Source organism: Tsukamurella ocularis (assembly GCF_965138335.1).
In the GTDB taxonomy this organism is placed as follows: domain Bacteria; phylum Actinomycetota; class Actinomycetes; order Mycobacteriales; family Mycobacteriaceae; genus Tsukamurella; species Tsukamurella ocularis_A.
Genome location: NZ_CBCSDV010000019.1, coordinates 1 through 90560, shown reverse-complemented (window position 1 = coordinate 90560; position 90560 = coordinate 1). Strand labels below are relative to the sequence as shown.

The window sequence follows — 90560 nt, the reverse complement described above, 5'->3', positions numbered from 1 at the left end:
GTGCCGAGGGTGCGGGGGTGCTCGCGGCCGCGGGGCCGGNNNNCNNCGCCGGCGGCCCGGCCGGGCGGCGCGGATACGACGGCGGGCCGGTCCGCCGTCGCCTTGGTGGCGTCGAGCAGGCGCATCGCGCCCGACGCGCCGCTGCCCAGCCGGGGCGCCGTGATGCCGCGACGCGCCGGAGCGCCGCACCGGCACGCGGTCGTCGCGGGGACCTCGCGCATGCTGAACACGGCGTCGAAGGGTCCGCAACTGCTGCACCGGAATTCATAGGTAGGCATGTGTGGACCGTATTCCTTTCGTCCGGTTCCCGAGGGGGAACTACCGAATCGGTATCGTTTTCGGTGAGTACCGTGTGTCCGTGCCCCCGAAGTCGACCCCGCCGCGTGCGCGGACCCGCAAGGCCAGGATCGCCCGCCGCCGCGCGAAGCGCGTGGCCGCCGCCGATAACGACCTGACCGCCGTCCAGTGGGAGGAACTGCTCGGCCTGTGGGGCGCGTGCGCCTACTGCGGAGGAGCCGGCCCCTTCCAGAAGGACTGCGTCCTACCGATCTCGCGCGGCGGCCGCTACACCCAGCAGAACGTGGTACCCGCGTGCCGTTCGTGCAATGCGAGCAAGTGCAACTCCGAGGTCACGGGGTGGATGCGCCGCAAGAAGCTCGACGAGCGGGCCTTCCTGCAGGGCCACGCCGAGATCCTCATGCACCTGCGGAACACCGACGACGGTGCGCCGACCGGGGAGGTCGGGGCACCGTCGGGCGGAGTGGTCGAGGCTTCCTGACGGAGCTACCTCACCGGCGGATCGGCGGGCAGGACGTGCTCGCCGGACTTGTCCGTCGAGAGGGCCAGCGAGCTGATGTACTGCTTCTCTCCGCTCGGGCCGGGGACGGCGGAGGCGACCATGTCGGGCCGCTCGAACTCGATCCCGGTCACGCAGCAGAGGAGCTTCTCGCCCGACGGGTTGCCGTCCTCGTCGAACATCGGGAGGTCGATCCCGTCGTCGCCGCGCCGCAGGTAGTACTTGCCGCGGGTGGCGACGGCCAGCACGGGCGGCAGCACCAGTGCGAGCACCAGCGCGACGAGCGGCGAGTAGGGCTGCAGGCCCGAACCGAGGAGCCCGAAGAACGCGGCGATCGACAGGCCGCCGGCGACGATCAGGGTGACGACGCCGACCGGGTTGAGGTCGTAGAGCATGCCGCGCCGGAACTCCGGGTCCTTGGGCGAGATCTTCAGCAGGTACTTGTTGATGGCGATGTCGCTGGCGACGGCCACGATCCAGGCGATGCCCAGGTTGGCGTAGAAGCCGAGGATCGAGTTGAGGAAGCTGAACATGTCGGCCTCCATCAACACCAGCGCGATCGCCACGTTGAGCACCACGAAGACGAGGCGGCCTGGGTAGGTCTTGGTCACGCGGGTGAAGCTGTTGGTCCACGCCAGCGAGCCGGAGTAGGCGTTGGTCACGTTGATCTTGATCTGGCTGATCACCACGAGGATCACGGCCAGGGTGACGGCGAGCCAGCCGGGCAGGAAGTCCTGGTAGATCTCCACGAACTGGTGCACGGGCTCGTTCGCGATGCCGGCGTTGTCCGCGGTCTGCGCGATGAGGTAAACGGCGAGGAAGAGGCCCACGACCTGCTTGATGGCGCCGAAGACGACCCAGCCGGGCCCCGCGGTGAGCATCGCGGTCCACCAGGCGCGCCGGTTCTGCGCGGTCTTGGGCGGCATGAACCGCAGGTAGTCGATCTGCTCGGCGATCTGGGCGATCAAGGAGAGGCAGACGCCGGCGGCCAGCATGGTGCCGGCCAGGCTCACGCCGTGCCCGGCGGGCGTGGCGGAGACGACGTTCCCGGCACCGTCGCGCACGATGTCGGTGCCCGAGTACGCGAAGAAGTCGCCGATCGCCTCCGGATGACTGAAGAGCAGGTAGGCGAACGGCAGCACCATCATCACGAGCCAGATGGGAGTCGTCCATACCTGCAGCTTCGCGAGGGTGTTCATGCCGTAGATGACCAGCGGGATCACCATGACGGAACTGACGAAGTAGCCGACGGGCAGCGGGATGCCCAGGCCGAGCTTGAGGCCCTGCGCCATGATCGCGCCCTCGAGCGCGAAGAAGATGAAGGTGAAAGAGGCGAAGATGACGTTGGTCAGCACCGAGCCGTAGTAACCGAAGCCGCTGCCGCGGGTGATGAGGTCGAGGTCGATGTTGTACCGCGCCGCGTAATAGGACAGCGGCAGCCCCGTCGCCATGATGACGATCGCGAAGAAGCCGATACCCAGGAGCGCGTTGCCCGTGCCACCGGCGATGCCGATGTTGGCGCCGATCGCGAAGTCGGCGAGGTAGGCGATGCCGCCGAGCGCCGAGGTGGCGACCACGGCGGGGCCCCACTTGCGGTAGCTGCGCGGCGCGAACCGGAGTGTGTAGTCCTCGAGCGTCTCGCGCGCGGCGGCGTCGCGGAGCTTGGTCGACGGTGCGCCTTCGGCCTCCGCGGGTTGCAGTGCGGTCACGGTTGTCCCTTCCGGCCCGCACCACCCGGTGCGGGGTTGGGGAGAATCGTGCTCGCGGGGCGTTCGGCCGGGGTGACTGCGCCGTAACGGACCGGTTACGGGGTCGGGCGGCGGATGACGGCGGTGTTTCCGGGCTTCGCCCGCGTCTCCGCGTCCTCCTTGCGCTTCACGGAATCGCGGATCTGGTCGATGTTCTCGCGCAGCATGTCGGCGACCAGCTCATCGGTCCGCTCGTCGGCCAGCACCTGCAGCACCATCCGGAAGGTGGTGTCCACGATGAGCTGGATGATCTCGTCGTGGAACGGGATGTACTTGACCCGCTTCGTCTGCGGGTCGTTCTTGATCGTCTCGAGGATCATCCCGCTCATCTCGGGCTTGTTCTCCTCGAGCGCGGCGGCGATGTTCTTCGTGTAGTGGCCGGACTTGAGCACCTCGGCGACCTCGTCGAGGACGGCGACGGTGATGGGGCGCTTGACCGCATCGACGACGGTGTCGGTGGCCCGGTTCACGACGGCCGCCGTGATCCGGTCGCCGTAGATCCGGTCGATCGCGCGGGCGAGGCGGGCCAGCGCCACCGCGATCCGGATGATGCGGAACGCGCGCGGGATGGGCGAGGTCACCACGACGGCGGGGATCATGCCCAGGATCTCGTACCAGTTGACCAGGAGGAACCGGTGGTGCCAGCCCACCTGACGCCAGCGCCACAGGAACTCGGCGGCGAAGATCGCGCAGATGACCGCGTCCACGATCAGGACGGCGTTGAGCGTGGTCGGCGAGACGTCGAAGAAGGTGATCCAGACGATCAGTCCCACGGAGACGAAGGCGAGCGCCACCATCGCCCAGTCCGTCCACAGGACGGGAGGTTTTCGCGGGTAGGGAGCGAGTCGGGCGTCGGTCGTGGCGTTCATCGGGTCCGACACTACTGAGACGCGGGCCGAGGGGAGGCCTGTCCGCGCGGACCGGCTTCTGCGCGCGGCGCCGCGATCAGGCGGCGGGCGGCAGGTGGCGCTGCACGTCGTCGATGATGCGGCCGGCGCCGAGGACGCCGATCCCCACCATCCAGGTCTCGTCGTCGACCGCGAACGCGCGGTCCGCGGCCACGGCGGGCAGCGCGCCCCACCGATCGGTCACGGTCTGCCGGGTGGCGGCCGAGTTGGCGCCGGGTGTGTGGAAGACGTAGTCGCCGTTGATCTCCGTGAAGTTCTCCAGCGACGGCTCGATCATCGAGTACTCGCTCCACGGCTTCGGCGGGATGCTGAAGCCCATCGCGGTGATCACGCTGCCCGAGAACGTGCCGGGGCCGTAGATCCGGAACGTGCCGTTCGCCCGCCAGCGCACGATCGAGACCGACTTGCCGGGGGCGCCGACCTTCCGGCCCACTTCGGCGGCGCGGGTGTCGAGTGCGGCGAGCTGCTCGGTCATCTGCTGCGAGCGGTTCACCGCCAGCGCGGTGATGTTCGCCTGCTCCTTCCAGTTGGTGCCGGTGTCCACCGAGTACACGGTGGGGGCGATGGCGGAGAGCTGCGGGTAGAGCTTCTCGTGCCGGACTTTCGAGCCGATGATGAGGTCGGGCTTCAGCGTGGCGATCTCCTCGAGGCTGGGGCCGGAGATCAGGCCGACGTTCGCGGTCCCGTCGAGCTTGTCGCGCAGGTACCCGGGGAAGCCGTCGTTCGCGGCGGCGACGGCGGCGCCGACCGGCTTGATGCCCAGCGCGACGAGGGCGTCCGTGTGCGGCGAGTCGATGACCACGATGCGCTGGGGGTTCGTCGGCACCTGCGTCTCGCCCATGGCATGGGCGACGGTGCGCGTCTCCGTCGGCGCGGCGTCGGCGCCGGACCCGCAGGAGGCGAGTGTCACGGCGGCGGCCACCGTCAGCGAGGCGGCGAAGAAGCGGCGGCGGTTCGGTCCTGGCGCGATCGTCATGCCGGAAAGATAGCATTCGGTTAGGCTTACCTTTACAGAAGGTCGGGGTGTGCCTGCGCTCCGAACGCCGCCCGGTAGCGTGGAGGGGTGGCGAAGCTCTGGGCGATCAGTGACCTGCACGTCGGGCACCGCGGCAACGAGGGGATCGTCGAGCGGGTCCAGCCCGAGTCGTCCGACGACTGGCTGATCCTGGCGGGCGACCTCTGCGAGCGCACCGATCAGCTCGACGAGGTGCTCGGCGCCCTCGCTCCGCGGTTCGAGAAGCTGATCTGGGTCCCCGGCAACCACGAGCTCTACACCACCTCGAAGGACCCGATGCAGGTCTTCGGTGGGGCGCGGTACGACCACCTCGTCGAGATCTGCCGGCACCACGGCGTGCTCACGCCGGAGGACCCGTTCCCGGTCTTCGAGGACGCCGCCGCCGGGCCCGTGACGATCGTCCCGATGTTCCTGCTCTACGACTACAGCTTCCGCGACGAGGGGCTCACCGTGCTGCAGGCCCTGGCCCGCGCGAAGGAGAAGAGCGTGGTGGCCACCGACGAGTTCCTGCTCTCGCCCGAGCCCTACGCCACGCGCGACGCCTGGTGCCGGGCCCGGCTGGAGTACACCCGCCGCAGGCTGGCCGCGCTGCCCGCGGGCACCCGGACGGTACTGGTGAACCACTGGCCGCTGCGCCGCGAGCCCACCGAGGTGCTGTTCTACCCGGATTTCGCGCTGTGGTGCGGCACCGTCGAAACGCGGGACTGGCACGTGCGCTACGACGCCGAGGCCGTCGTGTACGGCCACCTGCACATCCCGCGCACCACCTGGTACGACGGGGTGCGGTTCGAGGAGGTCTCCGTGGGGTACCCGCGGGAGTGGCAGGAACGGGGCCTGCCCGATCCGCTGCTGCGCCGGATCCTGCCCGCGCCGGAGTACACCGAGGAGTCGCTGGGCCACTACGGCGTGCACTTCGAGGTGGATCCGAAGTACCGGGACGACCCGGAGAGGTTCGCCGCCGAACGCGCGGCGGCCCAGGAGCGCCTGAGCGACCGCCGCGTCGCCGCGCGGGAGCGGATCGCCGAGCGTCGGGCGGCGCGGGAGTCCGGCGCCGGGCCCGGCGGCTCCGGGGAGTCCGGTCGCGCGGCGCGCGCGAAGGAGGGGGAGAAGTGATCCTGCAATCGATGCTGCCGCGGGGCGTGGTCGCCCGGGAGGCGCACGCCGATGTGGACGCGCCCCTGCATCCGCGCGAGGCCGCACAGATCGCCAAGGCCGTACCCAAGCGGCAGGCCGAGTACGCGACGGTGCGTCACCTCGCCCGAGAAGCGCTGGGCGAGTTGGGTATCGGCGATGCGGTGCTCGTCAAGGGTGAGGGCGGCGGCGTGGACTGGCCGCGCAACGTCGTGGGCGCCCTGACCCACTGCGACGGCTACCGCGGCGCGGTCGTGGGCTACCGGATGGGCGTGCGCACCATCGGCATCGACGCCGAGCCGCATCTCGCCCTGCCCGACAAGGTGCTGCCGACGGTCTCCGTCGAGTCCGAGCGGGAGGTGCTCGCCGCGCGCCCCGACGACGGGCTGCACTGGGACCGCCTCCTGTTCTGCGCGAAGGAGGCCACGTACAAGGCGTGGAACCCGATCACCGGGCGCTGGCTCGGCTTCGAGGACGCGGAGATCACCTTCGACCTCACCGAGCGCACGGACGACGGTGCCGCCGCCGGCACCTTCCGTTCCCGCATCCTCATCGACGGGCGGGCCACCGACGGCGGCGCGCCGCTCGCCGTCCTCGACGGCCGGTGGCGGATCACCGACGGCCTCATCGTGACCTCGATCGCGGTGGTGTGACATGACCTCCAGCAGAGGCTTCCTCGAGCCCGACGGCGCCGGGCTCGTCATCGTCGACAAGCCCGCGGGCCTCACCAGCCACGACGTCGTCGCGCGCTGCCGGCGGGCGATGGGTACGCGCAAGGTCGGGCACGCCGGCACCCTCGACCCGATGGCGACGGGCGTACTGGTGATCGGCATCGAACGCGCGACGAAGCTGCTCGGCCACCTCGCCCTGACCACCAAGGAGTACTCGGCCACCGTCCGGCTCGGCGCCTCGACGTCGACCGACGACGCCGAAGGAGAGGTGACGGGCGGCGCCTCCGCAGCGGGCCTGGCCGACGACGCGGTGCGCGCCGCGATGGCCCCGCTGACGGGCGAGATCGAGCAGGTCCCGAGCAGCGTGAGCGCCATCAAGGTCGATGGTAAGCGGGCCCACCAGCTGGTCCGCGAGGGCGCCGACGTACAGCTCACGGCCCGGCCGGTCACCGTCGACGAGTTCGCGGCGCACGCCTTCCGCCGCGAGGGCGAGTACCTCGACGTCGACGTGACCGTCGAGTGCTCGTCCGGCACCTACGTGCGGGCGCTCGCCCGCGACCTGGGTGCCGCGCTCGGCGTGGGCGGGCACCTCACCGCGCTGCGCCGCACCCGGGTCGGGCCCTACGGGCTCGATCACGCGATCACCCTCGACGAGCTCTTCGAGGCGCCGCGCCTGTCGTACGGCATCGACGAGGCGATCGCCACGGGCTTCGCCACCCGCGAGATCACGGACGAGCAGGCCGTCGATCTCGCGTTGGGTCGATGGCTCGACCCGATCGGCATGCCGGGCGTCTACGCCGCCGTCACCGCCGGCGGCCGTGCCTTCGCGCTGCTGCAGGAGAGCGGCAAGCGCGCGAGCTCGGTCTTCGTGGTGCGGCCGTCCGCCTGAGCGGCTACGCGTCGTCTCGGATGCGGGTCCACGACTCCCGCGGTGAGCCCTCGTCTCCGAGCGTCGGCAAGGTCTGTCCTTCGGACACGAAGCCGATGGCGGTGAGGGGCTCGTGGGCGAGAGCGTGCCGCTCGGCCAGCGCCACCGTCAAGCGTCGAGTGTCCTGGTGTTCCGCGATGGCGCGGCAGGCCGCGACGATGGTCGCTGAGGCGACCGCGGGCGGCGCGTCGGCGCGCAGCCAGTCGATGATCGTAGTCGTGGAGGTACCCCCGTCGACGGTCACCTGAAGCTCGCCGATCGACTCTCCGTCGACGGTCGTGGGATACCGACCGTCGCGCTCAGCGCCGAAAGCGATGTCGAGTCCGTCGTCGGAGCGCGTCCGCGCGGGGAGCGCCCGCGTGGGCGCGACCGCTCCCGTAGTACGACGTGCGCGTAGTCGCCGAACGGCGATCCGCGCCAGGTCGACGGCCGCGTGCGCAGGGGGGAGTGGTGCGCGGCTGGCGGGCAGCGGCTCCGGAGCGATCGACTCGATGACTTCGCGCAAAGAACGTCGATTCTCCGCGGTGTTGTGCAAGACGTAGATGGTGTGGTCCGTGGGTTCACCCGCGTACGGGCGCAACGAACCCAAGGTCTGCAGATAGGTGAAGCCGAGCGATTTGGCCAGCGCGAGCGAGCCGCGGTTCTCGACCGGCTGCACCGCCAGCATCGCGGAGATCTGCGGGAACTGCTCGAACGCATCGAGGACGTCGACCGCCGACATCCACCGCGTGACCGTCTTCGAGTTGGGCAAGCCGGCGACCCAAGTGAGTGTCTCGGCCTGGCCGGTGCGCGGATCGGGTCCGGTGACCGACTGCTGTCCGACGACGCGCGGGCCGTCGCCGTCGTCGACGGTCAGGATGCGCGAGAGCAGGATGTCCTTCGCATCGCGGGCGTTCCACCACTCCTCGGCCCAGGCGGCGGTGGTGTGCTTCGACTCCCACGACACTCCGGGCTCGGTGAACGCCGACCGTAGCCACTCCTCGTGGTCGAGCCTGGTCCTGCGCCATGACGCGCCGTCGGCCAGGCGGAGGTTGCGCAGTTCCACTACGTGGTCGCCGATCTTGTAGCGGCCGGCATTCGTACTCGTCATCCCGTGATGATATTGCAAAAGTCCTCGACATCGCGAACTCTGTGAACCCTCACATGCTCGTGAGATCACTCGGTGCACCGAACGGGCCCGTATAGCGAGCGGACGGCCGGATGATCTTTCCCTGTCGCACCTGCTCGAGGACGTTCGCGGTCCAGCCGACCACTCGGGCCGCACCGAAGGTCGGCGTGAACATCGACGGCGGGAGGCCCACCTCGCTCATGAGCACGCCGGCGTAGAACTCGACGTTCGCGTACAGGCTGCGGCCCGGCTTGAGCTCATTGATCGCCGCCTCGATCTCCGCCTCGACCGCGAGCGCCTGCCGCACCAGCGGCGAGTCGAAGCGGGTCACGATCCGTTTGAGCAGTTCCGACCGCGGGTCGTGCGTGCGGTACACGGCGTGCCCGAAGCCCATGATCTTCTCGTCCCCGGCGATCTTCCCGCGCACCCACTCCCGGGTGCGCGCGGGGTCGCCGATCTCGTCGAGCGCCGCCAGCGCCCGGCTCGGCGCCCCGCCGTGCAGCGGCCCGAGGAAGGCGCCCAGCGCGCCCAGCAGGCACGAGGACATGTCCGACCCCGTCGAGGCGATGACGCGACCGGCGAAGGTCGAGGCGTTGAAGCCGTGGTCGATGGTCGCGACGAGGTAGGTCTGCAGCGCGGCCGCGGCGTCCGGGTCGGTGTTCCCCGTGGACATCCGGAGGTAGTCCGCGGCGTGGCCGGCGCCGGGGTCGGCCTCGACGGGCTCCTCGCCGCGGGCCAGGCGGTGCGCCGCGGCGAGGACCGACGGCGTCACCGCGGCGTAGCGCACCGCGGCCTCGGTCCGCGCGTCCTCCGGGAGGTCCATGAGCGGCCGGTCGCCGAGACCGAGCGCGGCGAGCGCGACGCGGAGTGCGTGCATGGGCTCGGTATCCGGTCCGACGGTGGCCCGCAGCAGGTCGACGGTGCGCCCGTCGAGCGCGCGGAGGTCGCCCACGCGCCGGCGGAAGGCGGCGGCCTCGTCGGGCCGGGGGAGCTCGCCGAACAGGACGAGGTGCCAGGCGTCCTCGAAGGACACCTCCGTCGCGAGGCGGGTCGCGTCGTGGCCGCGGTAGTGGAAGTAGCCCTCCTCGCCGCGGACATCGCCGATCGCGGTGTCGGTGACGATGACGTTCTTGAGCCCCGCCGGGGCGATGAGCGGTGTGGTCATGGGTCGAGTGTCGGCGATGTTGATCAATACCCGCAATGTTGATTCAATCAAGGTCGTGGACCGGTGGATCACGACCTCGGAGGCGGCCGAGCGGCTGGGCGTCAAGCGCGGCACGTTGTACTCCTACGTGAGCCGCGGCGTCCTGCATTCGCGGCGCATGCCGGGGCAGGCGGAATCGCTCTTCGATCGCACCGAGGTCGATTCGCTCGCCGCGGCCAAACACGACGGCCGCCGCGAGGCGGACCGTCTGCTGCGGTTCCGTGCGGTGACCACCCGCGTGTCCGCGCTCCGCGGCGATGCTCTGCATCTGCGCGGGCGTCCGATCGCGCAGGTCTGCGCGGAGATGGACTTCGCGGCGGCGGCGCGCTTCGTGGTGGAGACGGACATCGCCGTGGATCCGCCCGCGGTCGATCTCGACGCGGCGCGGTCGGTGGCGCTGGAGCGGCGGATACCGCTCGCCGTCGCGCTGCTCGCGGCGCAGGATCCGTTGCGGGCGGACCGGTCCCACGTGGCCGAACGTGCGCTCGGCCTGTTGCCGGTGCTCGGGGCTCTCGTCCCCGAGGTCCGCCTCGAGCACCCGTGGGTCGACGCGCTCGCGACCTGCCTCATCGACAATGGGCTGGCGGCGTCCACGACCGCCGCGCGCGTCGCGGCGTCTGCGCGGGCAGGTCTCTACGACGCGCTGCTCGCAGGGTACGGCGCCATGGCGGGGGTGCTGCACGGCGGTGCTCCGGCTGCGGCGTACGCCATGCTCGGCCGGGTGCTCGGGGACGGCGACGTGGACGCGGCGATCGCCGATGCCTCCTGGGGCGGGCACCTCGACGGCTTCGGTCACGTCGTCTACACGGGCGAGGACCCGCGGGCCACCGTTGTGCTGGGCCTGATCCGCGCCGACCAGCCGGATGCACCCGCCCTGCAGGCGGTCTCGGTTCTGACCGACCGGGTGGACCGGGCGGTGAACATCGACATGGCGGGCGCCGTGGTCGCGCACGCGCTGGGACTCCCGGCGCGTGCCACGGAGGTGCTGTTCCAGTACGGGCGCACCGTCGGGATGGCGGCGCACATCGCCGAGGAGTACGAGGAGGCGCCGCTGCGCTGGCGCGGCACGAACACCGGCGGACCGCGATGATCGGCGAGTAGCATCGCGCGCGTGATGACGAGGTGAAGCTGGTCGACGGGATCCGGTCGGGGCTGAGGGCCGCCGCGGACCCCGAGCGGGCGCCGAAGATGCAGGCGTACATGAAATCCGCGATGCCCTTCCTCGGGGTGCCCTCGCCGCAGGTGCGCACCATCACGGCCGCCGTGCGTCGTGACCACCCGCCCGCCGACGTGGGTGAGTTGCGCGCCGCCGTTCTCGCGCTCTGGGACGACGCCGAGTACCGCGAGGAGCGATACGCCGCGCAGAACATGCTGCGCCACCGGCTCGGAAAGGGCGATCCCGCCCTGCTTCCGGTGCACGAGCACATCGCCGTGACCGGAGCCTGGTGGGACCACGTCGACGAGACCGCCCGGCACATCGCCGCGCTCCACGACGCGCACCCGGCGGACACCGCGGCCGTGGTCCGCGCGTGGAGCCGCGGCGAGGACCTGTGGCTGCGTCGCCTCGCGATCCTCTCCCAGCTCGGCCGGAAGGACCGGCTCGACGCCGAGCTCCTGGCGGAGGTGATCGAGCCGGCGCTCGACGAGCCGGAGTTCTTCCTGCGCAAGGCCATCGGCTGGGCGCTGCGCGAGCACGGCAAGACCGATCCGGACTGGGTCCGCGCCTACGTGGCGGCGCACGAAGCGCAGCTCAGTGGGCTCTCCCGGCGCGAGGCGCTCAAGCACCTGTGAGGCACTCCGCCGGCCGCTCCGTGGCGGTGCGGCGCGCGGCCCGGGCGGCCGCTGCGTCCGCCACGGCGAGCGCGGCCGCGACCACCGCCAGGGCGGCGCCGGCGAGGGGCAGTGCGCGATAGGAGGCCCCGACGTCGAGGAGCGTTCCTCCGAGCCACGGACCGGCGGCGATCCCCGCGTTGAACGCCGCGACGGTGAAGGCCGGCGCGAGCGTCGGCGCACCCGGGGCGAGCGCGAAGACCCGCGAGTTCAGCGCCGGGTTGGTGACGAATCCCGCCGCGCCGAGCAGCGCCGCCGCGACCGCCGCGGAGACCGGGTGTCCGAGCGACGCGGCGAGCGCCACCGAGGCGAGCGCGAGTGCCACGGTGCCGCCGGCCAGGATCGATCCGGGCCGACGGTCCGCGAGGCGGCCGCCCATCGCGATTCCCGCGACCGCGCCGACCCCGTACAGCGCCAGCACGACCGGCACCGTCGCGGGTGCGGCGTGCGCGGTCTCGAGGAGCATCGCGCCGAGGTAGCCGAAGGAGATCAGCAGCGCGGCTATCGAGGCCGCGGTGATCGCATACGACAGCCACAACCGGCCCGCGCGCAGGGCGCGGATCTCGTCCCGGGGGCGCGAGGCCGACGCGGTCGGGATGTGCGCGGGCACCGTCGTCGCGATCGCGAGACCCGCGACGACCGTCGCGACGGCCACCGCGACGAAGGTCGCGCGCCAGCCCGCGTGCTGGCCCAGCAGGGTTCCCAGCGGGAGGCCGATCACGGTCGCCAGGGTCAGCCCGCCGGCGACGACGCTCATCGCCCGCCCGCGCCGGTCCACCGGGACGAGGGCCATCGCCGTCGTGGCGGCGACCGACCAGAAGCCCGCGTAGACGAACGCTCCGACGAAGCGGGTCGCGAGCAGGACCGCGAAGGAATCGGTGGCCGCGGCGAGCAGATGGGTCAGAGCGAAGACGCCGGTGAAGACCAGGAGCGCACGACGTTTCGGCCACCCGAGGGTGGCCAGCGCAAGTACTGGCGCACCGACCATCATCCCCACCGCGAAGCCGGAGATGAGCAGCCCGGCCCGGGAGATGGAGACGTTCAGGTCGGCGGAGAGCTCCGGGATCAGGCCGGCGAGCATGAGTTCCGACGTGCCCTGCGCGAAGATCCCGAACCCGAGGACGAGGATCGCGGGCGGCATCACAGCAGCGACCCGCCGCTCGCGTCGATCCACTGACCGGTGACCCACCCGGCGGCGTCCGAGACGAGGAAGCCGACTACGCCCGCGATGTCGGCGGGCTGTCCGATCCGCCCGAGGGGGGAGTCGGCGGCCATGGCGGCCCGACCCTCCGGGGTGGCGAGCCGCGCGGCGTTCATGTCGGTCGCCGTACCGCCGGGGCCGACGGCGTTGACCGTGATGGCCCGCGGTGCCAGTTCCTTGGCGAGCGCGTGGGTCAGCGCATCGATCGCGGCCTTCGACATCGCGTACGGCAGGAGGGCCGGGTTGTACGAGCCGTGCGTGAAGCGCGTGGAGATGTTCACCACCCGACCGCCGTCCGCGAGGCGGGGGAGAGCGTGCTGGAGGACGAAGAAGGGTGCGCGGGTGTTCACCGCCAACACCTGGTCGAAGACGTCCGGCTCGACGTCGGCGAACGGGATCCGCCCGCCGAGGATCCCGGCGTTGTTGACCACGATGTCGGCGCGCGGCGCCTCGCGGTCGTAGTGCTCCCACAGCTGTGCCGGCGCATCCCCGTCGGCGAGTTCGGCGCGGATCGGGAACGCCCGGCGGCCGCGCTCCTCGATCGCGCGCACCACCCCTTCCGCTGCCGCGCGGTCCGCGCCGTAGTGGACCGCCACCGTCGCCCCGCGGTCGGCGAGGTCGTCCGCGATCGCGCGGCCGATCCCGCGACTCGCTCCCGTGACCAGTGCGTACTTGCCTGCCAGATCGTCGCTCACGTGCTCCGCTCCATTCCGTAGTGACTGATACGGAAAGAACGTAACAGCAATTCGTAGTGATCGCTATACAATGAGGTCATGGCGACGACGAACCGCGGCAGACCGCGCTCCTTCGACCGGGACGCGGCGCTCGATGCCGCGGCCCGGCTGTTCTGGGAGAAGGGCTTCGAAGCGACCTCGATCCGCGATCTCACGGAGGCGCTGGGGATCGAGGCGCCCAGCCTGTACCGCGCGTTCGGCGACAAGCGGCGGCTCTTCGAAGAGGCCGTCGGCGAGTACGACCGCACATACGGCGGGTTCATCGGCGCCGCGCTCGCGGAGGAGGCCACGGCGCGCGACGTCGTGCTGCGGCTGCTGGCGGAGGGGCCGCGGCGGTACACGCGGGCCGGCCTGCCCCGCGGTTGCCTGGTGGTGAGCGGCGACGCCGGTACGGCGGACGCCGCGATCACGGGCTACATGACCGCGATGCGGTCCGCGAACGTCGTGCGCCTGGCCGAGCGCATCGGTCGCGACGTCGAATCCGGGGACCTGCCCGCCGCCGTCGACGCGCTCGCGCTGGCCCGCTTCGTCTTCGGGACCCTGAACAGTCTGGCGGAGGCGGCCCGCGAGGGCGTGCCGGTCGAGGAACTGGAGGCGGTCGCGGCCGTGGCCGCGACCNCCTGGCCGGTCAGCTCCTGACCCAGATGGCCTGCGCGGCCACGTCGCCCAGGTCGAGCGGCGCACCGCCGTCGACGGTCACGGCGACCGTCCCCAGGAACTTGCGCAGTTCCACGACCTCGATCCGCGCGTCGGGCGCGATGCCGACCTCCTGGAAGTACCGCAACATCTCGGGGTCGGAGTCGGAGATCCGGGCGACGGTGCCCGACTGCCCGGCCGCGAGCTCGGAGAGCAGGCAGGCGTCGGGCGTGGGGACGGTGCCGTCGGGCTGGGGGATGGGGTCGCCGTGCGGGTCGCGATGGGGGTGGCCGAGGCGCTCGTCGAGCCGCGCGAGGAAGCGCTCGGACACGGCGTGCTCGAGGACCTCCGCCTCGTCGTGCACCTCGTCCCACCCGTAGCCGAGCTCGGAGACCAGGAACGTCTCGAGGAGCCGGTGCCGGCGCACCATCGCCGTGGNCGCCGCGCGGCCGTCGTCCGTGAGCGTGACCGCCCCGTACTTCTCGTGGTCGACCAGCCCCTGGTCTGCGAGCTTGCGGATGGCCTCGGACGCGGTGGACGCGGAGACGCCGAGCGCATCGGCGAGCGACTTGGTCGTGACCTTCACATCGGACCACTCCTGGGCGGTCCAGATCTGCTTGAGATAGTCCTGCGTGACCGCGGACAGGTCGCCGACGGGGCGCGGCGAATCGGGCAGGGGAGGCTTGGGCACGCACCCACCATAGGCCGTCCGATAGGGTGAGTGCGTGCTTCGCTGGCGAGGGCTCGATGACGTTCCCGCGGACTGGGGACGCTGTGTGGTGACGATCGGCGTGTTCGACGGTGTACACCGTGGACACGCCCAATTGATCGCACGAGCGACCGCGGAGGCCCACGAACGTGGCCTCCCCGCGGTCCTCATGACGTTCGATCCGCATCCCGCCGAGGTGGTGCGGCCCGGCTCGCATCCGCCGCAGCTGACCACGCTGACGCGGCGCGCCGAACTGGCCGAGGAGCTCGGCATCGACGTCTTCTGCGTGATGCCCTTCACCGCCACCGTGATGGCGCAACCCGCGGAGGACTTCGTGCACTCCGTGTTGGTCGAGCGGCTGCACGCCGCCGCGGTCGTGGTCGGGGACAACTTCACCTTCGGGTACCGCGCCCTCGGCAACGTCGAGATGCTCGCGCAGCTCGGCAACAAGTTCGGCTTCTCCGTCGACGCGGTGCCGCTCCTCACCGAGCACTCGGTGACCTACTCGTCGACCTACATCCGTTCCTGCGTCGATGCGGGTGACGTCAAGGCCGCGGCGGAGGCGCTCGGGCGCCCGCACCGGGTCGAGGGCGTCGTCGTGCGCGGCGACGGCCGCGGCCGCGAGCTCGGCTTCCCGACGGCGAACGTGGCGCCGCCGATGTTCGCGGCGATCCCCGCCGACGGCGTCTACGCCGCCTGGTTCACAGTGCTCGGCGTGGGTCCCGTGGTCGGCCAGGTGACGCCGGGCGAGCGATACCCGGCGGCGGTCTCCGTCGGCAGCAACCCCACGTTCTCCGGACGCACGCGCACCGTCGAGGCCTTCGTGCTGGACACCTCGGCCGATCTCTACGGTCAGCACGTGGCGGTCGACTTCGTGGACCGCGTGCGTGGCATGGAGCGGTTCGACTCCGTCGAGTCCCTGCTCCATGCGATGGGTGGCGACGTGGACCGGACCCGCGCGATTCTGGGAATCCCCTGACCCCTGGTAATGTGGTCTCTCGTGCCTGCTGCGGTTCGCGGTGGCGGCACGGAATTCTGACGACGCGATACTGGAACAAGGAGCCTCGCATGGCGCTGACCACCGAGCAGAAGAAGAGCATCCTGGCCGAGTACGGCCTGCACGAGACCGACACGGGCTCGCCCGAGGCGCAGGTCGCGATGCTGACCAAGCGCATCACGGACCTGACCGAGCACCTCAAGGAGCACAAGCACGATCACCACAGCCGCCGCGGCCTGCTGCTGCTGGTCGGCCGTCGTCGTCGCCTCCTGAAGTACGTCGCGTCGGTCGACATCAACCGCTACCGCACGCTCATCGAGCGTCTCGGCCTGCGTCGCTAAGAGCCTTCACCGAACGGCCCGCTCCGGATCTCCGGGGTGGGCCGTTCGGCGTTTCCGGGGCACGCGCCTCACGATGTCGACGTTTCGCGGGGCGCGTGTGTTCTCCCGCACCTCGGGCCGCGCAGAACTCGACATCCTGAGCGAATCGAGTGTGCTTCAGCCACGGCCGAGGAGCGTGCCGCCGTTGACCTGCAGGATCTGGCCGGTGGTCCAGCCGGCGTCGGGCGCCGCGAGGTAGGCCACCGCGGCGGCGACCTCCTCGGGCGTGCCGGGGCGACCCGCCGGGATCTGGGCGACGCGATGGTCGTGCAGCTCGGACGTCAGGCGGTCGGCCCAGAATTCCGTCGCCGGGACGAAGCCGGGCGCGACCACGTTCGCCGTCACGCCGTCCGGTGCCAGTTCGGTGGCGAGTCCCGCCGACCACGCGTGCAGCGCGCCCTTCGCAGCCCCGTACGGCCCCGGGCCGCGAAGGCCCGCGATCGAGCTGATGGAGACGATCCGGCCGCCGGGGCGGGCGAGGTGCGGGCGGAGCGCCTCGGTCGCGAGGACGGCCGTGATCACGTTGAGCCGGAAGGTCGTCGCGTACGAGTCCGCGACCGCCGCGAGGGTGTCGGGCGCGCCGTCGCGGGCGGGGTTGCCGCCCACGTTGTTCACCAGGACGTCGACGGCGCCGCCCGCGCCGATCCGGTCGGCGAGGGCGCCCACCGAGTCGGGGTCGGTCAGGTCCGCGGTCTCGGCGAGTACTCGATCGGTGCCGACGTCGGCGGCGATCGCGGCGGCGGCCTCCCTCAGGACGCCCTCCCGACGGCCCACGATGATCACGTCGTTCCCGTCGGAGGCCAGACGGTGCGCGATCGCCCGCCCGATGCCCGTGCCGCCGCCCGTCACCACTGCGCGTCTCTTCATCGTTCGAATGTCTCACGATCTCGCTCGGCCCGTCGGGCGAGCCGGCGTCACGCGCCGCCGCCGTGGGCGATATTCACACTGACCGTATCGGTATCGCCACCGGTGCACCGGCGTCCAGTCCTGGCGCCCGGAACATCAGCGGTCTGGTGATTCCCATGACGATCGAATCGCGCGTCGTCGCGCAGAGCACCGCCGACCCGATGAGTGTGCACTTCTCCGCGCCGGCCGGGCAGTCGCAGTTTCCCGTCGACTCCCGGCGGCGGCACCGTGCTGCGCTGATCTGCGCCGACGCCGGCGCTCGCGGTCCGGCGCCCGAGGAACTCAGCGGTCCTGGGGCTTGACGAACGGGAAGGCCAGCGTGGCACGGATGTTCACGCCCGCGAGCAACATGACGATGCGGTCCACGCCGATGCCCAGGCCGCCCGTCGGGGGCATCGCGTAGGAGAGCGCATCGAGGAACGACTCGTCCAGTTCCATCGCCTCCGGATCGCCCGCGGCCGCGGCCATCGATTGCGTCGTGAGTCGCTCTCGCTGGTCGATCGGGTCGGTCAGCTCGGTGTACGCGGTGCCGAGTTCGGCGCCGAAGCCGACCAGGTCCCACTGCTCCGTGAGGCGCGGGTCGTCGCGATGCCTGCGGGCCAGCGGTGATACCTCGATCGGGAAGTCGCAGTAGAACGTGGGGAACTCGGTCTGCTTCTCCACCAACGCCTCGTACAGCTCCATCACGAGCTTGCCGGCCGTCGCGCCGCGCGGCACCGCCACGTGGTGCCGCGCGCAGACCGCAGCCACCTCCTCGAGGGTCGACGCCGAGGTCAGCTCGACGCCCGACGCCTTCGAGACCGCGGAATGCACCGTGACGACGGGCCATTCGGCCGTCAAGTCCACTTCGCGCGTGCCCCCGGCACCGTCGGGCCGCACGGCCACCGGTCGGCCGTTCACCGCGACCGCTGCCGCCAGGATCACTTCCCGCGTCAGCGTCCGCATCGTCGTGTAGTCGCCGTACGCCTCGTAGGCCTCGAGCGCGGTGAACTCGGGGTTGTGCGTCGCGTCGGCACCCTCGTTGCGGAAGTTGCGGTTCAGCTCGAAGATCCGGCCCATCCCGCCGACCGCCAGCCGCTTGAGGTAGAGCTCCGGCGCGATCCGCAGGTACAGCCCCATGTCGTAGGCGTTGATGTGCGTGGTGAACGGGCGGGCCGCGGCACCGCCGTGCACCGATTGGAGCATCGGCGTCTCCACCTCGGTGAAGTCGCGGCCGACGAAGACGGCCCGCATCGCGGCGACCGCGCGCGACCGCCGGTACAGCAGCTCGACCGCGCCCGCATCCGTGATGAGCTCCAGCGGTCGGTTGCGGGCTCGGGTCTCGTCGCCGAGCCGTGCCCGCGTCTTGGGGACGGGGGAGAGGCATTTGCCGGCCATCGCCCACGCGGTGAGGAGCACCGACGGCTCGCCCGTGCGGGATCGGATCACCTCGCCGGTCACCGAGACCAGGTCGCCCATGTCGATCGACCTGCGCCACAACGACCGCACGTCGTCCGGGGTGCGATCGTGCTCCGCGACCACCTGCAGGTGGTCGCCGTCCTCGTGGAGGTCGACGAAGGTCACGCCGCCGTAGTCGCGCACCGCCCGCACCCGCCCGGTGACCGAGACGACGGAGCCCGCGGCACCGTCGGGCGGGAGGGCGCGCGCCTGCTCCCGCACCTCGCCGAGCGAGTGCGTCCGCGGCACCGACGGGGGATAGCCGGGTATCCCGGCGTCCTCGAGCGCCTGCAGCTTGCGGCGCCGGACCCGCTGTTGCTCGGAGAGCCGCACGGGCGGCGCTTCGCGGCGCAGGAGGCGTTCCTCCTCGGCGAGCAGCCGGTCGACGAACTCCGCATCGCGCGGGAACTCGTCCGGGATCGACGGTCCCGCCAGGAACTTCGGACCGATCTGCGGCAGGAAGCCCTCCGCGGTGCCGACGGCGATGCCGGCGCGGACGGCGCTGAGCGACGGGTCGTAGCAGAGGATGCGGGGAACCCAGTCCGGCCGGTACTTGTCGTTGGAGCGGTACAGGGATTCGAGCTGGTAGAACTTCGACGCGAAGCTGAGCACCGAGTCCACCATCCGGGTGATGGGTCCGGCGCCGACGCGGTCCGCCTCGGAGAAGACGGACCGGAAGACCGCGAAGTTCAGCGAGATCCGGCGGATGCCGATCTCCCCGCAGTGCTCGATCAGCTTGGCCACCATGAACTCGTTGAGGCCGTTCTCGGCGTCGCGGTCGCGCCGCATCAGGTCCAGGGAGAGGCCCCGCGTGCCCCACGGCACGAAGCTGAGCAGGCCCCGCACCGCCCCGTCGGCGCTGTGCGCGGAGACGAGCACGCAGCGGCCGTCCACCGGGTCGCCGATCCGGTTGAGCGCCATCGAGAACCCGCGCTCGGTCTCCTCGCCGCGCCACTGCTCGGCGAGCTCGGCCACCTCGGCGAGATCCGCGGCGGAGAGGTCGCCGTGCCGCCGGACGCGGAGCGTGTAGCCGGCGCCGGCGACGCGGGTGACCGCCTGGCGGACGGCACGCATGTCCCGGCCCTTGAGGGTGAAGGCATCGACGTGGATGATCGCCTCGTCGCCGATGGTCAGCGTGCGCAGGCCGGCGTCCTCGTAGACGGCGGCGCCGTCGGCGCTCGCCGCGAGGACGGCGGGGTAGAGGCTGTGCGATCGGCAGTCCTCGATCCAGGCGGTGACCGCCGCGGGCCAGGAGTCGCGGTGCCCGATCGGGTCGGCACTCGCCATCGACACGGGCCCGACGGCGCGGCAGGTCACCACCGCCCGCCGGTCCGGGGAGGCGATCACCGCCTTGTCGCGCCGGGTGGCGAAGTAGCCGAGCGAGTCGTCCTCGCCGTACTCGAGGAGCAGCCGGCGCACCTCGAGCTCCTCCGGCTCGGTCATCAGCTCGTCGCCGCGACCGGCCCGCCAGAAGGCCATGAGCGCGAGGATCAGCACCGACGCCGACAGCACGCCCGCGAGCGAGTACAGCCACAGCGGACCCGAGTGCCCGTTGAGCGCCACGTCGATCCGCCGCGGCACTGCGACGCCGAACGTGGACCGCAGCGACCACACGAGGATCTCGACCGTGCCGTCCAACCGGTTCGCCCCGCGGCCGGGGAAGGTGTAGGCCAGCGCGACGACCACCAGGTACACGCCCACGAAGCCGCCGACCAGCACGCCGACCGCGGCGCGCCGCGAGCCCCGCGCGAGTTTCGCGGGGTACTGCGGGCGGGCGGCGATGACGAAGGCGAGGCAGACGGCGCTGATGGCCGCCGTGAGGGCCGCACCCGGAAGGGAGAACCGCACCGACACGTACGCCTCGATGTACGACGGAAGGTGGCGCACCTCGTCGGGATCGAGCTGATCGGTGGCGACGATCACCAGCGTCGCGATGTTCACCAGCACCTGGAGCGACATCATGATGACGGCCACGGTGTGCGCCGCCCGCAGTCGGCGGCGGAGTGCGCCGAGCAGCACGGTGAGGGCCGCGACGAGCAGCAGGCTCGGGTGCGAGGGGATGCCGACGATGCCGAGGAGGTCGGCCACGAGGGGCAGGACCCGGTCGCTGCGGATGACCACGCCGAGCAGGGAGACGATCCCCGCGGCGGTGATCATGTGCGCGAGCCACGTCGCCGTCGCCTCCTGCACGCGCTCCCGGCTGGTGTGCGACACGGAGATCCTCCTCGGGCTGTGCGCACGGCGTGTGCGACTCACGTGGAAAAGACTCCCGATGATAGCCTTGACGCAGGTCCGTCCGACGTCGGTGCCGGTAGATCCGGTCGCCGATGTCTGCGGTGCGCCGTCACGGTGTCATTCCCCGCGGGGTGGTCCTCGGTAGTGGTTGCCGGAAGCGTCGTCGAGTTCGACGGGCGGGTCCGGCGGCTTCGATCGATGACCGCGCCCACGTCGCCCCGCCGCCATGTCGAACGACTCCGGCCGCGCGCAGCATGCGCGCCGCCAGGTGGGGACGGACCGCGCGAGGAAAGGTTTTCTCCCACTTCATGTCGGACAACACTCAGGTCGAATTCGACGACGACATCACCGAAGCGGTCGCCGTCATCGACAACGGTTCCTTCGGCACGCGCACCATCCGGTTCGAGACCGGCCGGTTCGCGCAGCAGGCCGCCGGCTCGGTGGCCGCGTACCTCGACGACGAGACGATGCTGCTCTCGGCCACGTCGCACAGCAAGCACCCGAAGGAGCACTTCGACTTCTTCCCGCTGACCGTCGACGTCGAGGAGCGCATGTACGCCGCGGGCCGCATCCCCGGCTCGTTCTTCCGTCGCGAGGGCCGCCCGTCGACCGACGCGATCCTCACCTGCCGCCTCATCGATCGGCCGCTGCGTCCGTCGTTCGTCGACGGCCTCCGCAACGAGATCCAGGTCGTCGTGACCGTCATGTCGCTCGATCCCAAGGATCTGTACGACGTGGTCGCGATCAACGCCGCCTCGGCGTCGACCCAGATCGCCGGCCTGCCCTTCTCCGGCCCCGTCGGTGGCGTGCGCGTCGCGCTCATCGGGGGCCAGTGGGTCGCGTTCCCGACCGTCGAGCAGCTCGAGGGCGCGGTGTTCGACATGGTCGTCGCCGGTCGTATCGTCTCGGGCTCGGGCAAGGACGCCGACGTCGCGATCATGATGGTCGAGGCCGAGGCCACCGAGAACGTCATCGAGCTCATCGCGGGCGGCGCCACCGCCCCCACCGAGGCCGTCGTGGCCGAGGGCCTCGAGGCCGCCAAGCCCTTCATCGCCGTGCTGTGCGAGGCGCAGAAGCAGCTGGCCGCCGGTGCCGCCAAGCCGACCGGCGAGTTCCCGCTGTTCCCCGCGTACCAGGACGACGTCTTCGCCGCCGTCGAGGCCGCGGGCGCCGCGAAGCTCAACGATGCCCTGTCGATCGCCGGCAAGCAGGAGCGCGACAACGCCACCGACGTCGTCAAGGCCGAGGTGCTCGAGGCCGTGGGCCCGCAGTTCGAGGGCCGCGAGGGCGAGATCGGCGCGGCCTTCCGCTCGCTGACCAAGAAGCTCGTGCGCCAGCGCATCCTCACCGACCACTTCCGCATCGACGGCCGTGGCATCACCGACATCCGCTCGCTCAGCGCCGAGATCGCCGTGATCCCGCGCGCCCACGGCAGCGCCCTGTTCGAGCGCGGCGAGACCCAGATCCTGGGCGTCACCACGCTGGACATGGTGAAGATGGCGCAGCAGATCGACTCGCTGGGACCCGAGACCAGCAAGCGCTACATGCACCACTACAACTTCCCGCCGTACTCGACCGGTGAGACCGGCCGCGTCGGCTCGCCGAAGCGCCGCGAGATCGGCCACGGCGCGCTCGCCGAGCGAGCCCTCGTGCCCGTGCTGCCCTCGGTGGAGGAGTTCCCCTACGCCATCCGTCAGGTCTCGGAGGCGCTCAGCTCCAACGGCTCCACCTCGATGGGTTCGGTCTGCGCCTCGACGATGTCGCTGCTCAACGCCGGCGTGCCGCTCAAGGCGCCCGTCGCGGGCATCGCCATGGGGCTCGTCTCCGACGAGGTCGACGGTCAGGCCCGCTACGTGGCCCTGACCGACATCCTCGGCGCCGAGGACGCGTTCGGCGACATGGACTTCAAGGTCGCCGGTACGTCCGACTTCGTCACCGCCCTGCAGCTCGACACCAAGCTGGACGGCATCCCGTCTCAGGTCCTGGCCGGCGCGCTGGGCCAGGCGAAGGACGCCCGCACCACGATCCTCGAGGTCATGGCCGAGGCGATCGCCGCACCCGACGAGATGAGCCCGTACGCCCCGCGGATCACCACGATCAAGGTGCCGATCGACAAGATCGGCGAGGTCATCGGACCCAAGGGTAAGACGATCAACTCGATCACCGAGGAGACCGGCGCCAACATCTCCATCGAGGACGACGGCACCGTCTTCGTCGGTGCGGCCGACGGCCCGTCGGCGCAGGCCGCGATCGACCGGATCAACGCCATCGCCAACCCGCAGCTGCCGAAGGTGGGCGAGCGCTTCCTGGGCACCGTGGTCAAGACCACGGCGTTCGGCGCGTTCGTCTCGCTGGTCCCCGGGCGTGACGGCCTGGTCCACATCAGCAAGCTGGGCAACGGCAAGCGCGTGAACAAGGTCGAGGACGTGGTCAACGTCGGCAGCAAGCTGCAGGTCGAGATCGCCGACATCGACGAGCGCGGCAAGATCAGCCTGATCCCCGTCGTCGAGGAGCAGGCCGCCGAGGCCGGCGCCGCTGCGGGCGAGGAGTAGGAACTGAGCAGCCTGACATCACGGGCTGCGCGGACGGGGGCATCCGGATCGGGTGCCCCCGTTCGTCGTAGCGTCCTGCCGGGCGGTCTGCGGGTGGTCACGGAGACGGTGCCGGGATCCCGGTCCGCCGCCGTGGGCCTGTGGGTCGCGGTCGGCTCCCGCGACGAGCACCCCGCCTCCGCCGGCTCCGCGCACTTCCTGGAGCACCTGCTCTTCAAGGCGACGCCCCATCGCGACGCGGCCTCCCTGGCCGCCGAGGTGGATGCGGTCGGCGGGGAGATCAACGCCTTCACGTCGAAGGAGCACACCTGCTACTACGCGCACGTGCTCGACACCGACCTCGAGCTCGCGGTCGACGTGGTGACCGACGTGGTCCTGGGCGGCCTGTGTCGCCCCGCGGACGTCGAGGTGGAGCGCGAGGTCGTGCTCGAGGAGCTCGCGATGCGCGATGACGACCCCGAGGACCTGGTCAACGAGGCGGCGACCGCCGCCCTGTTCGGCGATCACCCCCTGGCGCGGCCGGTGCTCGGCACCGAGGAGTCGGTGTCGGCGATGACTGCGGTGCGGCTGCGCGGGTTCCACCGCCGGCGGTACACGCCCGAGCGGATGGTGCTCTCGGTCGCCGGGAACGTGACGCACGCGCAGGTGGTCAAGCTGGCGCGGAGGGCGTTCGCGGGTCGGCTCGACGGTGCCGCCGACTCCGTCCCGATCCGGACGGGCGTCCGGCGTCGGCCCGGCGCGCCGACGCTCGAGGTCGTCAATCGCGACGGGGAGCAGTCGCACCTCGTCGCGGGCACCCGCGCGTACGGCCGGTTCCATCCGGACCGGTGGGCGCTGTCGGTGCTCAACACCGCGATCGGTGGGGGGCTGAGTTCGCGTCTGTTCCAGGAGATCCGGGAGCAGCGCGGCCTGGCGTACACGGTGTACTCCGCCGTGGACACGTACGCCGACACCGGGCTGTTCTCCGTGTACGCCGGCTGCTCCCCGGAGCGTCTCGGCGAGGTCGCGACGGTCGCGCGCAAGGTTCTCGAGGACGTCCGCGACGACGGGCTCACCGCCGAGGAGCTGGCCCGCGCCAAGGGCTCGCTCCGCGGCGGGCTCGTGCTGGGGCTGGAGGACGCACAGTCCCGCATGCACCGCATCGGCCGCAGCGAGATCAACTACCAGAACCAGCGCACCGTCACCCGGACGCTGGCGCGGATCGACAAGGTCTCGGCGGCCGACGTGAACCGCGTTGCGCGGGATCTGCTCTCGCAGCCCTTCGGCGGCGCCGTTCTCGGCCCGCACCGCGGGAAGCGCGGCGTTCCGTCGCCCGTCCGGCACTGGCTGGGCTGAGGTGACGGATTTCATCGCGGCAGGGGGATGGGACTCGTGGACCGCGCTGCAGCGCGTGGGGTTCGTCATCGCGAGTGCGCTGACGTTCCTCGCCATCGGCACCGGCTACTTCGATCGGTCGTCCCCCTACTTTCGCGTCGCGCGACGGGCTTACTGGTGGCTTGCCGCCGCGACCGGCGTGGCGGTCGTAGCGACGTGGCCGTTTCCGGGCAGTGTGATGTTCGCCGTCATCGCCGTTCCGCTCCTGTGGGTGGCGATGGCATTGCGCGCGAACATCGACTTCGTCCGACCAGATCGGTGGAACGACGGGCGGGGACGCCCTGATGGTCCGAGCGGATCCCCCGACGACGGGGCATGAGTCGCGGTCGTAGTGCTGTCCCTGGCGATGCTACGTGTGATCGGGTGAAGCCACGGCGTGCCGAACGTGCTCGCGCAGTGCGGATCCCGCAGCCAGGAGCGGATCCGCGCTGCGCAGCGATCGGGCGAGGATGAACGCGCCCTCGAGCGAGCTCAGCACCGCCAGCGTGAGCTCCCGCGCGGCGTCGTCGACGAGGCCGCGCCGCGCGAAGTACGCGGTGCCGCCGGCGATCCAGTCCGCGAAGACCTCCGCGGCCGCGGCCGCCACCTCGGGCTCGGAGTCGGCGACCTCGCCCGCCACGGTGCCCACCGGGCACATCGTGATCCAGCCCGCCTCGGCGATGTGCTCGGCGGCCAGCGCGAAGGCGCCCGGAACCGCCTCCTCGAGGTCGGGCGCACCGTCGAGCAGGGCGGGCAGCAGGGCCATGTACGCGGCTCCGGAGGACCGCAGCGCCGCCGCGGCCACCTCGGGCTTTCCGCCCGGGAAGTGGTGGTAGAGCGAGCCCATCGTGGCGCCGGCAGCCACGGTGAGCTGCTTGACGGTGGTGGCGCCGTACCCCTGGCGGCGCAGCAGTTCTCCCATCGCGACGACGAGCCGCTCGCGAGTGGGCATTGACCGGTCGATCATCACGTCCTACATTCTAGAGTAGCCGCTCTAGAGTGAATGCTCCAATGGAGGTGATGACGATGCCGGAGGTCGCGGTTCCCGCCGGCCGGGTCCACTACGAGGAGGTCGGCTCCGGTCTCCCGGTCGTGCTGTTGCACGGCCTGCTCATGGACCACACGGTGTGGGACGACGTGCTACCGCTCCTGCCGGGCGGACACCGCTACGTGCTGCTCGACCTGCCGTTGGGTGCGCATCCCGTCCCGCTGAACGCGGACGCGGACCTGACGAACGAGGGGATCGCCCACCTCGTCGCGGACGTCCTCGAGGCCCTCGACCTGCGCGACGTCACCCTCGTGCACAGCGACTGGGGCGGGGGACTGCTGCTGACGGCCCTCGGACGCGACGAGCGGATCGGCCGGCTCGTGATCCTGCCGAGCACCGCCTTCGACAACTTCCCGCCGGGCCTTCCCGGGAAGGCGGCCACGGTCGCCGCCCGGCTTCCCGGGTTGTCCCTCGGTCTACGCGCCCTGCGTCTCGGCGCGGTGCGGCGCCTACCGATCCTCTTCGGGCGCATGGCGCGCGAGATTCCAGACGGGAGGATGCGTGCCTGGACCCGGCCCGCGATCGACGATCCGTTGATCCGGCGCGACCTGCTCAAGCATGCGCGTGCCCCGTTCGACCGTGCTGAACTCACGCGGGGGACCGAAGCGCTGCGTGCCTTCACCGGCGACGCGCTGGTGCTCTGGATCGCCGACGGCACGGTCATGCCGCGCGACCACGGCCGGCGGCTCGCCGACCTGCTGCCGCACGGCCGGCTCGTGGAGCTGGAGGACTGCTACGTCCTGGCGATGATGGATCGCCCCGACGTCGTCGCCGACGAGCTGTCCGCCTTCCTCGCGGAATCGGTTCCGGCGCGGCGGGACTGACGCCGTCCGTCGAACGGTGCCGGTTCTCGGTCGTGGATGCGGGCCTGTGTACACTTTGCGATGTCAAAATCGCTTCAAGGATGCAGGGGATGCCCATGACTACGTTCGCCCGTCGCGCGATCGCCACCGCTCTGACCGCGGGGACGGTGCTCGCCCTCGCCCCCGCCGTGGCCCACGCCGCCGGCACCGTCACCTTCCGCGGAACGGTCACGGGCGGCACGTCCATCCGGACCACCGCGCCGAACGCGACGGCCACCTGGGTCGGCGACTACGACGATGCGGGCAACCTCGTGATCCGCACCAACTGCGTGATCGCCCACCACGAGCTCGGCGTGATCGGCATCCCGCCGTCGCCCCTGCCCGCGGACCGGTGCGAGTCGATCAAGGGCATCGACCTCTCCGACCGGGTCCTGGTCTGGGAGAACGCCACCACGGGGAGGACCGGCACCGCCCGCTCCGAGTACGACGGCACCTTCATCGTCGCGCCCGGTAAGGGCAGCGTGAGCGTCGCGATCACCGGCATCGTCGGCACCGCCGTCGCGACCTACGTCGCGTAGCACCCCGAGCACGACGCGGCGGCCACCGGAATCCGGTGGCCNCCGCCTCGTCCGGCCCAGGACTACTTCGCGAACGCCCTGGGGAGCGGCTTCCCCTCCGCCGCGAGGACACCGCGCAGGCGGGTGGGGTAGTCGGTGATGATGCCGTCCACGCCGAGCGCGAGCTGCGCCCGCATCTCCTTCTCGTCGTTGACGGTCCACGGGACGACCTTCAGGCCCGACGCGCGCGCCGCGGCGACCGTCTTCTCATCGGACAGCTCGTAGTCGGGGGAGAGCACGTCGAAGCCCGCCGCCTTCACGGCGCGGACCACATCGCCGCCCGACTGCTCGTAGTCGACCGGTCCGAGCCAGGCCGAGCCCTCCTTCCACGTCGTCGCGTCGTAGAGGGCGACCAGCGGCACCGTCGGCGCCTGCGCCCGCACGAGCGGCAGGGAGCGCCAGTCGAAGCTCTGGACCGCGATCCGGTCGAGCACGCCCGCCCGACGCGCGGCGCCGAGGATCTGCGCGACGAAGGCGGCCGGCTCCGCCGACTTCGACCGATCCTCGGCCTCGATCTTGGTCTCGATGTTGAACCGCACGGTGTTGCCCCGGTACTGCGCGACCAGGTCGAAGAGCTGCGGCAGCGTCGCGATCCGGTTGCCCTCGACGACCTTCGCCGCCGGGAACTCCGCCAGCTTCTTCGCGCACGTGAGCGTCTGCACCTGCGCGTAGGTGAGGTCGTGGACGGTCTTGCCCACGTAGGGGAACTGCCTGTCACCGGGGTTCGCGGGCGCGGTGTCGGCGCACTTGTCGGCCTGCACCGTCGGGTCGTGCCAGATCAGCGGAACCTCGTCCTTGGTCAGGACGACGTCCAGTTCCAGCGTCGTCACCCCGAGTTCGAGCGAGCGCGCGAAGCCGTACAGCGACTCCTCGGTGTGCTCGCCCCGCCCGCCGCGGTGCGACTGCAGGTCGAACGAGCCCGACGGTGCCGCCTGGACGGGGGCGGCGACCGCCCCGCCGCCCAGCGCGACGGCGGCGGCGGCCGCGAGGGCGGCGGTGCGGGACAGGATGCGCGAGCGGGTGGTCATGGCGGCAACGTAATCGCACACGATGAATCGCGGGTGAACGACGCACGTGGGATCGCGCAGCCCCCGGACACGGATCCGCTCAGGCGAGCGGCGGTGCTGCAGGCGCCGGGCTCCCCGCGGGCGCGGGTGCTCCCGGTGCGCGGGGGACCGAGGTGCCGGGTGTCGGCGGCGCGGGCCGCCCGGGAGCGGCGCCGGCGACGGAGACCGGTGCGGGCGCGCCGGGCGCGCCCTGTGCCGCCGACGTGGCGGGCGCGCCCTGTGCCGCCGACGTGGCGGGAGCGGCGGGCGGCGCCTGCGTGACGGGTGCCGCGTGGGCGGCTGCCGCGAGCGGAAGGCCCAGCGCGGTCGCGCCGACGGCGGCCACGATCAGCCGTCGGCCGGCGGTGATGAGCATCGACATGTTCTCTCCCTCGGTGAGCGCCGCCGCGCCCGGTGCGGGCGGCCGCTGCCGACGGTAGGAGCGCCGCGTCACGGCCGGATCGGCGTCCCGTCGCAGGCACGTCCCGTCCCGGTCCCGGAGACGACGGACGCCCGCCGGCGAACCGGCGGGCGTCCGAGTGAGCGCGTGCGCTACTTCTTGGCGGAATCCTTGAGCGACCAGGTGGGCGAGAGGTCGCCACCGGTGTGCTCGAGCACCTTCGGCTTCACGGCGATCCAGCCGATCGCCAGGATGGCGACGAAGGCGGGGATGCCGAGGATGACGACGATGAGGTTCGTCTTGTCCCAGAAGCCACCGTCGGACTTGTAACCCGAGTAGGCCATGCCGACGAGGACGAGGAACAGGAAGACGAGGCCGACGTAGCTCATCATCGGCGCGAGCGGAGCGCGGAACGGGCTCTTGGTGACGATGCCCGCGTCGGAGAGCTTCCGGTAGCGGATGTGGCACAGGAAGATCAGGCTCCACACACCGACGACCGCGATGGCGGAGGCCTCCAGAGCGATGTCGAAGGCGTGGCCCGGGACGAGCGCGTTGAGCACGGCGCCGAGGACGTAGAAGATCGACGTCACGATGATGCCGGTAGCGGGGACGCCCGACTTGCTCATGGTCATGAACATCTTCGGCGCCTCGCGGCTGGCGGCGAGGCTGCGCAGCATGCGGCCCGTGGTGTACAGGCCGGCGTTGAGCGAGCTCATGGCCGCGACGATGAGGACGCCGTTGATCAGGGTCGCCATCCAGCTGACGCCCATGCGCTCGAAGACGGTGACGAACGGCGACTCGAGATCGCCCGCGGCGTTCGTGGTGCCGTACTGGCTGGTCGGCAGGATGCACACGAGCAGGAAGATCGAGCCGCAGTAGAAGACCGCGATCCGCAGGATCACCGAGTTGACGGCCTTCGGCACCTCGCGCTGCGGGTTCTGCATCTCGCCGGCGGCGATGCCGACCATCTCGATGGCGGCGTAGGCGAAGACGACGCCCGACATCACGACGATGGGCGCGATCCACCCGAACGTGTCGCTGTGCGGCCAGAACCCGCCGGGGTTGCTCCACAGGTTCGAGATGCCCGCCTTGTGGGCCAGGTCCCCCTCGCCCACTGTGATCTGGCCGATCACGATGACCAGGCCGACCACCAGGAAGATGACGATCGCACCGACCTTGAGCACCGACGCCCAGAACTCGAACTCGCCGAAGGCGCGCGCCGAGAGCAGGTTGATCACCAGCACCACCGCGAGCGCGATGATCACCGACACCCAGTTCGGCAGCTCCCACCACTTCCTGACGTACACCGCCACCGCCGAGAGCTCGGCGACGCCGGTGAGCGCCCAGAAGATCCAGTACAGCCATCCCGCGGCGTAGGCGGCGGCCTCGCCGAAGAACTCGCGGGCGTAGGAGACGAAGGCGCCCGAGCTCTGGCGGTACAGCACGAGCTCGCCGAGGGCGCGCATCAGGAAGAAGGCGATGACGCCGACGAAGGCGTAACTGAACAGTAGGGCCGGGCCCGTGCTGTTGAGGCGGCTGGCGGAGCCCAGGAACAGGCCCGTGCCGATGGCGCCGCCGATGGCGATCATCTGCACGTGTCGGCGGCCGAGGGTCTGCTTGTAGCCCTCCTGCTCGGCCGCGAACTTATCGACGGAATGCGTCATGGATGAGTCTTTCTCCTCGACGTGTCGGTGCGCATGGGGTTGTGCGCTGGATGGGAATGTAGACCTCGCAACGGTTCCGCGGACGCGTTACCGAGAGATGACTTCGGGATGTCGATCGGTGCGGGCGTGTAAACATAGGTCCATGACCGACTTCTCGGACCTCGGGGAGCTGTTCGCCTTCCTCTCCGGACACGCGCCGTTCGACGGGCTGCCCGACGACGTTCGCGCACGTCTCGCGGCCGAATCGTCGGTCAGCGAGTTCCCCGAGGGCGCGACGATCCTCGACGGTTTGTCCGCTTCGCCCGATCACGCCTTCGTCGTACTCGCGGGGCGGGTCGGTGTGTGGAACTTCCCGTCGGCGTCGCCGACCGAAGTCAGCGACGTCGACGAGGTCGTCGGCCCCGGCGGCGTGTTCGGGTACGTGGTCATCCTCGTGGGCGCGAAGGGCGGCCCGCGCGCCGTCGCGCTGTCCGACGTGACGCTGCTGCGACTGCCCGCCTGGGCGGTGGGGGACATGTTCTCCACGCCCGCCGGGGCGGCCTTCCTGGCCACCGAGCTCGCGAAGCCCACCACGGCCGTCTCCGCGGAGGAGGTGCGCGAGCGCACGGCGGGGGAGATCGTGCGACGCCCGCCCATCGTCTGCCCGCCGACCGTCACCGTGCAGGAGGCGGCCACGGCGATGACCGCAGCCAAGTCGGGGTACATCGTGGTCGAGAACGCGGCCCGCGAGCCGCTGGGCATCGTCACCGACCACGACCTGCGCGCCCGCGTGATCTCCGTGGGCCGTCCGGTCACCGATCCCGTGACCGCCGTGATGACGGCGCCGCTGGCCGCCGTCCCGGAGTCCGCGCTCTCGTCCGACGTGCTCATCGAGATGCTCGACCGGAAGCTGCACTACATGGCGGTGCTCGACGCGCACGCCGCCGTGCGGGGCGTCGTGCAGGACGTCGACTTCCTCACGGTCCCCACCACGTCGACCTTCGCGCTGCAGCGCCGTATCGAGCGTGCCGAGGCCGCGGAGTTGCCGGAGATCGGCGCCACGATCCGCGAGATCTTCCCCGTCCTGTGGGGCCAGCAGGCGCCGGTCCGGCACATCTCCGGTGTCGCCGCGGTGGCGATCGAGGCCATGGTCCGGCGCTGCATCGAACTGGAGCTGCCGGTGCACCCCGCGCTGCAGGAGGGCGACTTCACCTGGCTCTCGCTCGGCAGCGTCTCGCGCCGCGAGGTGGTGCCCAGCTCGGACGTCGACAGCGCGATCATCCTCAAGGACCTTCCGGGTGCCTCGGCGGAGGAGATCGAGGTCCGACGGTCCGCCGCCCTCGCGCTGGCCGCCGCCGTCCACGAACGGCTGGAGGAGTGCGGCATCCCGTCGGACACCAACGGCGCGGTCGCCGCGCAGACCCGGTTCTGCCGCACCGAGTCGGAGTGGCTGTACGCGGCCGGGGAGTGGATCGACGCGCCGCTGTCGAACAACGCGATGATGATGGCCTCGCTGCTGGTGGACGGCCGCCCCGTCTGGGGCGACCTGACCCTGCAGCCCGTAGCCGGTGTCTATCAACATCTTTCGGAGCATCCCCGTGCCTTCATCCTGATGCTGCGCGAGGCCCTGACCGCGAAGGCGCGGCTGCGTTCCGTGCGCGATGTGATCTCGCTGCGGGGCGGCACCTTCGACATCAAGGCGCACGCGCTGGTGCCGGTGGTGAACATCGCCCGGTGGGCCGCCCTGAGCCGCGGTTCGACCAAGCTGCAGACCCGCAACCGCCTGGCGGCGGGTGCGGATTCGCCGGTCCTGCCGGACGATTCCGCGGAGGTGTTGCGCGAGGCCTTCTCGATCCTCGAGCGCCTCCGGATGGAGCACCAGGTGGAGCAGATGGCGGCCGGACGCGCGCCGGGGGACGTCCTGTCCATCCGGCGGATGTCCTCCCTCGATCGCGGGCTGCTCGAGCAGTGCGTGCGCGAGGTGGCCGCGGTGCAGCGCCGCATGGCGAACCTCGCGCAGTACCTCGACGCCGGCGAATGGTGAACCGGCGCCGGTGAGCTCGTGGCTCAGGCCAGGACGGCTTCGGGCGCCTTCGACTCGATGTTCAGGGCCGCGCCGACGCCGGCGTTGAGGAGCACCCCGTCGTGCGTGGAGAGGCCCGCGGCGAGGGCGGCGTCCTCGGCGCAGGCGGCCCTCCAGCCCTTGTCCGCGATCCGCAGCACGTAGGGCAGGGTGGCGCCGGTGAGCGCGAACGTGGACGTGCGCGGCACGGCGCCCGGCATGTTGGCGACGCAGTAGAAGACGGTCTCGCCGACGGTGAAGGTCGGGTCGTCGTGCGTGGTGGGGTGCGAGTCGGCGAAGCAGCCGCCCTGGTCGATGGCGATGTCGACGAGCACGGCTCCGGGGCGCATGCGGTGCACCAGCTCGGTGGAGACCAGCTTCGGTGCGGCGGCGCCCGGGATCAGCACGGCGCCGATCACCAGGTCCGACTCGACGACGGCCTCCTCGAGCGCGAGCGAGGTCGAGTAGCTGGTGTGCACCCGACCGCCGAACTGGGCGTTGACGGCGCGCATCTTCCGCACGTCCAGGTCGAAGACCGTGACGTCCGCGCCCATGCCCGCGGCGATCTGTGCGGCGTTGATACCGGAGACACCGCCGCCGAGCACGGTGACCTTCGCGGGCGCCGTGCCCGGGACGCCGCCCATGAGAACACCGCGGCCGCCCTTCGAGCGCATCAGGTGGTAGCTGCCGACCTGCGGTGCCAGGCGGCCCGCCACCTCGGACATCGGGGCGAGCAGGGGGAGCGAGCCGTCGGCGAGCTGGACGGTCTCGTACGCGATCGACGTGGTCTTCGAGGACAGCAGCGCGTCCGTGCACGGGCGCGAGGCGGCCAGGTGCAGGTAGGTGAAGATCGTCTGATCGGCGCGCATCCGGGCGTACTCCGGCTCGATGGGCTCCTTGACCTTGAGCAGCAGGTCGGCCTCGCCCCAGACGTCGTCCGCCGTCGGCACGATGCGTGCGCCCGCCGCGGCGAAGTCCTCGTTGCCGATCGCCGACCCGGCGCCCGCGCCGTCCTCGATCAGGACGTCGTGACCGCGGCGGGTGAGCTCGGCGACACCGCCGGGCGTGATCGCCACGCGGTACTCGTTGTTCTTGATCTCGGTGGGGATTCCGACGCGCATCGTGTGCTCCTGTCCGGCGGGTGGCTTGTGTCACATAGTCTGAAGAAACATCGAGAACCGATCAAGGGCACGGAAGAAGATTCTGGAGAATGCTGAAATGAGCGATGTACATTCTGTGAGAACGGCGTATCGCCCACCATCGTCGAACGATCGTCGCCCCCTGCTCGACGATGCGGACAGGCGGATACTGCTGGTGCTCCAGCGCGACGGGCGGGTGTCGAACGCCGCCCTCGCGGAGGAGGTCGGCCTCGCGCCGTCGACCGTGCACACGCGGGTCCGGCGCCTCGCCGACGCGGGGGTGATCCGCGGCTTCTTCGCCGACGTCGATCCCGCGGCCGTCGGCCGGCCGCTGCGGGCGATGATCGCGGTGACGCTGCGCTCGACCGCCCGGCACCGGATCCGGCAGTTCGTGGAGTCGGTGATCGACCTGCCGCCGGTGATCGACGCCTACTTCCTGGCCGGCGGCGACGACTACCTCCTGCACATCGCGGCCGTGGACACCGACGACCTGCGCCACCTCGTCGAGTACCTCAGCGCCCGCGAGGAGGTCGCGGGCACCAATACCTCCCTCGTCTTCGAGCACGTCCGCGGTTCCGCGCCCCTCTGAGTCGCTCCCGATGCAACCCGCTGCAACGTTCGACGGGGGCGCGGGACCACGGTGAGTGTGGGACGGGTCACAGTCCCGACCGGAGGAATCCCATGCGAGCAGCGCGCTACTACGACCGCAACGACGTCCGGATCGAGGACGTCCCCGCGCCCGAGACGACGGCCGGCACCGTCGCCATCGACGTCGCGTGGTGCGGCATCTGCGGCACCGACCTGCACGAGTACGTCGACGGGCCGATCTTCGTGCCCCCGTGCGGCCATCCGAACCCGGTGAGCGGAGAGGCCGCGCCCCTGACCATCGGACACGAGATGTCCGGCGTCGTGGCCGCGGTCGGCGCGGATGTCGACGATCTCGAGGTGGGTGATCACGTCGTGGTCGAGCCCTACATCATCGCCGACGACGTGGATACGGGGCCCGCGAGCACCGACTACCACCTCTCGCCGAACATGAACTTCATCGGACTCGGCGGGCGGGGCGGAGGCCTGTCGGAACGGATCGTGGTGCAGCGCCGTTGGGTGCACCGGATCTCGAAGGAGGTGCCGCTGGACCAGGCGGCGCTCATCGAGCCGCTCGCCGTCGGCTACCACGCCCTGCAGCGCTCCGGTGCCGGAGCGGGCGCCTTCGCGCTCATCACCGGCGCCGGGCCGATCGGCCTGCTCACCGCCGCGGTGTGCAAGGCGAAGGGACTGACCGTCGCCATCAGTGAGCCGAGCTCCCTGCGGCGCGAGCGGGCGGCCGAGACCGGCGTCGCCGACCACGTCTTCGATCCGACGCAGGTCGACGTGGTCGACGCGGTGCGCGGCCTCACCGGAGGGCGCGGCGCGGACGTCGGCTTCGAGTGCACCTCCGTGCAGCCCGCGCTGGACACCCTGTTCGACGCGCTGCGGCCGCAGGCCGTGCTCGTGGTCGTCTCGATCTGGGGGCACCCCGGCACCGTCGACATGCAGAAGCTGGTGCTCAAGGAGATCGACATGCGCGGCACCATCGCCTACGTCAACAACCACGCCGAGACGATCGCCCTGGTCGAGAGCGGCACCGTCGACCTGGCGCCGTTCATCACGGGACGGATCGGCCTGGACGAGCTCGTGACCGTCGGCTACGACACGCTGCTGCATCACAACGAGACCGCGGTGAAGATCCTGGTCTCGCCGTCCGGGGCGGGGCTGCCCGCCGGAGTCTGACGGCGGCGCGGGCCTAGGCTGTCGGGGTGAGTGAGAGCAGGATCGTCCCGGCCGCCGACCGCACGCACTGGCGCGGCGAGGGGATCTACACGCGGCAGTCGATGCCCTTCACCGGCAACTTCGATCTGGGTGAGAACGCGCACGGGCAGCTGCTGGTGCACAACGACGACCTCATCGACCCCGGCTCGGGCGTCGACCGGCACTTCCACCGCGACGCCGAGATCATCACCTGGGTGATCGCCGGCGAGGTGCACCACGACGACTCGTCCGGCGAGACGGGCCTGGTCCGCGGCGGCCAGGTGCAGGCGATGAGCGCGGGCAGTGGGGTGAACCACCGCGAGCAGAACCCGCGCGCCACCGGCCTCGTCGCTCGGGTCATCCAGATGTGGTTGCCGCCGAACGAGCCCGGCGGCGAGCCCGAGTATCGCACCGCGGACGTGCCGCTCGACGGGCGCGGCCTCGTCCTGGTCGCCTCCGGGATCGCGGGCCGTGACCCGGCCGTCGCGATCAACAACGACGCCGCGGCGCTGCACGCCGCCCGACTCGCACCGGGGGAGTCGGTGGTCCTGCCGCCCGCGCCCTACGGGCACCTGTACGTCGTCTCGGGTGCCGTCGCCGTCGGCGACGACCGGCTCACGGAGGGCGATGCGCTGCGCACCGTCCACACCGGACCGCTCACGGCGACCGCCACCGAGCCCGCCGAGATCCTGTTCTGGGAGATGCACGCGCAGGCGGTCTCCGCGCGCTGATCGCTTACGATGTCGGCTTCCGCCGGCGCGCGTGTGCTCAGGAGCACGTGCACCTGCGCGGAACTCGAATTCGTGAGGTGGACGTCCGAGTCTCCGGGAATGCCCGTTCGAGCCCGTTCGGCTTCGACTCGGTCCACCTCCTGCGGGGCGGGGCGCGGTGTAGGAGGATTCTCCGGTGCAGAACACGGAATCGACGGCCGAACACCGCCGCCTCGCGGAGAGCCCGGGCCCCGACGGGCCCTGGCGCCTGTGGGGTCCCTACCTGGCCGGCCGCCAGTGGGGCACCGTCCGCGAGGACTACAGCGGGAGCGGCGACGCCTGGGCGAGCTTCGGCTTCGAGCAGGCGCACCGCCGTGCCTACCGGTGGGGCGAGGACGGCCTCGGCGGCATCTGCGACCGCTACGGCTTCCTCAACCTGGCCGTCGGCCTGTGGAACCACAACGACCCGATCCTCAAGGAGCGGCTGTTCGGCCTGACGAACGCGCAGGGCAACCACGGCGAGGACGTCAAGGAGTACTGGTGGCCGGTCGACGGCACGCCCACCCACAGCTGGATGCACTGGATGTACCGGTACCCGCAGGCCGAGTACCCGTATCAGCTGCTCCGCGACGCCAATGCGGCCCGCGACCGGACGCAGCGCGAGTACGAGCTCGCCGACACCGGGGTGCTCGCCGACAACCGCTTCTTCGACGTGCACGTGCGCTACGCCAAGGCCGCGCCGGACGACATCTGCGTCGAGATCGAGGCGGTCAACCACGGTCCGTCGCCGGCGCCGCTGGACCTGCTTCCCCAGCTGTGGCTGCGCAACACGTGGGCGTGGGGCCACGACGAGCGCCGCGGCGCGATCGCGCGCGTGCAGTCGCCGCAGGCCGGCGGTCTCGAGGCCGTACGCGTGACGCACCAGTGGCTGGGGGAGTACCACCTCGCGGCGGAGGGTGCGCCTCGGCTGCTGTTCTGCGACAACGAGACCGATGCGGTGGAGCTGTTCGGCGCCGCCGCCAACGCCTCGCCGTACCCGAAGGACGCGATCACCAAACGCGTCGTGCAGGGCGACGAGGCCGCGGTCAACCCGGAGGAGCGCGGCACGAAGGTCGCGTTCTGGTACCGCTTCGGATCCGTGCCGGCGGGGGAGAGCGTGACGGTGCGGCTGCGGCTGTCGCGGACGGCGCCGTCGCTGGACACCTTCGGCCCGGGCTTCGGCGCCGTCCTCGCCGACCGGCGCGAGGAGGCGGACGAGTTCTACGGGACCGTGATCCACGAGGACGTGCAGGGGGAGGACCGCGCCGTCGCGCGTCGCGCGTACGCGGGGATGCTGTGGAACAAGCAGCTCTACCGCTACGACGTCGAGTCCTGGCTGGAGGGCGACCCGGCCGTGGATCCGTCGCCCCGCGAGCGAGCCGATCCCGGCCGCCGCAACACCACGTGGAAGCACTTCTCGCTGGCCGACGTGATCTCCATGCCCGACGAGTGGGAGTACCCCTGGTTCGCCGCGTGGGACCTGGCCTTCCACTGCATCCCGCTGGCGCACGTCGACCCCGAGTTCGCCAAGGAACAACTCGTCCTCATGTGCCGCGAGTGGGCCATGCACCCGAAAGGTCAACTCCCCGCGTACGAGTGGGAGTTCGGCGACGTCAATCCGCCCGTGCACGCGTGGGCGGCGTGGCACGTCTATCGGATCGACGGCTGGCGCGACCAGGACTTCCTGGTCCGCGTCTTCACCAAGCTGCTGCTCAACTTCTCCTGGTGGGTCAACCGCAAGGGCTCCGACGATGCGGGGGTCTTCGAGGGCGGCTTCCTCGGCATGGACAACATCGGCTTCTTCAACCGCTCCGCGCCGCTGCCGCCCGGGTACCGGCTCGAGCAGTCCGATGCCACCAGTTGGATGGCCTTCTACTGCCAGCAGATGTTCAAGATCGCCATCGAGCTGTCGCGGCACGATCCGGTGTGGCAGGACTGCGCGACCAAGTTCCTCGAGCACTTCCTGCAGATCTCCAGGGCCACCTACAACTTCGGATCGCACAGTCTCTCCCTGTGGGACGACGAGGACGGCTTCTTCTACGACGTCCTCGTCCGGCCCGACGGCAGCGCGCTGCCGATGCGCGTGCGGTCCATGGTGGGCCTGCTCCCGTTGCTCGGCGCGACCGACGTCCCCGCGTGGGCGGCGCAGGAGTGCCCCGACGTGACGGCGCGGCTGAACTGGCTGCGCTCGCGGCGGCCGGAGCTCGTCGAACCGGTGCTCTCGAGCGCCGCGGCCGACGGCGCCGGCGACGGCCGGATGCTGCTCTCGCTGGTCAGCCCCGACCGGTTGCGGCGGGTGCTGGAGCGCATGTTCGACCCGGCGGAGTTCCTGGCGCCCTACGGCATCCGCTCGCTCTCCAAGGCGGAGCAGCAGGTGACCGAGGACGTGGACGGCAACACCGTCACCATCCAGTACGAACCCGGCGAATCGACGACCGGGATGTTCGGCGGCAACTCCAACTGGCGTGGGCCCGTGTGGTTCCCGGTGAACGTGCTGCTCGCCGACAAGCTGCGCACCTACGGCAGGCACTTCGGCGACGACTTCACCATCGCCATCCCCACCGGTTCGGACAACCTGTGCACGCTCGAGGAGGCGGCCGACGTCATCGACGAGGGCCTCGTCGGGTTGTTCCGCCCGGTGGCGCGCGCCGACGGTGGCGGTGCGCGCCGTCCCGCCGACGCCGGGCGGATCGAGGGCAGTGACAATCCGCTGTGGGCGCAGCATCCCACGTTCTACGAGTACTTCGACGGTGACACGGGGGAAGGCCTCGGCGCCACGCACCAGACCGGATGGACCGGTTTGGTCGCGCATCTGCACAACCCTCGTCTGCCCATGGAACCGCCGCGGAAGTCGACGCCGGAGCACCGCTGATCGATGGCATTGCACAGCTGTCGAAATCCTGTAATCAAGTACGGTGTACAGGATCTTTTCGGGAGTACGATCCGTCCAGGCGGTTGACGACACCCGCCCCGACCAGCAGGAAAGGGTGTGATGCGGCCGACGACGGATGCGATGGGTGATGGGGGCGTCGTCGACGTGCTCGGGGTCGGTTTCGGGCCCGCGAACCTGGCGCTCGCGATAGCCCTCGACGAAGTGCCGGACGGTCGCCGCAGCGTGTGCTTCCTCGAGCGCCGCCGGAGCTTCGCCTGGCACCCGGGCATGCTGCTGCCGGGTACTTCGATGCAGATCAGCTTCCTCAAGGATCTGGTGACCCTGCGGAATCAGACCAGCCCCTTCTCGTTCCTCGCGTACCTCGGGGCCCGCGGCCGACTCGTCGACTTCGTCAACCGCGCCGTGCTGACCCCCGAACGAGCCGAGTTCGCCGACTATCTGGCCTGGGCGGCAGCGCCCTTCGCGGCGCAGGTGCGGTACGGCCACGAGGTCACGGGGCTGACTCCGGCCGACGGCGACGACGGTGCCAGATTCGCCGTCGCGCATCGCGGCCCCGACGGGACGGAGCGGATCACCCGCGCGCGCAGCGTCGTGGTGGCGCGGGGCCTGCGGCCGGTGCTGCCCGCGTGGGCCGACGAGGTCGGCACCGATCGGGTCTTCCACAACATCGAGCTCGTCCCGCGGCTCGAGGAGTTGGAACAGACGCTGCCCGAGGGCCTTTCCGGGGCGCGGTTCCTGGTCGTCGGGGGTGGCCAGTCCGCCGCCGAGGTGGCCCTGCACCTGCACGACACCGGCGCGCGAGTGGACATGGTCTTCCACGGCTTCGGCCTCGGGGACGTGGACGAGAGCCCCTTCGTCAACCAGGTCTTCGACCCGGGCGTCGTCGACGAGTTCGACGTCGCGTCGGCGGAGGTCCGGGACGCCCTGTTGAAGCGCCACGGCAACACGAACTACGCCGCCGTCGAACACGCCCTGACCCGGGAGCTCTACGACCGCTGGTACCGCGAGGCCGTGACCGGCCCGCGGCGGCTGCGGGTGCACCGCACCAACGAGATCGTCTCCGCGTCCGTGACCGACGGCGGTGCCGTCGAGGTGGCTCGGCGCCGGATCACCACGGGCGAGCGGACGGTGACGACGTTCGACGCGGTGGTGTGCGCGACGGGTTTCGAGCCCGGCGGCCTCACCGGTCTGGATGGAGCGGTGCCGCCCGGTTCCGACGTGCACGTCGCCCGCTCGCACCGCGCCGTGATCGACGGTGTCGAGCTGCCGGGGCTGTACGTGCAGGGTGCCGACCTCCCCGGGCACGGGCTCGGGACCACGCTGCTGTCCAACGTCGCGGTGCGCGCGGGCGAGATCGCCCGGGCGCTGGATCACGAGGAGTCGACATGACCACGCGGACACCGGCGGGCACCATCCTCTTCGCCGCGACCGAGCGCACCCCGTACACGGTCTTCGTCGCGGAGGACCCCCGCGACATCGAACGCGCGCAGGCCCTGCGGTACGACGCGTTCTCCACCGAACTGGGCGCGCCACTGCCCGGGGCGGTGCTCAGCGAGCGACTCGGCCGGCCGATCGACGTCGACCGCTTCGACGACTACAGCGCGCACCTCCTGGTGCGGCACGACCCCACCGATGAGATCGTCGGCTGCTACCGGATCATCCTGCCTGCACCCAGCGGAGAGCGGGAGGTGTTCACCACCAGCATGTTCCGCCTCAGCCCGGCGTTCGCGGCGATGGCGGACGACGTCGCGGAGTGGGGCCGCGCCACGATCGCCGCGGGCTACCGCGGCGGCGTCGTCTCGATGCTGCTGCGGATCGCGCTGCTGGCGTTCTACGAGCGCGCCGGATTCCGGTACGCGATGGGCTGCATGTCGGTGCGGATGGAGGACGGCGTGCACCCCCGCGCCGCGCTGGTCCGGGCCGCCCTCGGCTTCCTCACCGACAACGACGCGCTCGCCGACGGTCCCGTGCGCGCCGACCCCCTCCGGCCCGTCGCCGTCGACGGGATCCCGATCGGCGAGTTGCCCCGGCCCGCCGGAGCCGACGAGGATCTGGTCCCGCCGACGATCCGGATCGCCGTGCGGTACGGCGGCATCGTGTGCGGCATGCCTTCGTACGACCCCGATTTCGAGATGGCCGACTTCCTCGTGCTGTTCGAGGACGAGCGGATGCGCCGGGCCGGCTGCCTCGACGAGGTCCGTTCCTTCCTCGCGGCGCTGTGATCGCGCGTCTCACCCGCGCCGTCGCCGCGCGGCCCCGCACGGTGCTCGCGGCGTCGCTGCTCCTGCTCGTCGTGCTGGGCTGGCTCGGGGCGGGCGTCGGCGGCGCGCTCCGCAGCGGCGGCAGCACCGACCCCGCCGCCGAATCCGCCCGCGCGCAGCGGACCGTGGAGGACGACTTCCGGCGCGGCGGTTCCTCGCTCGTCCTCACCGTGCGTTCGGAGACGGCCGACTCGGTGCCGGCCGCCGCGGAGTACGGCCGCGCGGTGACGGACGGCCTCCGGCGCGCGCCCGCGGTGCAGTCCGCCACGTCCGGTTGGTCCGATCCCGCGGCCGCCGCGCGCCTGACCTCGGCGGACGGTCGCACCGGCCTCGTCGTCGCGAGCCTCGCCGGCGGCACGGGGGAGGCGCCCGACCACGCTCGCGCGATCGTCGACGGCCTGCCGCGCCCGCCCGACGGAGTGCGGGTCGAGGCCGGCGGCGAGGCGATGACCTACCTGCAGATCAACGAGCAGTCGGGCGATGATCTGATCCGGGCGGAGCTGATCGCCCTGCCCCTCACGTTCCTGGTCCTGGTGTGGGCCTTCGGCGGCCTGATCGCGGCCGCGGTGCCCGTCGTGGTGGGGATCGCCGCGATCATCGCGACCTCGGGACTGCTGCGGCTCGTGGCCGAGGCGACCGACGTCTCGGTGTTCGCGCTCAACCTCATCACCGCCATGAGCCTGGCGCTGGCCATCGACTACACCCTGCTCGTGGTCAGCAGGTATCGCGAGGAGGTGCCCGAGCGGGGGCGCGACGAGGCCCTCGTCACCGCGATGGCGACCGCCGGGCGAACGGTGCTGTTCTCCGCCGTCACCGTCGGGCTCAGCCTCGCCGCGATGGTGCTCTTCCCGATGTACTTCCTGCGCTCCTTCGCCTACGCCGGCCTGGTCGTCGTCGCGTTCACGGCGCTCGCCACGCTGATCGTGACGCCCGCGATCCTGACCCTGCTGGGCGACCGGATCGACAGGCTCCGGGTGGGCCGCGGGCCGCGCCACGGCGACGAATCCCGCTGGTACCGGGCGGTGCGAGCGGTCCAGCGCCGCGCGGTCCCGCTCGGGATCGCCGTCGTCCTGATCCTGCTCGCGCTCGGTGCGCCCTTCCTCGGCGCGAAGCTCGGCTATCCCGACGACCGCGCCCTGCCGGCCACCGCGTCGTCGCACCGGGTGGGCGACGAGCTGCGCACCGGCTTCCGGCCGAACCCCGCGGCCGACGTCCTGATCCTGCTGCCGGAGGGCGCACCGTCGGGTACGGAGGACTACGCCCGGGAGCTGTCCCGGACCACGGGGACCGGGCCCGTCACCGGCCCCGACGGGACGTGGCTGCGCGGGGTCCGCGTGGCCGACGGCGATGCCACGGCCCGAGCGGGTTTCGCGCGCCTGGTGACGGTGACGAGCGAGTACGACCCCCGGTCGGAGCCGGGCGTCGCTCAGCTGGACGCGCTGCGTGCCGTGCCGGCGCCCGCCCCGACGCTGTTCGCCGGTGCGGCGCAGGCGGACCGGGACGCGGTGGACTCGATCCTCGGGGCGGTGCCGCGGGTCCTCGCGGCGATCGCCGTGACCACCTTCCTGCTGCTGTTCCTGCTCACCGGGAGCCTGCTGCTGCCGCTGAAGGCGTTGGTGCTCAACGTGCTCTCGCTGTCCGCTACCTTCGGCGCGATGGTGTGGATCTTCCAGGAGGGGCACCTCGGTGGGCTCGGGACGACGGTGACCGGCCACCTGATCGCGGACATGCCGGTGCTGATGTTCTGCATCGCCTTCGGATTGTCGATGGACTACGAGGTCTTCCTGCTGTCCCGGATCCGCGAGGAGTGGCAGGGCCTGCCCGGGCGGGACCGCGACGCGAACGACGAGGCCGTCGCCCGCGGTATCGCGAGCACCGCGCGGGTGGTCACCGCCGCGGCGCTGCTCATGGCCGTCGTCTTCGCGGCGATCGGCTTCTCCGAGGTGTCGTTCATGCGGATGCTCGGTGTCGGCCTGGCCATCGCAGTGCTGCTCGACGCGACCCTGGTGCGGCTGGTGCTGCTCCCGGCGTTCATGCGGATCGCGGGGACCGCGAACTGGTGGCCGGGTCGCGTCAGAGCCAGCCGCGGCGCTTGAAGGCCGCGTACAGGCCGCCGGCCAGAGCGAGCATCAGCACCACGCTGATCCAGAAACCCCACTCCTGGCCGAAGCCCGGGTAGGGCACGTTCTGGCCGAAGTACCCGGTGATGGCGGTGGGGACGGCGATGATCGCGGCCCAGCTGGTGAGCTTCTTCATCACGGTGTTGAGCTGGTTGTCCACCAGCGCGAGGTTCGTCGAGCGGACCGACTCCACGGCGTCGCGCAGGCCCTCGGTCCAGTCCGCGGCGCGCATCGTGTGGTCGTAGACGTCCTCGGCGTAGGGCAGCAACGCGTGCAGGTCGGGTGCCGCGGACACGCGGCGCAGCACCGACCCCACCACGTCGCGCATCGGCAGCACGATGCGGCGCAGCTCGCCCACCTGCTTGTGCAGATCGAACGTCATCTGGGAGACGCGGTCGCTGGAACGGCCGTCGAACAGGATCGATTCCACGTCGTCGAGCCGTTCGTCGACCACCGTCACCCGCGCGGTGTACCCGTCGACGACGGCGTCCAACAGCATCATCTCGAGCGATTTCGGGCCGTACTGCAGCAGATCCGCGTTGTCGGAGATGGTCTCCGCCACGTCGTCGACGGGAAAGCCGTCGCCCAGCCGCACCGTCAGCACGCCGTGCTCGAACAGGAACAGCGAGAGGCGACTCGTGGCACCGTCCTCGGCCAGCGTGTACGCCGTCACGAACATGATCTCGCCGTAGCGCAGGGACTTCGGGCGCTCGTGGACGGTGAGCGCGTCCTCGACGGCGAGCTTGTCCAGGCCCATCGTCTGCACGAACGGGGCGAACTCCTCTTCGGTCGGGTCGAGCACGTCCACCCAGATCAGGGTCGACGGTGCCGCGAGCGCCCGCGTGGCGGCCTCCGTCGCGGCGTGGTGGACGACGTCGAAGCACGCGTCCGCGTCGCTCACGAAGGTCCGGAGGGTCACGTCCATGGGCGCAACCCTAGGACGCGCCGGCCGGTGGGCGCTCCACGAGTTCGGCGAGGGACGCCGGAGCCTGCACGCAGTAGGAGTCGGTGAGGAGTTCGGCGACCTCGTCCCAGTCGGTGTGCTCGTCGACCAGGATCCCGACGGTGCTCTCGCCCCAGTCGACCCGGAAGTAGGGGTCGCCGAGGTTCTCGAACGCCGGGACCTCTCCGGGCTCGGCCCGGAAGATGAGCCGGAACTGCTGGTCCTCGCCGCCGAAGACGTGGGCCACCGTCGCCCCGCGGACGCGCCAGCGCGTGCCCACCCACGCCCGGTCGGCGACGCATTCGGGGAAGGCCTCGAGGATGCCGGCGAGGCGGTCGATCCACTCGTCGGGAACGTCTGGTCGGGCGGTCACGGTGCCAAGGGTATCGTCGGGCGCATGCTGAACGTGGGTGTCCTGGGATCCGGCGGCAAGGTGGGCCGCGCGATGGTCGATGCGGTGGAGGCGGCCGACGACCTGGAGCTGAGTGCTGCGGTCGACGCGGGTGACATGCTCACCGGGCTGCTCGACTCGAACACCCAGGTGGTCATCGACTTCACCCATCCCGACGTGGTGATGGACAACCTGAAGTTCCTCATCGACAACGGGATTCACGCCGTCATCGGCACCACCGGCTTCACCGACGACCGCCTCGACACCGTGCGCGAGTGGCTCGCCGAGAAGCCCGAGGTGGGTGTGCTCATCGCGCCGAACTTCGCGATCGGCGCGGTGCTCACCATGCGCTTCGCGGCGCAGGCCGCGAAGTACTTCGATTCCGTCGAGATCATCGAGCTGCACCACCCCTCCAAGGCGGACGCACCGTCCGGCACGGCCACCCGCACCGCCGAGCTCATCGCCGAGGCGCGTGAGGAGGCCGGCCGGGGGAAGATGCCCGACGCCACCTCCGCCGAGTTCGACCGCGCCCGCGGCGCTCGCGTCGACGGTGTCCGCGTGCACTCCGTCCGCGTCGCGGGCCTCGTCGCGCACCAGGAGGTGCTGCTGGGCACCCAGGGCGAGACCCTGACCATCCGGCACGATTCGCTCGACCGCAGCTCCTTCATCCCCGGCGTCCTGCTCGGCGTGCGCGGCATCTCCTCGCGGCCCGGCCTCACCGTGGGCATCGAGCCGCTGATGGATCTGTGAGTGCGATGACGCAGCGCGATCGCGGCAACCTGGGCCAGTTGCTGGTCATCGGGTTCCTCGCGGTCGCGATGCTCATGTACATCGGTCTCATCGGCGTCTGGGCGTGGATGATCGCGCGGCGCGGCGGGGGAGCGAACCTGGGCCTCGCCTTCGGCATGGTGCTGGTCGGACTCGTGGGCCTGTGGATCCTGTGGTCCGTGCTCAGCAACGGCTACGCGCATCAGCGGCTCGCCGCCTCCGCGAAGGCGCTCGGCCGGGACCTCGACGTCTCGGATCTGCCGACGATGCCCTCCGGTCGCGTGCAGCGCGACGCGGCCGATCAGCTGTTCGCGCAGGTGAAGGCCGAGTACGAGGCCGAGCCGGAGTCGTGGGTGAACGCCTACCGGTTGGCCCGCGCCTACGACTACGCGGGCGATCGCTCGCGCGCGCGGGACTGGATGACGCGCGCCGTCTCGATGGAGAAGAAGGCGCGCTGATGGCCGTCCTCCTCGTGATCCACCACACCCCGTCTCCGCACTGCCAGGAGATGTTCGAGGCGGTGATCGCGGGGGCCACCGATCCCGAGATCGAGGGCGTCGAGGTGGTGCGACGTGCGGCGCTGGCGGTGACGGCGTCGGACGTCCTCGCCGCGGACGGCTACGTCCTCGGTTCGCCGGCGAATCTGGGCTACATCTCCGGCGCGCTCAAACACGCCTTCGACACCATCTACTACCCGTGCCTCGACTCGACCCGCGATCGGCCGTTCGGGCTGTACCTGCACGCCAACGAGGGCGGCGAGGGCGCCGAGCGGGCGGTGGATTCGATCACCGCCGGGCTCGGCTGGGTGAAGGCGACCCCGCACGTCGTGCTCTCCGGGAAGCCGACGAAGGCCCAGCTCGAGGAGTGCTGGAACCTCGGCGCCACCGTCGCCGCGCAGCTGATGTAGCAGTACGGCGGGAACCGCGCCGTGGATTCACAGGGCGGCCGGGCGGCACGGCGGGCGGCCACGCGCCCGACGCCGATAGGGTCGGGTGGTGGCTGAATCGCGGCTCGACCTCCTGCGCTGGCAGTTCGACCTGACCTGGGCGCTCGGCGAGGTGCACCTCGCCGAGCTGACTCCCGACGACTTCCGGTGGGAGCCGGCGTCGCTGACCTGGACGATGCGCCGCGGCGACGACGGCGCGTGGATCGCCGACTGGGCCGAAACCGAACCCGACCCGGTACCGGTGCCGACGATGGCCTGGATCAGCTGGCACATCGGCTGGTGGTGGGGCACCACCGCGGACCACCTCCTCGGTCGGCCGGTCCGCGCACGCGAATCCGTGCGATGGCCGGGCCCCGACGGGGCGGTGGCGTGGCTGACGACGCAGCGCGACGAGTGGTTGACGGTGCTCGGCGCGCTCACCGAGGAGCGCCTCGACGAACCCTCGGCGTACCCGTGGCCCGAGGACGCGGGCCTGACCGTCGGGCACCAGGTCGCGTGGGTCAACGCCGAACTGATGAAGAACCTCGCGGAGATCGGTCAGCAGCGCCTCGCCCGCGCCGCCCGGCTCGCGGGCTGACCGGCGCGCCGTTCGTGCCGCCGCGACCGGAGCTCGTCGGGGCTCGCCTCTAGACTGGGGGCGTGATCGCGACGCCCTACGAAGACCTGCTCCGCGACGTGATGGAGAACGGCACGCACCGGCCGGACCGCACGGGCACCGGGACGCGCAGCGTCTTCGGCCGCCAGCTGCGCTACGACCTGTCGCAGGGCTTCCCGCTCATCACCACCAAGCGCGTGCACATGAAGTCCATCGCGTACGAGCTGCTGTGGTTCCTCCGCGGCGACTCCAACGTCAAGTGGCTGCAGGACAACGGCGTCACCATCTGGGACGAGTGGGCGGCGCCCGACGGCGAGCTCGGCCCCGTCTACGGCGTGCAGTGGCGCAGCTGGCCCACCCCGAACGGCGAGCACATCGACCAGATCAGCAAGGCCATCGAGACGCTCCGCACCAACCCGGCCAGCCGGCGCAACATCGTCTCCGCGTGGAACGTCGCCGAGATCGAGAACATGGCGCTGCCGCCCTGCCACGCGTTCTTCCAGTTCTACGCGGCCGACGGGAAGCTGAGCTGCCAGCTCTACCAGCGCAGCGCCGACCTGTTCCTCGGCGTCCCGTTCAACATCGCCAGCTACGCGCTGCTCACCCACATGGTGGCCGCGCAGGTGGGCCTCGAGCCCGGCGATTTCGTGTGGACCGGCGGGGACTGCCACATCTACGACAACCACGTCGAGCAGGTCACCGAGCAGCTCAGTCGCGATCCGTACCCGTACCCGCGCCTGGAGCTCGCCGACCGGCCCAGCATCTTCGACTACGAGTACGGCGACATCACCGTCCACGGCTATGAGCACCATCCCGCGATCAAGGCGCCGGTGGCGGTCTAGTGATCGGGCTCATCCACGCCCTGGTGGCAGAGCAGTGATCGGCCTGATCTGGGCGCAGGCCCGCGGGGGAGTGATCGGCGCCGACGGCGGGATCCCCTGGCACATCCCCGAGGACATGAAGTTCTTCCGCGAGACCACCGCCGGCGCGACCGTCCTGATGGGCCGGCGCACCTGGGACTCCCTGCCGCCGCGGTTCCGGCCGCTCCCGGGCCGCACGAACATCGTCGTCACCAGGGACCGGTCCTGGCGTGCCGACGGTGCCGTGGTCCAGCACGCCCCCACGCTCCCGGACGGGGACGTGTGGGTGATCGGCGGCGGCGAGATCTACGCTGCGGCACTGCCCCACGCGGACCTGCTCGCCGTCACCGAGGTGGACGCCGACATCGACGGCGACACCCGCGCACCGTCGATCCCCGGTGACTTCACGCTCGAGGCGGACGCGCCCTGGCGCGAGTCCTCGTCGGGCCTGCGCTACCGGCACCTGACCTATCGGCGCAACCGCTAGCCAATAGCAGCTTTCCGCCGCCGGGTGGGTAGCCTTAGCGCTTATGAGTGCGACCCCGGCGACGACAACGCCCACCACCCCCTTCGGCGCGATCTCCGTGGCGATGGTGACCCCGTTCAAGGCGGACGGCACGCTGGACCTCGAGGCCGGGCAGAAGCTGGCGTCGCACCTCGCCGATCAGGGCTGCGACGGGCTCATCGTCGCGGGCACCACGGGTGAGTCGCCCACCACCCAGCCGTGGGAGAAGATCCAGTTCCTCAAGGCGATCCTCGAGGCCGTCGGCGACCGCGTGAAGATCACCGCGGGCGTCGGCACCTACGACACCGACGAGTCCGCCGTCTTCGCGCGGGATGCGGCCGAGGCCGGCGCGCACGGCCTGCTCGTGGTGACCCCGTACTACTCGCGGCCCCCGCAGGCCGGGCTGCTGGCGCACTTCACGACGGTGGCCGACGCCACCGACCTGCCCGTCCTGCTCTACGACATTCCGCCGCGCTCGGTGGTCCCGATCGAGACGGACACCCTGCGCAAGCTCTCCGAGCACAAGAACATCATCGGTGTGAAGGACGCGAAGGGCGATCTCGGCGCCGGCGCCCGGCTCATCGCCGAGACCGATCTGCAGTTCCTGTCCGGCGACGACCCGCTGAACCTGCCCTGGCTCTCCGTGGGCGCGCTCGGTTTCGTCTCCGTCATCGGGCACGTCGTCGCGCCGCAGCTGCGCGCGATGCGCGACGCCCACCTCGCGGGCGATAACGCCCGCGCCCAGAACATCAACGCCTCCCTCGGGCCCGTCTACGAGGCCATGGCCGGCCTCGGCGGCGTGACCTTCTCGAAGGCGGCACTGGCCCTGCAGGGGCTGGATATGGGCGTACCGCGGCTTCCGCAGGTACCGCCCACCGGTGAACAGCGCGACCGGCTCGCAGCGCTACTGACCCAAGCGGGGGTGCTCTAAACAATGACCGACGGTGCAGCAGGCGGAGCCCGACGGAGCCGAAAGGCCACCCGGCAGGCGGGACCGCCTGCCGAGCCCAAGCCGGTGATCTCCACCTCGGCGGCGCGGATCGTCGTCGAGGACAAGGCCCCGGCGGCCCAGGCGCCCGCGGCGCAGGCGCCCGCGGCGCAGGCGCCCGCGAAGGCGGACGCACCCGCGAAGGCCGAGGCGAAGCAGCCGCAGAAGGCCGCGTCGAAGGGCGGCGGGAATCGTCGCGGCGGCGGGCGCCGCGGTGGTGGGCAGAAGGCACCGTCGGCCGCCGTGGAGCGGCTGGGCGCGCCGCCCAAGCTGCCCAAGGGCGGCATGCGCGTGGTCGCGCTCGGCGGCATCAAGGAGATCGGTCGCAACATGACCGTCTTCGAGTACGACGGCAAGCTGCTCGTCGTCGACTGCGGCGTGCTCTTCCCCGAGGACCAGCAGCCCGGCGTCGACCTCATCCTCCCGGACTTCCGCTACATCGAGGACCGCATCAAGGACGTCGAGGCGATCGTGCTCACGCACGGCCACGAGGACCACATCGGCGCGGTGCCCTTCCTGCTGCGCCTGCGGCCCGACATCCCCGTCGTCGGCGCCAAGTTCACGCTCGCGCTGGTGAAGGCCAAGTGCGACGAGCACCGGCTGCGGCCCAAGCTGATCGAGGTCCGCGAGGGCGAGTCGACGAGCCACGGCCCGTTCGAGTGCGAGTACTTCGCCGTGAACCACTCCATCCCCGACGCGATCGCCGTGGCGATCCACGCGGGCGGCCAGGTGGCGCTGCACACCGGTGACATCAAGCTCGACCAGCTGCCGCTCGACGGCCGCCTCACCGACCTCGCCGGCTTCTCGCGGCTCGGCGACGCGGGCGTGGACCTGTTCCTCGTGGACTCGACCAACGCCGAGGTCCCGGGCTTCGTGACCCCCGAGCGGGAGATCGGCCCCGTGCTCGACAACGTGATCGGAAGGGCCAAGGGCCGCGTGATCGTGGCGTCCTTCGCCTCGCACGTGCACCGCATCCAGCAGATCGCCGAGGTCGCGATGGCCCACAACCGGCGGATCACGTTCGTCGGCCGGTCGATGGTGCGGAACATGGCGCTCGCCCAGGAGCTCGGCTACATGCACCTGCCCGAGGGCGTGGAGGTCGACCTCGACACCGCGGCCTCGCTGCCCGACGACCGCGTCGTGCTCATCTCCACCGGCTCGCAGGGCGAGCCGCTGGCCGCGCTCTCGCGCATGGCCCGCGGTGAGCACCGCAACATCACCATCTCGCCGAACGACCTCGTGGTGCTCGCCAGCTCGCTCATCCCGGGCAACGAGAACTCCGTCTTCGCCGTGGTCAACGGGCTGTCCAAGCTGGGCGCCAAGGTGATCACGCAGCAGAGCGCCAAGGTGCACGTGTCCGGCCACGCCAGCGCCGGCGAGCTGCTGTACCTGTACAACGCGGTGCGGCCGCGCAACGCGATGCCCGTGCACGGCGAGTGGCGGCACCTGCGGGCCAACGCCGCCCTGGCCGAGGCCACCGGCGTGCCCAAGGACCGCATCATGCTCGCCGAGGACGGCGTCGTGGTCGACCTGGTGGGCGGCGTCGCGAAGATCGTCGGGCAGGTGCCCGTCGGCCATGTCTACGTGGACGGCAGCTCCGTGGGCGACGTCGGTGAGTCGACGCTGTCGGACCGCCTCGTCCTGGGCGAGGGCGGCTTCATCGCCATCACCGTCGCCATCGACGAGGAGGGCAACGCCGTCAGCAAGCCCGAGGTCTCGGGCCGCGGCTTCTCCGACGACCCGACCGCGCTCAAGGAGGCGGAGCAGATCGTCGAGGACGTGATCGCCGACCTGGCCGCCGAGGGCGTCAAGGAGGCGCACCGCATCGCGCAGGGCGTTCGACGGGCCGTGGGCCGCTGGGTCGACAAGGCCTACCGGCGTCGGCCGATGATCGTCCCCACCGTGATCGTGGTGGGGGAGTAGCGAACATCGTCTGAAGCGTTCTGCGACGTCTCCGCAACGGGAGGTCGCAGAACGCTTCGAATGGTGTTGGTCGCGGTGCCGGACCAGGCGTCAGTACGCCTGATCGACGCGGTCGATCTGGGCGCGGAAGAGTCTCCAGAACTGGTCGCGGTCGACCTCGGTCGGCGCAGCGTCGGCGGCGCCGGCCATGAGACCGAAATTCTGCACGCTGACGGCCAGCGATACGCCCTTGGCGTCGAGGTACCCCTCCATCGCGGCGAGCTGCCCTGATCGCGTTCGTATCTCGATGACGGTGGCCGGTCTGCGCAGCAGATCGTCCGGCAGCCAGGCGGTGCGGGCCGTCTCGCCACCCTCCGCGACGCAGGCGAATCTGCTGAGGACATTGGTCGCGGAGATGGTCGCCGCGGTCACCTCGAAGCGCAGGGCGAAAGCGTCCAACACGGCGCTGGTCGACGACAATCCGAGGCCGTCGCGGGCGCGTTCGTGGTTCCGCGTTGCGGTGAAACAGGGCTCGTCGCCGCCGAGAACCGTCGAACGCCCCCACCTGTAGTCGGGGGCGCGCATCACGTTCCGTACCCCGTGGGGGAGTTCGGATTCCGGTAGCGCGAGGTCGGCCGCTCGATTCGCGGTTCCGCCGGGTGCGGCGGAACAAGCTCCGAGCGCAGCGCATGCGGCGACGAGGCCCGTAGCGGCCGCCGTCGCCGCGCGCCTCACGGCTGGCGCTCCACCTTGGCGACCTGGGCGCGCAGTGTCTGCCAGAAGGTCTCGGCGTCGGCGGGACCGCGGTTCTTGGTGGTCGTCGTGACGTTGACGGAGATGCCCCGTAGGTCGACCCATGCCTGCATCTCGTCGGCGTCCTTGAACACGAACGGACGCAGACGAGCGAGGTCGGTGGGGGCGGCGAGAACCGTCGAACGGGCCCTCGGATCGACCTGGGCCTCGCACGTGGGGAAACCCTCAGCCATCAATGCCGCCATGGGGCGGTTCACGACGGCGACCTCGACCTGGGTCGTTCCCCGAATGACCTGGGCGCTGGTCACCTGTGCGCCACCGAGTCGCTCGAACATGGTTCGGATGAATCGCGAGCACGGCGTGCCCGTGTTGCCGGGCTCGTCGAACGGCTCCAAAGTCTCGGTCTCGACCTTGTAGCCGTTCGAACCGAGCGGGAATTCGTGGGCGGCAAGAATCGTCCGGGTGGTGTTCACCGGAGCCGCCTGGGCGACGCCGGGACCGAGGGCCGGCGCCGCAAGGGCGATCGCGCCGGCAACGACGAGCCGTCGCCCGATCACGGCTGCCGCTCGACCTTCGCGACCTGCGCGCGGAGGACCTGCCAGAACAGGTCGCGCGCGCCGCTGTCGGAGCTGCTCATGACGTCGACGGTCACCGTCGCGCCGTGAACGTCCACCCAGCCCTGGAACGAGGTTCCGGCGTATTGCGTGAGGAAGGTGCGGTAGCGGGCCAGGTCCGCCGGAGCGGGCAGGACGACGGTGCGGCTGTGCGGCGAGGACTCCGCGTCGCAGGCGGCAGTCAGAGCGGAGACCTCAGCGGTGAACGAACGGGCGACCACCGCCGACTCCACGCGCACGGCCCCGCGGGCGACCTTCGCGGTGGACGCGAGCGCGCCGTCGATCGCCTTCGCGCCGGCGACGAGCCGGCGGTCGCACTCCGTGTGCGTCGGGCCGTTGATGTCGTCCGTCGTTCGGATCGTCTCGTTCTCCACCGCGTACCCGGTGGTCCCGATCGGGAACTCGTGGGCGGCGAGCACGGCGCGTGCCGGCACGACGGGGGCCGCCTGCGCGACGCCGGGCAGGGCGACGGCGGCGAGGACGGCCGCGGTCGACCCGGCGAGCACGGTGCGGACGCGCATCAGCGCGCCGCCTCGACCTTCTGGATCTGCGCGCGGAGGACCTGCCAGAAGCGGGCGGTGTTGGCGGGGGTCTCGCTGAGGCCGCGGACGTAGACGTTGACCGTGTAACCCTTGACGTCGGCCGCGCCCTCGATCGCTCCGGCGCGTTCGCCCTCGCCGTAGGTGATGACGGTGGGGTTGTAGCGCGTGAGATCACCGGGCACCGCGAGCTCCGAGTTCCGCCCCGAGCACGCCTGCGCCATGCCGCGCCACAGCGCCCCCTGGGCGGGCGAGATGACTCCGGTCGTCATGAACGAGTACCCGTTCCGGGCCGAGGCGGCCACGGACTGCGCGTTCGCGGTCGCTCCGTTCAGTCGGTTCGCGGCGTCCTTGCACGGCTGCGGCGCGGTGTTCTTGATGGTGACCGCCTCGCCGTTCAGCCGGCCGGTGCGGTAGTCGACCGAGCCCGCGGGGAACTGCGCCTGGGAGAGCACGAGAGCCCGGGACACGGGGGCGGCGGACGCCGCGGGTGCGGCGAGAGTCGAGCCCGCCGCCACCACGGCGAGGAGCGCGGCGGCCGAGGCGAAGCGCGTGCGGCGGGACGTCGACATTGAGTTCGCAATCATGCGGTGAAGTATAGAACACTTCCTTTTGATTTCAGTACGAAGTAAGGGGACGCGGGCGCATCCTGCGGCATCCCGGCGAACGGGACTAGGGTGGCTCGTGTGAAGCCTGCTCGGAGTGAACGCGCCGCCCTCGTCGACGCGGCGCGCGCCGCCGGACCCGACGCGCCCACGCTGTGTGGCGAGTGGACCGTCCGTGAGCTACTCGCGCACCTCGTCCTGCGGGAGGGGCGCCCCGACGCGATGGCGGGCATCCTCGTCCGGCCGCTCGCCGGGTACACCGAGCGAGTGCAGGCGGGCATCGCCGCCCGCTCGTTCGACGAACTGCTCGACACCGTCGCCGGTGGTCCGCCGCGGCTCTCGCCCCTGCGCCTGGTGGACGAGCAGGCGAACCTCGGCGAGTACTTCATCCACACGGAGGACATCCGGCGGGCCGCGCCCGGGTGGACGCCGCGACTCCTGGACAAGCGGGTCGAACGCGGCCTGCGCGACGTGGTCGCGCGGATCGCGCGCCTGACGATGCGGGGCGCTCCGTTGCGCATCAGCCTCACGACCGAGGAGGGGACCGTGGCCACCGCCGGGCGGGGGCCCGAAGTGGCGGTGATCGGCGCGATCGGCGAGGTGGCGATGTGGGCGTTCGGCCGCGACGAGGCGCTGGTCACGTTCGAGGGCGCCGACGGCGACATCGACCTCCTCGGGTCGGTGGTGCGCTCGCTCTGACGACCCGCCGCCGGTCCTGCTGTTACAAGTGTGGCACTTGATACGGATGGGGTTGTTGTCGATAGACTGCCCCCATGGCATCGAAGACCACCACCCGCGCGCGCGGGTCCGCGAACTCCCGCTCCGGGGGCGCGCGCACCAGCCGCGCCGCGAGCCCGACGCGCAGCCGCCAGGCCGCCCCGCGCTCCCGCGGTAAGCAGGGCGCCGCGGCTCCCAAGGCCGCCTCGGGTGCCGGTGGGGGAGTGGCGCGCGGCCTCGGGGCCGGATGGAAGCTGCTGGCCAAGGGCGTCGGCGGCGCCGTCCGCACGGGTAGCCGGGCTGAGGGGGCCGAGCCCGCGACCGGCGAGGCGGCCGCGCCCAAGCCGACCCATTCGCGGGACGGGCTCGCGCTCGTCCTGTTCGCCGTCGCGATCATCCTCGGCGCAGCCGTGTACTTCGACGCCGGCGGGCCCGTGGGCTCCTTCTTCTCGACGGGCGTCCGCGCCGTGGTGGGCTGGTTCGCCGTGCTCGTCCCGCCGCTGGCCATCGCCCTCGGCGTGATCATGATGCGCCGCCCCGACAACCCGGCTGCACACGTGCGGCATCGCGTCGGCGCCGCGCTCATCGTGCTGCCCTTCCTGGGCCTGCTGCACATCGCGTCCGGCGGACCGTCGAGCTTCGACGACCGCGCCGCTGCCGGCGGCTACCTCGGGTACGTCGTCGGCGGGCCGCTGACCGACGGCTTCACCGCGTGGATCTCGGTGCCGCTGCTCGTCCTGGTCGCGCTGTTCGGCCTGCTCCTGGTGAGCGGGATGACCGTGCGCGAGATCATTGACCGGCTCAAGTACTACTTCGGTGTCGACATGAAGGAGCAGTACGGCGACGAGGAGCCTCTCGACGACGAGGACCTCGACTCGCCCTTCGCGGCCTTCGACTCCGGCCGCGGCGACACCGCGACCCGCGCGCTGACCCCGTACGGCGACCCGTACGACAACTACCCGGCAGATCCCGAGCCGCCCAAGCGCAGCAGTCGCCGCCGCAAGGCCGTCGAGGAGGACGAGCCGGCACCGTCGGACCAGGTGACCGCGCCGATCACGCCCGAGCCGGCACCGTCGGACGAGCCGACCGTCGAGGTGCCTCCGGCGCCCAAGCCGCGCCGCGCCGCCGTGGTCAAGGACCACACGCCGCCCCCCGCGCCCAAGGCGACCGAGTTCACCGTCGCACGGACCATCGACAGCGAGGACTACCTCCTGCCGCCCGCCGACCTGCTCATCGAGGGCGAGCCGGCCAAGGCGGGGACCAGCGCCAACGATGCCATGATCGACGCGATCAGCGGCGTGATGGAGCAGTTCAAGATCGACGCGGCCGTCACCGGCTACACCCGCGGCCCGACGGTCACGCGGTACGAGCTCGAGCTCGGGCCCGGCGTCAAGGTCGAGAAGGTCACCCAGCTGCACCGCAACATCTCCTACGCGGTGGCGACGGACAACGTCCGCCTCCTGGCGCCGATCCCCGGCAAGTCCGCCGTGGGCATCGAGGTGCCGAACACCGACCGCGAAATGGTGCGCCTGGCCGACGTGCTGGCCGCGGACAACACCCGCAAGGACACGCATCCGCTGGTCATCGGCCTGGGTAAGGACATCGAGGGCGAGATGGTCAACGCCAACCTCGCCAAGATGCCCCACCTGCTGGTCGCCGGTTCGACGGGCTCCGGCAAGTCGAGCTTCGTGAACTCGATGCTCGTCTCGCTGCTCGCCCGCGCCACGCCCGACGAGGTGCGGATGATCCTCATCGACCCGAAGATGGTCGAGCTGACGCCCTACGAGGGCATCCCGCACCTCATCACGCCCATCATCACCGACCCGAAGAAGGCCGCCGCCGCGCTCGCCTGGCTCGTGGAGGAGATGGAGCAGCGGTACAAGGACATGCAGGCCTCGCGCGTGCGCCACATCGACGACTTCAACCGGAAGGTGCGCTCGGGCGAGATCACCACGCCGCTGGGCAGCGAGCGCGTCTACCGGCCGTACCCGTACATCGTCGCCATCGTCGACGAGCTCGCCGACCTCATGATGACCGCCCCGCGCGACGTCGAGGAGGCGATCGTCCGGATCACCCAGAAGGCCCGTGCCGCCGGCATCCACCTGGTGCTCGCGACGCAGCGCCCGTCGGTCGACGTGGTCACCGGCCTGATCAAGACCAACGTGCCCTCGCGCCTCGCGTTCGCGACGAGCTCGCTGACGGACTCGCGGGTCATCCTCGACCAGCCCGGCGCCGAGAAGCTGATCGGCATGGGCGACGCGTTGTTCCTGCCGATGGGCGGCAAGTCGACCCGTATGCAGGGCGCGTTCATCACCGACGAGGAGATCACCTCCGTCGTCGACTTCGTGCGCAACCAGGCCGAGCCGGAGTACGCCAACGGCGTCACCGAGACCAAGGTCGAGAAGAAGGACGTCGACCCCGACATCGGCGACGACCTGGACGTCTTCCTGCAGGCCGTCGAGCTGGTGGTGTCCTCGCAGTTCGGCTCCACGTCGATGCTGCAGCGCAAGCTGCGCGTCGGCTTCGCCAAGGCCGGCCGCCTGATGGACCTCATGGAGTCGCGCGACATCGTCGGGCCGTCGGAGGGGTCCAAGGCGCGCGACGTGCTGGTCACCCCCGACGAGCTGCCCGGCCTGATGGTGGTGCTGCGCGGCGGCGGCGATGTCGCTCAGGAAGCGGACGAACCGGACTTCTGATACAGTCCTGTGTGCATGTGTGAGGGGAGTATCCCGCTCGCGGCGTGAACGTCAGCACGGTGGATCGATATCCACCCGGGCGCGCCGGACCCGCAGTTCGGGTCGGGAGAGACCTCCGGATCTGTACCGGAGGTGTATGCAATGCAGGTTTCTGCGCTCGTCTGGATCGTCTCGATCCTGGTTGTCCTCGGACTCTTCGTCTTCGACTTCTTCAGTCATGTGCGCACGCCGCACGAGCCCTCGCTGAAGGAATCCGGCTTCTGGTCGGCGGTGTACATCGGCATCGCGATCCTGTTCGGGATCGGCGTGTGGGCCGTGTCGGGGCCGCAGTACGGCGGCGAGTTCTTCGCCGGCTTCGTCACCGAGAAGGCGCTGTCGGTCGACAACCTCTTCGTCTTCGTCATCATCATGGCGAAGTTCGCGGTGCCCCGGATCTACCAGCAGAAGGTGCTGCTCATCGGCATCGTGATGGCGCTGGTGATGCGCGCCGGCTTCATCGCCGTCGGCGCGGCCGCGATCTCCGCGTACTCGTGGGTGTTCTACATCTTCGGCGCGTTCCTGCTCTACACCGCGATCAAGCTGGTCAAGGAGGCGTCGTCGCCCGAAGGGCCGGTCGAGGACGAGAAGGAGCGCGAGGGCCGCGTCGCCGCGCTGTTCAAGAAGATCGTCCCCACCACCGAGACCTACGACGGCGACAAGCTGATCACCAAGGTCGACGGCAAGAAGGTCGCCACCCCGCTGCTGCTCGCGCTGGTGGTCATCGGCTTCACCGACGTGCTCTTCGCGCTCGACTCGATCCCCGCGATCTACGGCCTGACCCAGGAGCCCTACCTGGTGTTCATGGCGAACGCCTTCGCGCTGATGGGCCTGCGCCAGCTGTACTTCCTCATCGGCGGCCTGCTCGACCGCCTGGTGTACCTGTCCTACGGCCTGTCGATCGTGCTCGGCTTCATCGGCGTGAAGCTGGTGCTGCACGCGCTGCACGAGAACACGCTGCCCTTCATCAACGGCGGCGAGCACGTCGCGGTGCCGGAGATCTCCACCGGGCTGTCCCTGTCGGTCATCCTGGGCGTCCTGGCGATCACCACCATCGCCTCGCTGGTCAAGTCCAAGCGCGACGGTGCCCGGGAGCAGGCGTCGTCGGACGTGCCCTCGGACTCCGGCGAGAAGTAGCTCGCGCATCGTGCACCGTTGACCACCTCAGAGGTGGTCAACGGTGCACAGCCGTATCGGCGGAACCTCGTCGGTCTCCCATGCGTCCAAGGGGTATGGGGGAGTCGAGGGATATCAGCCGCGTCGTGGCCGACAACGACGGGGTGATCACAATCGCGCAGGCCAGGGCGTGCGGGTTGTCGCCGCGCCAGGTGGACGGGCGGCTGCGCCGCGGCGAGTGGGAGCGGCTGGGGCGCGGCGTCTACCTCTCGTCGGCGCACCATTTCACCGATGCCGCCCGGATCCGCGGCGCCGTCGCCCTCACAGGTGGGACGGCCGACGCGGAGACGGCCCTGTTCTGGCACGGCGTGATCGACGTGCCGCCGCTGCCGACGACGGTCTCGGTGCCCCGTACGCACCACCGTGCACCGCGCTACCTCGCCCCGCTAGACGTGCACCGCCGGGACCTGCTGCCCGCCGATATCGAGGTGGTCCGGGGAGTGCCGGTGACCAGGCTGCCGCTGAGCCTCTTCGACTCCGCACCGCTCCGCCGGGACGCCACCACGCTGCTGGACCGATCGCTGCAGTCGGACGGCGTCACGGTATCGGGCCTCCGCGCGGCCCTCGATCGGAACGCGGGTCGGCGCGGGATGGCCGAGGCCCGGCGGATCGTCGAGGTGGTCGAGGCGGACACGGAGTCCGTAGCGGAACGCCGATTCGCCGCACTCATGACGGCCGAGGGGATCTCCGGATGGGTCGCTCAGCTCGTCATCGGGCGGTACCGCGCGGACTTCGCGTGGCCGCGGGAGAAGCTCGTCGTCGAGGTCGACGGCTGGGCCTTCCACAAGGACGCGGTGCGCTTCCAGGCCGACCACGACAAGCGGAACGCCCTCGCCCGGCTCGGAATGACGATCCTCTCCTTCACCTGGCACGACGTGGTGAACGAACCCGTGGCGGTCGTGGAGTCGGTGGTCGCGGTGCTCAGCGACCGGCGGGCTGCGGTGTCCTGACGCGGTGTTCCTGACGCGGTGTTCTCGACGCGGCGACGGGACACGGCGCCAGGGCGAGGTGCCGGGACGCGCGCGTCAGGACGGTGTGACGCCGACGGCCACGGTGGCCTGTCGCTCGTCGTCGATCTCGATGTACGTGTCGAGGCCGACCGCGCGCAGCGCGGCCACCGTGTAGGTCGCCTGCTGGCGTCCGGTCTCGATGAGCACCCGGCCGCCGGGGCGCAGCCAGCGCGGCGCGTCGATCGCGATCCGGCGGTGCAGGGTCAGGCCGTCCGGCCCGCCGTCGAGCGCCCGGTGCGGCTCGTTGTCGCGGGCCTCCGTCGGCATGGTCCGGATCGCCGCGGTGGGCACGTAGGGGGCGTTCGCGGCGATCACGTCGACGGTGCCCCGCAGCGCCGTGGGGAGCGGGCCGAACAGATCGCCGACGAGGACCGTCGCCGTCGGGGCGTTCCGCGCGGCGTACTCGGCGGCGGTGCGGTCGATGTCGGCGGCGTAGGTCTTGGCGGACGCGGCGGTCGCCGCGATCGGGCCGGCGCCGCAGCAGAGCTCGACGAGGACACCGGTGCCATCGGCCAGTTCGGACAGCAGCTCGGTGCGGCGGCGGGGGACGAAGACGCCGGGGCCGACGATCAACCGGCGGCCGCGGAACTCCACCCAGCCGAGCAGGTGCTCCAGGGGCTCGCCCGCGCATCGTCGCCGGACGAGGGCCTCCAGGTCGGCGCCCGACGCCGCCTCCGCCAGCAGCTCGGCCTCGCGTTCGGCGAAGGCGCATCCGGCCGCCCGCAGCTCACCGATCACATTCACCGGAGGAGTCAATCATGGTTGGGCGTGATTCACCACACTCACAGCACCCCGGTTCGGTCTGATTCACGGTGCGTGAATCGCCGTCCGATCAGGTGAATTCCGGAAAGTCCCTAGAGGGTGACCAGCATGCGGGTGTTGCCCAAGGTGTTGGGCTTGACGTATGAGAGGTCGAGGAACTCGGCGACGCCCTCGTCGTAGCTGCGGCACAACTCGTTGTAGACCTCGGCGCTCACGGGCGTCCCGTCGATCTCCTCGAAGCCGTGCCGGCCGAAGAAGTCGGTCTCGAAGGTCAGGACGAACACCCGGCGCAGTTCCAGCGAGCGCGCCTCGTCGAGCAGGCGGGCGACCATCTTGTGCCCGATCCCGTGGCCCTTGACCGCGGGATCGACCGCGAGCGTGCGGATCTCGCCGAGGTCCGACCACAGCACGTGCAGGGCTCCGCATCCCACGATCACGCCGTCCACCTCGTACACCCAGAACTCCTGTACCGATTCGTACAGGGTGACCAAGTTCTTCTCCAGCAGGATCTTCCCCGCGTAGACGTCGATGAGGCGCTTGATCGCGGCGACGTCGGAGGTCCGGGCGCGGCGCAGCACATCGTCGTGGTCGGTCTTCACGGTCGAAACTGTAGCGCGCAGAGCCGCTGATTCCGCGTACCGATAGGCTGATCGGCGTGAGTGCAACGGACGGCGTGCAGCCCGCGAGCACACCTGTCTCGAACGTCAACGTCGCGAACGGGTTGACGGTGCTCCGGATCGTACTCGTTCCGGTCTTCCTCGCGGCGCTGTTCGTCGACGGCGGTCAGTCGACCACGTGGCGCTGGATCGCCTTCGCGATCTTCGCGGTCGCCATGATCACCGATCGGGTCGACGGCCAGATCGCCCGCAGGTACGGGCTGATCACCGATTTCGGCAAGCTCATGGACCCGATCGCCGATAAGGCGCTCACCGGTGCGGCCTTCGTCGGCCTGTCCGTGTTGGGGGAGCTGCCGTGGTGGGTCACGCTGGTGATCCTGGCCCGCGAGTTCGGCATCACCGCCTTCCGGTTCGCCGTGATCCGCGACGGCGTGATCCCCGCGAGCCGCGGCGGCAAGCTCAAGACCCTGCTGCAGACGCTGGCGATCGGCCTGTACCTCATGCCTCTGCCCGCATGGATGGATCTGCCCAGCCAGATCATGATGGGTGCGGCCGTCGTCGTCACCGTCGCCACCGGCGTCGACTACCTGCTCAGCTGGTGGCGTGGCCGCCGATGACGCCGCGCGCCTCGTCGCCGCCCTCGTCGAGCGCGGCGAGACCGTCGCGTCCGCCGAATCGCTGACCGCCGGCCTGTTCGCCGCCACCGTCGCCGACGTCCCCGGTGCCAGCGCCGTGCTGCGCGGCGGGCTCATCGTGTACGCCACCGACCTCAAAGCGAGCCTGGCCGGCGTCCCGCCGGGCGAGTTGGAGCGCAACGGCCCCGTCCACCCGGACACCGCGCGGGCCCTCGCCCGGGGCGCGCGGACGCGCTGCGGCGCGGACTGGGGCGTCGGACTCACCGGCGTCGCCGGGCCCACGGAACAGGACGGCGTGCCCGTCGGCACCGTCCACATGGGGATATCCGGCCCGTCGGGCACGACGGTGAGCACGCTGCGGCTCGACGGTGACCGTGCCACCGTCCGGCGCGGCGCGGTTCGGGCGGCCCTGCGGGAGCTCGCCGCGCGGGTTTCGGCGAATCGGGAACCATCCGGGCCCGCCCCGCGTTGACTGGACAGATACCAAGACGGAGGTGAGCATGGCTCTACTGCTTCGCGAGGCGATCGGCGAGAACCTGCGGAAGACCCGGGTGCGCCAGAGTCGCACGCTGCGGGACGTGTCCTCGGCCGCGCAGGTCAGCCTCGGCTACCTGTCGGAGGTCGAGCGCGGCCAGAAGGAGGCGTCCAGCGAGTTGCTGGCCGCGATCTGTGGCGCGCTCGCCATCGATGTCGCCGATGTCGTGGCCCAGGCCAGCGTGTCGATGCGCCCGATCCCCACCGTGGTGATCCCCGCGCCGGCACTCGCCGCGGCCTGACCCTGAGACGAGTGATCCGCGGATTCGGGGATTTCCCCGAACCCGCGGACCAGGGCGGCGCAACGGGGTCCTTTCCCGATAGATTGGTAAGCACGAGTCCGGCGGTCGCCGGGCGGCCGGGCGCGGATCCGGCGATGGACGTATCGAGGCGGAGGAGAACTGACGATGGCTAACCCGTTCGTCAAGGGGTGGCGCTACCTGATGGCGCTGTTCAATTCGAAGATCGACGAGAACGCCGATCCGAAGGTGCAGATCCAGCAGGCGATCGAGGACGCGCAGCGCCAGCACCAGGCGCTCTCGCAGCAGGCGGCGGCCGTCATCGGCAACCAGCGCCAGCTCGAGATGAAGCTGAACCGCCAGCTGGCAGAGGTCGAGAAGCTCTCGGCCAACACCCGCCAGGCCGTGCAGCTCGCCGACCAGGCGACCGCCGCCGGTGACGTCGCCAAGTCCACCGAGTACACCAACGCCGCCGAGGCCTTCGCCGCGCAGCTGGTGACCGCGGAGCAGAGCGTCGAGGACCTCAAGGGGCTGCACGACCAGTCCCTGCAGGCCGCCGGCCAGGCCAAGCGTGCCGTCGAGCAGAACGCCCTGCAGCTGCAGACCAAGTTGGCCGAGCGCACCAAGCTGCTCAGCCAGCTGGAGCAGGCCAAGATGCAGGAGCAGGTCTCGGCGTCGCTCAACCAGATGGGCCAGCTCTCCGCGCCGGGCAACACCCCGAACCTCGACGAGGTGCGCGAGAAGATCGAGCGCCGCTACGCCAACGCCCTCGGCTCCACCGAGCTCGCGCAGAACTCCGTGCAGGGCCGGATGGCCGAGGTCCAGCAGGCCACCGTCCAGATGGCGGGCCACTCGCGGCTCGAGCAGATCCGGGCGTCGATGCAGGCCAGTGGCCAGATCACGGGCGCGCCCGCGGCTCCGCAGGCGGCACCCGCGCCGCAGACCCCGCAGCAGGCTCCGAATCCGGGCCTGCAGAAGCCCTGAGAACACGAGGAACCATGACCGACCAGCGAGGCCGTCACCGCACCGACTTCTCGGCGGTGGCGGCCTCTGCCGGTCGGATGGCCGCCTCCGCGATCAGCGCCGCGTCGAGCGCCATGGAGACCGCCGCCCGCGCCGCCGATGAGGCGCGCGACAAAGCAGCGCGTCGCCGGGACCCGAAGGTCGCGCACCAACGGTCGATCAGACAGGCCCGCTACACCGTCAACAGCTGGGCCGCCACCACGTCCACGTCCGCGGTCGTCGCGGTGGGCGGCTTCGCCGCGGCGGCTCCCGTCGTCGGCGGCACCGCCACCGCCGTGACCGCCCTCGTCGCCGTCCCGGCCGGGTACGCCGTGCGCAAACTGCGGCGGCTGCGCCGCACCCCGCCGCCGCCCCGCACCTACGCCCGCCGCGCCGTCCCGGCCCGGTCCTCCGCGCTGCACGAACCGGTGCGCGCCCTCGCCGACGCCGAGCAGGAGTTCCTCGCGCTGATGTCGGTGCTCACGCGCTCGGGGGCCCTCCCGCCGGACGCCCTCAGCGAGCTCGACGACGACGCCGAGACCTCGGCGGACGCGATCATCTCCTACTCCGAACAGCTCGTCGATCTCGAGCGGGTGGTCGCCGGGGGCGGAGGGTCCGCCGCGTACCTGCGCGAGACCTTCGAGGAGGGGCTCGACAGCCTCGACGAGGGTGTCGCCGCCTATCGCGAGATGGTCCGGTCCGCCGCCACGACGGTGGCCGCCGCCCGCCGATCGCTCGGCTCGCCCGCCCGGTTCGACGAGCTCAGCACCGCGACGCCGCGATTGCAGGAGACCGCCGAGCGGCTGCGCGCCTGGGCGTACGGCATCGCGGCGCTGCCGCCCGTGCCGGATCCCCGTACCTGGTGATCCGCTCTCGGGGTTAACCCCCAAATCTCCCTGAAACCGCAGCTCAGAGCGTGACTTCCACGCTCCCGCGGGGGCAGTATGGAAGGCGAAGGACTCACCCCACACTCCCCGAAAGGTGCATCGCAATGTTCTGGAAGATCCTCGGCGCCATCGTCGTCATCTGGCTCGCCCTGATGGTGGCCTCGGCGATCATCAAGTCCCTGTTCCCGCTCGCCGTCATCGCGCTCGTCGTGATCGGTATCGTCACGGTGGTCAAGTGGCTGGGTTCGGGGAAGAAGACCCCGAGCACGTTCTAGCGGGGCCGACCCGCGCGCGCTCCCCGCGGGCGCGCCGACGGCTCACGAAGGAGTGCGGGTGCGCGTTGCGATCGTCGCGGGTTCCGAGGCCGGGCATGCACTGCCCGGCCTCGCCCTTGCGCTCCGTCTGATCGGCGCGGGTCACGAGCCCGTCGTCTTCACCGGCCGGCAGTGGCGCGACGTCGGCGCCCGCTACGCCGTCGACACCCGCGAACTGCCGGGACTGGCCGCCCGGCCCGGCGACGACGACGGCGATGCGGGAGCCAAGATCCACGGCCGCGCCGCCTACATCGCGACCCGCGTGCTGCCCGACATCGAGGCCCTCCACGTCGACCTCGTCGTCGCCGACATCCTCACCCCCGGCGGCGGGATGGCGGCGGAACTGCTCGGCGTGCCCTGGCTGGAGCTCAGCCCGCATCCCCTCTACCTTCCGTCGAAGGGCCTCCCGCCCATCGGATCCGGCCTCGCGCCCGCGGAGACGCCGCGGGAACTGCTGCGCGACGCGGTGCTCCGCGCCTTCACCGCCCGCGACATCGCGAACGGCCGACGCCAGCGCGAGACCGCCCGCGCCGGCATCGGGCTCCCGCCGCGCGACGGAGGGCCCGCTGGGCGGCTCGTCGCCACCATCCCCGCCCTCGAAGTACCGCGCCCCGACTGGCCCTCGCGGACGCACCTCGTCGGACCACTGACCCTGGAGCCGACCGACGATCCGTGCCCCGTTCCCGACGGTGCCGGCCCGCTCGTCATGGTGGCGCCGTCGACCGCGGCGACGGGGGAGCAGAACCTCGCCGAAGTGGCCGTCGACGGGCTGCGCGGCGCCGGCGTGCGGCTCGCGGTGAGCGGTCTGAATCCGCCCGCCTTCGACGAGCCCTGGGTCGCCAGCGGTTTCGGCCGGCAGGACGACCTCGTCGCGCAGGCCGACGCCGTGGTCTGCGGCGGTGGACACGGCATGCTCACCAAGGCGCTCACCGCCGGAAAGCCGGTCGTCGTCGTCCCCGGCGGCGGCGACCAGTGGGAACTCGCCAATCGCGTCGTGCGGCAGGGGAGCGGCGTGCTCGTCCGGCCCGCGACCGCCGACGCGATCCGCGCCGGCGTGCGCCGCGTGCTCGACGAGCCGTCGTACGCCCGCGCCGCCCGGTCCGCCGCCGCCGGGGCCCACCGCGTCGCGGACCCCGTGCTGGTGTGCGAGGCCTATCGGTAACCTGGTGCGGTGCGCCTCACCGACTTCCGCGAACTGCTCTACGCCGAGTTCGGCACGCTCCGCGGCGACACCCTGATGCGCGATCACCGGCTCGGCGACTTCGGCGTCACCGGTGATCAGGCCATCGAGTCCGGCGTCGACCCGCGGGACGTGTGGCGGGCGCTCTGTGCGGAATTCGATGTGCCGAGGTCCCGCTGGTAGTCACTCCTGCGGCGTCGGGCCCGGCGACCACAGCCCGGTCCGCGTGACCTCGGTCCGGCCCAGCTGCGCCGCGGGCGCGTCGACGTAGGGGACGTACCGCTCGAGCGCACCCCACTCCCGGCCCCAGTCGTGGTTCAGGTAGGTCGGGACGGTCTGCGCCGTGGCGAGGAGCAGCGCCCACCCCAGCGGCCCGCCGGCGTCGCCGCCCTGCCATGTGGTGGTCGCCGCGGCCGCCAGATCGCGCTCGGGCAGGATCCGCCACTTCGGCTGCTCCGCCACGCCGCCGTTCTCCCGCCACTGCCGCTGGCACGGGAAGCCGATCCCGGCGCCCCAATCGACCAGCGTCGGGTCGTCGCCCAGCAGCTCCTGCAGCGTCTCCAGCTTCGGCGCGCGCGGGGGCGTGTACGCCACCCACGTGCTCTCCGACGGCGCCGTGATCGTCGCGCGCACCCGCACGGCGGTCGCGCCCGCGGGCACCGTCTCCGCCGGGACGCGGAGGTTGCGCCACGCCGGAGCCGGGCCGATGTCGATGGGCGTGACCGCCCCGTTCGGGGTGATCGTGCCCTGGCCGGTGCCGAACTCGAGTTGCAGGTCGCCGGGGCCGAAGCGGCCGGCGACGCTGATCGTCAGCAACCGGTCGATCCCGCCCGCGGGCAGCGCGTACCAGCTCGAGATCGCCCGCGCGGAATGCTGCGGACCGGTCTGTCGGCTACCGACCATCGGCACGCGCGCGGGGTCGAGCCCGAAGGGCAGGGCCGCGGTCGAGCCGTTGACGCCGGGCGCGGCGAGGGTGCCGCCGCCGGTGCCGCCCGTGTTCGACGGGGTGTTGTCGGCGTCGCCGGTGCGCACCAGGTCGGCGGCGCCGCGCGAGCTCGAGCTGAGGCTGCCGGCGATGCCGTTCGGCGTGAAGTTCGCGTTCAGCTCGCCGACCAACGGGTCGGGTGCGGTGCCGATCGGGGCGAGCACGCCCGCGGTGGCGTCGCGCTCGACGAGGACCTCGTCGGCCATGCCGCACGGGTCGCCCGCGAGCGAGCGCAGGTTCTGCTGGCCGTAGGAGTAGGCGGGCCGCTGGATCATGATCGACGCGACGTTGGTGGCGCCGATCATCGCGATGATGAGCGTCGCGACCAGGGTGATGGGCGTCGCGAACCCCGGCAGGCGGAACCTTCCCCGATCGTTTTCCTGGCGCCCGCCCGCCGGACCGCCGAGCCCCGGGACCCGGGGTGCCCACCCGGTCACGTGCACCACGAGCGACGCGGCGAGCAGCACGACGGTGGCCGCGCCGAAGACGGTCGCGATCTTCACGCCGGCGACGGACGGATCGGCGCCGCCCCAGGGGATGCCGAAGTTGCCCGGGTAGAACCAGCCGTTCGTGGTCTCGAAGGCCAGCGTCGCGCAGCCGGCGACCGCCGCGAGGGCCAGGAGCCGGAACTGGGGGCGCCGGATCGTCCGCGGGCCGACGGCGACCACCGCGATGGCGGCGACCATCGCGCCCAGCGTCGCGAAGGCGCCGAAGTGGTGCGTCCACTTGGTGGGGTTGAAGGCCATGACCAGTAGCGAGACGCCGATGGCGGCCACGACGCGGCGCGCGGGCCCCGTCGCGATGCCGGGGATGCGGCGCCGCCACAGCAGCAGCGTCGCCACGATCGCGGAGCCCAGGAACAGGGCGAGCATCGCGAACCGTCGGGCCACGGAACCGTTGGGATTCTGCTGGAACAGGGCCTCGTACCGGATGATCTCGCGGTGCCAGGGCTCGCTCGGCCCGACGTCGCCGAGCAGCTTCGTGGACTGGAGCATCTCGACGAGGCCGTGATCGGCGAAGACGAGGAAGAGCACCGACGCGCCCGCGGCGCTCAGGGTGAGCAGCGTCGCGGCGTACCCGTTCGCCCGCACGTGCGCCACCACGGCCCGCCACAGGGGCGCGGCCGCGACGAGGAAGACCACGAAGGCGAAGCTGCCCGTCGGGGCCGCGGAGAGGGTGAGGCCGGCCACGACGAGGCCGACGCCCGCGGGGGCGAGCCGGCGCGTGGCGATGGACCGTTCGACCAGGCACCAGGTCACGACGGTGCCGACCGCGACGATCGGCTCCGGGCGCAGGCCGGGGTTGTAGGTGAGCCAGAACAGCGTGAAGACCGCCGCCATCGCCCACAGCGCGCGCGAGTGGTCGCGCGGCGCCCGGCGCTTGCTCAGGCCCAACCGGGGCAGCACCTCGCGGGAGAGCAGGAACCAGGCCAGGATCCCGGAGAGCAGCGCGGGCAGTCGCAGCCAGGGGCTCGACACACTGAGGTCCGCCATCCAGGAGACCACGTAGAAGGGCATGCCGAAGGGTGCGTAGGGCGCGTCGTAGTACCGGAACACCTCGGGCATGTACCCGGAGTGCGGTGCGGCCTTGATCATCCCCAGGATGTAGCCGTCGTCCGACGTCGGCGCCCCGACGATGTGCCAGGCCAGCAGGCTGCCGATCACGGCCGCATCGGCGAGGCGCACCTGCCGCCAGCTGCGGGGGACGAGCCGGCCCCGGCGGCGCCCGTCGGCGCGGTCGAGCAGGGCCAGCGCGAGCAGCGAGACGAGCACGCAGGCCGTGCCGATGAGGATCGCGGCGCCCTTGAGCACCGACGGGGAGGAGGTGTAGCGGGAGTCGACGTCGATCGTCATCGTCGGCGTCGGGCCCTGCAGGTCCGCGGGCAGGTCGGAGAACACGCCGACCACCTGGGGCCGCAGATCGCGACGCACGTCGCCCTGGCCCGAGATGCCCGTCGCGGCCGCGAAGGCGTGGTCGGCGTCGACCGCGATCCGCAGCTCGCCGCAGCGGGCCAGATCCGCGCGGGGCACGGTGTGCACGAGCGCGCCGCGGGAGCGGACCGTGAGCGCCTCGCCGTCGACGGTGACGTACAGGCCGGCCGTGCGCGCGCGGTCCCCGGCGGCCGGGGGCGTGGTGGCCGCGAGCACCGTCTGCTTGTCCGACGGTGCCGCCGCGGCGACCGCGCAGGGGATCGTCGCGTCGACCTCCAGCGGCTTGTACATCGTGAGCGGCGCGGTGACCGGTGCGAGCGATCCGGACTGCGGCCAGTCGATCGTGACGGCGGTCTGCTGGATCGGCAGCAGGGGCGTCGCGATCGCGAGCACCAGGCCGATCAGGCCGGCGACGACGGCGGCGATCCGGGCGATTCGGAGGTTCACGATCAGTCAGGGTATCGGCCCGGCGCGACGGGTCCGGTCGGCGCGCGGCGAGTCGTCCGAGACGGGTGTGAAATACGCCGTCCCGGCAGCTATGCTGTGACCACCGACACAGCCCGCGCCCGGTTCCGCCACCCCTGGAACAGGGCGTATTGAGAGAAAGCACGGTGGTTTCAGTGACCCTTGACGCCAATTCGCCGATCGAGAAGCTCCCCGGCGGCACCGACGCGACGCAGGCGGGTCGGCACGATGCCGATCCCCGGGGCGGGCAGTCCGCCTCGGTCGAGTCCTTCTCCCTGGACGATCGGTACACGCGCGAAGAGGGCACGATCTACCTCACGGGCATCCAGGCCCTGGTGCGCATGGTGCGCGACCGGGCCCGGCTCGATCGCCGCCAGAATCTCACGACGGGCTCGTTCATCTCCGGTTACGAGGGCTCGCCGCTCGCGGGCTACGACCTGGAGATCGCCAAGCGCACGAAGTACCTCAAGGACTTCGACACCGTGCACCGCCCCGGCCTCAACGAGGAGCTGGCCGCCACCTCGGTCATGGGTTCGCAGATCGCGGCGCAGGTCGGGCACCTCGACCGCGGCCTCGCCGGCGTCACGGGCTACTGGTACGGCAAGGCGCCCGGTCTCGACCGCGCCACGGACGCGCTGCGGCACGCCAATATGATCGGCACCCATCCCACCGGCGGCGCGGTCGCTCTCGTCGGCGACGACCCCGGCGCCAAGAGCTCGACGGTGCCGTGCGCCTCCGAGATGGCCCTGGCCGATCTGTACATGCCGATCCTCTACCCGGCCGACTCGCAGGACATCCTCGACCTCGGCGTGCACGCCGCGATCATGTCCCGCGTCTCGGGCCTGTGGACCTCGCTGAAGATCTCCGCCCACGTCGCGGACGGGTCATCCACCGCGGACGTGCACCCCGACCGCATCCTCCCCGTCTACGGCGACCTCGGCACCAGCCCGCACGTCCCGTCGGGCCAGCTGCTCGGCGCGAAGCTGATGGAGCTCGAGCAGAACCAGCTCACCGTGCGCATGCCCCGCGCCACCGAGTACGCCCGGATCAACCGGCTCAACCGCATCACGGTGCGCTCGAGCGACGACCGGATCGGCATCGTCTGCGCCGGTAAGACCTACCTCGACGTGCGCGAGTCCCTGCGGCTCATCGGCATCGAGGACGACGAGCTCAACCGCCTCGGCATCCGGATCCTCAAGATGGGCATGGTCTACCCGTTCGAGCGGCAGATCCTGCACGAGTTCATCGACGGCCTCGACGAGGTGATCGTGGTCGAGGAGAAGCGCGACTTCCTCGAGACGATGATGCGCGACATCCTGTTCCGGCACCCCGGTGCGCCGAACATCGTCGGCAAGGCCAACGAGGACGGCTCCACGCTGTTCTCGCGCTTCGGTGAGCTGGACGTCGACTCCGTCTCCCGCGGCCTCGCCCAGCGGCTCGCGCGCGTGCACCAGGTGCCCGCGGCGAAGGACTGGCTGGACCGTAAGGCCCAGGTGCGCACGCGGATCGAACTGCCGCTCGCGGCGCGCAGCCCGTACTTCTGCTCGGGCTGCCCGCACAACACCTCCACCAAGGTCGCCGACGACACGCTGGTCGGCGCCGGCATCGGCTGCCACGCCATGGTCCTGCTCATGGACCCGCAGCAGGTGGGCGACGTCACCGGCGTCAGCCAGATGGGCGGCGAGGGCGCGCAGTGGGTCGGCATGGCCCCGTTCGTCACCGAGAAGCACTTCGTGCAGAACATCGGCGACGGCACCTTCATGCACTCGGGCTCGCTGGCGTTGCGCCAGTCCGTGGCCTCGGGGGAGCGGATCACCTACAAGCTGCTGTTCAACGGCACCGTCGCCATGACCGGCGGCCAGGACCCGGTCGGCCAGATGTCCCTGCCGCAGATCTGCGCGCTGCTGCAGGCGGAGCGGGTCACCAAGATCATCGTCACCTCGGACAACCCGAAGCAGACCTCGATCGGGCTGCCGAAGGGCATCGAGGTGCGCGATCGCGCCGACATGCTCGATGTGCAGCGCGAACTCGCGGAGACACCGGGCGTCACGGTCCTCGTGCACGACCAGTACTGCGCCGCCGAGAAGCGGCGCAAGCGCAAGCGCGACAAGTACCCCACGCCGAACCAGCGCGTGGTGATCAACGAGCGCATCTGCGAGGGCTGCGGCGACTGCGGCCAGAAGAGCAACTGCCTCTCCGTGCATCCGGTGGAGACGGAGTTCGGCCGCAAGACCCGCATCGACCAGAGCTCGTGCAACCTCGACTTCTCGTGCCTCAAGGGCGACTGCCCCTCGTTCGTCACGGTCACGCCGGGCGCGCAGGGCAAGGTCCGCAAGTCGGTGCCCGACATCACCGCCGAGTCGATCCCGCAGCCGAAGAAGGCCCGTCGTGAGGCCGACGGCATGGCCATCCGGATCACCGGCATCGGCGGCACGGGCGTGGTCACGGTCTCGCAGATCCTCGCGACCGCGACGGTGCTCGACGGTCATTCCGCGCGCACCGTCGACATGACCGGCATGGCCCAGAAGGGCGGCGCCGTGGTCTCGGACATCAAGGTCTCGGCCACGTACGTGGACCAGGCCGCGAAGGTCGCCTCGGGCGACTGCGACGTGTACCTGTCCTGCGACAGCCTCGTCGGCGTCGACCCGGCGAACCTCAAGGTCGCCTCGCCCGAGCGCACCACGTCGATCGTCTCGACCACGGAGGTCCCCACCGGCCAGATGGTGATCGACACGTCCGTCGGCTACCCCGACTCGCGGAGCATCCACGAGGCCATCGACCGGGCGTCGCTGCGCACCGTCTATCTCGACCCGGGCGACCTGACGCTGCAGCTGTTCGGCGACGAGCAGTACGCCAACCTGTTCATGGTCGGCGCCGCCTTCCAGACCGGCGCCCTGCCCATCAGCTCCGCGTCGATCGAGCGGGCCATCGAGCTCAACGGCGTCGCCGTGGAGAAGAACCTGCAGGCCTTCCGCCGCGGCCGCCAGTCGGTCTCGGACCCGGCCGGCGTGCAGGCCGCGATCGACGCGCTGCACCCCGTGCCCGCGCCGGCCCCGGTCAGCGCGTTCGCCAAGGGCCTCGTCGCCGTCCTCGACGGTGGCTCCGAGGAGCTGCTGCGCCAGGTGGGGATCCGCGTGGACGAGCTGGTCGCGTACCAGGACAAGGCCTACGCCGAGCGCTACGTCGACGACGTCGCCCGCGTCTTCCGCGCCGAGAAGAGCTGGGGCTCGGAGGATCTCACCGCGGCCGTCGCGCACAACCTGCACAAGCTGATGGCCTACAAGGACGAGTACGAGGTGGCCCGGCTCTCGCAGGACACCGGGTTCGCGGCGCAGGTCGCCGACGAGTTCGGTGCCGACGCCAAGAAGGCGATCCGCCTGCACCCGCCGACGCTGCGCGAGATGGGCCTGAAGAACAAGCTCGCCCTGGGCGAGTGGGTGAACCCGGGCATGAAGACGCTGGCGAAGATGAAGCGCCTGCGCGGCACCAAGCTCGACGTCTTCGGCATGACCGAGATGCGTCGCATGGAGCGCACTCTCATCGCGGAGTACCGCGCTCTGGTGGGCCTCATGATCGCCGCCGCCGAGGGCGGCCGGGTCGCCGACGAGCAGCGCATGCAGGTCGTCGCCCTGGCCGAGCTGCCCGACATGGTTCGCGGCTACGAGTCGATCAAGACCGGCAACGTGGAGAAGTACCGCGCCGCCGTCCAGGAGCAGCTGGAGACGCTGGGCTGGTAGCCCACGTCCTCCCGTGTTCGACGGTGACCGTCCCTCGTTTCGAGGGGCGGTCACCGTCTTTTTCGTCAGGGCAGGCTGAACAGCAAGACGAGTGCGGCGATCACGAGGTAGCCGATCACCCACCAGGACGCCCCGGGACGGGGCAGGGGGCGCCCGTGCCTCATGGCGTGATCGACTTTGCGCCAGCGGTATCCGGCCTGCACGGCGAGAATGATCGCCAGGATCAGCGAACCGCGGACGATCAGACCACGCTGGAGGTCGGGCACGAGATCACCTGCCAGGGCCTCCAGCCCCAGCGCGGCGGCGATCACCGCGAGCGACGTCCGGGTCCAGGCGAGGAACGTGCGCTCGTTGGCAAGGGTGAACCGCGGATCGGGTTCCTCGCCCTGCGGCACCACCGGTCCCGGGGGCCGCACGGTCGCCGTCATTCCGCGGCGCCGAGCGATACGACCGCCGGCCGCCACTGCGGTTCCCCGAGCGACGCGGCCCGCTGCGATTCCGCGGCGGCCCAGGCGAACACCCCGCGCGCCATGAGCGACTCCTCCGTACGGGCTCGCTCCCCGTACACCCGGGCACGGGTCTCCTGCGCCGCACCGGACTCCGGATCGGCCTGCACGGCCATCTCCGCGAAGTGGGAGGCCAGCCGCAGGTCACCGGCATCGGCGGCGCGCGCAACCTCATCGAGCACGGGGCGCAGACCGCCGGCGAGCCGCACGACGGCCCGGGCGAGCTCCGCGTCGGTGCTGGGCTTGAGCCGCGCCGGATTGCCGTCGAACCAGCCTCCGTACCGGCGCCACAAGTTGCGCACGATGAACTCGGGCTCGTCGTACCGGGCCCGCAGGTACACGCGGTCGGCGAGGCGCGCGGGCGGGGTGACGGCGGGCACGATGTCGTCGAGCCGAAGGCCCGCGTTCATCATGTCGAGCGTCTGTCCCACGATCGCGTCGAGCCAGTCCGCAGTCTCCAGGCACGCCTGCTCGATGCGATCGGCGCCGAAGATCGGGGCGCCGTGCGAGGGCAGCATGATCTCCGCACCGAGGCCCGCCATGCGCCGCAGCGCCTGCGCCCACTCGCGCGGGAAGCGCTGTGCCTTCTGGGGATTGCCGCAATTGGGTACGAGCCAGACGAACATGTCGCCCGGCATGAGCAGCTTGTGCTCCGGCACGTACGCCACTGCGGCGTCGTCGGTCTCGCCCTCCGCGTGGAAGAGCTCGAAGGTCACGCCCGCGCGGCGCACCGTCATCGTGTCGCGGAAGGTGAGGTCGGGGGAGCGGAGGTCGCTCGGCCACGTCAGGTCCGGGATCTGGAACTGGCGGCGGTTGATGATCTCGTTGTAGCCGGCGGTGAGCCGGTACCGGTCGAACCGGTCGCGCACGCGCTCCTGCCCGATGACCTCGATACGGGAGCCGGGCTCGGCCTCGAACGGGGCGAGGCCGCACACGTGGTCGGTGTGGCCGTGCGAGTAGAACGCGGTGGTCAGCGGCTTGTCGGTCCACGCGCGGAGCAGGTCGTGCCCGCGCTGTGCGCCCCGGGCGTTGCCAGTATCGAAGAGCACCAGCTCGTCGTCGGTGCGGAAAGCGATCGCGTTGCCGAAGCCGGGGAGGAAGCCGACGCCGTCGGCGATGTCGACCACGGGGTGGCCGCCGCGGCCGGTTGCGATGTCGTTGTCGATCTCGCCGGACCAGACCCGGTCGGCGTAATCACGGATATCGGTGATGCTCATGCCAGTTCTCCTGCCAGGTCGCGCATGATGCCGTTGCGCTGGATCTCCGAGGCGCCGGTCAGTACGCGGAACATGCGCAGGCCGTGCCAGAGTTGTTCGATCTCGGTGCCGCGGACCATGCCCGCCTTGCCGAGCATCTGCATCGCTTCGTCGGCGATGCGGTACGCGCTCTCGGCGACGAAGAGCTTGCACATGAAGGACTCGATACGGGGCCGGCGGCCTGCGTCGAGGTCGGCGAGTGCCGCGTAGGTCATCGACCGGCCCGCGTACAGCTCCGTCGCCATATCGGCCAGGCGGTGCTGGATCGCCTGCTTCTCGAGCAGCAGCCCGCCCGTGACGGGCCGCTGCGCGGCCCACTGCAGCGCGATCTGGATCGAGCGACGAGCGGCGCCGATCGCGGTGGGGCAGTGGAGCAGACGGTTCGCGGTGATCCGGCCGAGCGCGATCCGCAGGCCCTCTCCCTCCGCGCCCAGCAGGTTGGCCGCGGGGACGAACGCGCCCTCCAGGATCACGTCGGACTCCACGTTCTGCCCGGTGAGCGGCAATGCGCCGGGGACGATCTTCACCCCGGGGCCGTCGAGGTCGACGAGGAAGGCGCTGTAGCGCTCGTCGTCGGCGGCCATGCGCGCCACGACGATCGCGAAGTCGGCGAAGGTCCCGGCCGTGCTGAAGACCTTGTGCCCGGTGAGCAGGTAGCCGCCGTCCGTGGGTGTGGCGGTGGTGGACATTCGGCGCACGTCGGAGCCGGCGTCGTCCTCCGTGATGGAGAAGCAACACGCGCGCTCGGCGCGGACCACCGGTAGCAAGTACTCGTCGATCTGCTGCTGCGTGGCGATCCCGAACAATGCCCCCACCCGCAGGGGACCGCCCATGTCGCCGAGTACGGAGGTCGCGAGAACACGGGGCGACGCGCCGATCTCCTCCTTGAGCGCAGCCAACCGCGTATAGCTCAGCCCCTGCCCGCCGAGCTCGGGCGGGAGGTGGATGCCGTAGAAGCCCAGCTCGCGGCTGCGCCGCCAGACAGGCTCCAGGAGTTCGCGACTCAGTGGTGTGCCGTAGGCGATGAGGTGCTCGCGCTCGTAGTCGGCCAGCTCGCCGTCGAGGTAGTCGCGCAGGCGCAGTACCAGCGCGTCGAGCTCGGGATCGTCGGGGTGTCGCGGGGTCAGGGAGAACATCGGGGGCTCCTTGTCTCGGAGAAGTGGGCGGTGCGATGCGCGGATCGAGAGGTGGTCAGCCGACGCGCCGGCCGGCGCCGGCCCAGTCGCGGTCACGGAGTGCGCGGCGGTCGATCTTGCCGTTGCGGTTCTTCGGTAGTTCGGTGTGGAAGTCGATGCGGCGGGGGATCTTGACCCGGGAGATCAGCCGCCCGCACGCCTCGGTGAGCTCGTCGGCGGTCACCTCGTAGCCGGGCTTGAGCACGACGGCGGCTTTGACGGCCTCGCCCCACTTCTCGTCGGGGACGCCGTACACGCAGGTCTCGAAGACGGCGGGGTGCGCGTACAGGGCCGTCTCCACCTCAAGGCAGTAGACGTTGTAGCCGCCGGAGACGATCATGTCCTTCTTGCGGTCCACCAGGAACAGGAAGCCGTCCTCGCGGAACCGCCCCAGATCACCGGTGTGCACCCAACCGTCGCGGAAGGTCTCGGCGGTCGCCTCGGGCGCGTGGAAGTACTCGCGCACGCAGTCGTCGCCGCGGGCCACGACCTCGCCGACCTCGCCCACCGGGACCGGGGCACCGGCATCGTCGACCACGCGGACTTCGGTGTCGAAGACGGGCCGGCCGCACGAGAGCAGGAGCTCGGGGTCGCTCTCGAGGCCGCGCACCACGTCGGCGGAGGAGAGGAAAGTGATCGCGCTCGTCGTCTCGCCCTGACCGTAGCCCTGGTTGACGACGGGGCCGAATGCCCCGACCGCGTCGCGCAACCGCGCGGGGCTGATCGGGGCTCCGCCGAGGGTGACCGAACGCAATGCGCTCAGGTCGCGGTCGGCGAGCGAGGGATCGGCGAGCACCAGATTGAGCATCGCCGGCACGAGGAAGGTGTTGGTCACCTTCTCCCGCTCGAGCGCGTCCAGGTAGTCGGACGGGGTGAATCGAGGGAGGACGACGACAGTCGCACCGCGGAAGAAGCAGGACAGAATGCCCATGCCGCTCGCGTGAGTGATGGGGCCGGGCGCGAGGTACACCTCGTTCTCGACATGCAGCTCGGCGTTCATGGCGACCTTCCGCATGTTCGCCAGACGGTTGCCCACGGTCTGCACCGCGGCCTTGAGGGTTCCAGTGGAACCGGAGGTGAAATTCAGGACCGCGGGAAGGTCGGCATCCAGATCGGCGACGACGGTGCCGGGCTCGCCCTGCGCGAGCAGCGCGGCGTAACCGTCGGCACCGTCGGACTCGAGCGCCACCACCCGGCAGTCGAGCGCGCGGCGGGCGACCATCTCGGAGACGATCGCGGCGTGCCGGGCGCCGGCGAAGACGAGGCGGGTCTCGGAATCGACCAGCACGTGCTCGATCTCCGCCGGTGCGAGGCGGGCGCTGATCGGTACGCGCAGGAAGCCTGCCTTGCACATGGCCATCTCGGCGACAACGAGTTCGCCGCAATTGTCGGCGACGGTCGCCACTGCGGAGCCTGTGGTGAGGCCCGCGCCGTACAGGGCGCTGGCGAGCCGGTCGCTGTCGGCGTCGAGTTCCGCGTACGTCCAGCGGCGGTCCGCGCACACGAGCGCGACGTGGTCGGGGTGATACGCCGCTGTGCGGGTGAGGTAGATGCCGAGGTTCATGCCGTCTCCATTAAGTGGACTTGAACGCCAAAAATAGACGTGCTGTCTAATAACGGTTATAGACGTGGTGTCCATCACTCGTCAAGACTGCTAGAAAAAGACATGGCCACTGAAGACCGCCGCACCCGGCGTACCCGCTCCGCGCTCCGTCACGCCCTCGTCGAACTCGCTGTCGAGCGGAGCTTCGGTGAGGTCACCGTCGAAGAGATCACCGAACGCGCCGACGTCGGACGCGCGACCTTCTACACGCACTTCCGAGACAAGGACGCGCTCTACGACGACGTCGTCTCCGCGCTCGTCGCCGAGCTCGCAGTACGGACGCGCCCCGAGGACACCGCCGGGGAGGGTTTCACGGGGCGCCCTGTTCACGCCCTGTTCGAGCATGCCGCCGACGAGGTCGAGAGCTACCGGATGGTGCTCCGCGGCGACGGGGACGGTCGTGCTCGTCGCGCACTCGCGGGTGCACTCGTCGACGCCGCGGAGGACGTCTTCCGTGTACGGGTCGCCGAGGCGGGGGTCGTGCCGCGCATCGACCTGACCGTGCTCGCGTACGCGTGGGTGGGCGAGCAGCTGGAGGTGTTGGGGTGGTGGCTCGAGGGTGGCCGGGCGGTTCCGCTCGAGCAGGTCGTCGGGATGCTCGCGGATCTGTCGCGCTACGGCCGGCGGTGGGCGACCGGGTTCGCCGTCAATGCGCCCGGCGAGGGGTGAGGCGACGCATACGCGCAGGTGGGCGCCGACTTCGGCGCGAGGGGGTTGTGTTCCGGCTCACACTGAGCCTATTTTTGGACATAGAGTCCAGGAACGGACTCTTTGTCTGACATCTGGAGGCTCAAGTGCTACCCCATCGTCGTGAACTGACGACCTACCCCACGGGCGCCCGGCGCCGCGGTCTGTTGGCTGCCGTGATCCTCGCGCTGTTCCTGACCGCGTACGAGGGGCAGCTGGCGCCGATCTTGAGCCTGATGCTCAAAGATCTCGGCTTCTCCAAGGTCACGTACGGACTGATCACGGCCGCGTCGCTCCTGGTCGGTGCGTTCGCCGGCTACATCGGGGGCCGGCTTGCGGACCGGATCGGTCGAGTGCGGCTGTTGGTGCCGTTCCTGTTCCTGTCCGGTGTGGCGGTGCTGTTCATGGCGTCGGCGCAGAACGTGCAGACCTTCACCGTCGCGCGGATCGTGCTCGCGCTGGTCGAGGGGATCGCGGTCTCGGGGACGCAGCCCCTCGTTCGCGACTTCACGCCGCGTGTCGGCCGGGCCCAGGCCTTCGCGTTCTGGTCGTGGGGTTCGGTGGTGGCGAACCTCGTGGCCGCCGGGGTCGCCGCAGCCACGCTCGGCTTCTTCGACGACAACTGGCGCTCGCAACTGATCATCATGGGGATCGTCTCGATCGCCGGTTCGCTCGTCGTCGCCTGCACGCTGCACGACCTGTCGCCCGAACTGCGCCGCCAGATCCGCCGGTCCGAGCACGAGGTGACCGAGACTCGGGCGCCGCTTGAGAGGTTGGGTGTGCGGCCGCTGATCGCGAGTCCCGTGATCTGGCTGCACGTGCTCGCGAACGGCGTGCTGTTCATCCTGCTGGGGACGCTCAACGCGTACGGGCAGACCATGGTCGAGGAGACCTTCGGTGTCACCGTGCGGCAGGCGTCAGCCGTACTGATGGCCTTCTGGTTCGCCAACACGGTGACGAGTCTTGTGGCGGCCCGCATCTCCGACAGGACGCAGCAGCGGATTCCGTTCATGGTGGGCGGTGGCGTCACCGGCGTGCTCTCGCTGGTGGTCTGGGTGGCCCTGATGACGGCCGGCTCGGCGCCGTTCGGTGCTCTGGTACTGGTGCAGTTGCTCATGGGTGCCTCGATCGGTGCGGTGTACGGCCCGTGGATGGCGAGCTTCTCGGCCGCCGCCGAGGAGGTGCACCCGGACCTGCAGGGCACGGCGTTCGGGCTCAATCACTTCATCTCTCGAATCCTTGTTCTGGGCTCGGTGGTGCTGGCGCCCAGGGTCGCCGACTTCGGCGGCTGGCGGCCGTGGATGATCGTCACGCTCGTGGCGATGGTGGTGTACGTGGTGCTGGCGGTGCTGTTGCAACGGTGGGGGCGACGGCGTTCGGCCGCGGCCCGGGTCGACGACGCCGATATCGGCGTGGCGGCTTGAATCGAACGCAGGTTCGCCTATAGTCGACGGTGTTCGACGTGAAAGTGAGCCGACGAGAGCGCGCCCGATGCGGATGCGAAAACTTGTCAGAGGGTCCCTCTAGCGTCCGTAGCAACAGTAGAACCCAGCGCCGGCGGTACTTCCCACCCCGGCCCGAAGGACGGAGAGTCCCATGGCACCTGCACCCGCGGATCGCGATAAGGCCCTCGAGCTGGCGCTCGCCCAGATCGACAAGAGCTACGGCAAGGGCTCCGTCATGCGCCTCGGGGACGAGGTGCGCCAGCCCATCGCGGTGATCCCCACCGGCTCCATCGCGCTGGACGTGGCGCTCGGCATCGGCGGTCTCCCGCGCGGCCGCGTCATCGAGGTGTACGGCCCGGAGTCCTCGGGTAAGACCACCGTCGCGCTGCACGCGGTCGCGGAGGCGCAGGCCAATGGCGGCATCGCGGCCTTCATCGATGCGGAGCACGCGCTCGACCCCGACTACGCCGCGAAGCTGGGTGTCGATACGGACGCCCTGCTCGTCTCCCAGCCCGACACCGGTGAGCAGGCGCTGGAGATCGCCGACATGCTGATCCGCTCCGGCGCGCTCGACATCATCGTGATCGACTCGGTGGCCGCGCTGGTCCCCAAGGCCGAGATCGAGGGCGAGATGGGCGACAGTCACGTCGGCCTGCAGGCCCGCCTCATGAGCCAGGCGCTCCGCAAGATGACCGGCGCCCTGAACAATTCGGGCACCACCGCCATCTTCATCAACCAGCTGCGCGAGAAGATCGGCGTCATGTTCGGCTCGCCCGAGACCACCACGGGCGGTAAGGCGCTGAAGTTCTACGCCTCCGTGCGCCTGGACGTGCGCCGCATCGAGACGCTCAAGGACGGCACCGACGCCGTGGGTAACCGCACCCGCGTCAAGGTCGTCAAGAACAAGGTCTCGCCGCCGTTCAAGCAGGCCGAGTTCGACATCATCTACGGCCAGGGCATCAGCCGTGAGGGCTCCATCATCGACATGGGCGTGAACGAGGGTTTCATCCGCAAGTCGGGCTCCTGGTACACCTACGACGGCGACCAGCTGGGCCAGGGCAAGGAGAACGCCCGCAAGTTCCTGCTCGAGAACCCGGACGTCCGCGACGAGATCGAGAAGCGGATCAAGGAGAAGCTCGGCGTGGGCGCCGACGTCACCGTCGAGGCCGACGAGATCGCTCCCGCACCCGTCGACTTCTAGGCCGCCATGGACTATGCCGATGACGAGGTCGTCTCCCGGGGACGGCGCCGCGGCCGCCGCCCGCGCGAGGGTGGCGGCGAGGGCGGTGAGGATCGGCAGCAGGTCGAACAGGACCCGGCCAAGCGCGAGGCGCTGGCTCGGGACCTGATCTACCGAGCCCTCGGGATGCGAGACCACTCGCGGGCAGAGCTGCGGAACAAGCTGGCGCGCCGCGGGTTCGACGAGGAGCTCACCGAGCGAATGCTCGACAAGTTCGTCGCCGCCGGCCTCATCGACGACGCCGCGTTCGCGCAGCGCTGGGTCCAGTCGCGCCACCAGTTCTCCGGCCGGGGCCGCCGTGCGCTGGCGCAGGAACTGCGCACCAAGGGCGTCGGCGAGGAGGAGGCGTCCGCCGCGTTGGACACCGTCAGCCGGGAGGACGAGCGGGAGCGCGCCGCCGAGCTGGTGGACCGCAAGCTCGCCCGCGTCGAGGTCCCCGATGACCGCATCGAACGGGACAGGCTGACCCAGCGGCTCGTCGGGATGCTCGGGCGCCGCGGCTACCACCCGTCGCTCGCGTTGTCCGTCGTGCTCGACGCCATCCGCGAGAAGGCCGACGCCGCGCAGGACTAGCGTGCACCGCCGCGTTGCCCGCCCGGTAATGGGCGGGCACCCGAGGAAGACCAAGGGGAGTGGATCCCCGTGCGAAGTGGAGCCCCCGGAGAACACTCCGGGGGCTTCGCTGCGTCGGTACTCCTGGCGCCCAGGTCTTTCCAGGTGCGCGGGGAGGCGGTAGGGTTCTTGCTATGACTGCCGGAACGGCCTCGGGCCACGCACAGACGGGTGATCCGGCGAACGGTTGACGGCGCGCTCTCCGCCGTTCGGAATCCTGCGACACACACCCCGATTCCGAACCCGAAGGAGATTCCATGCCCGCACGTTTCAACCACACCATCGTCTTCGCCACGAACAGCGACGAGTCCGCCGCGTTCTACCGCGACTACCTGGAGGCGCGTCCCACCCGGTCGTGGGGCCCGTTCACCAACCTCGAGATCGAGGACGGCGTCCTGTTGCAGATCGCGGCGCCGCCGATCGACATCCAGCCGCAGCACTACGCCTTCCTCGTCGACGACGACCACTTCGACCGCGCCTACGCGCTCCTCACCGAACGCGGGGTCGACCACGCGGCCGACCCGTTCTGGAAGGAGCCGGGCCGCATCAACCACGACCACGGCGGCCGCGGCGTCTACGTCCGCGATCCCGCGGGTCACGGCATCGAGTTGCTCACCCGCCCGTACCTCTGACCGTCAGCGGGCCGCGCACGGCGCGCTGGTCGCCGCGAGGAAGCCGAGGTCGCCGATGCCGGCCACCAGGCGGTCCGCGCCGCCGTCGCGCTCGACGGTCCGCCCGGCCTCCTCCTCGCCGACGGCCCGCCGCAGGGCGCGTTCCCATTCGCCGGACGCGAGCATCTGCCGCAGCGCGGCGTTGACCGCGTCGCGCGCGGCGTCGTCGCCGTGGGCGAGTCCGACGCCGTACCGTTCGACGGAGAAGGGTGCACCGGCGCTGCGGAGCCGACCGTCGACGCAGGTGTCCTTCGGCAGCACCATGTCGACGAGGCGGAACGCGTCCGGGCGCTGGGCCGCGAAGCCGGCGAGGATGACCTCGTCGGTGGTCACCGCGTCCACGCCGCGGCGCGCCAGCGCGTCGGCGCACGCGGAGTAACTGTCGTACTCGATCAGCCGCACGCCGGGGAGCAGCGCCGCGACGGCCCGCGCGGAGGTCGAGCCCGTCACCGCGCAGAGCGTGCGGTCCCGACCCAGGTCGGCGACGGTGCCGACCGCCGCCTCGTCCCGCCGTACGAGCAGGCCCTGGCGCGTCGTCAGGTACGGCCCCGCGAAGGTCACCTGGCCGGCGCGGGCGGTGTCGATCGAGTAGGAGGCGACGATCGCGTCCACCTCACCGTTGTCGAGCAGCCGCTCGCGCTGCGGAGTCGGGCTCTCCCGCCAGGTGATCTTCGGCTCGGCCTTGCCGCGGGCGGCGGCCACCGCCCGCACCACGTACCGCGCGACGTCGATGTCGAAGCCCGTGTACTCGCCGTCGGCGCCGCGCAGTCCGAGGCCCGGCTGGTCGGCCTTCACGCCGAGGTGGACGGCACCGTCGTCGATGGAGCGCAGCAGGCTCCGCGGTGACGGCCCCGAACACGCGCAGAGCGCGGCCATGAGCACCGTCACCAGTGCCAGGGCCGCGCTCGCGCGGGATCGGGAGGGCACGGAGATCAGTCGCCGTAGTCCTGCCGCAGATCCCTGTGCTTCGGGTCCGGGTGGGTGGTCTCCAGGACCTCCTTGGACATGAGCCCGGGCTCGGGAAGCGCATGCGGTGGATCGACGATCAGCTTCTTCTTGCGGCCCTCGCGGAGGTTCTTCTCGATGTTCGACGCCAGCGCCGAGAGGCCGAAGTTGATGAGGATCATGATGATGGCGACCACGATGAGCGAGGGGATCACGTTGCCCCACTCGTTGCCCGCCTGGATGCCGGACTTCACGACCTCGATGTAGCCGATCTGGTATCCGAGCGCGCTGTCCTTGAGGGCGATCACCATCTGCGAGATCAGCGCGGGCAGCATGGCGGCGACCGCCTGCGGGAGCAGGATCAGCCGCATGGTCTGCGACTTGCGCAGGCCGAGGGCCTTCGCCGCCTCGAACTGGCCGTTGGGCAGCGAGTTGATGCCCGACCGCAGGATCTCGGCGATCACGGACCCGTTGTACAGGGTGAGGCCGAAGACCACCGCGAAGAAGGCGATGTAGTCCGAGGTGAACACCTTGTACACGCCGAAGACGATGTACAGGAAGTAGATCAGGATCAGCACGGGGATGGCGCGGAAGAACTCCACGATGGCGCCCGTCGCCCAGCGCACCGACCGGTGGTCGGAGAGCCGGCCGATGCCGAGGAACGCGCCCATGATCATCGCGAGGATGATCGACGCGAGCGCGGCCTTGAAGGTGCCCCACAGGCCCGGGAGGATGTACGTGCCCCAGTAGTTCGCGTCCGCGAAGGGCTCGAGCTTCTCCTGGTCGAACTGGCCGTTCGCGGCGAAGGCCGTGATCACCCAGGCGAACAGGGCCACCAGCACCACGATGAAGGCTACCGCGATGATGTTGTTGCGCACCCGGGCCTTGGGGCCCGGCGCGTCGTAGAGGACGGTCGAGGTGGACTTTGCGCTCATCGCTTCACCGCCAGTCGCTTGGCGAAGTAGCCGAAGACGGCTCCCTCGAACAGAGTGATCACCATGAAGCAGGCCGCGAAGATCACGAAGATCACGATCAACTGATCGCTGTGCAGCTCGAGCTGCTCCTTCATCAGCAGGGCCGCCTCACCGACGCCGATGATCGACGCGATCGTGGTGTTCTTCGTGAGCGCGATGAGCACGCTGCCCATCGGCGCGATCACCGCGCGGCCGGCCTGCGGCAACACGATGAGCTGGAAGACCTGCATGAACGACAGGCCCAGCGAGCGCGCCGCCTCGGCCTGGCCCAGCGGCACGGTGTTGAAGCCCGAGCGCAGGGTCTCGCAGACGAACGTGGCCGTGTAGACGATGAAGCCGATGACGGCCAGCCAGAAGTTGTTGTTCGTGGTGAAGTTCGCGTTGTTCGGTGCCAGCGCCAGGCCCATGTTCTGGTACAGGCCGAGCGAGAGGAACAGGATGATCAGCGTCAGCGGCGTGTTCCGGACGATGTTGACGTACCAGGTGCCGAACACCCGCATCGCCGGCACGGGCGAGACGCGCATGCCCGCGAGGATCGTGCCCCAGACGGTGGCGCCGATCGCCGAGAAGAAGGTGAGCTTGATCGTCACCCAGAACGCCGGCCACAGTTGTGGCCCGAGGTCTTCCCACATGTCAGACACCTGCCTTCGTGCACCAGGTCCGCGGGTCGGACTGCGGCGCCGTCGCGGGCTTACCGTCGGGCGCGGGCGCGGCGTCGGTGGCCTTCAGCGGAACCTCCTTGGGCAGTAGCCAGGTCTGGTCGCCGGGGACGGCGACGAGGACCGACTTCGGCTTACCGCCCTCGACGGGGCGGCCCTGCTCGATCATCGTGTTCGCGTACTCGCCCAGGTTCTCGCGCAGCGCCTTGAACAGCTCGTTCTCGGTGTTGGCGTAGGCGAGGCCCGTGAAGGTGGAGACGATGGGCGCCGGAACCACGCAGCCCGGGACCGAGGGGACGGCCTCCGCGTCGTAGGTGGCGGTGCCCTGCTCCCCGAGGATCATCTGCCGCAGCGCCTTGTTCACCTCGCTCAGCGCCTCGGCGTCGCCCATGCGCAGGCCGATGCCGTAGCGCTCGGTGGAGAACTGGTCGCCCTTCTTCTTCTCCGTCTTGGTCCCCGTGCTGCTGGTCAGGGTCACGTCCTTCGGGTAGGTCATCGGCACGATGTCGAATTCGCCCGGGTACTTGGCCTGGAAGCCGGCGAGGATCGTCGCGTCGGTGGTGAGCGCGTCCAGCACGCCGCGCCGCACCCCCTCCACGCAGGAGGCGTAGCCGTCGTACTGCTGCAGCTGGACGTTCGGCAGAGCGGCCTTGACGTTGATCGCGGAGGTCGAACCCGAGACCGAGCACAGCTTCCGGCCCGAGTTGAGGTCCTCGAGGCTCTTCACGGGGTTGGCGGTCTTCTTGCTCACGAGCAGGGCCTGATAGGTGGTCAGGTACGGGCCGGCGAAGGTGACCTTCTTGGTGCGGGCCGCGCTGATCGAGTACGTGGCGGCGATCATGTCCACCTCGCCGTTCTCGATCATGCGCTCACGCAGGGGAGACGGGGTCTCCTTCCACGTGATCTTCGGCTCGTTCCAGCCGTTGTTCTTCGCGATCTGCTTGATCACGAACTCCGAGACGTCCACGTCGGAGCCCGAGTGGGACTTGTCGGGGTTGCGGTTCGCGAGGCCGGGCTGGTCGTACTTGGTGCCCAGCACCACGTCGCCGCTCTTGATCGAGGCCAGCAGGCTGCGCGGGGTGTCCGTTCCGCACGCGGCGAGGAGGGGCACGGTCACGATGGCCGCGGCGACGGCGGCGACCGCGCCCCGCCACCGTCGGGTTCGAGTGCTCTGCGGTGTTGTCATCAGTGCCCCAGGATCTTGCCGAGGAAGTCCTTGGCGCGGTCCGACTTCGGTGCGGTGAAGAACGGCTCCGGCTCGGTGTCCTCGACGATCTCGCCGTCGGCCAGGAACAGGATGCGGTCGGCGGCCTTGCGCGCGAAGCCCATCTCGTGGGTCACGCAGACCATCGTCATGCCCTCCTTGGCGAGGCCGACCATCACGTCGAGCACCTCGTTGACCATCTCGGGGTCGAGGGCGGAGGTCGGCTCGTCGAAGAGCATGACCTTCGGGCCCATCGCGAGCGCGCGGGCGATGGCCACGCGCTGCTGCTGGCCGCCGGAGAGCTGCGCCGGGTACTTGTCCTTCTGGGCGACGATGCCGACCCGGTCGAGCAGTTCGAGCGCGCGCTTCTCGGCGTCGGCCTTGGACTGCTTGCGCACCTTGAGCGGGCCGAGGGTGACGTTGTCGAGGATGGTCTTGTGCGCGAAGAGGTTGAAGGACTGGAAGACCATGCCGACCTCGGCGCGCAGGCCCGCGAGCCCGCGGCCTTCCTCGGGGAGCAACGCACCGTCGATCTTGATCGTGCCCGAGTCGATCGGTTCGAGCCGATTGATGGTGCGGCACAGGGTCGACTTGCCGGAGCCCGAGGGGCCGAGCATCACGACGACCTGCCCCTGGGGGACCGTCAGGTTGATGTTCTTGAGCACGTGGAGGTCGCCGAAGTGCTTATCCACCGATTCGATCTCGATCATCGGAGCGGAGCCTGTGGGCTCGGTCGCGGGAGTGGTCATTGCCCGAGCCTATGAGTTGTGAGGTTTCGCTCGCGTTAACTCGGGCGGATTGGTGCCGGAAATCTGCGAGCGGGGTTGATTTGCCCCCGGCGATTATCCTGGTGAGGTGATCGAAGCAGCGCCCGCCAGCCGAACGTACGAGGTCCGCACCTACGGGTGCCAGATGAACGTGCACGATTCCGAGCGCCTCTCCGGCCTGCTCGAGGACGCCGGCTACGTGCGCGCGGACGGCGACGACCAGGCCGACCTCGTGGTCTTCAACACCTGCGCGGTCCGCGAGAACGCCGACAACAAGCTGTACGGCAACCTCAGCCACCTCGCGCCGATCAAGCGGGAGCGGCCGGGCATGCAGATCGCCGTCGGCGGGTGCCTCGCGCAGAAGGACCGCGGCACCGTCGTGAAGAAGGCCCCGTGGGTCGACGTCGTCTTCGGCACCCACAACATCGGATCCCTGCCCACCCTGCTCGAGCGCGCCCGCCACAACCAGAAGGCCGAGGTCGAGATCAAGGAGGCGCTCGACGCCTTCCCGTCGACGCTCCCGGCCCGCCGCGAGAGCGCCTACGCGGGCTGGGTCTCGATCTCGGTCGGCTGCAACAACACGTGCACCTTCTGCATCGTGCCGAGCCTGCGCGGCAAGGAGGTCGACCGCCGGCCCGGCGACATCCTGGCCGAGGTGCAGGCCCTCGTCGATCAGGGGGTCTCCGAGGTCACGCTGCTCGGCCAGAACGTCAACGCCTACGGCGTGAACTTCGCCGATCCCGAGCTCCCGCGCGACCGGGGCGCCTTCGCCGACCTGCTGCGCGCCTGCGGCCGCATCGAGGGCCTCGAACGCGTCCGCTTCACCAGCCCGCACCCCGCGGAGTTCACCGACGACGTCATCGACGCGATGGCCGAGACCCCGAACATCTGCCCGCAGCTGCACATGCCGCTGCAGTCCGGCTCCGACCGCGTGCTCAAGGAGATGCGCCGCAGCTACCGGAGCACCAAGTTCCTCGGCATCCTCGACAAGGTCCGTGAACGCATCCCGCACGCCGCGATCACCACCGACATCATCGTCGGTTTCCCGGGGGAGACCGAGGAGGACTTCCAGGCCACCCTCGACGTGGTGGAGAAGGCCCGGTTCAGCTCGGCCTTCACGTTCCAGTACTCGATCCGGCCGGGCACCCCGGCCGCCGACCTGCCCGACCAGCTGCCGAAGAAGGTCGTGCAGGAGCGCTACGACCGGCTCATCGCGCTGCAGGAGCGGATCACGCTCGAGGAGAACCAGAAGCAGCTGGGCCGCCGCGTCGAGCTGCTCGTCGCGCTCGGCGAGGGACGCAAGGACGCCGAGACCAAGCGCATGTCCGGTCGCGCCCGTGACGGCCGACTCGTGCACTTCGCCGGCGACGAGGGCATCCGGCCGGGCGACGTGGTCGAGGTCGTCATCACCGGCGCCGCGCCGCACCACCTCGTCGCGGACGACGGGGTTCTCAGCCACCGCCGCACGCGCGCGGGCGACAACGTCGAGGCCGCCATCACCCCCGTCACGGCGCCCGTCGGGGTGGGGCTGGGGCTGCCGCCCGTCGGCCGTCCGGCCCCGTCCGCCGAGGCCGCGTCGACGGGGTGTTCGTCCTGCTGACGGGCTCTACGACGACCTGTAGGAGACAAGGGGTCGCAGGGGGTGGACAATGGAGGCCATGAACCCCGACAGCGAGAACCCCCGGAGCGCCGAAGAGCTGGAGAGCCTGCGCTCGCAGGTCGAGTCGGTCGAGCGCAAGCTCGCCGGTGAGTTCCAGGTCAGCCCGCGCATCCTGGTGGCCGCGATCGCCGTCGTCGCGGTGATCGGTTCGCTCGCGTTGCCGCACACCGGCTCGGTGACGGGCATCGAGATCATCACCGGCGACCCGCACATCGAGGGCAGCTCGCTGGTCGTCGTCTCGAAGATCTTCGTCTGGCTGGAGGTGCTGTTCGGCGTCTTCGCCTCCGGCGCCGCGCTGCTCACGCGGCGATGGGCGCTGTCGGTGGTGGCCGGCGCGGGCTGCGGCGTCGCGGTGGTCTTCGGCCTGCTGTCGGTGTGGTCGCGGCAGACCCCCGGTCTGCACGGCGAGCCGCCGACGGGCGCGGGCATCGGCCTCTTCCTCGGGTGGTTCGCCATGATCGTGCTCGCCGTCGTGTGGATCAAGACCATCTGGGCGCGCACTCCGTATCAGCTCGCCGCCGAGCAGGAGCGCCGCGACGCGGCGCAGGAGTGGGACGAGTTCGCCCGGTCCAACCGCATCGGTCACCAGCCGCCCCGCCCGCAGCGCCCGACCGACCAGTCCTAGACGCTCATTCGTCGCCGCGGATCCGCGCGCGCAGCCGCCGGAGCAGTTCCCGTTCGTCCTCGGGTGCGGCGCGCTCGGGTTCCGCAGCCGGTTCGACGGTGTCCGTGACCAGTTCGTCGAGGTAGGTCGCGGGGTGCTCGAGGAACCGCTGCCAGTGCTGGACCAGGTCGAGATCCCGCCAGGCGGTGGGCGTCGGGCCGGTCGGCGCCATCTCCACGATCTGCGCGCCCGGAAGGGCGGTGAGGATCGGGGAGTGCGTCGCGCAGATGATCTGCGAGCCGCTGTCGCGCAGCTGCCCGAGGAGCGCGACGAGCCGCAGGCACGAGTGGAAGGACAGCGCCGACTCGGGCTCGTCGAAGACGTAGAAGCCGGGCTCGGTGAGCATCGTGTCGAAGATGTCGAAGAAGCCCTCGCCGTGGCTGCGGACGTCGACGTCGTCCCAGTAGCCGCGCTTGCCGCCGTAGCGCTCGTTCATCTCCAGCACGGTCTCCGCCCGGAGGAAGAAGCCGTGCCTGCTCGTCCGTGGCCCCCGGCGCATCGCCAGGCCGCGGTGGGTCAGGTCGAGGAGCAGTGCCGCGCCCAGCGGTGTCTTCTCGGTGTCGAGGTTGCCGCCCAGGACGGCCGCTCGCCCGCCCCGGGCGTCGAGGCCGAACTGCTCCGCGACGGCCTCCACGAGGGTGGACTTGCCGGACCCGTTCTCGCCGACCACGAAGGTCACCGGGGCCGTCAGGGGAACGGGCGCGCCGTCGATCAGGGGTACCAGGGCGGGCACCTCCCGCACCCAGCGAGGAAGACCGGCGCCCGACGCGCCCACGCGGATGCGCTCGACGAACAGCCCGGACACGGACGGCGGGATCAGCGGTCCTCGATCGCGCCCTCGGCCGCGTCGGCCCACTCGCGCCACTGCTGCGCCTGCTCGCGCAGCCGCACGGCGTCCTTGGTCTTGCCGGCCTTCTCCGCCTTCTCGGCCTGCTCCTCGAACTGCGCGACGCGGTCCCGGAACTGCGCGGCGCGGGCCGCGGCCTCGGGATCGGTGCGGCGCCACTGGGTGTCGTCCGCGGCCTTGATCTTCTTCTCCAGGGCACGGATCCCGGCCTCCAGCGAGCCCATCTGCTCGCGCGGGACCTTGCCGATCGCCTCCCACTTGTCCTGCAGCTCGCGCAGCGCCGACTTCTGCGCGGCGAGGTTCTGCGCGGACTCGATCCGCGGGGTGTACTCGTCGAGGAGGGCCTGCTTGGCCTTGCCGTTCTCCGCGAACTCGGCGTCGCGCTCGCCGGCGGCGGCGTTGCGGGCGGAGAAGAACTCGTCCTGGATCCCCTTGAACCGGGCCCACAGCGCGTCGTCGGTGTCGCGGGGCGCGCGCCCGGCCGCCTTCCACTTCGCGAGCAGGTCCCGGAACTTCGCCGAGGTCTCGCCCCACGAGGTGTCGTTCTTGAGCTTCTCCGCCTGCTCGATCAGCTCCTCCTTGCGCGCCTTCGCGCCGGCCCGCTCGCGATCGAGTTCGGCGAAGTGCGCGCCGCGCCGCTTGTTGAAGGCGTCGCGGGCCTTGGAGTAGCGCTTCCACAGGGCGTCGTCGGTCTTGCGGTCGACGCCCTTGATCGTCTTCCACTCGTCGAGCAGCGCCCGCATCCGGTCGCCGGCGGTCTTCCACTGGGTGGCCTCGGCGGCGATCTGCTCGGCCTCGGCGGCGAGCGCCTCCTTCCGGGCGATGCCCTCGGAGCGGTTCTTCTCCCGATCGGCCTGCGCGGTCACGATCGCGGTGTCGGCGCCCGTCAGCAGCGCGCCCACGCGGGCGGCCAGACCGTCGAGATCGCCCACGACCGCCGCAGTGGGCAGCGTGTCCGCGATCTGCTGGGCGGCGGCGCGGACCTTCTTCGGATCGCCGGTGCCGCCGGCGAGGCGCTCCTCGAGCACCTCCACCTCGGTGGCGAGTTCGTCGTACTTGCGGCCGTAGTGGGCGAGGCCCTCCGCGGACTCGCCTGCCTGCCAGGACCCGACGGCGCGCTCGCCGGCCGAGGTCACGACGTAGACGGTGCCGTCGTCGTCGACCCGGCCGTACTTGGTCGGATCGGACGCCGGGCGCGTGCGCGGCGCCGCCTGCGCGGCGGCCGGTGCGTGCGGGCGCGGTCCTCCGGGGCGGGGGCCGGGATG

Annotated in this window: 86 protein-coding genes and 2 pseudogenes; 51 read left to right on the top strand and 37 right to left on the bottom strand. The window is 70.8% G+C overall.

Going from position 1 to position 90560, the window contains the following annotated elements; all coding sequences use genetic code 11:
* Nucleotides 1-46 precede the first annotated feature (46 nt).
* Nucleotides 47-278 (bottom strand): FmdB family zinc ribbon protein (locus tag ACNAYW_RS17235; protein WP_415850885.1); only part of this gene is annotated, 232 nt, incomplete at its 3' end.
* An 80-nt stretch (nt 279-358) separates the two neighbouring features.
* Here ACNAYW_RS17235 and ACNAYW_RS17230 point away from each other — a divergent pair.
* Entirely contained in the window at nt 359-778 is a 420-nt protein-coding gene (locus tag ACNAYW_RS17230; protein WP_415850884.1) for an HNH endonuclease, read from the top strand.
* 5 nt (nt 779-783) lie between these two features.
* On the opposite strand, the gene ACNAYW_RS17225 is transcribed toward ACNAYW_RS17230, so the two are convergent.
* The 3 genes from ACNAYW_RS17225 to ACNAYW_RS17215 form a co-directional block, all read right to left on the bottom strand.
* Nucleotides 784-2505 carry a purine-cytosine permease family protein gene (locus tag ACNAYW_RS17225; RefSeq protein ID WP_415850883.1) on the bottom strand — a complete coding sequence of 574 codons (1722 nt, stop codon included), beginning with the start codon at nt 2503-2505 and terminating at the stop codon, nt 784-786.
* Between the two features lie 95 nt (nt 2506-2600).
* Nucleotides 2601-3413 carry an ion transporter gene (locus tag ACNAYW_RS17220; RefSeq protein WP_415850882.1) on the bottom strand — a complete coding sequence of 271 codons (813 nt, stop codon included), beginning with the start codon at nt 3411-3413 and terminating at the stop codon, nt 2601-2603.
* Between the two features lie 76 nt (nt 3414-3489).
* Nucleotides 3490-4428 carry an ABC transporter substrate-binding protein gene (locus ACNAYW_RS17215; protein ID WP_415850881.1) on the bottom strand — a complete coding sequence of 313 codons (939 nt, stop codon included), beginning with the start codon at nt 4426-4428 and terminating at the stop codon, nt 3490-3492.
* An 87-nt stretch (nt 4429-4515) separates the two neighbouring features.
* Between ACNAYW_RS17215 and ACNAYW_RS17210 the strand changes: the two genes are divergently transcribed.
* Genes ACNAYW_RS17210 through truB form a run of 3 tightly spaced genes read left to right on the top strand, consistent with a single transcriptional unit; the run spans nt 4516 to nt 7158 of the window.
* On the top strand, nt 4516-5580 hold the full coding sequence (locus ACNAYW_RS17210; RefSeq protein ID WP_415850880.1) for a metallophosphoesterase family protein: 1065 nt from the start codon (nt 4516-4518) through the stop codon (nt 5578-5580).
* Nucleotides 5580-6251: a 4'-phosphopantetheinyl transferase family protein gene (locus tag ACNAYW_RS17205; RefSeq protein ID WP_415850890.1), complete on the top strand. Its 672-nt coding sequence runs from the start codon at nt 5580-5582 to the stop codon at nt 6249-6251. Before ACNAYW_RS17210 ends, ACNAYW_RS17205 begins: the two co-directional genes overlap by 1 nt.
* 1 nt (nt 6252) lies before the next feature.
* A complete protein-coding gene (gene truB, locus ACNAYW_RS17200; protein ID WP_415850879.1) occupies nt 6253-7158 on the top strand; it encodes a tRNA pseudouridine(55) synthase TruB in 906 nt (301 codons plus the stop codon).
* A 4-nt stretch (nt 7159-7162) separates the two neighbouring features.
* Here truB and ACNAYW_RS17195 read toward each other — a convergent pair whose 3' ends face one another.
* On the bottom strand, nt 7163-8287 hold the full coding sequence (locus ACNAYW_RS17195) for a GNAT family N-acetyltransferase (RefSeq protein WP_415850878.1): 1125 nt from the start codon (nt 8285-8287) through the stop codon (nt 7163-7165).
* A 49-nt stretch (nt 8288-8336) separates the two neighbouring features.
* Nucleotides 8337-9470, bottom strand: a complete 1134-nt coding sequence (locus tag ACNAYW_RS17190) for a citrate/2-methylcitrate synthase (RefSeq protein WP_415850877.1) — start codon at nt 9468-9470, stop codon at nt 8337-8339.
* 55 nt (nt 9471-9525) lie between these two features.
* Here ACNAYW_RS17190 and ACNAYW_RS17185 point away from each other — a divergent pair, with 55 nt between their 5' ends.
* Together ACNAYW_RS17185 and ACNAYW_RS17180 are read left to right on the top strand one after the other, a co-directional pair.
* Entirely contained in the window at nt 9526-10599 is a 1074-nt protein-coding gene (locus ACNAYW_RS17185) for a citrate/2-methylcitrate synthase (RefSeq protein WP_415850876.1), read from the top strand.
* Nucleotides 10600-10631: 32 nt separating this feature from the next.
* Nucleotides 10632-11300, top strand: a complete 669-nt coding sequence (locus ACNAYW_RS17180) for a DNA alkylation repair protein (protein ID WP_415850875.1) — start codon at nt 10632-10634, stop codon at nt 11298-11300.
* Here the strand turns inward: ACNAYW_RS17180 and ACNAYW_RS17175 are convergent.
* Both ACNAYW_RS17175 and ACNAYW_RS17170 read right to left on the bottom strand, forming a co-directional pair.
* The gene (locus ACNAYW_RS17175; protein WP_415850874.1) at nt 11287-12480 is read right to left on the bottom strand and encodes a Cmx/CmrA family chloramphenicol efflux MFS transporter; all 1194 of its coding nucleotides are present in this window, start codon (nt 12478-12480) and stop codon (nt 11287-11289) included. The two genes, ACNAYW_RS17180 and ACNAYW_RS17175, sit on opposite strands and share 14 nt — an antisense overlap.
* On the bottom strand, nt 12480-13235 hold the full coding sequence (locus ACNAYW_RS17170; RefSeq protein WP_415850873.1) for an SDR family oxidoreductase: 756 nt from the start codon (nt 13233-13235) through the stop codon (nt 12480-12482). Before ACNAYW_RS17170 ends, ACNAYW_RS17175 begins: the two co-directional genes overlap by 1 nt.
* Before the next feature lie 78 nt (nt 13236-13313).
* Between ACNAYW_RS17170 and ACNAYW_RS17165 the strand changes: the two are divergent.
* A pseudogene (locus tag ACNAYW_RS17165) lies at nt 13314-13892 on the top strand (TetR/AcrR family transcriptional regulator); the annotation flags it as partial.
* Nucleotides 13893-13902: 10 nt separating this feature from the next.
* On the opposite strand, the pseudogene ACNAYW_RS17160 reads toward ACNAYW_RS17165, so the two are convergent.
* Nucleotides 13903-14348, bottom strand: a pseudogene (locus ACNAYW_RS17160) (metal-dependent transcriptional regulator); the annotation flags it as partial.
* Between the two features lies 1 nt (nt 14349).
* Nucleotides 14350-14601: metal-dependent transcriptional regulator (locus ACNAYW_RS17155; protein ID WP_415850872.1), on the bottom strand; the 252-nt coding region annotated here is incomplete at its 3' end.
* Nucleotides 14602-14635: 34 nt separating this feature from the next.
* Here ACNAYW_RS17155 and ACNAYW_RS17150 point away from each other — a divergent pair.
* Together ACNAYW_RS17150 and rpsO are read left to right on the top strand one after the other, a co-directional pair.
* Nucleotides 14636-15598 (top strand): bifunctional riboflavin kinase/FAD synthetase, encoded by a 963-nt coding sequence (locus ACNAYW_RS17150; protein ID WP_415850871.1) that lies wholly within the window; start codon nt 14636-14638, stop codon nt 15596-15598.
* 89 nt (nt 15599-15687) lie between these two features.
* Nucleotides 15688-15957 carry a 30S ribosomal protein S15 gene (gene rpsO / locus ACNAYW_RS17145; RefSeq protein WP_415850870.1) on the top strand — a complete coding sequence of 90 codons (270 nt, stop codon included), beginning with the start codon at nt 15688-15690 and terminating at the stop codon, nt 15955-15957.
* 156 nt (nt 15958-16113) lie between these two features.
* Here rpsO and ACNAYW_RS17140 read toward each other — a convergent pair whose 3' ends face one another.
* Nucleotides 16114-16863 carry an SDR family NAD(P)-dependent oxidoreductase gene (locus tag ACNAYW_RS17140; protein WP_415850869.1) on the bottom strand — a complete coding sequence of 250 codons (750 nt, stop codon included), beginning with the start codon at nt 16861-16863 and terminating at the stop codon, nt 16114-16116.
* A gap of 155 nt (nt 16864-17018) precedes the next feature.
* Here ACNAYW_RS17140 and ACNAYW_RS17135 point away from each other — a divergent pair, with 155 nt between their 5' ends.
* On the top strand, nt 17019-17204 hold the full coding sequence (locus ACNAYW_RS17135; RefSeq protein ID WP_415850868.1) for a hypothetical protein: 186 nt from the start codon (nt 17019-17021) through the stop codon (nt 17202-17204).
* Here ACNAYW_RS17135 and lysX read toward each other — a convergent pair.
* Nucleotides 17185-20553 (bottom strand): bifunctional lysylphosphatidylglycerol synthetase/lysine--tRNA ligase LysX, encoded by a 3369-nt coding sequence (gene lysX, locus ACNAYW_RS17130; protein WP_415850867.1) that lies wholly within the window; start codon nt 20551-20553, stop codon nt 17185-17187. The two genes, ACNAYW_RS17135 and lysX, sit on opposite strands and share 20 nt — an antisense overlap.
* A gap of 329 nt (nt 20554-20882) precedes the next feature.
* On the opposite strand from lysX, the gene ACNAYW_RS17125 reads away from it, so the two are divergent.
* The 3 genes from ACNAYW_RS17125 to ACNAYW_RS17115 are packed head-to-tail and all read left to right on the top strand — an operon-like array spanning nt 20883 to nt 24819.
* Nucleotides 20883-23126 (top strand): polyribonucleotide nucleotidyltransferase, encoded by a 2244-nt coding sequence (locus tag ACNAYW_RS17125; RefSeq protein WP_415850866.1) that lies wholly within the window; start codon nt 20883-20885, stop codon nt 23124-23126.
* Nucleotides 23127-23129: 3 nt separating this feature from the next.
* Complete coding sequence (locus ACNAYW_RS17120) at nt 23130-24461, top strand: M16 family metallopeptidase (RefSeq protein WP_415850889.1); 1332 nt, start codon at nt 23130-23132, stop codon at nt 24459-24461.
* 1 nt (nt 24462) lies between these two features.
* Nucleotides 24463-24819: a hypothetical protein gene (locus ACNAYW_RS17115; RefSeq protein WP_415850865.1), complete on the top strand. Its 357-nt coding sequence runs from the start codon at nt 24463-24465 to the stop codon at nt 24817-24819.
* A 30-nt stretch (nt 24820-24849) separates the two neighbouring features.
* Here ACNAYW_RS17115 and ACNAYW_RS17110 read toward each other — a convergent pair whose 3' ends face one another.
* Nucleotides 24850-25446: a TetR/AcrR family transcriptional regulator gene (locus tag ACNAYW_RS17110; RefSeq protein WP_415850888.1), complete on the bottom strand. Its 597-nt coding sequence runs from the start codon at nt 25444-25446 to the stop codon at nt 24850-24852.
* A gap of 59 nt (nt 25447-25505) precedes the next feature.
* On the opposite strand from ACNAYW_RS17110, the gene ACNAYW_RS17105 reads away from it, so the two are divergent.
* Together ACNAYW_RS17105 and ACNAYW_RS17100 are read left to right on the top strand one after the other, a co-directional pair.
* A complete protein-coding gene (locus ACNAYW_RS17105) occupies nt 25506-26351 on the top strand; it encodes an alpha/beta fold hydrolase (protein WP_415850887.1) in 846 nt (281 codons plus the stop codon).
* A 95-nt stretch (nt 26352-26446) separates the two neighbouring features.
* A complete protein-coding gene (locus tag ACNAYW_RS17100; protein WP_415850864.1) occupies nt 26447-26908 on the top strand; it encodes a hypothetical protein in 462 nt (153 codons plus the stop codon).
* Between the two features lie 62 nt (nt 26909-26970).
* Here ACNAYW_RS17100 and ACNAYW_RS17095 read toward each other — a convergent pair whose 3' ends face one another.
* The 3 genes from ACNAYW_RS17095 to ACNAYW_RS17085 form a co-directional block, all read right to left on the bottom strand.
* Complete coding sequence (locus ACNAYW_RS17095) at nt 26971-27975, bottom strand: glycerophosphodiester phosphodiesterase (RefSeq protein WP_415850863.1); 1005 nt, start codon at nt 27973-27975, stop codon at nt 26971-26973.
* 79 nt (nt 27976-28054) lie between these two features.
* Nucleotides 28055-28447 carry a hypothetical protein gene (locus ACNAYW_RS17090; protein ID WP_415850862.1) on the bottom strand — a complete coding sequence of 131 codons (393 nt, stop codon included), beginning with the start codon at nt 28445-28447 and terminating at the stop codon, nt 28055-28057.
* Between the two features lie 98 nt (nt 28448-28545).
* Nucleotides 28546-30057, bottom strand: coding sequence for an amino acid permease (locus ACNAYW_RS17085; protein ID WP_415850861.1), 1512 nt, complete (start codon nt 30055-30057; stop codon nt 28546-28548).
* A 142-nt stretch (nt 30058-30199) separates the two neighbouring features.
* On the opposite strand from ACNAYW_RS17085, the gene ACNAYW_RS17080 reads away from it, so the two are divergent.
* Nucleotides 30200-32080: a putative nucleotidyltransferase substrate binding domain-containing protein gene (locus ACNAYW_RS17080; protein WP_415850860.1), complete on the top strand. Its 1881-nt coding sequence runs from the start codon at nt 30200-30202 to the stop codon at nt 32078-32080.
* Between the two features lie 23 nt (nt 32081-32103).
* Here the strand turns inward: ACNAYW_RS17080 and ald are convergent, their stop codons facing one another.
* Nucleotides 32104-33219: an alanine dehydrogenase gene (gene ald / locus ACNAYW_RS17075; RefSeq protein WP_415850859.1), complete on the bottom strand. Its 1116-nt coding sequence runs from the start codon at nt 33217-33219 to the stop codon at nt 32104-32106.
* A 97-nt stretch (nt 33220-33316) separates the two neighbouring features.
* On the opposite strand from ald, the gene ACNAYW_RS17070 reads away from it, so the two are divergent.
* The 7 genes from ACNAYW_RS17070 (at nt 33317) to ACNAYW_RS17040 (ending at nt 43024) form a co-directional block, all read left to right on the top strand.
* A complete protein-coding gene (locus ACNAYW_RS17070) occupies nt 33317-33826 on the top strand; it encodes an Lrp/AsnC family transcriptional regulator (RefSeq protein WP_415850858.1) in 510 nt (169 codons plus the stop codon).
* Nucleotides 33827-33918: 92 nt separating this feature from the next.
* A complete protein-coding gene (locus ACNAYW_RS17065) occupies nt 33919-35007 on the top strand; it encodes a 2,3-butanediol dehydrogenase (protein WP_415850857.1) in 1089 nt (362 codons plus the stop codon).
* A gap of 26 nt (nt 35008-35033) precedes the next feature.
* Nucleotides 35034-35756 carry a pirin family protein gene (locus ACNAYW_RS17060; protein WP_415850856.1) on the top strand — a complete coding sequence of 241 codons (723 nt, stop codon included), beginning with the start codon at nt 35034-35036 and terminating at the stop codon, nt 35754-35756.
* Nucleotides 35757-35931: 175 nt separating this feature from the next.
* Nucleotides 35932-38646 carry an MGH1-like glycoside hydrolase domain-containing protein gene (locus tag ACNAYW_RS17055; protein ID WP_415850855.1) on the top strand — a complete coding sequence of 905 codons (2715 nt, stop codon included), beginning with the start codon at nt 35932-35934 and terminating at the stop codon, nt 38644-38646.
* Between the two features lie 120 nt (nt 38647-38766).
* A complete protein-coding gene (locus ACNAYW_RS17050) occupies nt 38767-40056 on the top strand; it encodes a SidA/IucD/PvdA family monooxygenase (protein ID WP_415850854.1) in 1290 nt (429 codons plus the stop codon).
* Nucleotides 40053-40889 (top strand): GNAT family N-acetyltransferase, encoded by an 837-nt coding sequence (locus ACNAYW_RS17045; protein WP_415850853.1) that lies wholly within the window; start codon nt 40053-40055, stop codon nt 40887-40889. Before ACNAYW_RS17050 ends, ACNAYW_RS17045 begins: the two co-directional genes overlap by 4 nt.
* Nucleotides 40886-43024, top strand: a complete 2139-nt coding sequence (locus tag ACNAYW_RS17040) for an MMPL family transporter (RefSeq protein WP_415850852.1) — start codon at nt 40886-40888, stop codon at nt 43022-43024. Before ACNAYW_RS17045 ends, ACNAYW_RS17040 begins: the two co-directional genes overlap by 4 nt.
* Here ACNAYW_RS17040 and ACNAYW_RS17035 read toward each other — a convergent pair.
* Together ACNAYW_RS17035 and ACNAYW_RS17030 are read right to left on the bottom strand one after the other, a co-directional pair.
* On the bottom strand, nt 43002-43973 hold the full coding sequence (locus ACNAYW_RS17035) for a magnesium transporter CorA family protein (protein ID WP_415850851.1): 972 nt from the start codon (nt 43971-43973) through the stop codon (nt 43002-43004). The genes ACNAYW_RS17040 and ACNAYW_RS17035 overlap by 23 nt on opposite strands.
* A gap of 10 nt (nt 43974-43983) precedes the next feature.
* Nucleotides 43984-44364 carry an MmcQ/YjbR family DNA-binding protein gene (locus ACNAYW_RS17030; protein ID WP_415850850.1) on the bottom strand — a complete coding sequence of 127 codons (381 nt, stop codon included), beginning with the start codon at nt 44362-44364 and terminating at the stop codon, nt 43984-43986.
* A 24-nt stretch (nt 44365-44388) separates the two neighbouring features.
* Between ACNAYW_RS17030 and dapB the strand changes: the two genes are divergently transcribed.
* The 8 genes from dapB to ACNAYW_RS16990 all read left to right on the top strand — a co-directional run bounded on the left by dapB (nt 44389) and on the right by ACNAYW_RS16990 (nt 50967).
* On the top strand, nt 44389-45132 hold the full coding sequence (dapB, locus tag ACNAYW_RS17025; RefSeq protein ID WP_415850849.1) for a 4-hydroxy-tetrahydrodipicolinate reductase: 744 nt from the start codon (nt 44389-44391) through the stop codon (nt 45130-45132).
* Nucleotides 45133-45137: 5 nt separating this feature from the next.
* The gene (locus ACNAYW_RS17020) at nt 45138-45608 is read left to right on the top strand and encodes a hypothetical protein (RefSeq protein ID WP_415850848.1); all 471 of its coding nucleotides are present in this window, start codon (nt 45138-45140) and stop codon (nt 45606-45608) included.
* The gene (locus ACNAYW_RS17015) at nt 45608-46057 is read left to right on the top strand and encodes a flavodoxin family protein (protein WP_415850847.1); all 450 of its coding nucleotides are present in this window, start codon (nt 45608-45610) and stop codon (nt 46055-46057) included. The genes ACNAYW_RS17020 and ACNAYW_RS17015 overlap by 1 nt, the downstream gene beginning before the upstream one ends.
* Before the next feature lie 88 nt (nt 46058-46145).
* Nucleotides 46146-46673 carry a DinB family protein gene (locus tag ACNAYW_RS17010; protein WP_415850846.1) on the top strand — a complete coding sequence of 176 codons (528 nt, stop codon included), beginning with the start codon at nt 46146-46148 and terminating at the stop codon, nt 46671-46673.
* A gap of 62 nt (nt 46674-46735) precedes the next feature.
* Entirely contained in the window at nt 46736-47533 is a 798-nt protein-coding gene (locus ACNAYW_RS17005; protein WP_415850845.1) for a thymidylate synthase, read from the top strand.
* 34 nt (nt 47534-47567) lie between these two features.
* Complete coding sequence (locus ACNAYW_RS17000; RefSeq protein WP_415850844.1) at nt 47568-48038, top strand: dihydrofolate reductase; 471 nt, start codon at nt 47568-47570, stop codon at nt 48036-48038.
* Between the two features lie 43 nt (nt 48039-48081).
* Nucleotides 48082-48987, top strand: a complete 906-nt coding sequence (gene dapA, locus ACNAYW_RS16995; protein WP_415850843.1) for a 4-hydroxy-tetrahydrodipicolinate synthase — start codon at nt 48082-48084, stop codon at nt 48985-48987.
* 3 nt (nt 48988-48990) lie between these two features.
* Nucleotides 48991-50967 carry a ribonuclease J gene (locus ACNAYW_RS16990; protein ID WP_415850842.1) on the top strand — a complete coding sequence of 659 codons (1977 nt, stop codon included), beginning with the start codon at nt 48991-48993 and terminating at the stop codon, nt 50965-50967.
* A gap of 90 nt (nt 50968-51057) precedes the next feature.
* On the opposite strand, the gene ACNAYW_RS16985 is transcribed toward ACNAYW_RS16990, so the two are convergent.
* The 4 genes from ACNAYW_RS16985 to ACNAYW_RS16970 all read right to left on the bottom strand — a co-directional run bounded on the left by ACNAYW_RS16985 (nt 51058) and on the right by ACNAYW_RS16970 (nt 53439).
* Nucleotides 51058-51408, bottom strand: a complete 351-nt coding sequence (locus tag ACNAYW_RS16985; protein ID WP_415850841.1) for a hypothetical protein — start codon at nt 51406-51408, stop codon at nt 51058-51060.
* A gap of 269 nt (nt 51409-51677) precedes the next feature.
* The gene (locus ACNAYW_RS16980; protein WP_415850840.1) at nt 51678-52256 is read right to left on the bottom strand and encodes a hypothetical protein; all 579 of its coding nucleotides are present in this window, start codon (nt 52254-52256) and stop codon (nt 51678-51680) included.
* Nucleotides 52253-52834, bottom strand: coding sequence for a hypothetical protein (locus ACNAYW_RS16975; RefSeq protein WP_415850839.1), 582 nt, complete (start codon nt 52832-52834; stop codon nt 52253-52255). The genes ACNAYW_RS16980 and ACNAYW_RS16975 overlap by 4 nt, the downstream gene beginning before the upstream one ends.
* Nucleotides 52834-53439 (bottom strand): hypothetical protein, encoded by a 606-nt coding sequence (locus tag ACNAYW_RS16970; protein ID WP_415850838.1) that lies wholly within the window; start codon nt 53437-53439, stop codon nt 52834-52836. The genes ACNAYW_RS16975 and ACNAYW_RS16970 overlap by 1 nt, the downstream gene beginning before the upstream one ends.
* 99 nt (nt 53440-53538) lie before the next feature.
* Between ACNAYW_RS16970 and ACNAYW_RS16965 the strand changes: the two genes are divergently transcribed.
* From ACNAYW_RS16965 to ACNAYW_RS16950, 4 genes are all read left to right on the top strand, one after another.
* Entirely contained in the window at nt 53539-54156 is a 618-nt protein-coding gene (locus ACNAYW_RS16965; protein ID WP_415850837.1) for a TIGR03085 family metal-binding protein, read from the top strand.
* 74 nt (nt 54157-54230) lie between these two features.
* Nucleotides 54231-56870 (top strand): DNA translocase FtsK 4TM domain-containing protein, encoded by a 2640-nt coding sequence (locus ACNAYW_RS16960; protein WP_415850836.1) that lies wholly within the window; start codon nt 54231-54233, stop codon nt 56868-56870.
* A 141-nt stretch (nt 56871-57011) separates the two neighbouring features.
* Entirely contained in the window at nt 57012-58043 is a 1032-nt protein-coding gene (locus ACNAYW_RS16955; protein WP_415850835.1) for a TerC family protein, read from the top strand.
* Between the two features lie 125 nt (nt 58044-58168).
* Nucleotides 58169-59032, top strand: a complete 864-nt coding sequence (locus tag ACNAYW_RS16950) for a DUF559 domain-containing protein (RefSeq protein WP_415850834.1) — start codon at nt 58169-58171, stop codon at nt 59030-59032.
* 75 nt (nt 59033-59107) lie between these two features.
* On the opposite strand, the gene ACNAYW_RS16945 is transcribed toward ACNAYW_RS16950, so the two are convergent.
* Both ACNAYW_RS16945 and ACNAYW_RS16940 read right to left on the bottom strand, forming a co-directional pair.
* Entirely contained in the window at nt 59108-59836 is a 729-nt protein-coding gene (locus tag ACNAYW_RS16945) for a putative protein N(5)-glutamine methyltransferase (protein WP_415850833.1), read from the bottom strand.
* Nucleotides 59837-59946: 110 nt separating this feature from the next.
* A complete protein-coding gene (locus ACNAYW_RS16940; protein ID WP_415850832.1) occupies nt 59947-60453 on the bottom strand; it encodes an amino-acid N-acetyltransferase in 507 nt (168 codons plus the stop codon).
* 56 nt (nt 60454-60509) lie between these two features.
* Between ACNAYW_RS16940 and pgsA the strand changes: the two genes are divergently transcribed.
* From pgsA to ACNAYW_RS16900, 8 genes are all read left to right on the top strand, one after another.
* Nucleotides 60510-61088, top strand: coding sequence for a CDP-diacylglycerol--glycerol-3-phosphate 3-phosphatidyltransferase (gene pgsA, locus ACNAYW_RS16935; RefSeq protein ID WP_415850831.1), 579 nt, complete (start codon nt 60510-60512; stop codon nt 61086-61088).
* The gene (locus tag ACNAYW_RS16930) at nt 61075-61578 is read left to right on the top strand and encodes a CinA family protein (RefSeq protein WP_415850830.1); all 504 of its coding nucleotides are present in this window, start codon (nt 61075-61077) and stop codon (nt 61576-61578) included. The genes pgsA and ACNAYW_RS16930 overlap by 14 nt, the downstream gene beginning before the upstream one ends.
* A gap of 28 nt (nt 61579-61606) precedes the next feature.
* Nucleotides 61607-61882: a helix-turn-helix domain-containing protein gene (locus tag ACNAYW_RS16925; protein ID WP_415850829.1), complete on the top strand. Its 276-nt coding sequence runs from the start codon at nt 61607-61609 to the stop codon at nt 61880-61882.
* A 165-nt stretch (nt 61883-62047) separates the two neighbouring features.
* Nucleotides 62048-62863 carry a PspA/IM30 family protein gene (locus tag ACNAYW_RS16920; protein WP_415850828.1) on the top strand — a complete coding sequence of 272 codons (816 nt, stop codon included), beginning with the start codon at nt 62048-62050 and terminating at the stop codon, nt 62861-62863.
* Nucleotides 62864-62877: 14 nt separating this feature from the next.
* The gene (gene pspM / locus ACNAYW_RS16915) at nt 62878-63747 is read left to right on the top strand and encodes a phage shock envelope stress response protein PspM (protein ID WP_415850827.1); all 870 of its coding nucleotides are present in this window, start codon (nt 62878-62880) and stop codon (nt 63745-63747) included.
* Between the two features lie 125 nt (nt 63748-63872).
* Nucleotides 63873-64043 (top strand): hypothetical protein, encoded by a 171-nt coding sequence (locus tag ACNAYW_RS16910; RefSeq protein ID WP_415850826.1) that lies wholly within the window; start codon nt 63873-63875, stop codon nt 64041-64043.
* Nucleotides 64044-64101: 58 nt separating this feature from the next.
* Nucleotides 64102-65244: a glycosyltransferase gene (locus ACNAYW_RS16905; protein ID WP_415850825.1), complete on the top strand. Its 1143-nt coding sequence runs from the start codon at nt 64102-64104 to the stop codon at nt 65242-65244.
* Nucleotides 65245-65253: 9 nt separating this feature from the next.
* Nucleotides 65254-65445 carry a DUF3046 domain-containing protein gene (locus ACNAYW_RS16900; RefSeq protein WP_415850824.1) on the top strand — a complete coding sequence of 64 codons (192 nt, stop codon included), beginning with the start codon at nt 65254-65256 and terminating at the stop codon, nt 65443-65445.
* Here the strand turns inward: ACNAYW_RS16900 and ACNAYW_RS16895 are convergent, their stop codons facing one another.
* Nucleotides 65446-68625 carry an arabinosyltransferase domain-containing protein gene (locus ACNAYW_RS16895; RefSeq protein ID WP_415850823.1) on the bottom strand — a complete coding sequence of 1060 codons (3180 nt, stop codon included), beginning with the start codon at nt 68623-68625 and terminating at the stop codon, nt 65446-65448.
* A 173-nt stretch (nt 68626-68798) separates the two neighbouring features.
* Here ACNAYW_RS16895 and ACNAYW_RS16890 point away from each other — a divergent pair, with 173 nt between their 5' ends.
* Nucleotides 68799-72380, top strand: coding sequence for an indolepyruvate ferredoxin oxidoreductase family protein (locus tag ACNAYW_RS16890; RefSeq protein ID WP_415850822.1), 3582 nt, complete (start codon nt 68799-68801; stop codon nt 72378-72380).
* Between the two features lie 65 nt (nt 72381-72445).
* On the opposite strand, the gene ACNAYW_RS16885 is transcribed toward ACNAYW_RS16890, so the two are convergent.
* Genes ACNAYW_RS16885 through ACNAYW_RS16870 form a run of 4 tightly spaced genes read right to left on the bottom strand, consistent with a single transcriptional unit; the run spans nt 72446 to nt 76881 of the window.
* Complete coding sequence (locus ACNAYW_RS16885) at nt 72446-72808, bottom strand: YidH family protein (protein WP_415850821.1); 363 nt, start codon at nt 72806-72808, stop codon at nt 72446-72448.
* Complete coding sequence (locus ACNAYW_RS16880; RefSeq protein ID WP_415850820.1) at nt 72805-74103, bottom strand: alkyl sulfatase dimerization domain-containing protein; 1299 nt, start codon at nt 74101-74103, stop codon at nt 72805-72807. The genes ACNAYW_RS16885 and ACNAYW_RS16880 overlap by 4 nt, the downstream gene beginning before the upstream one ends.
* Complete coding sequence (locus tag ACNAYW_RS16875) at nt 74100-75278, bottom strand: acyl-CoA dehydrogenase family protein (protein WP_415850819.1); 1179 nt, start codon at nt 75276-75278, stop codon at nt 74100-74102. The genes ACNAYW_RS16880 and ACNAYW_RS16875 overlap by 4 nt, the downstream gene beginning before the upstream one ends.
* Nucleotides 75279-75333: 55 nt before the next feature.
* Nucleotides 75334-76881 (bottom strand): class I adenylate-forming enzyme family protein, encoded by a 1548-nt coding sequence (locus ACNAYW_RS16870; protein WP_415850818.1) that lies wholly within the window; start codon nt 76879-76881, stop codon nt 75334-75336.
* A 102-nt stretch (nt 76882-76983) separates the two neighbouring features.
* Here ACNAYW_RS16870 and ACNAYW_RS16865 point away from each other — a divergent pair, with 102 nt between their 5' ends.
* From ACNAYW_RS16865 to ACNAYW_RS16845, 5 genes are all read left to right on the top strand, one after another.
* The gene (locus ACNAYW_RS16865) at nt 76984-77589 is read left to right on the top strand and encodes a TetR/AcrR family transcriptional regulator (RefSeq protein ID WP_415850817.1); all 606 of its coding nucleotides are present in this window, start codon (nt 76984-76986) and stop codon (nt 77587-77589) included.
* A 194-nt stretch (nt 77590-77783) separates the two neighbouring features.
* Nucleotides 77784-79031 (top strand): MFS transporter, encoded by a 1248-nt coding sequence (locus ACNAYW_RS16860; protein ID WP_415850816.1) that lies wholly within the window; start codon nt 77784-77786, stop codon nt 79029-79031.
* Nucleotides 79032-79203: 172 nt separating this feature from the next.
* Nucleotides 79204-80253: a recombinase RecA gene (gene recA / locus ACNAYW_RS16855; RefSeq protein WP_415850815.1), complete on the top strand. Its 1050-nt coding sequence runs from the start codon at nt 79204-79206 to the stop codon at nt 80251-80253.
* A gap of 6 nt (nt 80254-80259) precedes the next feature.
* Entirely contained in the window at nt 80260-80865 is a 606-nt protein-coding gene (locus ACNAYW_RS16850) for a regulatory protein RecX (RefSeq protein WP_415850814.1), read from the top strand.
* Nucleotides 80866-81161: 296 nt separating this feature from the next.
* Nucleotides 81162-81536, top strand: coding sequence for a VOC family protein (locus ACNAYW_RS16845; RefSeq protein ID WP_415850813.1), 375 nt, complete (start codon nt 81162-81164; stop codon nt 81534-81536).
* 3 nt (nt 81537-81539) lie between these two features.
* Here the strand turns inward: ACNAYW_RS16845 and ACNAYW_RS16840 are convergent, their stop codons facing one another.
* Genes ACNAYW_RS16840 through ACNAYW_RS16820 form a run of 5 tightly spaced genes read right to left on the bottom strand, consistent with a single transcriptional unit; the run spans nt 81540 to nt 86067 of the window.
* Complete coding sequence (locus ACNAYW_RS16840; RefSeq protein ID WP_415850812.1) at nt 81540-82502, bottom strand: glutamate ABC transporter substrate-binding protein; 963 nt, start codon at nt 82500-82502, stop codon at nt 81540-81542.
* A gap of 5 nt (nt 82503-82507) precedes the next feature.
* Nucleotides 82508-83455: an amino acid ABC transporter permease gene (locus ACNAYW_RS16835; protein ID WP_415850811.1), complete on the bottom strand. Its 948-nt coding sequence runs from the start codon at nt 83453-83455 to the stop codon at nt 82508-82510.
* Nucleotides 83452-84135, bottom strand: a complete 684-nt coding sequence (locus ACNAYW_RS16830; RefSeq protein WP_415850810.1) for an amino acid ABC transporter permease — start codon at nt 84133-84135, stop codon at nt 83452-83454. The genes ACNAYW_RS16835 and ACNAYW_RS16830 overlap by 4 nt, the downstream gene beginning before the upstream one ends.
* Nucleotides 84128-85339: a transporter substrate-binding domain-containing protein gene (locus ACNAYW_RS16825; protein WP_415850809.1), complete on the bottom strand. Its 1212-nt coding sequence runs from the start codon at nt 85337-85339 to the stop codon at nt 84128-84130. Before ACNAYW_RS16825 ends, ACNAYW_RS16830 begins: the two co-directional genes overlap by 8 nt.
* Nucleotides 85339-86067: an amino acid ABC transporter ATP-binding protein gene (locus tag ACNAYW_RS16820; RefSeq protein ID WP_415850886.1), complete on the bottom strand. Its 729-nt coding sequence runs from the start codon at nt 86065-86067 to the stop codon at nt 85339-85341. The genes ACNAYW_RS16825 and ACNAYW_RS16820 overlap by 1 nt, the downstream gene beginning before the upstream one ends.
* Before the next feature lie 145 nt (nt 86068-86212).
* Here ACNAYW_RS16820 and miaB point away from each other — a divergent pair, with 145 nt between their 5' ends.
* Together miaB and ACNAYW_RS16810 are read left to right on the top strand one after the other, a co-directional pair.
* Complete coding sequence (miaB, locus tag ACNAYW_RS16815) at nt 86213-87724, top strand: tRNA (N6-isopentenyl adenosine(37)-C2)-methylthiotransferase MiaB (protein WP_415850808.1); 1512 nt, start codon at nt 86213-86215, stop codon at nt 87722-87724.
* 58 nt (nt 87725-87782) lie between these two features.
* Nucleotides 87783-88409 (top strand): Rv2732c family membrane protein, encoded by a 627-nt coding sequence (locus tag ACNAYW_RS16810; RefSeq protein ID WP_415850807.1) that lies wholly within the window; start codon nt 87783-87785, stop codon nt 88407-88409.
* 4 nt (nt 88410-88413) lie between these two features.
* Here ACNAYW_RS16810 and ACNAYW_RS16805 read toward each other — a convergent pair whose 3' ends face one another.
* Entirely contained in the window at nt 88414-89253 is an 840-nt protein-coding gene (locus ACNAYW_RS16805; protein ID WP_415850806.1) for an AAA family ATPase, read from the bottom strand.
* Nucleotides 89254-89264: 11 nt separating this feature from the next.
* Nucleotides 89265-90560: DUF349 domain-containing protein (locus ACNAYW_RS16800; RefSeq protein ID WP_415850805.1), on the bottom strand; the 1296-nt coding region annotated here is incomplete at its 5' end.

Bases quoted from the DNA above. Each gene is read 5' to 3' on its own strand.
- ACNAYW_RS17215 (WP_415850881.1), bottom strand. From the start codon at position 4,428: ATGACGATCGCGCCAGGACCGAACCGCCGCCGCTTCTTCGCCGCCTCG.
- ACNAYW_RS17015 (WP_415850847.1), top strand. From the start codon at position 45,608: ATGGCCGTCCTCCTCGTGATCCACCACACCCCGTCTCCGCACTGCCAG.
- ACNAYW_RS16870 (WP_415850818.1), bottom strand. From the start codon at position 76,881: ATGAACCTCGGCATCTACCTCACCCGCACAGCGGCGTATCACCCCGAC.
- ACNAYW_RS17020 (WP_415850848.1), top strand. From the start codon at position 45,138: ATGACGCAGCGCGATCGCGGCAACCTGGGCCAGTTGCTGGTCATCGGG.
- ACNAYW_RS16810 (WP_415850807.1), top strand. From the start codon at position 87,783: ATGAACCCCGACAGCGAGAACCCCCGGAGCGCCGAAGAGCTGGAGAGC.
- ACNAYW_RS16825 (WP_415850809.1), bottom strand. From the start codon at position 85,339: ATGACAACACCGCAGAGCACTCGAACCCGACGGTGGCGGGGCGCGGTC.
- ACNAYW_RS17125 (WP_415850866.1), top strand. From the start codon at position 20,883: ATGTCGGACAACACTCAGGTCGAATTCGACGACGACATCACCGAAGCG.
- ACNAYW_RS17070 (WP_415850858.1), top strand. From the start codon at position 33,317: ATGAGCGATGTACATTCTGTGAGAACGGCGTATCGCCCACCATCGTCG.
- ACNAYW_RS17080 (WP_415850860.1), top strand. From the start codon at position 30,200: ATGACCGACTTCTCGGACCTCGGGGAGCTGTTCGCCTTCCTCTCCGGA.
- ACNAYW_RS17220 (WP_415850882.1), bottom strand. From the start codon at position 3,413: ATGAACGCCACGACCGACGCCCGACTCGCTCCCTACCCGCGAAAACCT.
- ACNAYW_RS17195 (WP_415850878.1), bottom strand. From the start codon at position 8,287: ATGACGAGTACGAATGCCGGCCGCTACAAGATCGGCGACCACGTAGTG.
- ACNAYW_RS17095 (WP_415850863.1), bottom strand. From the start codon at position 27,975: ATGACCACCCGCTCGCGCATCCTGTCCCGCACCGCCGCCCTCGCGGCC.
- dapA (WP_415850843.1), top strand. From the start codon at position 48,082: ATGAGTGCGACCCCGGCGACGACAACGCCCACCACCCCCTTCGGCGCG.
- pspM (WP_415850827.1), top strand. From the start codon at position 62,878: ATGACCGACCAGCGAGGCCGTCACCGCACCGACTTCTCGGCGGTGGCG.
- ACNAYW_RS17035 (WP_415850851.1), bottom strand. From the start codon at position 43,973: ATGGACGTGACCCTCCGGACCTTCGTGAGCGACGCGGACGCGTGCTTC.
- ACNAYW_RS17140 (WP_415850869.1), bottom strand. From the start codon at position 16,863: ATGAAGAGACGCGCAGTGGTGACGGGCGGCGGCACGGGCATCGGGCGG.
- ACNAYW_RS17085 (WP_415850861.1), bottom strand. From the start codon at position 30,057: ATGACGCATTCCGTCGATAAGTTCGCGGCCGAGCAGGAGGGCTACAAG.
- ACNAYW_RS16970 (WP_415850838.1), bottom strand. From the start codon at position 53,439: ATGATTGCGAACTCAATGTCGACGTCCCGCCGCACGCGCTTCGCCTCG.
- rpsO (WP_415850870.1), top strand. From the start codon at position 15,688: ATGGCGCTGACCACCGAGCAGAAGAAGAGCATCCTGGCCGAGTACGGC.
- recA (WP_415850815.1), top strand. From the start codon at position 79,204: ATGGCACCTGCACCCGCGGATCGCGATAAGGCCCTCGAGCTGGCGCTC.
- ACNAYW_RS17175 (WP_415850874.1), bottom strand. From the start codon at position 12,480: ATGCCGCCCGCGATCCTCGTCCTCGGGTTCGGGATCTTCGCGCAGGGC.
- ACNAYW_RS16845 (WP_415850813.1), top strand. From the start codon at position 81,162: ATGCCCGCACGTTTCAACCACACCATCGTCTTCGCCACGAACAGCGAC.
- ACNAYW_RS16925 (WP_415850829.1), top strand. From the start codon at position 61,607: ATGGCTCTACTGCTTCGCGAGGCGATCGGCGAGAACCTGCGGAAGACC.
- ACNAYW_RS17100 (WP_415850864.1), top strand. From the start codon at position 26,447: ATGACTACGTTCGCCCGTCGCGCGATCGCCACCGCTCTGACCGCGGGG.
- ACNAYW_RS17065 (WP_415850857.1), top strand. From the start codon at position 33,919: ATGCGAGCAGCGCGCTACTACGACCGCAACGACGTCCGGATCGAGGAC.
- ACNAYW_RS17135 (WP_415850868.1), top strand. From the start codon at position 17,019: ATGACGATCGAATCGCGCGTCGTCGCGCAGAGCACCGCCGACCCGATG.
- ACNAYW_RS16875 (WP_415850819.1), bottom strand. From the start codon at position 75,278: ATGTTCTCCCTGACCCCGCGACACCCCGACGATCCCGAGCTCGACGCG.
- dapB (WP_415850849.1), top strand. From the start codon at position 44,389: ATGCTGAACGTGGGTGTCCTGGGATCCGGCGGCAAGGTGGGCCGCGCG.
- ACNAYW_RS16850 (WP_415850814.1), top strand. From the start codon at position 80,260: ATGGACTATGCCGATGACGAGGTCGTCTCCCGGGGACGGCGCCGCGGC.
- ACNAYW_RS17050 (WP_415850854.1), top strand. From the start codon at position 38,767: ATGCGGCCGACGACGGATGCGATGGGTGATGGGGGCGTCGTCGACGTG.
- ACNAYW_RS16920 (WP_415850828.1), top strand. From the start codon at position 62,048: ATGGCTAACCCGTTCGTCAAGGGGTGGCGCTACCTGATGGCGCTGTTC.
- ACNAYW_RS16975 (WP_415850839.1), bottom strand. From the start codon at position 52,834: ATGCGCGTCCGCACCGTGCTCGCCGGGTCGACCGCGGCCGTCCTCGCC.
- ACNAYW_RS17190 (WP_415850877.1), bottom strand. From the start codon at position 9,470: ATGACCACACCGCTCATCGCCCCGGCGGGGCTCAAGAACGTCATCGTC.
- ACNAYW_RS16885 (WP_415850821.1), bottom strand. From the start codon at position 72,808: ATGACGGCGACCGTGCGGCCCCCGGGACCGGTGGTGCCGCAGGGCGAG.
- ACNAYW_RS17110 (WP_415850888.1), bottom strand. From the start codon at position 25,446: ATGATCGACCGGTCAATGCCCACTCGCGAGCGGCTCGTCGTCGCGATG.
- ACNAYW_RS16865 (WP_415850817.1), top strand. From the start codon at position 76,984: ATGGCCACTGAAGACCGCCGCACCCGGCGTACCCGCTCCGCGCTCCGT.
- ACNAYW_RS16835 (WP_415850811.1), bottom strand. From the start codon at position 83,455: ATGAGCGCAAAGTCCACCTCGACCGTCCTCTACGACGCGCCGGGCCCC.
- ald (WP_415850859.1), bottom strand. From the start codon at position 33,219: ATGCGCGTCGGAATCCCCACCGAGATCAAGAACAACGAGTACCGCGTG.
- truB (WP_415850879.1), top strand. From the start codon at position 6,253: ATGACCTCCAGCAGAGGCTTCCTCGAGCCCGACGGCGCCGGGCTCGTC.
- ACNAYW_RS16820 (WP_415850886.1), bottom strand. From the start codon at position 86,067: ATGATCGAGATCGAATCGGTGGATAAGCACTTCGGCGACCTCCACGTG.
- ACNAYW_RS16960 (WP_415850836.1), top strand. From the start codon at position 54,231: ATGGCATCGAAGACCACCACCCGCGCGCGCGGGTCCGCGAACTCCCGC.
- ACNAYW_RS16990 (WP_415850842.1), top strand. From the start codon at position 48,991: ATGACCGACGGTGCAGCAGGCGGAGCCCGACGGAGCCGAAAGGCCACC.
- ACNAYW_RS17105 (WP_415850887.1), top strand. From the start codon at position 25,506: ATGCCGGAGGTCGCGGTTCCCGCCGGCCGGGTCCACTACGAGGAGGTC.
- ACNAYW_RS16910 (WP_415850826.1), top strand. From the start codon at position 63,873: ATGTTCTGGAAGATCCTCGGCGCCATCGTCGTCATCTGGCTCGCCCTG.
- ACNAYW_RS17045 (WP_415850853.1), top strand. From the start codon at position 40,053: ATGACCACGCGGACACCGGCGGGCACCATCCTCTTCGCCGCGACCGAG.
- ACNAYW_RS16955 (WP_415850835.1), top strand. From the start codon at position 57,012: ATGCAGGTTTCTGCGCTCGTCTGGATCGTCTCGATCCTGGTTGTCCTC.
- ACNAYW_RS16880 (WP_415850820.1), bottom strand. From the start codon at position 74,103: ATGAGCATCACCGATATCCGTGATTACGCCGACCGGGTCTGGTCCGGC.